Origin of the sequence: uncultured Shimia sp., assembly GCF_947498095.1 — a bacterium.
GTDB lineage: Bacteria > Pseudomonadota > Alphaproteobacteria > Rhodobacterales > Rhodobacteraceae > Shimia.
The window spans coordinates 114,235-209,200 of the sequence record NZ_CANMJE010000008.1 but is presented as its reverse complement, the minus strand read 5'-3'; the positions used below and the strand labels follow the sequence as shown (position 1 = coordinate 209,200).

The following is a 94,966-nucleotide window of genomic DNA, read 5'->3' as shown; positions in this document are numbered from 1 at the left end:
TTCAGTCGCTTGTTTGCCATTCTTAGTCCTCCGTTTCCTAACCTTAACGGTGGACCCATTCAGATGGGGAGGCTCAAGACCTTTGACGACGCGATCAATAGTTGAATGCCAAGGTGACCATACGGTGTAGCGATTGGCTGCTTGGGAGATCGTGCAGTAAACTCGGGGTTTCTTACGGTAGAACAGATGGCTGTCTTGAGGGTTTGGTCGCATCAGTTTGGGAGTGGTGAGTATGTCTCGCACCAGTGGGCAATGACCATCTCTAGCCAGCCTTATGACTGCTTCAAGATAACCTAAGCGTTCCATCGGTGGCATGGTGTACAACGTTTCGCCCATGCGAAGAGCGAGATCAAACTTCTCGATTTGCTGTCTGGCTTTATAAGCGCTGCTTGCAGCATTAGCAGGGACTTTGTGTCTCTCATGGCGCTTGCTGCTTGTCTTGCGGCATCTAGGTGAACAGAAGGTTTTGTTACTTCGATATTTAAACAATGCCCCACAAACAGGACAAAGGGATTGTGATGGAGAAGAGGTTTCCCCCGTCACCACTGATTCAAGTATTGCGTTCATATAGTGATAGGTTTTCTAGGATTAGAAACGGTAAACGATGAGTTCACCTTGTGCGCTTTGAGGTAGGCCAAGAGCGTTTGCTCTGGCAGCGACCTGTTGTGCGTTTGGTGCTCGCATAGTGAACAAGCGGTTCAGCTTTGTTTCACCTGTGATTGGGTCTGTAGTTTTGAAGCTGGCTTCGTAAGTAGACATGGGTAAGCCTCCAAGAAATTGGTGTTCAGTGTGGGTTAGGATGTGTGTGGGTGCAGGGTTACTTGAGAATGACTCTCAAGTAGAGGAGTGAGTAACGGCCATAAAAAGGGTGAGAATCCATTAACGTGTTAAGTATTTATTTTTGGTGAGTTCTCATATGCCGTGTTTGTGCCTAATGGAGGGTTTATTCCATAATCCTCAATTTGTTTGTTTGTGCCTAATGAGTACTTTATTCAGAATAGGTCGCCATTTGCCGTGTTTTCTCCTTATGGTAGGTTTTCTCCATACGGCAAGTTTATTCAGAGTAGGCCGTCATATGTGGTGTTATCTCAGTATGGAGGGTTAATTCTCCTTATGGGCATTTTATCCATCCACTCAGGTGACAGCGATCAACTGTGATGGTGTCGATTGTGCCTAATGAGGGGTTTATCCCCCAGTATCCTCACACTACTCCAGCCAACTCACAGTTAACCTCTTGTTAAATAAAGGTTCACTACGAGCATCAGTACTCTAACCAGCGTAAAGACTGCACTCTGACAGAGGGTTTAACCTTAGTTGACTTGTGGTGGCGCTGGGTAGGCTGTCGGTTCTGCTGTGGATGTACACAAGAGGGCCAAGGGGGGAAGGCAGTAGCGACGTATCGTTATATATGGATAGACATTTTGTGGACAAAAACTGTCGTTGAACTGCATTGTTTCGACACAAGAAACGAGAGCGATCGCCTGAGCTACATTTTGACGGGTGTACAATGGGTCAAAAAAATAATGTGGCAAAAACAAGGCGATGCGTGTACTGTCTCCTGGATTAAAACAACTTCATTTTTGGAGAATAAGGTGAAACATACACTAAAATTCGTGGCCCTTGGCACCTGTCTTTTGGGCTCGACCGCAATGGCTGGAACCGTTGATCTAAGTTCATGGGGTGCAGAAGGCGATGGGTCTTGGGCGCTTCAAGGTGTTAATAATGACGCAGTATACCAAAGCATCAATACACCAAAACCCGCCGCGTTCATTAATAAGATTGACAGTCAGGGTGCTGCCCTGAGCGGTAAAATTAAGGTCGATAATCCTTCTGGCGACGACGACTTTATCGGCTTTGTACTGGGCTTTGACACAGGTGATTTCGGAAGCGCTACCGCCGACTATCTGTTAATCGATTGGAAACGTAACGACCAATACGTCAGTGGCTGGGGTGATGGTGACAAAGGCCTCTCAATTTCTCGCGTTAGTGGAGCTCTGAGTGAAGCCGATGCATGGGCTCATACTGGTGCAGTTACTGAATTGGATAGAGGTACAAGTCTTGGAAATGTCGGCTGGTCTGAAGGAGTTGAGTACACATTTGACCTAATCTTCACTGCCAGTGCAGTTCAGGTGAAGGTAAATAATAGCTTAGAACTTAATATTGCCGGTTCTTTTGAGAACGGCTCCTTTGGTTTCTACAACTTCTCTCAAGCCAAGGTGACATATTCGGGCATTGAAGAAAATGAAGCAGTAATCTCTCCAGTTCCACTTCCAGCGGGTGGCTTCCTGCTACTGGCTGGCCTAGGTGGTCTTGGCGCACTGCGTCGTAAGAAAAAATCATAATTACAATTCTGTAGTTGGTTTAGAGGGCTTTCCTTCGGGGAGGCCCTTTTCTGTTGAAGGGAGAAAGGGCCAGCGTTTCCACCAGCCCCCCTAAATTCAACCCAAGCTAACTCACAGTAGAACTGGCGGCCTCGCCTCTGCAAACAGACTATCCGTTTGGAATACCCCGTCCACCCATAGCTCCGTCGCCAGAGGGTGCTTCTCGCCACCATTGAATAACTCATAAGCTGCCAACGTTTCCTTGAGGCGTTCAAGCAGGACTTCTTCTGTCTCAGGCTTTTTTGGCCCCATGTCGGACAACCAGTCGAACTCAGTCAGCGCAGAGACCAACACGGGGTCTCCTTGCAGTTTTGTGAACAGCAAACAGATACGTTCGTGCATGGCTTGAGTGATGGTAGTGCTTCCAAGATTCATCATTTTAGATATCCTTTTTGATGATGATAATTGTTGATTGATTTGAAGGTTCAGTTGGTGAGGGAAAGAGGTGTTTTGAGGCTTCCCCCAAGTTCAACGTGCAGAGCCTCGAAGGTCGTCTTTATGATCTCACTGAGATCGCCACGCTTGGCATAGACAGACAGGCCAATGTCTTCCTTGTTCGAGTGGCCCACAGCTAAGTTCCTTGCTTCTCTGGCGACCCCAGCGTTGACCAAAGCTGAAACGGCAGTTCGCCTGAAGGAATGTGTGTCCCATTGTGAGTGATCGCCACTAAGCCGCTTACGTGCAGCCTCAAGACCTTTGCCGAGATAGTGGCTTGGTCTCTTATCGTATCCACCTAGATTTTTCCTAGGGAACAACCTGCCCCTGTTCTCTGGGCAGCAAGGCTCAGTTGTTTCAGCCCTTATGATCGCTCTTCTTAGAAGATCACAATCATCATCACCGACAATCATGACAACACGGTTCCCCGCCTCTGTTTTGCTGTCATTGATGTGAATTGTAATGTGAGATTTATGGTCTTCGATCTCGGACAGGTAGCGCCCACAGATTTCATTCAGTCGGCATCCAGTTACCCAGAGCAAACGCACGGTGACATACATCTCGAACTGATACTTAAGACGGTCATTGTTAGTGATGTATTGAAGAAGGCTTTCAGCCTCCCTTCTGGTCACTGGTCTTAGCGTCTTCTCTCTTGGGTCGATCTTCTTCTTTTGACCTGCAACCCGTCGCAAGAGTGAGGAGAAAGGGTTTCGCATATCACTGTTGACCAACCCCCAATGATCCAGAACCCGCCAGTAGGACGCTAGGCAGGACTGATAGGATTGCAGAGACCGCGCTGAGAGTGGCTCACCTGTTCTTGATGAGTGCACAGTACGCAAATGATCCATGTAGGCCAGAGCCATTGCCCTGTTGATCTTGGACACCTCAGCATTACCAGAGAACAACTCGAAGCTTTCAAGGTGTTGTCTGTATCTGGCCTTGGTTGAGTTCTTGATTCCATCTGACTGAACAAGCCAACGATGAGAGGTCTCTCGGACTGTCGTTCCATCTAGAATCGAACCCTTGGCTACTTGGGTCTTCACAGGTTCTGGCGCGTTGCCCTGACCGACAGACGTAAGAATCTCTTCAAGTGCTTCTTTGCGTCGAACTAGGGCTTCCCCCAAGTCCTGAGTTCCAAGACCACGAACGATCTCTTTCTTGCCAATGATCGGTTGGTATTCGTTTGGGATAGCGATTCTTAGGGCGTACCCCCTGCCCCTCTTAAAGAGGCCATTGGGTAAACTTAGAGCCATAAAACAGGTTCCTTTCGTCGTTACATTCGACGAGAAAACCTATTGATTTCAATGAGTTCTGGTGCCCCCACACGGACTCGAACCGCGGACCTACTGATTACAAATCAGTTGCTCTACCAGCTGAGCTATAGGGGCACTTTTCAGCACGGCACCCTACTAATGCCCTACTAAAATTTTATCAACCACTTTAACTCACTGATCTGAAAGCGGGTTCTGGCGACGACCGCATAATTACAAATCAGTTGCTCTACCAGCTGAGCTATAGGGGCACTCGGCGACGGTTTAAGCAGATTGCACGGCGCCCGCAAGAGAAAAAATGTCAGCGATTTGCACGGGCCAGAAGCCCGACGGCGATCATGCCGACCGCGACAATCAAAATCGCCCCGGGGCTCGCGTCTCCGAGGTTTTCAAGGCTGGCCTGATCGTGCACGCGCGTCGCCAGTGTATCAAAGTTGAACGGGCGCAAAAGCATGGTTGCGGGCAGCTCTTTGACGCAATCCACAAAGACCAGGAGCAAAGCCGACCCAACCGACGTGCGGATCAGGGGAAAATATACTTCGCGCAGCGTTTGCCCCCGGGTTCGCCCCAGCGACCGGGCAGCCATCGGCAAACTGGGTGAAACACGACCCATCGCGCCGTCGGCGGCCCCTTGGGCAATGGCAAAAAAGCGCACGCAATAGGCGAGCACCAAGGCAAAGGCTGATCCTGTCAGCAACAGCCCAGTGTCAAACCCAAGGGTTTCGAGAAAATCGGCAAGTTTATGGTCGATTACCGCCAATGGGATGAGGATACCCACGGCGAGAACCGCGCCCGGAGCGGCATAGCCAATGGTGGTCAATGGCAACAGCAGCTTCGGCAGGCTACGCCCTGACAGACGCACACCGTAGACGAGGAAAACGCCCGCCAGAACAGTGACAATTGCCGCAACACACCCTACGGCAACGGTGTTCACAAGCGCGCGTATAAGGTCGGGATCCGCCCAGCGCTCGGCATTGCCCATGGCGTGCGACAGGATTACGCTCACGGGCAGCACGAAGCCGATAGAAAACGGCACGAGGCAGGCCGCGGTTGCAACCCATCCCCACCGCGCGCCTATGGGTGTTTGTGTTGGAGGACGATGGCGTGTGGTCAGCGAAAAAAACTGCAGTTTGCGGCGGCTGGATTTCTCTAACGTCACCAGAAAGATGACCAGCAGGAGAACCACACAGGCGATCTGTGCGGCGCCGCCAGCATTGTTGCTTTCCAGCCAAACACTGAAGATTCCAGTGGTCAGGGTTTGCACTGCAAAGTAATCGACGGTGCCAAAGTCGTTAACCGTCTCCATCATCACGATGGCGGTTCCGGCTGCAATGGCCGGGCGCGCCAAGGGCAAACCGACCCGCCGAAACCGGGTTAAAGCCCCCGCACCGAGGGATTGTGCCACTTCTTCTCCGGCGCCCGATTGCTCTCGGAAAGCCGCCCGCGCAAGGATATAGACATAAGGATAGAGTGCAGCTGACAAAACGATCACGGCCGCACCCATCGACCGGATTTCGGGGAACCAATAGTCGCGGGCCGACTGCCATCCGAACACCGCCCGCATGCCGGTTTGCACCGGGCCTGCGTATTCCAGAAAGTCCACCAAAGCATAAGCGCCGACATAGGCCGGGATTGCGAGCGGAAAGAGCAAGGCCCATTGCAGCCACGTCACGCCCGGGAAACTGTACCGGCTGACTAGCCAAGCGGCGCCGGTGCCCATACTGGCTGTGACAAGCCCGACGCTCAGCATCAAGATCATCGTGTTTTGCAGATATCGTGGTAACGTGGTTGAGATCAAATGACCCCAGATATTCTCGGTGGGGTTGAGTGCCATCCAGAAAACGGCAAGGATCGGCGCCAACACGATAATACAGATGACAACGGCCCCGATCGACCAAGGGCTGAACTCACGAAGGGACCACCCTTTGCGGGATGCGACTGTATGCGTCTGTGTCATGCCCCCTCTGTTGCCTGAATCTGGTTTCACTGTCCAGAAACGAAGGTATAATAATCTGCACGAACAAAGGAAGTCCGGCCAAACATGCAGATTGTTCTTCACATAGGCGCCCATTTTACCGATGAGGGCAAACTGCTAAAGTCACTCGGCAAGAACCGCGAGCACTTCTCGGAGCACGGGATTTCTCTGCCAAAGCCGCGCAGTTATCGCACCAATATTCGCAAAACGCTGAACGATGTGCATTCGGTGCGCAACAGCGAGGCCCGCGAAGCCATCTTGCTGGGTATGATCGATGAATCCGTGGACAGTCCCGACCGGGTCATTCTGTCAAACGACAATTTCATCTGCGTGCCGCGTATGGCAGTTCGGCTGAACCTCTACTACCCCAATGCGGACGAGCGGCTTGCTGATCTATGCAACCTGTTTCACGGCGACGACATCGAGATTTTTATGTCAATCCGAAATCCCGCGACCTACTTGCCAGCCTTGCTGGCAGGAATTCCCGAAGAAAACTCGGAAGAATTGACCGAAGGATTGGTGGCCACGGCGCTGCGCTGGTCTGAAACGATCCGACGTATTCGAAAGGCTCTGCCCAACGTCTCGCTGACGGTCTGGTGCAATGAAGATACGCCTATCATCTGGGAAGAATTGCTGCGGGAAATGTCCGGTCTCGAGGCAACGCAACCCTTGGCAGGCGGCGATGATCTGTTGAACGAGATCATGTCACCCGAAGGCATGGACCGCTACGCGGACTACCTCGAGAAACATCCCGACCTCAATCAAATGCAAAAACGCCGCGTGATTGCGGCGTTTCTGGACAAGTTTGCCTTGGACGAAGAAGTCGAGGAAGAGCTGGACTTCCCCGGCTGGACGGATGAGTTCATCGAAGCGCTGACGGACATCTATGACGAAGACGTCTATGAGATTTCGCGCATCCCCGGTGTGACACTGATCACGCCCTAGGCCGTATTGGCCCTCAGGCCATGCCCAGCGCTTCTTTGTACATCGACAAAACCGCTTCTTCTTCGGCGATGTCATCGGAATCGCGTTTGCGAAGGGCAATAACTTTGCGCATCACCTTGGTATCATAGCCCCGCCCCTTGGCCTCGGCCATCACCTCTTTTTGCTGATCGGCGATGTCTTTCTTTTCCATTTCCAGGCGCTCAAAACGCTCAATGAACTGGCGCAGCTCGTCTGCAGTCACACGATAAGAGGCGTCGGGGGAATACTCGTTCATGGGGGCTCCTTGGGGCTCGAACCATCGGGGGTCGGGGCCAGACCCTAGCTCCCCTGCCCGCGCCCCGCAAGCGGGCTTTTGGCCTTACGGCAGGAATTGCTCTTTGCAGGGTGCTTGCGATGGTGCACGCAATCCTTTAGGCGGTGGGCAATTGTCAGAAGGAGTGGCACATGGACTGGTTAATCTGGGGCGGCGCATTGGTGTCGTTGTTGGGACTTGCAGGGCTGATCCTGTCCATCGTCAAGGTTGCCAAGGCGCGCAAGGCCGGGCTGTCCGATGAAGACTTGCGGGCGGCAGTACAAAAAGTTGTGCCTTTGAACATGGGGTCGCTGTTCTTGTCTGTGATTGGCCTGATGATGGTGATCCTGGGCATTTTCCTCGGCTGAGGATCAAGCGTTCAGGCTGGCAAACCCCTGCCCGTTCTTAATAAACTCTGAAAAAATCGGATCGGCGGTCCAGAACTCAGGCGCGTCCGGCGTAAAGCTGTCCAAATCGCGGCGCAGCGGCAAAAGCCCTACCAGATCTGCCGCCATCATCGGCCCCCCGCGCCACCTTGGGAACCCAAAGCCATGCACCATGACCGCGTCGATATCCGAAGGTCTATCGGCCATCTCTGCTCGCAACAGTCTGGCGCCCTCATTGGCCATCGCGGCAAGGCAACGTCTTTGAATTTCCTCGGGCTTAAACCCGCGTGCTGAAAAACCTTTGCTTTCCCGCTCTGCGCGGATCAGCGCAACAACGTCTGGATCCTGAACACCGTCGGGCGCGGTTTCGGAATAGAGGTAATATCCACGACCCGATGCACGCCCCAACCGCCCCGCTTCACACAGGCGATCCCCGATCGCGACATAGCGTGCTGCCGGGTCTCGGGTTTCGGCCTGACGTTTGCGTTGCTCCCAAGAGGGCGCCAGACCTTCGGCGTCCAGCGCGCGGTACGGCCCCATCGCCATCCCCCAGTCCTGCATGGCCTCATCAATAAGATAGGGCGTTGCTCCCTCTTCCAGCATCATGTCTGCCGCCAGTCGATAGGCCGCCTGAATCCGATTGCCAATGAACCCGCCACCAACACCTGTACGGACCGGAATCTTGCCAAGTCTGCGCGCCAGCGACACCGCTGTGGCTACAACCTCAGGCGCGGTCTCTTCTCCAACAGCAACTTCGACCAGACGTTCCTTGTTCGCCGGGGCAAGGAAATGCAAGCCCAGGACATCCTGCGGGCTTCCGGTTTCCCGGGCCATACGATTGACGTCCAGATAGGACGTGCTGGTCGCAAGAATAGCCTTTTCCTTTATGACACCGTCGAGCTGCGCAAAGACCGCCAACTTGGTTTGCATGTCTTCCGGAACCGCTTCGACCACCAGATCCACTTCGGCCAAGGCTACAAAATCATCTGCCCCCTTGAGGGCCGCGCGTTGGCGATCCCGCAACCGTGCGCTGATCTCTTCACGCGCAACGGATTGTGCAAATGTGGCATCGATCTTGGACATGGCCTCTGACAGGGCGGGCCCGTTACGTTCAACCAACACCACAGGCAGCCCCACTTTGAGGCAGGCCAGCGCAAGACCGCGTCCCATATCGCCGCCGCCAACAATCCCAACAGACGTCACGCCGCGTGGATTAACATCGCCAAGCCCCGGGAACTTTGTCGCGCGGCGCTCCGCAAAATGCGCATGACGCAGGGCCGCGGACTGATCGGACGTCACCAGTGTTTCAAAAGCCGCCTGCTCAAAGGCCAACCCCTGTTCAAATGGCAAAAGAGCCGCTGCTTCGACGCAGGACACTATCTCTTGTGGCGCGCGCTCGAGTGTCTCGGCAAACTCTGCCCGGCGTCTTGCTACCTCGCGCTGATAGGCCATGGGATCGGCAAAGCCAGCCACACTCTGCCGGGTTGGGACCAGCCTGTGTGCCTCGGCCACATGTTCCTTGGCAAAACAAATGGCCTGCTGTCGCAGGTTTCCATGCAGCAGATGGTCAATGAACACCTCGGCGCGCGGATCATTGGCCCGCATCGGCTGACCCGAAAGCATCAGGTCCAGTGAGTGTTCTGCCCCTGCCAGACGCGGCGCGCGTTGCGTTCCACCTGCGCTGGGGACAAGGCCCAAAGTCGTCTCGGGAAATCCGAACCGGGCGGCCGGTGATGCAACGCGTAGATGGGCGGCAAGTGCCATTTCAAATCCACCACTCATGGCCGAACCGTGCAGAGCCGCAATCACCGGCTTTGAGGCCGCTTCAATCTTGTCGCAAACATCAGTCAACTGTGGTGCCTGTTGAGGGCCGTCAAATTCCGCCAGATCGGCACCCGCCGAGAACGTCCGGCCAGCCCCCATCAATACGATCGCTTGAACGACAGGATCTTCTACGGCCCGGGTCAAAGCGTCGAAAACCCCGCGCCGCACCTCTGGTGACAGCGTGTTGGCTGGCGGATTGTCCAACATCAAAATCGCGACACCATCCTCGACCGAATAGCTAACACTTCCTGCCATCTTTGCCCTCCCGGCGCGCGTCCGTTTTACACTTACCAATACGGACCCCTAAGGCTGAGTTTACGCGCAGCGCCGCCCCATGCAAGAACGCAAAAGAAAAGCGTCCGGAACAATCCGTTCCGAACGCCGTTAAAAAACACAAATATGCAGATCTCAGACCGGCATGTTGTCAAACACATCTTCGACCTCTTCGTCGACCAATTCCAGGTCAAGGTCGCGCAGATAGGCGGGGACATGCCCGCCTTGCAGGCGAATGTTCTCAAGCGCGCGGTGCAGCTTTTGATGCAGCTGATAGCGCAGATCACCTTCGGTGCCTTTGATCTCTTCTGAAATGTCGCGGGCCTGACGCAGCAGTTCCTCCACGGTCATAGGTATCTCCTCCTCAAATTGGTCAATGCGCAACGGCGCCTGCACAGTTCCGACAAAGCGGCGTATCAGGCAAGACATCCAAGCGTTCGGGCGAAATGTCTTCGCCGCAACGCGCGCAAAAGCCGTATTCTTCATCGCGAATGCGCTGAAGTGCTGCCCGAATACGCAGAATCTCATCTTGTCCGCTTTGGCCAAGCTGTTCGAGAACCTCATCGCCTTCGCGTTCCACAGCTGACTCTTCCCAGTCCTTGGAGTGGGGTTCGTCCAACTCAGCTTCAATCGCATGAAGACGGGTGTCGAGTTCGGACAAGCGCTTGAGCAATGCAGCTTTTCTCGCGGCAATATCGGTCATGGTAGTATCCTTAATTGGGCAATGAAACATTGACATGACAGCGCCAAAAAAGCCTTGATTTAGGTCAACAGAATTTCGTGCTTGAAACATATGCAATAAGCAATATATGTTTCTCAAATGGAGGATTCTCGATGACACCCGACGTAAAAGCCTTTTTTGACGACGCCACCAATACGATCTCTTTCATCGTGAAGGATCCAGAAGGATCATCCTGCGCGATCATCGATAGCGTGCTGGATTTTGACTATTCCTCAGGCCGCACAGATACCAAATCCGCGGATGAGGTCATTGCCTTTGTCAAAGACCAGGCCCTGACGGTGGAATGGCTGCTTGAAAGCCATGTCCATGCAGACCACCTGTCCGCGGCCCCCTACATTCAGGAACAAGTAGGCGGCAAGATCGGCATCGGCAAGAACATCACCATGGTGCAGGACACCTTCGGCAAAGTCTTTAACGAAGGCACCGAGTTTCAGCGCGATGGCAGCCAATTTGACCGGCTGTTCACCGAAGGTGACACGCTGATGATCGGCCAGATGCGCGTTGATGTGCTGCACACACCCGGCCACACGCCAGCCTGTCTGACCTATGTGATCGGTGACGCGGCCTTTGTTGGCGACACGCTGTTCATGCCAGATTTTGGAACGGCGCGGTGTGATTTCCCGGGCGGGTCATCTGAGACGCTTTACAACTCGATCCAGAAAATCCTCGCTCTGCCGGACGAGACCCGCATCTTTGTCGGCCACGACTATAAGGCACCGGGCCGCGATGAGTACGCATGGGAAACCACAGTTGGCGAGCAAAGGGCCCGCAATATTCATGTGGGTGAAGGCCGGGACAAGGAAACATTCGTCGAAATGCGCGACACGCGCGACGCGACACTGGCCATGCCCAAGCTGATCATCCCATCGCTGCAGGTCAATATGCGTGCCGGACAAATGCCCGAAGCCGATGAGCAGGGCGACGTCTTTTTGAAAGTGCCGGTCAACAAGCTTTAACCCCGGACAAGAGGCCAGACGGGACGCGAACCTGTCTGGGTGACCTCATCACACAAGACCCCATCAGGGACGAACAAAGGAAACGCAATGTTGAACTCTATTCCAGTGGACTGGATCTGGGGCCTCGTTGGTGGGCTGATTATCGGCACTGGCGGCGCGGTCTATCTATTGGCCAATGGCCGCATCATGGGTGCCAGTGGTATTATCGGCGGGCTGGTGGATGGCTCCGGGCGCAATTCGGCGGCCGAGCGTATGGCCTTTCTGGTTGGTGTCTTCCTGTTGCCAATCCTGATCAAGCCGTTCTACCGCCCCTTTGAGACCCATGCTTCGGAAAACCTTGCTGTTCTGGTAGCCGCAGGACTTTTGGTGGGCATCGGCACCCGTATGGCCAATGGCTGCACCTCAGGGCATGGGGTGTGTGGAATTTCCCGGCTGTCCTTGCGCGGAATCGTGGCCACAGTGTTTTACATCGGCGCCGGGGGCCTTACGGTCGTTCTGTTCCGACATCTGTTGGGAGTGATCTGATGCAACGCTTGATTTTCGCTTTCATCTCTGGAGGGCTCTTTGGCACGGGCCTGTTTGTGTCAGGCATGACCGACACCAGCAAGGTTCAGGGCTGGCTGGATGTCTTTGGCAACTGGGACCCAACTTTGGCCTTTGTCATGGGCGGCGCCATGGTTCCGATGGCCATCGCATGGCTTTTAACACGCGAGCGTAAACCTTTGGTGGGCGGAGAGTTTCCGGCACCTTCCGAGCCGAAACTGGGCCGTAACCTTGTATTGGGCTCGGTGATGTTCGGGGCTGGTTGGGGTCTTGCAGGGCTCTGCCCCGGCCCAGCCGTTGCCTCGCTCAGCTATGGCGGTTGGCCGCATTGGGTCTTTTTCATCGCCATGCTGGCCGGCATGTGGGCGGCACCTTCGGTACGCACAAGGCTGGACAAGGCCATACCGGCCACGTAACGGGAGACCCCATGCAACTTCGTCAAGTGACCCCCCGCTATTTCGTTTCGCCGCAAATCTCTCCCGAGGATGCGGCGACCCTGGCCGATGCAGGCTTTACCCATGTGATCTGCAACCGCCCAGACCCGGAAGTTCCCCCCAGCCATCAGGCTGCGGCGATAGGTGCCGCCGTAGAAGCCGCCGGGCTGACCTTTGTGGTGAACCCCTTGACCCATGACACCATGACCCCGGATCGCGCGGCCTTGCAGCGCGACACGCTTGAGACGTCAGCGGGTAAGGTTCTGGCCTATTGTGCCTCTGGCACGCGCTCAACTGTGGTTTGGACGCTTGGACATGTCGCAGATTTGGGGACGGATGGCGTTCTTCAGGCCGCTGCCGAGGCAGGCTATGACCTTTCTGCCTTGCGCCCTCGTCTTGAGATGATCGCGCAGGGTTAGGCCGCTAGACGGGCTTCAAAACGTCCCCCATCTCCACTTCTGCAAGCAATTCGTCCAAGCCCTCGGGCGGTGTTGGCGATCCGGGCGGTTCACTGTCATCCGGTGGCCCCAGCGTGACGGCCTCAGCAATGTCTGAGCTCGGGGTAGTCTCAATCAGATGGGACTCTGTGGTGTCGATGGGCGGGGGCGAATTGCCCTTGATCCGTACAGCCCGAAACCCGTTCAACTGCCCGAGCGCCACTAGTATCGCACTGTCGCCGCCCACCGCCTCAAGCCCCGCATTTCTCAGACTGTCGGGCGGAATCGGCAATGTGTCGCCGGGGTTCAGAGATTGCAGCTGGCTAAGTGGCAGAGCAAGTCGTGCAATAACGGCCTCTAATTGCGCCGGAGACGCCAGAACACCAGCGCGTACCGTGGCCCCGGAAACATCGCTCTTGTCAGTTACTTGATCTGCCAGACACTCTTGCGGGACATCGCCAAAGCCAAAGATCAATTGCCCCGCGCGCTGTCCTGTCCCGATGTCCAGCTCTTGGACAAAAACATGGTAACCACTGACCGGCAGGGTCAGCATCAGCGATCGGCGATCCGGAACCATTGCGCCAAATCCAACGCCCTGCCCCCAAGAGGTCATGCCTGCATCGCACAAACTGGCCCCAAACCGGGCCAGGGCAACATCCACAAAAGGGGCAATCAAGGCCGCATCCACACGGGTTGCCTCTCGGTCAGTTGACTGCGTTGAAAAGATGCGGCCAATGGTTTGATTCTCGACAATGCCTCCAACGATGGGCAGCGTCACCGCCAGAAAGCCCGGCGCAGGCCCCTCCAACACAGCAAAAAGCGCGCGTTCCGGCAAAACCTCTTTAACCTCATCATGGGGCAGATAACTGCATTCCGCCCCCGTGACCTCCATCGGTAACGACAGCGCCTTGTCGGCAGCCTGCGCACAGGCCAGTTGCAACGTTGCCGCGACAGATGGCACGCGATTTGGCGCGCGCGCTTCTGTTGTCATCCTGCGCAGGACAGAGCTTTCAATATCGCTGGCCATCAATCCCTGCCGCCTATCCGTGCGTGAGTGCCGGTCAGCGCTCAGGCTAGGGCAAACTGGTTACCAGACCCTTTCCAGCAGTGTTATTCAGCCGCCGCCGCTTGCGAAACAGGCAGGATAACCCGGAATGCGGCGCCGCCCTGTCCCGGCAGATAGCTGACCGAGCCTTCCAAACGCGCCATGATCTCGCGACAAATAGCCAGGCCCAGCCCGGCTCCACCGGCTTTCATCGAGCCGACACGCGCGAATTTTTCAAATATCACAGCTTGGTCGTCTTTGCTGATGCCAACCCCATTGTCGATGAAATCAATGACCAGCTCGCCATTGTTGATGCCCACCGAAATGGCCAGTTCCGGGGCATCCGCCACGCAATATTTTTGCGCGTTGCCAATCAGATTGATAAAGACCTGACTGAGGCGATCCAGGTCAGAGTTGAGTGGAACCATTTCCTGACTGCGTTGACGCCGAACGATCAACGGTTTTCCGGTGCTGCCAGTCAGCGCCGAAGACACCGCGTGATCCAGAACATCCATCAGCATCCCGCGCTGCATGTTCAGATTAACCTGTCCGTTTTCCAGCACGCTCAGGTCCAGCAAATCATCCAAAAGCCGTGTCAGTCGGATCGCTTCGTCATGAATGATCGACGAGTATTTCACCTTTTCTTCGGCACTCAGCTTGTTGCTGTCGCGCAGGATTTCCGAGAATGCACGGATCGACGTCATAGGCGTGCGCAACTCGTGGCTGACCTGCCCAAGAAAGGCGTCTTTTTGAACCGATATTTGCGTCAGCTTTTCATTTGCCTGTCGCAGTTGGCGTGCGGTGCGGGCCTGTTCTTCGGATTTGGTTTCCAGCTGGTTCGAATACTCCATCATCTGCGCGGTTTCATCCGCCACAGCCATCAGGTCTTCGACCGAAACCGAGGCGCCCCCGACAATCTGTCCAATCATCGCGTGTGCCGTCGCCGCACCAACCGAGCCTGACAGCTCGCGCTCAAGAACCTGCAGGAAATCCGGACTAGGCTCAGGCAGAAAGCCGGTAACACCCTGTCGTCCGGCTTCGCGTTCAAACAACGTCTGCGCTTCACGCGCCCCCAGAATTCGCTGCGCCATGATCATCAGATCTTCGCTTTGCGCAGCACTCCCGCTCCACCCCTGCGGTCGACGCGAATGTTCGTAAACATTGACGAATTGAGCGCCCTGCAGCCGCTCCAAAGGTGACGGGAACCCAATAAGGGATGCAACAAAGAATGTGAGCGTATTCAGAGACATAGACCAAACAATGGCATGTACCAACGGGTCCATTCCCTCAATACCAAAAAACGCCTGGGGACGAAGCCAGCTGATCCCAAACGGGCCATTCAGCATCACGGCCTCGGAAATCAACGCGCCGCTTCCAAAGCTGGGCAACAAAAGCGCATAGGCCCAGACCACAAACCCGACCGTCAGCCCGACAAAGGCGCCGATCCGCGTGGCGCCGCGCCAGAACAGTCCGCCCAAAAGCACTGGCAAGAACTGCGCAACACCCGCAAAGGAGATCAAGCCGATAGAGGCCAGCGCCGTCCCACCGCCCGACAGACGGAAATAGAGGTACCCCAGCGCGACAACGCCCGCGATGGAAATTCGGCGTGACAGGATTACGACGTTGCGCACGTCGCCTGAAATCTTGGCCCCGCCCCCGGTTGCTGACAGCCAGATCGGCATCACAATGTGGTTTGAAACCATCGTCGACAGGGCCAGCGCAGCAACGATCACCATCGACGTGGCTGAAGAAAAGCCTCCGAGGAACGACAACATCGCGAGGCCTTCGTTGCCCGTGGCCAAAGGCAGTGTCAGCACGAAAAGGTCAGGGTTTGATCCTTTGGGCAACAGGTCCAAACCCACGACCGCAATCGGCACCACGAACAGGCTCATGACCATCAGGTAGGCCGGAAAAGCCCAGGATGCGGTGCGTAAATGGCTCTCGCGGTCATTCTCAACGACCATCACCTGAAACATCCTTGGCAGGCAGAGAAAGGCCGCGGCTGACAGGAAAATCAACGACGCCCAACGGTCCCCGCGCATTTCCCATTTGCCAATTTCCGAGGCGTCGATCCGTTGCAGGGTTTCCGCCAACCCGCCACCAACGCCCCATACAACAAAGGCACCCACTGCCAAGAGGGCAAAAAGCTTGACGATAGCTTCCACCGCGATGGCGATCACGACACCATGGTGGCGTTCGTTGACATCAAGGTTGCGGGTGCCGAACAGAATGGTGAACAATGCCAGCCCCATGGCCACCCACAGCGCAGTGGAATCCTGATCCAGCAACTCCGTCGGCGGCACATGGCTTTCGCTAAAAACCGAAAAGCTAAGCGTAACCGACTGAAGTTGCAGAGCAATATAGGGTGTCGTACCAATCACGGCGAGGATCGTGACCCCAACCGCCAAAAGGTTCGATTTGCCATAACGCGATGAGATCAGATCCGCGATCGAGGTCACCCGCTGGCTGCGTCCGATGCGGACCAGCTTGCGGAGGATCCACCACCACCCAACCATCACCAAGGAAGGGCCGATATAGATCGTCAAGTACTCGAGACCCGAGCGCGCGGCATATCCAACCGCGCCGTAAAAGGTCCAGGCGGTGCAATAGATAGACAGGGACAGTGTGTAAACAAGCGGCGACCGTAGCCAGCCCCCATGCCCCTGCCGCGCTGCACGTTCCGCTGCAAACGCAATGGCGAACAAAAACGTCACATAGATCAGACAGACCGAAACCAGAATATTCAGCGTCGCCATTTAGTCGTCGCTTTCCTGGGGGTGTTCGTCGGCCGACTTCAACAAACGGGCTAAAACCGCGCTGAGCAACACCATGCCCAGCCACACACCAAACAGATAGATAATCGCAACCGAGGTCGAGATGTCACTGTCAGGCCCGCTTTTCCACAAAAGCGGTACAGCCCATAACAGCGCCCCGATCACCGGCAGCATGCGAACCATGTCAATCAGACGGCGGCGGCGATAGCTTTGCCGCTCAAGAAACAGTGGCGTGCGCCTCTCGTTCACGACACGACAAGCTCGCGCACAGCTTCGAGCACCTCAGCATTGGAAAAGGGTTTGGTCATAAAGCGGCTGGCTCCGGCGCGTTCGGCCATCTCGCGGTCTTTTGTCTGGCCGCGCGCGGTCAGCATCAGCACCGGCAACGATGCCGCTCCGTTGGTCTCGCGCAGTTCTTTCAGAATGTCATATCCGCTCTTGCCCGGAAGCATCACGTCCAAAATCAACAGGTCCGGTGGATCGTCGAGCACCACGTCCACCGCGTCATGCCCATTAGAATGTGTCGCCACACTCCAGCCGTCGCGCGACAGAATAAAACTGATCGCCTCGATAATATTCGGCTCATCCTCAATGAGAAGAACTCGTTTCCCCATCCGGTTATCCCTCCCCGAACGCGTATATATCGCGTTTTAGTGATCTTATCTGTCTGCCGGGAGATTCCAAGCTAAATCCCGTCGACGAGGATTGAGGGCTCGCGTCGCCCCGCGCAATTCTCGCTGGGGCAGACGCGGCAGGTTGATCCAACCTCGCGCGCGTTCTCAACCGTACTTGCGGCTGGCACGACAAGCATAAGGGCCCGGTAAAGCGGGTCTTCGTTAAAGCCAACTGCCCCGACGGCCTCGGCGATGGCATAGCATTCGAACTGGCGCGCCTCACGGCCCGTAACCGTCACACGCCGCTGAATTGGGTGCATTGGGCGTGTCAGAGCCTGAAACAGCGGCCACTTGGGACAGGCTGCTGAGAACCGCGGCACCGGAAAGCCCTCAACCGGTTTGCGCAGCATCAGGGTGCCCGATGTGTCACACATCACAAGGCCAACCGGATCGGGCAACAGATCATTGGAGAGAATTGCGACCCTGCGGAACACCACGGCCATCTCAACACGGAACTTCCGGGCAAGCGCCTGCAGATCCAGCCCGTTCTCTTGCAAACAGGCGGCAACATCATCGCGCGGCATTTTGCGGGCGTCGGAGCGCAACTGCTTAAGCACACCCGAGGCTGAAACCCGCGACGCCTGGGTTGTCAACTGCGGTTGCTCCGCAACAAAGGCCTCGATGTCGTCGCTTTCTTCCTCAAGCTGCGGAAAGCGATAGTCATGTGCCGCCAGCATCAGTTCGACCTCTTCCATCGGCGAAGACAACGCGGCATCCGCATCCCCTGCCCCGTCAAGATATTCGACCAACCGCTGAGAGCTTTCCGCAAGCCGCTGGCTGTCTTCGTTGATGTTGCGGTGAAACCGGTTGCGCCACTCTGGTTCAATTTCCTTGGTATCGGCCAGAATACCGGCGGTCGAACGGATTGCTGTCACCATAGTCAGCATCTCGTGCATCGACGTGGCCAGATGTGGGTCATGGGTCAGGCGATCGGTCAGCGTGGCTGCCGTGCGTTCAAGTGTTGCAATTCGGCGGTGATCTTCAGCGATCAATTCGGCCCAGCCCGGAAATCGCCCGGCAAACTCGTCAATACGGTCCAGTTCGGGCTGCACCGTGCCAGCATCCGCTGCGGCCTCGCGCAGGGTGGAAATCAAGGCGGCCTCGGCACCTTCGCTTAGCAAGGAAGGTTCCACACCAAGCACGCCCGCAATATCGACAAGCAGTTTCCCGCCGATTCTGCGGCGGTTGTGCTCAATCAAATTAAGGTAAGATGCCGATATTCCAACCTGCCGGGCCAAATCCGACTGTCGCATCCCAGCCATTGCACGACGCTCGCGGATACGACTGCCAGTCAAAGTGTCGCGGGACATGTGGTTTTCCTCGTGCTTTTCAATGGCTTTCCGCGTTGCAGAATAATTTCTTTACAACGCATGCCGTGGTATTGTGGATTACTTTACAAAAAAATTGTTACTTTGAAAGCAGTTGTTGCGAAGTTTTCTGTCTCTCCCCGATAATGAATTTGCACAAATGTGCCTTTTGGCGTGGAGGAGGAGCCCGCGTCATTTTTACCAAACGGGAGGATTACATGTCCAAAACCACTATGACACGTCGCGGCGTGCTTAAGACCGGCGCAGTTGCAGGCGCTGGCGTTGCACTGCCCACCATTTTCACGGCGTCGTCCGCAGCTGCTTACACAAACGAGCCAACCGGTTCGAGCGTGACTCTGGGCTTCAACGTACCCCAGACGGGTCCGTATGCTGACGAAGGCAATGATGAACTTCTGGCCCAACAGCTGGCCGTTGAGCACCTGAACGGCGAAGGCGACGGCGGCTGCCTGAACACCTTTACGTCGAAAGCTCTCAAGGGTAACGGCATCCTGGGTAAGAAGGTTGAGTTCGTCACAGGCGACACGCAGACCAAATCAGACGCTGCCCGCGCATCGGCCAAGTCGATGATCGAAAAAGACGGCGCTATCATGATCAACGGCGGTTCGTCCTCGGGCGTTGCCATCGCGGTTCAGGGTCTCTGCCAAGAGGCAGGCGTGATCTTCATGGCTGGCCTGACCCACTCGAACGACACCACCGGTAAGGACCGTAAAGCAAATGGCTTCCGCCACTTCTTTAACGCCTATATGTCCGCCGCCGCGCTGGCCCCTATCCTTGAAAAGGAACTGGGTGCAGATCGTCGTGCCTATCACCTGACCGCTGACTACACATGGGGTTGGTCGCAGCAGGAATCGATCGCAGCAGCGACCGAAGCCATGGGCTGGGAAACCGTCAACAACGTACTGACACCGCTGGCATCGACGGACTTCTCGTCCTACATCGCGCCAGTTCTGAACTCGGGCGCCGACGTTCTGGTTCTGAACCACTACGGTGGTAACATGGTGAACTCGCTGACCAACGCGATCCAGTTCGGCATGATGGAAAAAGTCGTGAACAACAAAGACTTCAAAATCGTTGTTCCTCTTTATTCTGAACTGATGGCCGCTGGTGCGGGCGAGAACATCAAAGGCGTGTTCGGCTCGATGAACTACAACTGGCAGCTTCAGAACGAAGGTTCCAAGCAGTTCGTGAAGTCGTTCGGTGAGAAGTACGGCAAGCCGCCGTCCAACTCGGCGCAGACCTGCTATGCACAGACCCTGCTTTATGCAGATGCTTGTGAGCGTGCCGGTACGTTTAACCCATGTGGTGTTGCAGAAGCCCTCGAAGGCTTCGAATTCGACGGCCTGGGCAACGGTAAAACGATGTATCGCGCAGACGACCACCAGTGCTTCAAGGACGTTCTGGTTGTGAAGGGTGCAGAGAACCCAACCAACCAATACGACACCCTGGAAATCGTCGAGGTCACACCTGCCGAGCAAGTTACCTATGCTCCGAACCACCCAATGTTTGGTGGTGACGAAGCGTCGCTGGGTACTTGCAACGCCGGTTAATACCGACAAACCAATCTGCCGATCGCGCCCTTGCGCGGTCGGCACCGCGATCGTCGAGGGAGTGATCCCCGACCGCGCCATTTAAACGTCACAGGTGGGAATTATGGACGCGATCCTCCTTCAGATTCTGAACGGGCTCGACAAGGGCTCTGCCTATGCGCTGATTGCGCTTGGGCTTACACTCATTTTCGGTACGCTGGGGGTTGTTAACTTTGCCCACGGCGCGCTGTTCATGATCGGTGCTTTCTGCGCCGTCACTCTGCAGCGCTTTCTCAGCCTGAGCTATCAGACAGTCAGCGAAACTGAGAAAGACTTTCTCGGCAACCCGCTGAAGGTCGAAACACCTTATGTTGAAAGCTGGTTCGGACCAGAAATCGGCGCGTCCATCATCGACTGGTCAACACCCTTGGCCATTCTGCTCGCGATTCCGATCATGATGCTTGTTGGTCTGATCATGGAACGCGGCCTGATCAAGCACTTCTATAAGCGTGAGCATGCCGACCAGATCCTTGTGACTTTTGGCCTGGCCATCGTGCTTCAGGAAATCGTCAAATATTACTTTGGTGCGAACCCGATCCAAACCCCGGCCCCCGATGCACTTTCGGGCGTGGCCAATCTGGGTGCCTGGTTCGGCCTGGAGCTGGCTTATCCGGTTTGGCGGATTGTCTACTTCTGCTTCGCTGCGCTCGTCATTTTTGGTGTGTTTGCCTTCCTGCAGTTCACGACCTTTGGCATGGTAGTTCGTGCCGGTATGGCCGACCGCGAAACCGTGGGCCTTTTGGGCATCAACATCGACCGCCGCTTTACGATCATGTTTGCCATAGCCGCCGCCGTGGCGGGATTGGCAGGCGTCATGTACGCGCCGATTAATCCGCCAAATTACCACATGGGCATGGACTTTCTGGTTCTGAGTTTTGTGGTTGTTGTGGTCGGTGGCATGGGCTCGTTGCCCGGCGCCGTTCTGGCAGGATTTATGCTGGGTATTCTGGAAAGCTTCGCCTCAACCACCTGGGCGACAACGACCATCCCCGGCATCAACCAGATTATCATCTACCTTGTCGCCATCATCGTGCTTCTCACCCGTCCACGCGGGCTGATGGGTCGCAAAGGCGTGATGGAGGAATAAGACTATGCTTGGACTAAACAAGAAAGACATGACACTTTTGATCGCTGTTGCGGTGCTGACCATGTTTGCACCCTTCTTCCTCAACCCCTTCCCGACAGACAGCGCGATGGCGCAGTTCAACGCCGGGTATCCGGATCTGATGCAGCGCTTTGTGATCTTCGGGATTTTCGCCATCGGCTTTAACATCCTGTTTGGCCTGACGGGCTACCTGTCCTTTGGTCACGCAGCCTTTCTGGGTGTGGGCTCTTACGCCGCGGTGTGGATCTTTAAGCTCTTCACTTACAACGTAGTGCCCGCCATCTTGCTGGCCGTGATCGTTGCAGCGGTGTTCTCGGTGCTGATGGGCTATGTCAGCCTGCGGCGCTCAGGGATCTACTTTTCGATCCTGACACTGGCATTTGCTCAGATGATGTTCGCGCTGGCCTACTCTGTTCTGTCAAACCCCAAGTTCAACCTGACCAACGGTGAAACCGGCCTGCAGGTCTATCCAAATGACCCGCAAATGTTCCACCCTGAAGGCATGCAGGACTTCCCGCATCTGTTCGGGCTATACATGAACAGCACCTACACCATGAATGTCGGCCCTTGGGCGTTTGACTTCAACACAGGCTACTACCTATGTGCCGTTGTCATGTTGGCCGTGTTCTACCTCGCCATCCGCATCTTCCGCTCACCTTTCGGCATGATGCTGCGTGCAATCAAATCGAACCAGACGCGTCTGAACTACACAGGCCTTAACCCTCGTCCCTATACGCTCGCGGCGTTTGTGATCTCGGGGGCCTATGCTGGTTTGGCCGGTGGCCTGATGGCTGCAATGGACCCGCTTGCAGGCGCTGAGCGCATGCAGTGGACAGCGTCGGGTGAGGTTGTTCTGATGACCATCCTTGGTGGCACCGGCACCTTGATCGGTCCGGTTCTGGGCGCAGGCTTTATCAAGTACTTTGAGAACATTTTCTCGAAGATCAACGATGCGGTTCTGCATCAGTGGTTCGCGTTCCTGCCGGATGGCTTGGAAGACTTTGTGGTCTTCATCATCCACCCCTTCGTGGGCAAAGGCTGGCACCTCACTCTCGGCATTCTCTTTATGCTGGTTGTGATCTTCCTGCCCGGTGGTCTGGTCGAAGGTGGCCAACGCATTGGCAAATGGATCAAGAACCGCGGCAAATCGGAAGACTCCGATGCCGGCCCCAAAACCGAACCTGCTGAATAAGGAGACTGACTGATGGGTATTCTTGAAGTCAAAGACGTTGGCAAACGGTTCGGCGGCCTGCAGGCCCTGGGCGACGTCAACCTGAGCGTTAAGGAAAACAGCGTTCACGCGATCATCGGCCCAAACGGGGCTGGCAAATCCACCCTGCTGAACTGCCTCGTGGGCAAGCTCATCCCCGATACCGGAAGCGTCATGTTTGACGGTCAGTCGGTCTTGGGACGCACCCCCTACGAGATCAACCAGATGGGCATTTCGCGCGTGTTCCAGACCCCTGAGATCTTTAGCGATCTCTCGGTGATGGAAAACATGATGATCCCCTGCTTTGCCAAACGCGACGGTTCGTTCCGTATGCATGCGATTGAGAACATGATGGACGAAAAAGACATCGTGGAAAAAGCCGAGGCGATGTTGGTCGATATGAATATGGCCGACAAGCGTGAGATGCATGCAGCCTCTATGTCTCGCGGTGACAAACGCCGCCTCGAAATCGGCATGTGCCTAGCCCAAGAGCCACGTCTGCTGCTTTTGGACGAACCAACGGCGGGCATGGCACGTGCTGACACCAACAACACCATCGATCTCTTGAAACAGATCAGCGATGAACGCGACATCACAATCGCGATCATCGAACACGACATGCATGTTGTGTTCAGCCTTGCGCAGCGCATCACCGTGCTGGCACAAGGCACCCCGCTGGTCGAAGACAATCCGGAAAACATCAAAGGCCATCCCAAGGTGCGCGAAGCGTATCTGGGTGAGTCGGCATAAGGAGAAATCAGATGAACGTTAAACCCGACTTCTCCAAAGGCCACAGCCACGCGGAAACCGCCCCAGCCTTCCTGTCCGTCTGGAACATGGAAAGCTACTATGGCGAAAGCTACATCGTGCAGAACATCTCGTTCAACGTGCACGAGGGTGAAATTCTCGCGCTGCTGGGACGCAACGGTGCTGGCAAGACGTCAACCCTGCGCTCTATTGCGCGCATGGATGACCCCCAGGTCACCCACGGGGAAATCTGGCTGGACCACAAGCCCTTGCACATGATGAAGAGCTACGAGGCCGCAGCTGTTGGCATCGGCTTGGTCCCGGAAGATCGTTGCATCATTCCGGGCCTGACGGTCGAAGAGAACATCCAGCTGGCGCAGATTGCTCCGCCGATCGGTTGGTCCCTCGAACGCCTCTACGATCTGTTCCCCCGCCTCGGCGAGCGCCGCAAACAGGAAGGTGTAACCCTGTCCGGCGGCGAACAACAGATGCTGTCCATTGCACGCGCCCTGTCGCGCGACATCAAAGTGCTGCTCTTGGACGAACCTTACGAAGGTCTCGCCCCGGTTATCGTTGATGAGATTGAAAAGACCCTGCGCCTTATCAAGGAACAGGGCATGACGACGATCATCGTTGAACAAAACGCCGTGCGCGCGCTGGAACTGGCGGATCGTGCAGTCATCCTTGATACCGGTGGGATCGTCTTTGACGGCTCGGCTGATGAGGTTCTCGGCAACGAGGAACTGCGCGCCGAATACCTCGCGATCTGAGGATTACGTTTCGGAAGTATTGGCGGATTTTCAGTCCAACCCAAATTCTCGCGGGCCGGTTGCAAAAACCGGCCCGTTTTTTTGCGCCTTTCGGTGACGTGAGGGAATTGCACGTATAAGGCGATTGCACCGGATTCTCTTCCAGCCTAGGGTCGGACCATGGCTCAGGACCGTCCCCTACTTGGCATCATGCTTATGCTTGGCTTTTGCGTCCTCGCGCCGCTCGGCGATGCCGTGGCCAAAATCCTCGGTGAGACTGTACCACTAGGCCAGCTATTGCTGGTGCGCTTTGCAGTTCAGGCCCTGATCCTGTTTCCAGTCGTACTATTGACCGGACGCCCATGGATGATGCGCGGGCGAGTGCTGGGGCTGGTTGTTATGCGCACCGCATTACACATCATCGGGATTGGCGCCATGTTTACCGCGCTTCGCTACTTGCCCCTGGCCGACGCCGTGGCCATCGCCTTTGTGATGCCGTTCCTGATGTTGCTCTTGGGTAAGATGGTTCTGGGAGAAGAGGTTGGAAGCCGTCGTATCATGGCCTGTGTCGTTGGCTTTGTCGGAACCCTTTTGGTGATCCAACCCAGTTTTGCCGAGGTCGGAGCCCCTGCCCTGTTGCCGTTGGTGGTCGCTGTGGTGTTCTCACTGTTCATGCTGATTACCCGCCAGATCGCCAAACAAACCGACCCTATCAGCTTGCAAGCGGTCAGCGGGACAATGGCCACGGTTGTCATCCTGCCATTATTATTCGTGGGCGAGTCCATCGAGATCCCCGAACTGCAAGTGGTCTCGACCGATCTGACGACCTCGTCACTCTTGTTGTTCATTGGTGTTCTGGGCACGCTGGCCCATCTTTTGATGACGTGGTCTCTGCGCTATGCGCCATCAGCCACACTCGCGCCGATGCAGTATCTGGAAATTCCATTTGCCACGCTGATCGGCTGGCTGCTGTTCTCAGATCTGCCAAACGGGTTGGCCGCTATCGGAATCTGCGTGACCATCGCCGCGGGCCTGTATGTGGTTCTTAGAGAGCGGACCATGAGCCGGGCTGCGCCAGAAGTGCCTTAACCAAAATCTCCAGACAGGCTTTGGGCAGGATCACCAACATGCCCGGTTCGGCCAAATCCAGCTGCACGGCTCCAGTCGCACAGTTGGACGTTGCAATCATTCCGCTCGGCGCAAACTCACTACCGTCCAGTGGCCACTGCAATCCTTTGGATCGGCCAGTGACCGTGGCCAGCGGAAACAGCGAGACCCGCGTTCCCGCCTCCAAATCCAACGGTAGCGAAGGCGGACACAGGCAGATCACATCATCGCTGCCAATCAGAATACAGCGCCGGTCAGCATGGCGCAGCAAGGCATTGTAACAGGCCAGTTCGTGATCAACCCGCTTGCCAGTGAACCCAACGCCCAGCACCAGAGGCGCCGAGATGTTTCGCAGGGCCTTGTCAAAATCCGTGCTGTCTTGTTCGGCAATCTGATGGATCGCCGCCGCGGGCACTCCGCGCGCCACGAGGTCTGGGCTTGAGTCCATATCCCCGATGACGGCCTTGGGCATGTGTCCTAAATCCAGCGCGGTCAATGCCCCGCCATCTGCGGCGACCAAATGTGGCGCAAGGTCCAAACAGGCACTCAAATCGTCATTGTGCACCAATCCGCCGCCAATCAGCGTTATTGGTTCCAATTCGTGAACAATACCCACCTGTCAGCCCCCGTTTTCCCGTCAAAAGGGTTTTCCGCCACATTCTGGCCACTAAATGATACGCTGACTTTCACAGAATCGGTCAGCTTTTGTCTTGCCTCCCGTGGTAAACACTCTGTTGAGTAGTGCAAAGGACCCGCGATAATGGTTACGAATAACAAGGTTTTGACAGTCTCATACGGGACGTTCTCCTGTACCCTGGAAGGGTTCGACGACTCGTTTGATACGATGAAGGCAATCGCAGAGTATTTCCGCGATCTGGCCGCAGACGATCGGTACTTTGGCGCGGAGCCTCCCACCCCTGACGCAGAAATGCTGGCCCGGATCGCCGAGCGCGAAGTGGAACGTCGTGTTCAGGCACGTACGGAACACGGCGCCATCGTCTTGACGACGACCGCCCCTGAGGCCGAGGCCGAAGTGGATACCCCGGCCATCGAAGAAAAACCCGAAGAACAGCCCCAGGTCTCGCAAGAAGATACGGTTGTCGATGAGGCGTCCGAGGCCGAAGCCGAGCCAGAGGTCGTCGATGTGACCGAAAGCGTTCTGGAAGCGGTCACCGCGCCAGAGCCCGAGGTTGCCGAAGCCGAAGAGCTTGTTGAAGACGCCGCAGAGGACGTGATTGCCGAAGCGGTTGAAGAACCTGTTGTGGACGACGCGGCCGAAGAAGCTATCGCCGAAGCAGACGTCGAAGAGGACGGCCTGGTTGCGGCAGAAGAAGAACTGGCCGAAGACACTGTCGACGCGGAAGACGTAGCTGACACTGAAATCGTCGCCATTGATGATGATGCAGAACCTCTCGACGTGGTTGAGGACGCCGAAGTCGTTGAAGAAACTACCGAGGCCGATGACACTTTGATCGCGGGCATTCTGGATGCGTCCGGTGAAGACACCGCGCAAGAAGACGACCTGACAGAGGCCGCTGAGGAAGAGTTTACCGCCGAAGCCGATGAACCTGCCCCGGTCGAAACCGAGACAGATTCGGACAGCATCGCGGCCAAACTGCAGCGCATCCGCGCCGTTGTGTCGAAATCTCGCGATGTCCCTTCCGAAGGTGACTACATCGAAGATGAACACGCCGAACTCATGATGCCTGAGCTGAATGAGCCTGAGGAAGATGTCCTGACGCTTGACGGCGATATGGCCGCTGCAGCCGCCGCAATCGATGCCACTGATGATCTCGAAGAAGACGTGGCAGAAGACCTCGTAGAAGAAGTTGTGGCTGACGTGGAGGCTGATGTTGATCCTGAACCGGTTCAGCCCGTCCGCGCCCGCGTCATCCGTATGAAAAAGGCAGACTTCGAGGCTGCCCTGGACGACGGGCTGCTTGAAGCAGAGCCTGTCGAAGACGACGAAGATGATTTCGACGACGAAAGTGGTGCGATGGCCGATGTCGCAGCGCCAAGCAGTCTCAGCGATGCAGAAGAGGCCGAACTGTTGGCCGAATTGGCCGAGGTCGAAGCCGAGCTGAACGGCGAGGTTGATGACGAAGACGATGACGAGCCGGTCATTGCGATTGGTGCCGACCCCGATGAACCCGTGCGCCCTTCGCGCAGCCAGCACCTCTCAGAGGTCAGCCAGCAGAGTGACGCGGACATGTCGCGCCTGATGCAGGAAGCTGACACCCACATGGAAGAGCCGCAAGGGTCGCGTCGTCGTCAGGCGATTGCCCATCTGCGCGCCGCGGTTGCCGCCACCAAAGCCGAACAAAAGGCTGGATCGGATTTGGGCAAGAACCGCGATGCGACCGAAGCCTATCGCCATGATCTGGCCAATGTGATCAGCCCGCTTGAGGCCGCAGCAACCCCGCGCCGCCCACAGGTTGCAGAAGCGCCGGAAACGCCACGCGAATCCCCGGCTCCGCTGAAACTGGTGGCTGAACAGCGTGTGGATACGCCAGAAGAACCCCAGGCCGCCGAAACGGCCGAGCCTGCCAACGAGACACCGCGCGCCCCTGTTCGCCCGCGTCGTGTTTCTGCGGCAGAACGTGCCGAGGCCGCGGATGCAAGCCCGGTCAGCGACAGTGCCGGTGACTTTGCCGAGTTTGCTGACTCCGTTGGTGCGCATAGCCTGCCGCAGGTTCTGGAAGCAGCCGCCGCCTATCTGACATTTGTCGAGGGGCTGGACGTTTTCTCGCGCCCGATGATCGTGCGCATGGCCCAAGGCATGAGCGATGGCGAGTACAGCCGCGAAGACAGCCTGCGTGGCTTTGGCCAACTGTTGCGTGACAACAAGATTGCCAAAGTCTCCGGTGGCCGTTTCACGGCGTCTGACGAAATTGGGTTTCGTCCCGAAGACCGCGCTGCCGGTTAAGTCGTCACATCAGATTTGAGAACAAGCAGGGGCCACACGGCCCCTGTTTTTCTTTGTGTACCAGCCAATTCAAAGGACGGGCTTGGTCAGCATTAGCCACAAGATACCAAGAACTGCGACAAAAGCCGGGAACCCACAGGCAAACCAGATGCGGTACAGGCGGTGGTAGGCCTCGGGCAATGCGGCTCCTGCATCTCGCGCGGCCCTTGCGAGATCCCGCAGTCGGATCTGTATCCACACCACCGGCAACCAGAACGCGCCCACCACCAGATACAACAGGATTGCCCAAAGCAGCCAGCCTTCAAGCAGCGGCCAGCCAACTTCGCGCGCCAGCAACCAGCCTGTTATCGGTTGCGCCACGGCAGCCGTGGCCGTGAAAACCGTATCGGCAATCACCACCGTGCCTGACACATGCGCAATGAGGGCCGGGTTATGGCCCGTCTGTGCCATCACCATGAAAAACGCGATCCCTGCCCCGGTGCCTAGCAAAACACAGGCGCCGACGAGATGCGCGAACAACAGAATTGTATAGGTGTCCATCAACGGTCCTCGAGGAACAAAACCGGGATCAGGGCGGCGATCATACCGGGCAGAACTTTGACCATTGGCCCCAATGGGTCGAGCCACAGCGCAGGCGCCAAGATCGCACTTCCGAGTAAATAGACGATCGAGACCGCCAACATCCCTAAGGCCGCTAACCGGGCGCGTCGACGGATCAGGATTAACATACCAAGGGCGACATCCACCACGGCGCCCCCCAGAACCAACAGGCTGGCCAACTCAAAGCCCATGCCGCGCGAGGTCAGGATATCCGCCGCCTGAGTGAACTGCAAAACACCGATCACACCCGAAGCAATCCAGAACAGCGCCAGCACTGCAATGCTCAGCGGCAACAGCAGATACATCCGGGCAAACCAGCGTTCCTGACTGTGGGCCGGCAGTTTTGAGAGGGTCTCTTCCAGCGCCATCATTGGTGGGCCGCCGGCCAAGCGCCAACTGTGCCTGTCCGCCGCAATCCCGCTTTGCATGACACTTAATGCCGTGCTGCGTAGCGGAGATCGCCATCCAAGCCAGCCCAACCCATCGGCGGCCCGTCCTGTCAGACGCAGCACCCATCGAGACAAGGACAGAGGCAACCGCTTGCCGGAAAACCCCTGCCAGTCTCGAATCTGGCGCGACACGTCTAGAAACGACCTGGCCTCTTCTTCGGCCAAGTCGGCTAGTGTGCCTTCGGCTATCTGGCCCGTCGCAGCCAGCACCACCGCGTTGGCGAGGTCGGTCAGGGCAACAGTTTGGATGGTCACACCATCGAACAAGCGCCATTCAACGCCCGGAAAGCCCGCATAGGCCCGCAACAGCGCTGTGCCACCGTAGGCTTCGGCTCCAATCACCAACGCGGGGCGCAGGACCACCCACGATTTGTGGTGCTGCATCAAATGCGCGTCACCTCGGGCCTTGGTTTCAAAAAACGCGGTGTCGGCATCTTCGGACACGCCCGCCGCGCTGATCTGAACCACGCGGGTCGCACGGCCCTCCAATGTCGTCACAAGATTTTGGATCATTCCGACATGGATCGCCTCTAGCGAGTCCTCGGCGCCATCTTGCAGAGCACCTGCCGCATTCACCACTACCTCAGTATCGGCCAGAAGATCATGAAAATCCTTTGGGTCTAAACGGGTTAGGTCCGCCTGAACCCAATTGCAGACCACGCTCTTGGGGCGGGTTCGGCTGACCCCGGTTACCGAGAACCCTGCCTCGGCCAAGGCCGAGACACAGGCCTTGCCGATTAGCCCTGAGGCCCCAAGAACCAATGCCGTTTTCTCTGGCATGACACCCTTTCAAACAAAAATGCGCACCCGAAGGTGCGCATTGTTCCTGCTTATTCGTCGCCCTGTGGGGCTTCATCCGGATCCGGCTGACCTATGCCTTTGAAGATCCCCTTGAAGGGCAAGACCCAAGCGATCCCAAGGCCGATATAGATCAACAGCTCCACCAGAAATCCGGGACGGTTCAGCACGTTCACCAACGTCACCGCGAGGACAATATAGATGGGCAGGCCGATCACCAGGATCACCAGTGCCCAGCGCCGTCTGGCCTTGTATGTGAGTGCCACAGCGATCTCCTTAGTCTGCGAAGGGGTCCGTCACGAGGATCGTGTCTTCGCGTTCTGGCGAGGTTGATACTAGGGCAACCGGGCAATCGATCAACTCTTCAACGCGGCGCACGTATTTGATGGCGTTGGCAGGCAAGTCTGCCCAGCTGCGTGCGCCTTCGGTTGATTCACTCCACCCTGGAATTTCTTCGTAGATCGGTGTGCAGCGTGCCTGTTGATCCGCCGCTGTTGGCAGATAGTCCAACCGCTCCCCATCAAGGTCATAGCCGACGCAGATTTTCAGAGTTTCAAAGCCATCCAGAACGTCCAGCTTGGTCAGGGCAATGCCGCTGACGCCAGACGTGGCGCAAGTCTGGCGCAGCAAGGCCGCGTCGAACCAACCACACCGGCGTTTGCGCCCGGTGGTGGTGCCAAACTCATGGCCCCGTTCGCCCAGGCGCTGGCCATCCGCATCCTCAAGTTCGGTCGGGAACGGGCCTTCGCCCACACGGGTGGTATAGGCCTTGACGATGCCCAAAACAAAATCGATCGAGTTCGGGCCGATGCCCACACCCGTTGCCGCCTGCCCTGCAATCACGTTGGACGAGGTCACGAAAGGATAGGTGCCAAAGTCGATATCCAGCAACGCGCCTTGCGCGCCTTCGAACAGAATCCGTTTACCGGATTTGCGCTTTTCGTTGAGCACTTTCCAAACAGGGGCGGCAAAAGGCAGAATCTTTGCCGCAATCTCTTTCAACTGCGCGATCAACGCGTCTCGGTCGACCGCTTCGATTCCCAATCCCTTGCGCAGCGGGTCATGGTGCTGCAATGCGCGGTCCACACGCGCCTCAAGCGTGGCCTCATCCGCCAGGTCCGCAACTCGGATCGCACGACGGCCCACCTTGTCTTCGTAACATGGGCCGATGCCACGACCGGTTGTGCCAATCTTGGTGCCTTTTGAGGCGGCCTCTTCGCGGGCGCGATCCAACTCGCCGTGGATCGGCAGGATCAGCGGAGTATTCTCGGCAATCATTAGGGTTTCGGGTGAAATATCAACGCCTTGCGCGCGAACTGTTTCGATCTCGTTGATCAGGTGCCAGGGGTCCAGAACCACGCCATTGCCGATCACCGAGAGCTTGCCACCCCGTACAACACCCGAGGGCAGTGCGTGCAGCTTATAGACCTTGCCGTCGATGACGAGGGTGTGGCCCGCGTTGTGCCCGCCCTGGAACCGGGCGATCACGTCGGCCCGCTCGCTGAGCCAATCCACGATCTTGCCTTTGCCTTCATCACCCCATTGGGCGCCTACGACGACGACGTTTGCCATAACAGTTCCTTTTCAGCGGTCAACCCGCGTCCTTTTAGCCATCTTACCTGCGACGCGAAACCGCAAATTCGCCGCAGCACTGGACAGAAGCGTGAAATTTTCGCAAACCAAAGGAAAAGGGTACGATGAGTTTGCCGTTACGATGAGTCTTCGCATTTTTGCTGTTGGCCCAGACATACAATCCAACCCAGTGGAATTATAGCCGCTGGACAATGGACAACTATGTAGAAGAACAACCATTTGCGGTGCTGCTCGGGCTGTTGCTTGTGATCTGGTACATCATCTACCTGCGCGCGACGCTGCGCTCGATCGGCGGATTTGGCATGTTCCTTGTGCTTGCCGTGGTCGCGGCACTGGTCTGGGTGCTCTATGACTGGGGTATGCTCAATCTGGAAAATCCCGACGTCAACACTTGGATCGCGATCCTTGCGCTCTCCATCGTTCTGGGCATAGGGCTCAGCTGGTCCATTGTGCGCCGGATGCTGTCGGGACAGGTCGACATGGACAATGTCGACAGCTAGATCACAACTTTCTCGAACGTTTGCTTAATCGCCCAAGCGTACAGGCTTGCCATGCGGCGTTGCAAGGTAGGCCTGTTCCCAGGCGTCCCGCATGGAAGCGACCGAGGCTGGTGGGGCCATGTCATTTGACACCAGCACCTTTTCCAGCGTGGCCAGCCAGGCGTTGAAATAATCGTCACCGCCGTTCAAATCCCCGGACAGACGATGCTCGGCAAGGGTCGCGCCAAAGTCTTTTGTCCATTGCGGCCAGTCAAAAACCCCTCTTTCGTGCAGATGCACCGTGAGAGCAAAGAGCTGTGCGTGCCACGGGGCCTCAAAGATGGGCTCCGGGCGGCTCATGCTGTGGGCTCCAGATAACTTTGCCAGAGGTCCAGGACGACTTCGTCCCATGCCCCGGCCTCATCCCCCCAAACATCGCGGGCGGCAAACGCCACGGCATACAAGGGCTCGGCCGCCTCTCCCAATCCATGCGCGTTGGAATCCGGCAGCACATGAGCGCCGTGCAACAGGACAACCTCACCAATCAAGCCCGAGGCATAGCCCGGCAACCGTGTGTGCCCGCCTGCCACCTGGATATTGTGTGCCGGACGGCGGGTTTTGACCCGATCTCCGGGTTTAAACTCTGCATTCGGGGCGCCGTCGCGGGTGTAGGGGCTGCCCTTGGCCAGAACACCGGCCACAGCATCCGCTTTGAGAATGCGCGAGGCCAGTTCGGACACACCCGTTGCATGGCCCGCCTTCAGCTCTTCTCGTGTGAGCACGCCAAGATTAACCAACATGTCGGCCAGCCCGGCGAGCCATTTCTCGTAATAGGAAAACCGGCTGTAATCCTTGGGGCTGAGCGTTTCGCGGGCATGGCGTGAGACGTCGATATTCCACTGCCCCAAAGCGCCGGCTGCCAGCGTCAGCGCCAAGGCGCGCGCATGCCAGTCCTGGGCAAAGGTTGCGTTGTCCGCGGGGTTCACCGCGCCGTCGCCATAGCGCCCACCCATATCATGTACGCGGCTCATGCCTCTGGCCTCAGGGCCAGCCCGGTGCCGATCATGGAATCGCGCGTGACCAAAGCGGCCAGCGCGTCTTCGTCCATTCCTTCCGTGCCTTCAGGACGCTCAGGCACCACCAAGTAACGGACTTCGGCGGTGGAATCCCACACGCGAACTTTCTTGTCATCGGGAACATCCACGCCAAACTCGGCCAGAACCTTGCGCGGTTCCCGCACCACACGAGACCGATAGGCATCCGATTTGTACCAGCCGGGCGGAATTCCCAGCAAAGGCCAAGGGTAACAACTGCATAAGGTGCAGACGACCACATTGTGAACCTCGGGCGTGTTCTCAACGATCACCATGTGCTCGCCCTGACGGCCATAAAACTCCAGTTCTTCCAACAGCGGCATTGGTTCGTCCAGCATGCCCTTCCGAAAGGTCGGATCGGACCAGATCCGTGCCACAACCTTGGCCCCGTTTTGCGGGCCGATCTTGTGTTGATAGGTCTCGATGATCTCATCCAGCGCGGCGGGATCAATCAGCCCCTTCTCGGTCAGGATGGTTTCCAGCGCACGAACTCGCAAGGCAGGTTCAGGCGGCAAAAGGGTGTGCGGGTGGTCGTGGTCATGATCATGGGGCATGGCCGCGAGATTGGCAGAGGTTGCCCGGGTCTGTCCAGCGCGGAAATGCACCTCGCGCAATCTCAGGCAGACCAAACTCGGGCCAGTCCGTTTAAAGCTCTGCGACCAGATCCTTGTCGTTCTTGATCATCCGCGCGACCATGGATTTTACCTTGCGCCCCTTTTGCGGAATGTACCGCGCCGCCTCTGGCACATGATGTTCCAGATCCAGGTCCGGGAAAATGTCACGCAGCTCTTGGCGCGCATCTTCACCGATGCTTTTCATCGCTTCCGGTCCGGTCAAAAGGCTTTCCGCAGGCGCGCCCTCGGCAAACAGCACTTCGTGATTATCAAGTAGCAAGTGCAGATACGTGACAGGCTGGCTGATGCGATCCACAAAGATCCCGGGAATTCCGACCAGTTTGATGGCTGGAATAAGTGCTTCATCAACGCCGAACATGCGTTTGACGATGGGGGACCGCACAAACATGCGATGCTGGGGCGAAACACACAGGTCCCGACTTGGCATACCCGGCCCCAATGCGTCCGCAACAATCCGGATGGGGTGCAGGCGTGGTTTTAACACCAATTCCCGCAAGCCCAATTCGCGACACCCAATCCAGCGTATGGCTTGAGGTCCGTTGTCGAGCGTCATGACTTTGTCCCCGACTTGCAGCGTTTCAATCGCGACAGGCCCGTTGGGGGTTTCGATTTCCGTGCCTTCGACAAAACAAGGCACGGCTGTGTCAACGTCGATAGATGGCCCGTTGTCAGTAATGGTACCAATGGTCAGCGTTGTGTTAAGCGGTGGAATGTCCCCGAAAAACACCAGAAAATAGGCTTGCTCTCCACCCGGATAGTCAAAGGACCCGTCGCCATCATCGTCATAATCGAGCACGCCAATTTCATAGTTGTTGGTTCCATCGTTGACCTGAACTGTCCAGTCCCATGCGATCGCGTTTCCCGAATAGGTTTGGGTGGTATCATTAGGGGATTCATTGCTGGCGTTATCCCCGTCGATAATGCTTCCATCAGCGCCATCCTCAAAAGTGATCGTGCTGTAGCTGGAAATCTGAAAGGTCGCCCCATTCGTCGCATAGGTCGCCGTATTGTCCGACATTGTCGTGGCATTTCGAAATGCCCCGTAAACTGTAATCGCCATTGCTAAAACCTGCTCTAAGGTTGTCTCTGGTCGTGGTTTTCAAAGTCTTTTTGTGTCGCAAATGCTTCGCGCTGCCGATGAAATTGGCATAGGACAAGGGCTTGAATATGTTCTTAACTGGCCGCTTTCTGGCCAATCTCGGCGTTCAGGTCGCGTTCTCGTAACACTCACACCGAAAGTCGCTTGCCCCGCGCCACAAAACTGCCTACATAGCGCGCTGAACCAACCGAACGCTGTTACAACAGGTCCTCATGCAAAACGTTGTCCTAATCATTCACCTTCTTCTTGCGCTGTCGCTGATCGGCGCTGTGCTGTTGCAACGCTCAGAAGGGGGCGGTCTGGGTATGGGCGGCGGAGGCGGTGGTGCCGTTTCTGGTCGTTCGGCGGCCACAGCCCTTGGCAAATTGACCTGGGTCCTGGCCATTGCGTTTATCTGTACGTCGATCACGCTGACCATTCTTGCCGCGCAAAACTCGGCTGGCAGCTCGGTTCTGGATCGTTTGGGCGATGCGCCTGCGCCAGCAGCTGAGACCACAGAACCCGAGGGATCTGACCTGCTGCCACCAACCGATGGTGACACGCCGCTGGTTCCACGCGCCGACTGATCAACCCTGCTGGGGCCCTGTGGCTCCATCACACCACAATTTGAGAAAACTAATCAGGTCGCAACAGCATCTTGCGGTCCGGTTGCCAAATTGTTGCGAATCTTATAAGACGTAAGTCCCGTGATGCTGCCGCAATTTCTGCCGCGAATCGTTGCGTGTGGGCACCTCAAAAAAACGCTGAAGAGCAGACTATAATCACGGGGGATCGCGAGCCTATGGCGCGATATATTTTCATTACGGGTGGTGTTGTTTCGTCGTTAGGCAAAGGTCTGGCGTCAGCAGCTTTGGGCGCGCTTTTACAGGCGCGCGGATATACGGTTCGGCTGCGTAAGCTTGATCCTTATCTCAACGTTGACCCCGGCACGATGTCGCCGTTCGAGCATGGCGAAGTGTTCGTGACCGACGACGGCGCCGAGACCGATTTGGACCTCGGCCACTATGAACGCTTCACTGGCGTTCCGGCCCGCATGACCGACTCAGTCTCATCCGGGCGCATTTATTCCAACGTGCTGGAACGCGAACGTCGCGGCGATTATCTGGGCAAAACCATTCAGGTGGTGCCCCATGTCACAAATGAGATCAAAGACTTCATCAACATAGGCGATGACGAAGTTGACTTTATGCTCTGCGAGATTGGTGGCACCGTCGGCGACATCGAAGGCCTGCCCTTCTTTGAAGCCATTCGCCAGTTCAGCCACGACAAGCCGCGTGGCCAGTGCATTTTCATGCATCTAACACTTCTGCCTTATCTCGCGGCAAGCGGTGAATTGAAGACCAAACCAACACAGCACTCGGTCAAGGAACTGCAATCCATCGGGATCGCGCCGGACATCCTTGTGTGCCGATCGGAACAACCAATCCCCGAGAAAGAGCGCAGCAAGATCGCGCTGTTCTGCAACGTCCGCAAAGAGGCCGTTGTCGCGGCCTATGACCTCAAGTCCATCTATGAGGCTCCGTTGGCCTATCATCACGAAGGGCTGGATCAGGCGGTTCTGGATGCCTTTGGCATTGCTCCTGCCCCAAAACCCGACCTGCGGGTTTGGGAAGACGTGGCCGACCGTATCCAAAACACCGATGGTGAAGTCAATGTGGCGATTGTCGGCAAGTATACCCAACTGGAAGACGCCTATAAGTCGATCAAAGAGGCACTGACCCATGGCGGCATGCACAATCGTGTCAAAGTGAACGTCAAATGGGTTGATGCGGAAGTGTTCGATAAAACCGACGCCGCACCTTACCTCGAAGGCTACGATGCGATCCTGGTTCCCGGCGGCTTTGGCGAACGCGGCACCGAAGGCAAAATCAAGGCCGCGCAGTTTGCCCGCGAAAGAGGTATCCCCTATCTGGGGATCTGTCTCGGGATGCAGATGGCCGTGATCGAGGCCGCCCGCAATGTGGCAGGCATCACCACGGCTGGCTCGGAAGAGTTCGACCATGAAGCCGGCGGAAAACGTTTTGAGCCTGTGGTTTATCACCTGAAAGAATGGGTTCAGGGCAACGCCAAAGTCACGCGCAAGGCCAGTGATGACAAGGGTGGCACCATGCGTCTTGGCGCCTATGACGCGGTCCTGACCGAGGGTTCCAAAGTGGCCGAAGTCTACGGCGGCACCGCCATCGACGAACGTCACCGCCACCGCTACGAGGTCGACATGACCTATCGCGACAAACTGGAGAAATGTGGCCTGCATTTCTCAGGTCTGTCACCGGACGGGCGCCTGCCCGAGATTGTAGAGTGGAAGGATCATCCGTGGTTTATCGGGGTTCAGTTTCACCCCGAACTGAAATCAAAACCCTTCGATCCGCACCCTCTGTTCAAAGATTTCGTGCGCGCTGCAAAAGATAACTCGCGCCTGGTCTGACCCAAAAATTTTGAAAACTGCACAGGCTGCGCTAGGCTAAGGGTCATGCGCAGCCTGTTTGCATTTTGCCTGACTGTTGTGACCGCCCTGCCCGCGTGGGCCTGCGAGCGGCCGGTTTGTCCTGTGCCTGCCGAGAGCCTGATCCTGTCGCGTCACATCACCTTTGACGACCTGCCCTCGTCCTTTGGCATCGGGCGCAAGATCGACGGTATTCTCGAACAAAACGGCGTGCAGTTCGGCGAGCGGTTTGTCGGTCAGCCGCTTGAGGCCGAAGGTGATTTTGACGTTGTTCCCGGCCCGGCCAGCGCACCCCTGACCCTGTTGCCCGGCGCGCCCGGACAGGCTCTGGGTATCCTGCGGCTGATGCGAACCTCGGTGCTGCAGGGCCACGGCCCGCGTGGTTTCCCCAAGACCGAAGCCGTGGGTGAAGGCGCGATTGCGATGATCTTTGACTATGACCAAAGCGCCATTGCCCTGGATATTCGTGGCGGCGAACAGGGACACGCCACCCTTCGGTTCCTGTCTCGCGATGGGCGCATACTGGACACCCACAGGATTGGTCCCTTGTCCGAATCCACACATGGGTTTCTGCGCAGTGATGAGCAAACCGATATCGCGGGTCTTTTGCTCACCAACAATGATCCCGAAGGCATCGCTCTCGACAATCTGAAATTCGACAAAGCGGCAATCCTCAGCCTTTTGCATTAAACCCCTTCGTATTGCCAAAATACTCCCGCCGGAGGCATCCAGCCTTTTCGCGCGCCCGCTGATTGGCTAGCCTTGCCCAATGCGGTTCCTCGGAGTTCTTCTATGTTTTGGTCAGGCCTTCGGCGCGCCTGTATGGGCCGACATCCTCCCGGTGCCTTATGCCGATCTGGAAAAAGAGCTTTCTTCGGTTTTGACCTTTGAGACACTGCCGCAGCGGTCTGAGCCGGGGTTCAACTTTGATCACCTGATGCGGCTCAAAGGCGCGTGGGTGGGCGAGCATTTTGCCGGCCAGACCTTGGGGTCTGCGCCGAGTGAAACCGGTCAACCCCACGACACGCTTTCAGAGCCACAGGCCAGTGCCCCTTTGACACTTCGTACGGGCGCCCCGTGGCGCAACCTCTCGATTGCCCATCATCGGGGGTTTGGCTCCAATGCCGTCCTGCCGCTTGGCCCGCTGGGATTTCAGGACATTTCCGGGCGCGGTGAAGGCGCGTTTGCGGTGTTGTTTGACCACGATCAACCTGCGTTCGGCTTTCGCCTTCATGCCGCCTATGACAGCCCCTTGGGGCAAGCCTCGATGCGTGGCTCTGTGGTTGTCCATGTCTTTGACCGACAAGGGAATCTGATCGGGCGCGCGTCCATTCATCCCGGCGAAGGCGTCTCGGAACATGGGTTTCGAACACTCTCCCCGCCGCATGTCGCGGGCATCATGATAACAAATACCGACCCCGGAGGGATTGCCTTGGACGATATCCTCTTTCAGATTGAGCGCATGCTGTTTTAAGGTGGCACACAATAACCAAGGGGGACACGCAGATGGCCAAAGGCTATTGGATCGGGCGCATCGACGTTCAGGACATCGATCAATACATGAAATACGTGGCAGCCAACGGGGTTGCGTTTCAGAAATTCGGCGGGCGGTTCCTGACCCGCGGCGGCAATTTCGAAGCGGTCGAGGGCGACGCCCGCTCGCGCAATGTGGTGATCGAATTCCCCAGCTATGAAGTCGCGGTAGAATGCTACCATTCTCCAGAATACCAAGAGGCGCGCGCCCTGCGTATCAACGTGTCCGAAGGTGAGTTGGTCATCGTCGAAGGATATGACGGCTGATGTTTGAAAGCCTGATTGCACGCCTTAAGGGCAAACCCGAAGCCCCCGCCCTGCCCGAGCCTGACGAACATCTGGCACTTGGCGCCTTACTGGTGCGTGTGGCTAAGTCTGACCATCACTATGACGCCGTTGAGATCGGTGAAATCGACCGGATTCTGGCGGACAGCTTTAGCCTGAACCCGATTGAGGCCGCCAAGATGAGGGCCACCTGCGAAAAGCTCGAAGCGCAGGCCCCCGGCACGCCGGATTTTGCGCTGCTCATTCGCCAGACCGTGGACTACCCGCATCGGCTTGAGATGATCCAAGCCATGTGGCGCGTGATCATGGCTGATGGCGACCATGCGCCCGAAGAGGACGAAACCCTGTTAGAGATTGAAAAGATCTTTGGCATCAAACCCGAGGATCGGCCCATCTAAGGGCATGACCTTCTGCAGGTTATTCCAGCGTTTCCCAAACAGGCGGATTTGACTATCCCGCGACAGTGCCTAGATCGGATGATGATATGATTGCAGGTTTTTTCAAAAGATTGAGCGCTGGCGCCGAACAGGGCCTCAGCGTGGATGATGAGCGACTGGCTCTGACCGCGCTTTTGGTGCGGATTGCCCGCGCCGATGAGCATTACTCAGGCGAGGAAATGGACCAGATCGACAAGGTTTTGGCCAGACGATACGCCCTATCACCTTTTGAGGCCGCCGCCCTGCGCCGCGAAGGTGAAGCGGTTGAGGCCGATGCCCCGGATACTGTGCGCTTTACCCGCGCGATCAAAGATGCGGTACCCCACGATGAACGAACCCGGGTAATCGAAGCCCTGTGGCGCGTGGTGCTGGCAGACGGCGTACGCGACGCCGAAGAAGACGCTGTTGTGCGTTTGGCAGCCAACCTTTTGGGCATCAACGACCGCGACAGCGCCCTGGCGCGTCAAAGGGTCAGCGCCGCATGACGGCCATGCTGGGCATGTATGATCGCCCCGAAACTCGGGACGCCAATGATCGCCTTTGGCTCTCCGTGCGCACGCAATTGGGCTATGGCCCGGCCACTTTGGATCGTGAGCGGGACTACTTTGAGATATGGACTGACCCCGATCTGGTCTTTGCTCAGACCTGCGGCATGCCCTATCGCGTACGCCTGCATCGGCAAGTTCAACTGGTCGCAACGCCGGATTATGGGCTGCCAGACTGTCCGGCCGGACATTATTTCAGCGTTTTGATCACCCATAAAGACAATGCGCAGGCGTCGCTTTCGACGCTCTGCACAGGGACTTTTGCCTATAACGAACCCATGTCCCAATCGGGCTGGGCGGCGCCAATTGCCCATCTGACTGCGCTGGGCCACACGCCTGAAACACGGCTGCAAACTGACGCGCATTATCTGTCCGCACGGGCGGTCGCAGAAAAATCCGCGGACTTTGCCTCACTAGACGCGCTGACCTGGGAAATGATCCTTCGCTACGATAGTTTTGCCAAAGACTTGCATGTCATTGGGCGCACTAATCCTACACCGACTTTGCCCTTTATCACCGGGCCCAGACAAAACCCGACCGAGATCCGCGCGGCCCTTAGCCATGCCATCGCCCACATGTCAGATGCGGATCGCGCGGTTCTGGGGTTGCAAGGATTGGTCCAGATCCCTGCCAGTGCCTACCTCGCGGTGGCAACCCCGGCTTCGCCCGAAGCCCTTTAAGGCATCAGGGTGACTGCCGTTTCGGCAGGCAGGGCGTCCACTTTGATGCATCTCTCCTAGGGTCAACCGTTTTGCAAGTTGCAATTGCTCATTTTTTCGCCCCTTATGGGGACCGGACCCAATAATATAAAGCCTGCCAACTTGTCTGACACGACCCCTGTTCTGGAAATTCGCAATCTGCACAAAGCTTATGGTGACCTTGAGGTCATCAAGGGTGTGGATATCAAGGCCCATCGCGGCGACGTTGTTTCATTGATCGGATCCTCTGGATCGGGCAAGTCGACCATCCTGCGCTGCGCCAACCTTTTGGAAGACAGCCAGCAGGGCGACATCCTGTTCAAAGGCGAGCCGGTCACTTGGAAGGGCGAAGGCCACGGGCGTCACCCGGCTGATGCCAAACAGGTGCTGCGCATTCGAACCAACCTGTCGATGGTGTTTCAACAGTTCAACCTGTGGTCCCACATGACCATCTTGCAAAATGTGATGGAAGCACCCCTGACTGTTCTGGGCCGCGACCGCGCAGAGGTCGAAGCTTCGGCCCATGCCTATCTGAACAAGGTGGGGATTTCCGACAAGCACGATGTCTATCCTGCGCAGCTTTCTGGCGGCCAGCAGCAGCGCGCCGCCATCGCGCGCGCCTTGTGCATGGAACCTGAAGCGCTGTTGTTTGACGAACCGACCTCGGCATTGGATCCAGAACTGGAACAAGAAGTGGTGCGCGTGATCAAGTCGCTGGCCGAAGAAGGCCGCACCATGCTGATCGTGACGCACGATATGAAATTGGCCCATGATGTGAGCGACCACGTCGTGTTCCTGCATCAGGGCCTCATCGAAGAAGAAGGTGATCCGAAAAGTCTGTTCGGCTCACCCAAATCTGAACGGCTGCAAGGCTTTCTGTCAGCCACTGCAGACCATTAAAAACCAAGACCAAACTACTGGGAGTAAGACTATGAAAAAACTGATCCTCAGCACTGCAGCTCTGGCGCTGGCCGCCGGATTTGCAACTGCAGACGTGGTGCGTATGGGCACCGAGGGTGCTTATGCACCGTGGAACTTCGTCAACGATGCCGGTGAAATTGACGGCTTTGAGCGCGAGTTGGGCGACGAGCTTTGCAAGCGCGCTGAGCTGACCTGTGAGTGGGTCAAGAACGATTGGGACACAATCATTCCCAACCTCGTCTCAGGCAACTATGACACCATCATCGCTGGCATGTCGGTGACTGCAGAGCGCGATGAAGTCATCGACTTCACCCAAGCCTACACGCCCCCGGACCCTTCGGCATTTGCCGCGCTTGACGCCGGTCTGGACGTTGAAGGTGGCGTGATTGCAGCACAGGCTGCGACAATCCAAGCGGCCTTTATCGCTGAAAAAGGTTGGACCCTGATCGAGTTCGCCACACCCGAAGAAACAGTTGCTGCCGTTCGTAACGGCGAAGCCGACGCCGTTCTGGCTGACCAGAGCTTCCTCGACACGGTCGTGGGCTCGGACGGTCTTGTTCTGCTTGAACGCACCGAAATGATCGGTGGCGGCGTTGGCATGGGCGTCCGCGAGTCGGATCAAGAGCTGCGCGCCAAGTTTGACGCTGCCATCCAGTCGATGAAAGACGATGGCACGCTGAACACATTGATCGCCAAGTGGGAAGTATCTTCTCAGTGGTAATCTGATCCCACATGGGATTTTCCGGGTCCGCAAGCCCCACGCTTGCGGACCCGATTGCACCTCGGCACGAGGCCATACGAAACCGAGCCTCAAAAAAAAGCCGAGTGCGCACAAGGGACAAGGACAGACCGATAGATGTTTTCCTATTGTACGGAACCCGACACGCTCGAGGGGATGATGTGGCTGTCTTGCTACCTCACGACCGGCAAGCATATGGGGCTCTATATTTCGGTAGTCACGGTCCTTGTTTTGCTGGCGATCACCGCACCTGTTGCACTGATGTTCGGGTTTGCAGCCGCCACCGCCGCGCGATCACACATCGCACCGTTGCGCTGGCTGGGCAAAGGCTACACCTCGATCGTGCGCGGCGTTCCGGACATCGCCTTTTTCATGTTTTTTGTGATCGCTTTGGATCAGGGCTTCGAGTGGATGCGCCACAAGGTGAAATGCCCCGACTGGTCTGAACCAATCCGGCAGGGCAATGACTTTGTCGTTTGTACCGCCGCCAAATTGCCGCTGTCTGAATCACCGCAATGGGTGCACGAGACTTATGCATTTTTCCTTGCTGTACTGACCTTTGCCATCGTCTTTGGCGCCTTTGCCGCCAACGTTCTGTTTGGCGCCATGCGCGCCGTTCCACGCGCGCAGCTTGAAACCGCCGAGGCCTATGGCATGACCCGCCGCCAGACCTTTTGGCGCATTCTTGTGCCGCAAATGTGGGTCTACGCCCTGCCTGGCCTCTCGAACTTGTGGATGGTGCTAATCAAGGCCACACCGCTGTTGTTCCTCTTGGGCGTCGAAGACATTGTCTATTGGGCGCGTGAACTGGGCGGCACCAAAAACGCCCGCTTTACGGACTATCCGCACGGTGACTGGCGCATGTGGTACTTCCTTGCGCTGCTGGTCTTTTACCTCACCTTTACTAAGGTCTCGGAAGTGGTGCTCGAGCGCATCATGAAGCGTTTGACCCACGGGCAGGCCACCGCAGGCGGAGAAGCACAGCGGAGGGCCGAGGCATGAGTTGTTGGGTCACCATTCAGGACTATGCGCTGCGCTCGATTGGCATCGGTGAACGTCTGCTGCCCAAAACCGACTTTACCCTATGCCAACAGTTTACGCTGATCGGCTCGGGCATGTTCTGGAATATCTACTTCGGTGCAATCGCTCTGATCACCGGGTTCTTCTTTGCCACGGCGCTGGCGGTTGGCAAGAACTCGGCCAACCCTTTGTTTCGCAAGCCGTCGGAATGGTTCATCTTCATTTTCCGCGGCTCACCGCTCTTTATTCAGTTCTTCTTTGCCTATTTCGTGTTTCTCTCGCTGAAACAATCCGTGCCGTTCCTGTCGCCGTTTACAGCCGCTTGGTTAGGCGCTCTGGTGGTTTTGTTCTGCAATACCGCCGCCTATTCCGGCGAAATCTTCTACGGCGCGCTGTTGTCGATCCCCAAGGGCGACACAGAGGCAGCGGATGCTTATGGCATGTCTGGGTGGTCGCGGTTCCGTCGGATCGTCTTCCCGACAATGATGCGCCTAGCTTGGCCTGCCTATACGAACGAAGCGATTTTTCTGTTTCACGCGACCACGTTGGTGTTCTTTTCCGGCTTCCCGGTACTGGGACAGCGCGGAGACGCCTTGTACTACGCCAGCTACTTTGCCGATAAGACGTTCAACCCGTTCATCCCCTACCCAATCCTGGCGATGTATTTCATCATACTGACACTGATCGTGGTTGGGGTGTTTGGGTTGGTGAACAACCGGTTGAACCGGCACCTGCCACAAGAGGCCAAGGCCAAAATGCGGTTCCGCCCCAACATCATTCGTTAAGGCGAAACCGCTTAATACAGTTTATTTGATGCGCAGATCTTTATAGGCACGCTCTTTCGAGACTTCTTCGAACTGCAGCTTTCCTGAGAAGGTCGCCGCGTTAAGGTAGCAGCGGATATAGAGGGTTTGCCCTGCCGCCACTTTAATGGTGCCCTCGGTGTTGTTGGCCTCGGGCACTCTAAAAAAGTTGTCGCCGGGTGGTACGTCGACCACGTTCACCGCGCCACGCTTAAGGTCGGCCACGGTCTTGCCGTTGGCATCCTGAATGGTGAAGCGCACCGCACTCCCAGCCGTCGAGCCAGAGCGATAAAATACAATCTGGCCCATGCCAGCCTTGGGATCGGGAATGCTGTTTTGCGCCATAGCTGCGACTGGCACAATCGCAGCTGCAGCGGTTGCCGCCACCACGGCGGTCATCATCTGGCGTCTGGATAAAGTTGTCATTGGTTCAATCTCCCATGAAACCTGTTTCAGCGACGGCCAGGTGCACCGACGCGACATACAATCAATTACATGGAATAGTATGGCGTGCAGACGATAGGATCGGTCAACACATTTGTGTGAGAAAGCGGCTTCACACAGTGCGAGTCCATTTTTTGATCAAATTATGGACAGAGCCGGACCACTGAGTTAAAAACGGACAAATTCCACCGGAGCCACGACATGGACCTGAGCCAGTTTTCGACCCTTCGCGTTGCCGCATCCGACCTTAACGGCCAGATGCGTGGCAAACGCGTGCCAGCCTCATATGGCGCCAAGCTGGCCAAAGGCGCCATTCGTATGCCGCTCTCTTGTCTGAACGTCGACGTTTGGGGCGCAGATGTCGAAGACTCTCCACTGGTGTTTGAGACCGGCGATGCTGACGGCATATTGTACCCGACAGATCGTGGTCCTGTGCCGATGCCTTGGTTGGGCACTCCCTCGGCGTTGGTACCACTGACGATGCATCTGGAAGATGGCAGCCCCTTCTTTGGTGATCCGCGTCAGGCTTTGGCTGCTGTTTTGGCGCGCTTCGAGGCAAGGGGTTGGTCCGTGATGGCGGCGACCGAAATGGAGTTCAGCCTGGTTGATCCCAACGGCAAGCGTCCCAAACCGCCGCGTGATCCGCGCAGCAATCAACGCCTGTTTGGTCCAGATATTCTATCCGTGGATGAACTTGATGCGTTCGATGCTTTTTTTACCGAGCTCTATGACGGATGCACCGCAATGGGCCTGCCGGTCCAGACCATCATCAACGAAAGCGGTCTGGGCCAGTTTGAAGTAACCCTGACCCATCAGGCTGCCCTTCGTGCCGCAGACGACGCCTGGTTGTTCAAATTCCTCGTGCGCGGTATCGCGCGCAAGCACGGCATGGCCGCCAGTTTCATGGCGAAACCCTATTTGGACGATGCCGGAAACGGTATGCATGTTCATTTCTCCGTGCTGGACAGCGACGGCGACAACGTCTTTGACAATGGCGGGCCCGAAGGCACTGAAACCCTTTTACAAGCGGTTGCGGGCTGTGTGCAGGCCATGCCGGCATCGACCCTGATCTTTGCCCCGCATGGCCCCAGCTATGATCGACTGGTGCCTGGCGCCCATGCACCGACGGGCGCGTGCTGGGCCTATGAAAACCGCACAGCTGCAATCCGCATACCCGGTGGTCCGCATCAGGCGCGCCGGATCGAACATCGTGTGGCCGGCGGCGATATCAACCCCTACCTGATGCTGGCCTGTGTTCTGGGTGCCGCCATCGAAGGCATCGAAGAGGGGCTGACACCCCCTGCCCCAATCACCGGCAATGCCTATGATCTGGACCTGCCGCAGCTGGCACCAGACTGGCGCGCGGCCATTGACCGCTTTGAAAGCGATGCTTTCATTGCCCGTTGCCTGCCTGCGCAGCTCATCGAAAACCTTGTGATGACCAAGCGACAGGAACTGGCCAAATTGGCCGAGATGCCTGAAAAAGACCACTGGAAGCTCTACCTCGAAAGAGTCTGAGCCCTTCTGCGCAAGCACCGGGCGACAGCCCATGCGCGGAAGGACGACACCAGAGAGACCGGCGATTTGCGCCCTCTTGCGGGAAGCGATTCGCTCGGTTAGGCTTAATTTGATCAAAAAATCGGTGACATATGAAAATCGGTATTCTGCAAACCGGCCATTCCCCGGACGAGCTTAAAGAAGATCTCGGCGATTATGGCGAAATGTTCGTGAAGCTTCTGGGAGACCAGGGGTTTGAATTTGAAGTCTTTAGCGTGGTGGACAATCAGTTCCCGGCCTCAATCGAGGACGCGGATGGCTGGCTGATCACCGGCTCGAAGCACGGGGCCTACGAGGATCATGACTGGATCCCTCCGCTTGAAGACTTAATTCGCGAGATTGCAAATATTGGAGATCCGCTGATCGGTGTGTGCTTTGGCCACCAGATCATTGCTCAGGCTTTGGGCGGCAAGGTTGAGAAGTTTGCAGGCGGCTGGGCTGTTGGGCGTCAGACTTATGACTTTGGCGGCGTCGAGATGGCCTTTAACGCCTGGCATCAGGATCAGGTGACCGAACGCCCTGAGGGCGCGGTCGTGCTGGCCAGCAATGACTTTTGCGAAAACGCCGCCCTGATCTATGGTGATCAGATCCTGACGATCCAGCCCCACCCCGAATTTGGCGCAGCCTTTATCGACGGGCTGATCAACACCCGCGGCAAAGGCGTTGTCCCACAGGATCAGCTGGACGAAGCGGAGACAAGGCTTGACCAACCCCTGGCAAACGAAACCTTCGCAGATCAAATGGCGGATTTCTTCCGCAAGGAGCGTGCATAATGGCCAATTGGATGAAAAATATCCCGCAGGCTGCACTGGACTATATCGACGGCAAACGACTCGACGAGGTTGAATGCATCGTCTCGGACCTGCCGGGCATTGCCCGCGGCAAGGCCGTGCCTGCCAAGAAATTCGCCACACAGGAGTTCTTTCACCTGCCGGATTCGATTTTCTACCAGACCATCACCGGTGGCTGGGGCGAAGCCGCTGGCGATGAAGGCTTTATCGAAAAGGACATGGTCCTACGCCCCGATTGGAGCACTGCGACGGCAGCCCCCTGGACAGGGGACTGGACCCTGCAGATCATCCACGACGCCTACGACGTGGAGGGCAACGCTATTGAATACAGCCCCCGCAATGTTCTGAAGCGGGTTGTTGACCTCTATGCCAAGAAAGGCTGGAAGGCCGTTGTCGCGCCTGAGATGGAGTTTTACCTCGTCGCTCGCAACATCGACCCCGCCAAAGCGATCGAGCCGATGATGGGACGTTCGGGTCGTCCGGCGGCCGCACGTCAGGCCTATTCGATGACCGCAGTGGATGAGTTCGGCCCCGTAATCGACGACATCTATGATTTCGCCGAAGCGCAAGGCATCGACATCGACGGGATCACCCAAGAAGGCGGTGCAGGTCAGCTTGAGATCAACCTGTTGCACGGCGACCCTATCGCGCTGGCCGATCAGGTGTTCTACTTCAAGCGGCTGATCCGCGAGGCAGCCCTGCGTCACGACTGCTATGCCACGTTCATGGCCAAACCCATCAGCGATGAACCGGGCAGTGCGATGCATATCCACCACTCGGTTATCGACATTGAGACCGGGGAAAACATCTTTTCCGGGCCACAGGGTGGAGATACGGACGCGTTCTTTCACTTTATCGCCGGCTTGCAGAACCATATGCCCGCCGCGATCCCATTGATTGCGCCTTACGTAAACTCATATCGTCGCTACGTGCGCGATCACGCGGCCCCGATCAATCTGGAATGGGCGCGTGACAACCGCACCACCGGTATCCGTATCCCGATCTCCAAACCCATTGCCCGCCGGGTTGAAAACCGTTTGGCCGGAATGGACTGTAACCCCTATCTGGCGATCGCGGCCTCGCTGGCCTGCGGCTATCTTGGGATGATGGAAAAGGAACGCCCCGACGCGCAGTTCAAAGGTGATGCCTATGAAGGCGAAGAGGATATTCCGCGCGAAATGAGCGCAGCACTGGATATCTTTGATGAAGCCAAAGACCTGCATGAGGTTTTGGGACCAGAATTCGCCCGTGTCTATTCGATCGTGAAGCGCACGGAATACGAAGAATTCCTGGGCGTGATCTCTCCTTGGGAGCGCGAGCATCTTCTGTTGAACGTATGATCCGCCGCACGTCAGGTTTTCGGGCGCTTTGGCGCCTGAAGCCTGCGGCGCGAGTATTTTTGCCAAAATGAAGGCAAGGGGGATTGCCATGAACCTGCTCTATTCCAATGACAAACAAGGCCAGTATCCAGACAGCTGGTACGCTGCCACGGCAACACAGCTCGAGCCGTTTGCCGCGTTGCGCGGGGAGACCAAGGCAGATGTTTGTGTGGTCGGCGCGGGCTACACCGGACTTTCGACCGCTTTGCATCTGGCCGAGCGCGGCTATGACGTTGCCTTGATTGAGGCTCATCGCGTTGGGTTTGGCGCCTCGGGACGCAATGGCGGCCAGTTGGGCTCGGGCCAGCGCATGGAGCAGGACGAGATTGAACACCTCTTAGGCATTGAGGACGCACACAAGCTCTGGCTGTTGGCGGAAGAATCCAAGCAGGTGACCAAGGGATTGATCGAAAAGCACGATATTGAGTGCCATCTGAAGCCGGGCATCGCACATGCCTGTTTCAGCGATCGGGATGTGCGCTCGGAACACCGCTATGTCGAACATCTGCAGAATGAATACGGCTATGACCAGATCGAAACGCTGGATCGCGACCAGATGCAGGCCATCTGTCCGTCACCCAAGTACGTCGGAGGATCGCTGGACATGTCTGCGGGGCATTTGCACCCCTTGGCTTATGCCTTGGGATTGGCCCGTGCCGCCAAAGCGGCTGGCGTTCGGATTTATGAGAACACCCATGTGCACGGGGTGCAAAAAGGCAGTCCGAATGTCGTCAAGACCGACAAGGGCCGCGTTGTTGCCGAACATGTGGTGCTGGCCTGCAATGGATACCTCGGCAACCTCGAGCGCAAGGTGGCCGCGCGGGTTATGCCGATCAACAATTATATCGCAGCGACCCGTCCGCTCAGCGACGAAGAACTGGACGGTGTTCTGCGCCGCGACTTGGCCATTGCCGACAGCAAATTCGTGATCAACTATTTCCGGCTGAGTCATGACAAGCGGTTGTTGTTTGGCGGTGGTGAGACCTATGGCTACCGCTTCCCCGAAGACATTGCCGCTGTGGTGCGCAAGCCCATGACCGAGATCTACCCACAGCTTGCCGATATCGAGATTGACTATGCCTGGGGTGGCACATTGGGCATCACCATGAAACGCATGCCGTTTTTTGCGCGTCTCGGATCCAGCGTGATCACCGCGTCGGGGTATTCTGGTCATGGCGTCGGCACCGCAACCCATGCCGGCATGCTGGTGGCCGAGGCGATTGCAGGACAAAGCGAAGGCTTTGACACGATGGCCCGTGTTCCAGCCCCGGCTTTCCCAGGTGGCGCCGGGTTGCGCACCCCCCTTTTGGTTCTGGCCATGACGTGGTTTTCCCTGCGCGATCGGCTTGGGTTCTGACGCAGCTCACCTGATGCGCGGAAATTCGCCCCGCGGCCCTCTGGCCGTGGGGTTTTTCATGGAAACGTCATGGTTCTTGGGATGTTGGGGCTGGATTTTGCCTCGCCCTCTATTTATATTTCCCAAAGCATTAATTAAGCAAAGTGAAATCTATGACACTTCCGCCGAATGTCTATGACGCCGAGCCCATCCCCGCATCCGCCAAAGCCGAGGTTGAACGCCTTTTGCAATCTGGCGACTTGTTTCGGTACACTGCGCCGCAGGATGCCCCTGTTTCGCTGATGGAATCCGAATTTGCCGAGATGATGGGAACGAAATACGCACTGGCGGTTTCGTCCTGTTCTGCAGCGCTGTTCCTGTCGCTCAAGGCCCTCAACCTGCCCCGCGATGCGCGGGTGCTGATCCCCGGCTTCACATTTGCCGCCGTACCCTCGTCGGTGGCACACGCGGATTGTGTGCCCGTGCTGTGCGAAGTGGGCGAAAACTATCGCATCGACGTGGCTGATTTTGAGCAACGGCTGGATGACAACATCTCTGCCGTCATCATCAGCCACATGCGCGGACATACCTCGGATATGGATGCGATCATGGCGCTTTGCGACGCCCGTGACATCCCCGTTATCGAAGACGCCGCGCACAGTCTTGGCACCACATGGCATGGACGCAAGATCGGCACCATTGGGCGCGTTGGATGCTTTTCCTTCCAGTCCTATAAGCTGGTCAATGCCGGCGAAGGCGGCATTCTGGTCACTGACGATGCCGATCTTGTGGCACGCGCGGTCATCATGTCCGGCGCATATGAGCATAACTGGCAAAAGCACAAAGCCCCCGAGGGCGACAACGCGGGCGACCTGCAAGCGGCCTTTGCGAAATGGCAGAACCAATTGCCGCTTTATAATTTGCGGCTCAATAACCTGTCCGCGGCAATCATCCGCCCGCAACTGACCGAAGTGCCGCGCCGGGTGCGTGACGGTCGCGCCAATCACGACTACGTCGCGGGCCTCTTGAACACCTCACCTTGGCTGGCTGTGCCGGATAAGCTCGCAGCAGAAGATCGCGCGCCGGATTCGATTCAGTTCAACCTGGTGGGCTTGGACAACGATCAGATCCTCGCCTTTCAGGCGGCGGCAAACCAGCGCGGCGTCAAAGTGCAGGTCTTTGGTCAGTCCACAGACAACGCCCGCGCCTTTTGGAACTGGCAATTCATCAAGGACCTGCCCGAGTTGCCGCAGACCCGCGCCATGCTGATGAAAGCGTGTGATGTGCGCCTGCCCGCACGGCTGAAGCGCGATGAGTTGGATACTATCGCAGGCGCGTTGACCGGCGCTGCCGAAGATGTCATGGGCCAAGCCCGCGCCTATGGAACATAGAGACAACCGTCCAGCAAGCGACTGACTGCCCAAGCCTTACCGAAAATCTGGTTAGCCGCAAAACAAAAGCCCCGGTCACAGGACCGGGGCTTTTCGTTGTTTGTGCTGACGTTTGCTTAGCTCATCTTGTTAAGCTTGGACTGCAATTCGGCCAGTTGTTTCTTAATATCGTCGAGGTCTTCGCCTTCTTCGGCTTTCTCTTTGGTCGCCTCAGGTTCCCCAGCACCGCCGGTCCAGCCACCCAAGCCGCCGGTCAACGCCTTCATAAACGCCTCTTGCTGCGCTTGCATCACTTCGAGGCCAGGCATTTTCATGCCACCACCGATCATCTTTTCCTGCCCGTCCCGGAACATATCGAACGAGGCCTGCAGGAACTGCGGCATCATGCTTTGTGCTTGGTTGGTATAGCTGCGCACCAGATCATTCAGCACATTAACCGGCAGCATGTTTTCACCACGGCTTTCATGTTCAGCAATGATTTGCAGCAGGTACTGGCGGGTCAAGTCGTCGCCAGTCTTAAGATCGACGATCTGGACCTCGCGGCCATCACGGATAAATCCGGCAATATCGTCCAGCGTCACGTAATCGCTGGTCTCGGTATTATAGAGCCGGCGGCTCGCATAACGCTTGATCAGAAGCGGTTTGTTGTCTTCGGCCACATGCATCTCCCCAAGAGTTTTTTGCGCGTTGCAGCAAAGTCTATGCGAGTGCAGCAAAAAAGGAAACAAAAAGAAAGGGCGAGCCATTGGCTCGCCCACGCATTCGGCACCATCAGGGAGGAGGGAGGCGCCGCAATTTCGCGTTTTTCTTATTTCGCTTTCGCGGTTGCTTTCTTAGCAGCCGTGGTCACGTCGTTGGTGGCTTTCTTAACAGCAGCAGTCGCCTCTTCGGTGACGTCTTTGCCAGCAGCCATCAGCAGTTCAACAGTTTCCATTTGAACTTTTTTCGCAACTTCAGCGAAGGCAGCCATGTTTTCAGCAGCAACTTCAGCCTGAGCAGAAGCGAAATCGGTCATCGCTTTGGCATAGTCGGCTGGCTCAGCTTTGGCTTTCGACATGTCGGCCAGTTTCGCCAGGGTGTCTTTGGTCCATTTCGACGAGATTTCCGAAGATTTCTCGGCGGCGTCCAGAGCAACACCAGTCAGTTTTTCGTTCAAAGATGCGGTGTTTTTGAATGCATCTTCCATTGCCGAAGTATCAACGGGGAATGCGCCCATCATGTCTTTCAGCATCGCGGTCATATCTTGAGTTTTAGCCATTTGACAGTTCCTTAAGTGATCTCGCGGGGCCAACCCGCTGTTGTATCCTGCCAACAATATGCTTTCTGCAGCGCAGCATTTCAAGATTTTTTTGCTGCACTGCAGAATAATTTTTGATTTTCTATTAAAATCAGCGTGTTGCGAGAACCCGAACGTAGGTTCCGGGGGCATCTTCTAGCACAGGATGCTCCGAATCACCGGGTTCGCGGGCCGAAACCTGCTTGCCAGACTTGGCCGAAAGCCACTTATCCCAAACCGGCCACCACGAGCCTTCGTTGAACGTGGCCCCTGCCATCCAGTCGTCGGCAGTGCCTTTAACGTCCTTGTTGGTGTAGTGGCCGTATTTCTTTTTCGAGGGCGGATTCACGATGCCAGCGATATGGCCGGACTCAGAAACAATGAATGTCTTTGAGCGGCTCTTGGTCTGTTGGAACCCGTGATAGCAATCTTTCCAGCGCGCGATGTGATCGGTCTCACAGGTGACTGAACACAACGGCACGTCCACATCCGAGATATGCAACCGCTCGCCGCACAGCTCGATGCCATCACCGACGAATTCATTCTCCTGGCAAAGTTCACGTAAATACTGATGCGCCATCTTACCCGGCAAACCAGATCCATCGCCATTCCAATACAAAAGGTCAAACGCCGGAGGCGCCTCGCCCATCATGTAGCTTTTGATTGCAGGCCCATAGACCAGATCGTTGGATCGCAAGTACGAGAATGTGCGCTGCATGATAAATGAGCGCAGCAGCCCTTCGTCTTCGATCTCATCATCAATCCCGTCAATAAAGTCATTGCCAAGGAACGGCGTAAACTCACCCTGATCGCCAAAATCCGTCAGCGTCGTGAAGAACGTCGCGCTTTTGACCGACTTGTCGCCGCGCTGTTTCATCAGGGACAACGTCAGATGCAAGGTCGTTCCCGCAATGCAGTAGCCTACGGCATTAACCTGTTTTTGGCTGGTGAGCTTCTTGACCTCGTCGATCGCGGTCAGGAAACCATCTTCGATATATTCGTCCAGCCCCACCTCTCGGTACGTGCGATCCGGGTTGATCCAGCTCACAATAAAGACAGTGTAGCCCTGATCGACCGCCCATTTGATCATGCTGTTCTGCTCTTTCAGATCCAGAATGTAGTATTTGTTGATCCAGGGCGGAAAGATGATCAGCGGGATCTCATGCACTGTTTCTGTAGACGGGCTGTATTGCAGCAGCTCGAACATGCGATTGCGATACACCACCTTGCCCGGCGTGGTCGCGATGTTCTTGCCTATTTCAAAGGCACTTTCATCGGCAAGACGCACCACCAGCTCGCCGTTATTGGCCTCAAGATCGGAAATCAGGTTCTCCAACCCTTTCACCAGCGATTCGCCTTCGGTCTCGATCGCTTTCTCCAGAACGTCCGGATTCATCCCCAGAAAGTTCGTCGGCGACATCATATCGATGATCTGCTGCGAGAAATACTCAAGCCGCTGCTTATCCTTGCCTTCAATCCCCTTAATATCCGAAACCGCTTGCCGAATGGCGTCTGCGTTGCGCATGTATTGCTGTTTGATGAAGTTGAAATAGGGGTGAGACTGCCACAAAGGATTGGAAAAACGCCGGTCCGTGGGGGTGTCATCGGGGGCTGCTTCCAGCTTGCCGTGCATTAAGACATTTTGAGCATCGACGAAATGCCGCACCGACTTGGTCCAGTACTCCAGTTGATGTTCGAACATCTTCCCCGGGTCCTGCATCATCGCCTGAACGTAAGCATTTGCAGCGTTTACAAAGACTTCGCCGTCTGGCGCGTTCAATTCCGTGCGCAGTGGTTTACGGCGCGTCATCACGTCGACCAGACGTGCCGACAACTCTTCAACGCGCGCAAGATTGGCGTTCATTTTGTCCAGATTCGCGCTTTCGGCATTCTCTTTAGTTGTCATATTCAAAAATTGGTCCTATTCTCGCTGCTACGCAGCATAAACCCATGGCTCTTAACAGGGCAAACGAATTTCCGGGCTCTCAATACCCGGTAAAACAGGAGACGCCCATGCGATACATGGCCACGTATGATTGGATGGACACCGTCCGCAATACCAACCAGTGGATGGGCGCATCTGCCCTTGCCATGGCATCGTACCCGGTTTTTTCGCTTATGCCCAACCCTGCGTTGGAGTGGATGCGCGCCTGGGGCGAAGTTACTGAGCGTACGTTCCAGCGCATGGTGGTCAAACCCGACTGGGGTATTCGCACCTTTACCTGTGAAGACGGCAAGGACCATCTGGTCAATATTGAAACCGTGGTTGAACGCCCGTTTGGCGATCTGATCCACTTCAATGTTGCCGGTCGCGAGACGCAACCGCGCAAGATCCTGTTGGTTGCCCCGATGTCCGGTCACTATGCCACCCTGCTGCGCTCAACAGTCAAAAGCCTGATCGTAAATTGCGAAGTCTACGTGACAGACTGGCATAATGCGCGTGACATTCCTGTGTCCGAAGGCAAATTCGACATCGAGGACTACACGCTGTATCTGGTTGATTTCCTGAAAGAAATGGGCCCGGACACGCATGTAATCGCCGTGTGCCAGCCCGCGCCACTGACACTGGCGGCTACGGCCTACCTCGCGGGCGAAGACCCTGATGCACAGCCACGCTCGTTGACCCTGATTGGCGGACCGATCAATCCCAATGCTGCCTCGACGGATGTGACCGACTTTGGCCATCGCGTGACGATGGGCCAGCTCGAAGAGATGATGATTCAGCGCGTCGGCTTTAAGTACCCCGGCGTTGGTCGCATGGTATATCCCGGCCTGCTTCAGCTCGCATCCTTCATGTCGATGAACGGCGAACGCCATTCAAAAGCGTTCCAGGACCAAATTCAGCGCGTCGTACGCGGCGAAGCGTCGGACCACGACGCCCACAACCGGTTCTATGATGAATATCTGGCGGTCATGGACATGCCAGCCGAGTTCTACCTATCGACAGTGGAGCGTATTTTCAAAAACGGTGAGATCGCCAACAATGAGTTTGTCGTCGGGGGCCGCAAGGTCGATATCGGCAAGATCACGACGGTCGCCGTAAAAACTGTTGAAGGTGGCAAAGACGACATCACTGCTCCCGGACAATGTGTGGCGGCACTTGATCTGTGCACCGGTCTGCCGGACGATAGAAAGGCCAGCTATGTTGAGCCAAACGCCGGTCACTACGGCATTTTCGCTGGCAAGAGCTGGCGCAACAACATCCGGCCTTTGGTGCTTGAGTTTATCGACGCCAACGCCGAAGCGCCCAAGCCTAAAGCAAAAGCCAAAGCTGCCAAGAAGCCAGCAAACAAAAACGCCGCGGCGTAAGGCGGCACAATTCATGAAAATCAGGGGCCGTTCAGGCCCCTTTTTTATTGCAGAACAAAGGGTTGTTTCATCCAGGTCCGCAACGCCTCGGTTGTGGCTGCGGGTTGTTCGAGTGTCGGCAAATGACCGGCATTCTTGATGACCATCAGCTCAGCATAGGGGATCAATTCGGCCATGAAACTGTGGCGTTTCGGCGGCGTCAGACCATCGTATTCGCCACACAGAACCAATGCGGGCACCTTGCAACGCCGCAATGTGCCCTGCTGATCGCGCCGACGTTGCAGCGCTCGGGCTTGCCGGACAAAGACGTCCGACCCCAGATACAACCCCATCTCGCGCACAAGCGCCAAAACCTCTGTGCGCTGAGGTTCCGGCGCCAGAAACTCAGGCCGCATGAACTCGGTCAGAACCTGCTCCAGCCGCCCTGCCCGCGCACCAACGATCATCGGCTCGTAAGCAGCTGAACTCTGTGGGGTTTCCGCCAGCGGGTTGGTGTCCATCAAGGCCACGCGCGTGACGCGGTCAGGCGCCCGGCGAAGGATCTCCATCGCGACGACCCCCCCCATGCTCAGCCCTGCCAGCGCAAATTTCGCTGGTAACTGCGACAGGATCGACGAGGCAATCTCTTCGATACGTTCACCTTGGGTGATTGGGGCGACTGTCACGACAAACTCCGAAGAGAGCTCCGCAATCTGCGGTCCAAACAACCGCGCGTCACACATCATACCGGGTAAGAGAACCAGCGGTTCGCTCATGGTGCTTGCCTTTTGCCTTACGCGGGGTCCGTTGCCCGCGGTGTCAGTGTCGGTCCAGTCGCAAGCCCCGTCAAGCGCTTCGGCGGATTATGACTCTGCGTAACCCGTCCACCGGAACGCGCCTCCAGGGGACAAAGGTGAAAACGGGTTCCACGCAATCTCCCAAATATGCCCATCCAAGTCTGCGAAGTACCCGTGGTGCCCACCCCAGAAAACGTCCTGCGCAGGCTTGAGGATTTTCGCCCCCGCCGCTTCGGCCTTCGCCAACAATGGCGCTACATGCTCTTTCTCGCGGAGATTGTGGGCCAGTGTTATGCCAGAAAACCCGCCAATGTCCTGTGTCTCGATGCCCAATTCATCCGCCAACGCCGCTTTGGGATAAAGACCTAGCGTCTGGCCAATCAAATCAAATGCAATCACACCATCCGGACTTTCCACCCGTTTCCAACCAAGCGCCTCGTAAAACGAAGCGCTCTTTTCCAGATCGTCGACCGCAAGCGTGATCAAGCTCACACGCGGCTGCATTGTTTCACTCATCAAATGAGCCTTTCATGTTAAATTGTTGATCCAATTAATAATATTTACTGTGGTAATTTGCGTTTGACCGGGGGAGAGTATGTCGCCCGCGATGACATGATTGTAGGGATCATCGCCCTCACCAAGCGTCCGCGCTTCCAATGTCACTGGGCCACCCCATTGCCCGGCAATCTCGCGCGTCGCGGCATGATCGACAACCCCATCCGCATCTGAGAACCAGAACAGAACGGGATGTGTCGCCGCACCATAATCCTGCGCAACGCTATGTTGAACCAGTGCTGCCATCTGAAACAGGGCTTCTGTCGGATAGGTTGTGGTCCAGTAAGTGTTATGGCCCTCGTTCTGCCCCTCCCATGACCGGGTTTTTCCGGCAGCTACTGGCACCCAATAGCGGGCGGCGGGCATGGTCAGCACACCAGCCGTCGGGTCATTGATCCGGAAGTTTGGCGAAATCATCACCAGCCCTTTGACACGCTCCATCATTGCGGGCTGCAAAGCGGCTTCGGCGGCCAAGGTCGCCCCTGTTGAAGTTGAGATCACGATGACCTCATCACCAATGCGCCGCCCAATCTCAAGTGCCTCGGCCATGTCGGTCATCCACTCTTGCGCCCTGGCTTTGGCCAAGGCCCCCCCCGGACGTCCGTGCCCCGCGAGCCGCGTGTAGTGCAGGTTCGCCCCCAATTCCCGGGCCACCATGTCAGGCACAGGTCGGATTTCTTCGGACGTGGCCGAAAATCCATGCACATAGACAATGGACAGTGGCGTTTTTGTACCCGGCTCGTCGTACCAAATGACACGTTTTTCGGTTCCGGGTGTTATGTCGGAAATCTCTGCCTCTTGCGCGGCGAGATACGCTTCGACATCCGCGCCGATGGCCGCAGGGTCATGGCTCGGCACAACCGAAATCCGCTCGTATGGCCCGAATATCCACAGCGCGAGACTGGCCAGAACAAGGACCAGAAGGCTCCGTCCCAAAAAACGCCCAAATGTTCGCATTCTACAACTTATCCTCGCATAATGACCTTCTCGACGCTCTTTTCGATCAGCTTCAGACAAGTCTCATCAGAGAACCTATGGTCCGCACCCTTCACCAAAGTCAGTCGAATATCGTCGCCTTCGGCATGATCTAACAGTTTTAGCGCCACATCCCTGTCGACCGCCGTATCTTCGGTGCCTTGCAACATGCGAACCGGGAAAGGCAACGCCAGAGGCGCGCGCAGAACCAGGTTTTTGCGGCCGTCTTCGATCATCCGACGGGTGATGATATAGGGCTCCATGTAATCCGAAGGTAATTCCACGTGGCCGACAACATCCAAGGCCTGTTTCTGCGAGTCTGTGAAACCCGCCCAATAACTGTCTTCAGTAAAATCTGGTGCGGCGGCGATTGTGACCATGCCCGCGATACGCTCAGGGATTGCCCGCGCGAGCAACAGCGCCTGCCAGCCCCCCATCGAGGAGCCAAGCACAATCAGTGGTCCCGTGGTCAGGGCATCTATGGCCGCCAGCGTGTCTTCGTGCCAGTCGCCGATGCACCCGTCTTCGAATGTGCCAGAACTTTCCCCATGCCCGGAGTAGTCAAACCGCAGAAACGCTTGATCGCGCTTATGTGCCCAGGCCTCCAGATACACGGCTTTGGTGCCTTCCATGTCGGATTTCAGCCCCCCCAGAAAAACCACAGTAGGCCCTTGGGTTCCACTTTTGTGATAGGCGATGCGACGCCCTTGGGGGCTGTCAAAGAATTGCGTGACGCTCATTGTCGATCCCTTGTTGTCTGACGCGACCTTAGCCTTCGCGACGCGGCCTTGAAAGCCCGCTTGACTTGGCCCGGCCAAAGGCGCAAAACCTGCCCCGAACCACATACCCGCAACCGGGCGTCCCGTAGGCGCCAAACTGACGAGGAGCTATAGGCACATGGCCGATATTTCCCTTACTTTTCCTGATGGCAATGCACGTTCTTTCGAGAGCGGCGTTACCCCTGCCGTTGTGGCGGCATCGATCTCTAGCAGCTTGGGCAAAAAGGCGATTTCCGCCACTGTCGACGGCAAGCACTGGGATCTTCAATGGCCGATCAGCGCCGATGCGACAATCGCCATCAATACCCTCAAAGACAGTGACGCCGAAGCGCTGGAACTGATCCGGCATGACTGCGCCCATATCATGGCCCGCGCCGTGCAAGAAATCTGGCCCGACGTCAAAGTCACCATCGGCCCGGTCATCGAACATGGCTGGTATTATGACTTTGACCGCGACGAGCCGTTCACGCCTGAAGACTTGGGCGCCATTGAGAAGAAGATGAAAGAGATCATCAATCGCCGTGACCCGGTTACCACCGAGGTCTGGGATCGTGATCGCGCGGTCAAGTTCTACGAGGCCAACAACGAGCCTTATAAGGTTGAGCTGATTGACGCCATTCCCGGCGAAGAGCCGCTGCGCATGTATTGGCACGGCCATTGGCAGGATCTTTGCCGTGGCCCACACCTGCAACATACTGGTCAGGTCCCTGCCGACGCCTTCAAACTGATGCGCGTCTCGGGCGCCTATTGGCGTGGTGACAGCAAAAACGCTCAATTGCAGCGCATCTATGGTGTGGCCTTCAAAAACAAGGAAGACCTGAAAAAGCACCTGCACTTCCTTGAAGAGGCCGAAAAACGCGACCACCGTAAGCTGGGCCGCGAAATGAATCTGTTCCACATGCAGGAAGAAGCCCCCGGTCAGGTGTTCTGGCACCCCAATGGCTGGACGATCTACACCCAGCTTCAGGATTACATGCGCCGCAAGCAACGTGCGGGCGGGTATCAGGAAATCAACACGCCGCAGGTTGTGGACCGCAAACTGTGGGAAGCCTCGGGCCACTGGGAAAAGTATCAGCACCACATGTTCATCGTCGAAGTCGACGAGAGCCGTGATGGTGAAAACGATGACGCCAGTGCCAAGAGCCACGAACACACGCGCATCAACGCGCTGAAACCGATGAACTGTCCCTGCCACGTGCAGGTGTTCAATCAGGGCCTGAAATCCTATCGCGACCTGCCCCTGCGGCTGGCCGAGTTTGGATCCTGTGCGCGATTTGAACCCTCGGGCGCGCTGCACGGCATCATGCGTGTGCGCGGCTTTACGCAGGACGATGCGCATATCTTCTGCACCGAAGAGCAGATTCAGGAAGAATGCGCCAAGTTCATCGACTTCCTCGCGGATATCTACAGCGAACTCGGTTTCCCTGAGTTCGAGATCAAGTTCGCCACCCGCCCTGAAAAGCGCGTCGGCAGTGATGAAAGCTGGGATTACGTCGAAGGTGCGCTGGAGAACGCGATCAAGGCCGTAGGCCGTGACTACACGTTGGAACCGGGTGATGGCGCCTTTTATGGGCCAAAGCTCGACTTTTACCTGACGGATGCCATTGGCCGGGTCTGGCAATGTGGCACCTTCCAGGTTGATCCCAACCTGCCCGAGCGTCTGGATGCGACTTACATTGCGGCGGATGGCGGCAAGCACCGCCCCTATATGCTGCACCGCGCCTGTCTTGGGTCGTTCGAACGCTTTGTCGGCATTCTGATCGAGAACTGGGAAGGCAAACTGCCGTTCTGGCTGGCGCCGCGTCAGGTTGTTGTGGCCGCAATCGTCTCGGATGCGGATGACTATTGCCTTGAGGTTGTCGAAGCCCTGAAAGCAGTTGGCGTGCGCGCCGAGGCCGATCTGCGCAATGAAAAGATCAACTATAAGGTCCGCGAGCATTCGGTTGGCAAGGTTCCGGTCATTCTGGCCATCGGCAAGAAAGAGGTCGAAGAAGGCACCGTTTCAACCCGCCGCTTGGGTGAGAAGCAAAGCAAAGTCCAGACACTGGACGAAATCGTGAGCCAACTCGCGATTGAGGCCACGCCTCCTGACCTAGCGTAACATCGATTGCAACAATCGGCGGGCGCGTCCGGGAAAACCGGGCGCGCCCGTTTCGTTTTCGAAACATTTGCCGCCTTCCAGCGCTGGAATCCTCACGAAACCGTCACACCCTCTGACGCGGTCGTGATACACGCCCCCGTGATTGGTACGTGTGACCCTTCCCGACTTAGATTTTTCACATGCCGCCTCAAACGGTGGCTCGAATGACAAACCTAACTAGGGAAGAGAACACCATGTCGAAGACCGTAAAAACACTCGCCGTCGCCAGCGCAGTAGCAGCCGCCCTGACCGCCGTAAGCCACACCGAAGCCGCAGCAGCGGGTAAAGAAAAGTGCTATGGCGTTTCGATGGCCGGCAAAAATGACTGCGCCGCGGGCCCCGGCACCACATGCGCCGGCACCTCGACCGTGGACTACCAAGGCAACGCCTGGACACTCGTCGACGCGGGCACCTGCATGGAAGTAGAACTGCCAGCACAGGCAGACGGCACGATGCGCAAAGGCTCGCTGGAAGCGCTGGAGCGTGACCTGCCGGCATAAGCTGGTTCTCTGGCCCCGATGCACATGTGTCGGGGCCAACTTTGCGGACACCTCTACAATTTGTGCTATGTTTATCCTTTAACCTCGTAAGTATTTGTTCAGATCAACGAACTATTAGGTGAAAGGGAGTGAAAATGTCGGACCCATTGAAAGCGTTGTCGCTGGCCGGTGCAGTTGCTACTGCTCTGGCGCTACAAGCAGATCCAGCAGCGGCCGCAAAAAAAGAAAAGTGCTTTGGCATTTCGATGGCGGGTGAAAACGGCTGCAAGGCCGGACCGGGAACATCCTGTGCTGGGACTTCGACCGTGGACTATCAGGGCAATGCCTGGACACTGGTTGATGAGGGCACATGCCTGGAAATTGAACTACCCGATCTAGCAGATGGCACACCAAGAAGCCCCGCGCTTGATGCCTTAGATCGTGACCTACCAAGCTGACTGTCAAATCCGAAAGCCTGCCCCCATGTTTGACGTGACATCCCGTTTCCCGGACCTGCCGAATGCCCCAGGTGTTGGATACAAACCCCAACACTTCCAAAACATCATGGAAGATCCCGGGTCAGTTGGTTGGCTGGAAATTCACGCCGAAAACTACATGGGGGCCGGTGGTCGCCCGCTGGCCCAACTACGTCACCTCGCCGAACGATTTCCGGTCTCGGTGCATGGCGTCGGACTGTCCATCGGCGGTGAACGCGATCTGGATGCCGACCATCTGGCGCGACTGAAACATCTGGTAGACTGGCTTCAACCCACTGTTTTTTCAGAACACCTTGCCTGGTCCAGCCATGAAAGCGCGTTTCTGAATGATCTGTTACCCCTGCCTTACACGAATGAGACTCTGACCCGCGTGGCCGACCACATCGACCAACTGCAAGAGACCATCAAGCGGCAGATGATGCTAGAAAACCCCTCCAGCTACCTCGCGTTTGAAGAAAGCACATGGTCCGAGCCGGATTTCCTTCGGGAACTGGGCAAGCGGACCGGCTGTGGCCTGTTGCTGGATGTGAACAACGTTTTTGTCTCGGCCACAAACCTGACCTATGATCCCCGCGCTTATATCGACGATTACCCACTGGAATTGGTTGGAGAAATTCACCTTGGCGGTCATGACGAGGACGAAGATGAGCATGGTGCGCCGCTGCTGATCGACAGCCACGGCAAACCCGTCGTCGATCCGGTCTGGGCACTCTTGGATCATACGCTTGAGCGCGCTGGCCCGCGTCCGATCCTAATTGAATGGGACAATGATGTGCCTGAGTGGCCCGAACTGGAATCCGAGGCCGCCCGCGCGGCCAAGGCCCTTGCAAAGGTCGCGGCATGAGTGTCACCCAATCAGATTTTCGCGCCGCGTTGTTGAACAACGATCTGGCAGCGCCAACAGGGTTAAAGGATGCCAATGGTGTCCCTGCCGGGCGAAGGTTTGATGTCTACCGCAACAATGTGGCCGTTTCCTTGACCGAGGCGCTTGAAACCGGCTTCCCGGCAATCGCAAAACTTCTGGGCGAAGAAAACTTCAAAGCAATCGCAGGCGTATACCTGCGTCAATCCCCTCCGAGCAGCCCTCTCATGATGTACTATGGCGCGAGCTTCCCCGCATTCCTGCGCGGCTTTGAACCTTTGAAGCATCTCGGCTATCTCGGAGATGTGGCGGACATGGAAATGGCCATGAGGCGCTCTTACCACGCCGCGGATTCCGCTGAGATGGACGACGACGTCCTGTCCCGGATCCCTCCGGAAAATCTGGCGACCGCCAAAATTGAGCTGGTTCCATCCGTAGAGATTGCCACCTCACCCTGGCCGATCTACGACATCTGGGCCTTTAACATGATTGAAGGGGCCGCCAAGCCCACTGCAGGCGCTCAGGACGTGCTGATTGTACGTCGGGATTTTGATCCCGAACCACAGCTGATGCCCGCCGGTGGCGGCGCCTTTGCCGTCGCATTGGCTGCGGGCGAAACCCTTGGGGACGCCGCTGAATTGGCCACGCAATCCACTCCGGACTTCGACCTCAGCGCCAGCCTCGCGCTCTTGCTGACCTGTCGAGCCATCTTGTCTACAAACACCTGAGGAACCAGCATGAATGCCTTGATTTCACTCCATAATTCCGTTTTATCAAGGTTAGAACGGGCAGACTGGATTATCCCAACCCTGGCGCGATTTCTGTTCGCAGCGGTCCTGCTGTTCTACTTCTGGAACTCTGGCCTGACCAAACTGGGCGACGGGTTTTTGGGACTATTTCAACCGTCGACCGGGGCCTATGTTCAAATCTTCCCGCGGGTGTTTGAGGCTGCAGGCTACGACACATCACAGCTGTCACTGTTCCATTGGGCTGTCGCTTTGGGCGGCACATGGGCCGAGTTCATCCTGCCGTTGATGATCGTTCTGGGGCTGCTGTCACGCTTGGCGGCCGTGGGCATGATCGGATTTATCGTGCTGCAATCACTCACGGACATTGTCGGCCATCACGCGGATGCCAGCACCATTGGCGCTTGGTTTGATCGGATCGAGAACAGCGCGATCATGGATCAACGCGCGCTATGGGTATTCTTGATGGCAGTCATTGTGGTCAAGGGCGCAGGGCCACTGTCCCTTGACCGACTTTTGTCGAAGCGATCAGCTTCAAAAGTGTGATTTAGGTTCGTCCGGCTTACCAGCGGCAATCGCTAGGATGCCGCCAAGGGCCGCGAAAGAGATCGGGAACATGGTAAAGACGCCAAACCCAAAAGCCGCATACATGCCGATCGCCGACAGGATCAGCAAAACGCCACCCCACAAGGCACGGGCCCGAGACATCGCCCCGCCCGCAATCGCCAAAAGCGGTGACAACAGGCCCGCCGCTTTGACCAACTGTTCGTTCTCAACATAGCTGAACAGCTCGCCAACTTCGTTGTAGCGTTCCGTGACTTCGATATAGCCCCAGCTGAAAAACCCGATAAACATGCCGAACACTCCGGCGATAATCCCCAATGTCAGGGCCGCATTGCGCATTTACTCGTCCTCATTAGATCTCTGGTATTCGACATAAGCCCGGATTTACTCCAATCCAAGGGCCTCCCGCACATCTTTGCCCCAGCCAAGGTACAGCGCACCCTGATGGTCAATCAGTGGACGCTTCATCAATGCCGGATGGGCGTGCAACAGGTCCAATGGCGCCGCCAGACGCTCTTCTTCCGTCAAACCCCGCCATGTGGTTGATCGCGTATTAAGCAAACTGCCGCCGAATTCATCCAGTGCCCGTGTTAGAATTTCCTCTGGCACACCCTCTATTCGAACGTCGACCAACTGCGCATTTTCAATTTCTTTCAGTGCCTTACGACAAGTGTCACAGTTCTTAAGCCCATAAAGGTTCATTGGTTTTCCCACTTTTTGTCCGTCTTGGAGCGACCAACTGACGGTTTTCTGATTCAGTTTTGCTTGATTTTTACATACGCCGTGCAATCCTTCGACCTACATTTGCACCTAGATCTGTCATCAAACAGATTTCATTGCAAAATGTGGTTCGGGACATGTTTCATCCCCCGGACAAAATGACTTGGGAAGGAGACGCGGTATGGCAAGTGGTACCGTCAAGTGGTTCAACACCACCAAAGGGTTTGGATTTATTGCGCCGGATGACGGCGGAAACGATGTATTCGTCCATATATCGGCGGTTGAAGCCGCCGGGATGACCGGGCTCGCGGACAACCAAAAGGTCGAATACGAGCTCGTCGAAGGTCGCGACGGCCGGATGATGGCCGGCGAAATCAAAGCGGTGTGACGAACACTGGGGCGCCTGGCGCCCCTGTCGCTTGCTTAGCTGCAGCCCTTGGTGCCTGCCGCACATTGCTGCATGGCCGGCGCGCTGTGGGAAGCATTATAGGTTGCGTTCGGCTTGCCGCAGCAGATGACACCTCCGAAAACGACTGGTTGATATCCGGCCTGACAATGGTTTGTTGAGGTCGGATAAGCTTCGATCAGGATGCCTTCGGGCTGATTGACCGGACCGATCTGGGGGGCATTGCTGCTCCAGGTTTGTGCGCCAACAGGCGCCGCCAGACATGTCGCCACCATCAGTGCAGAAATCAGTTTTGTCATCGCAGAGCCCACCTATGCTTGGACAAAATGCCATTAACGCATTGAAAATAGGGCGATGTTGGGCGTGCTGTCAATTTCCACTATGGAAACGCAGCGTTTCTGATTTGTCATCAGCCGGTGTCTGTCGCTATGACGTGTTAGCGGCGCAGATACTCATGCACAACACAGGCTGGGCTGTCGTTCCGCAGCGGTGTCTTGCCAATCAACTCCCATTCATCATCACCGAAAGTCGGGAAAAACGTGTCAGCATCCGGCACGTCCAGATCGACCTCGGTGACCAGCAGCCGGTGCGCCAACGGCAACAGGTCTTGATAGATGCGAAACCCGCCAATGCCGTAAACCCGTCGGTGCCCGGCCGCATGCGCGGTATCAATTGCGGCCTCAAGCGACGGGCACACGGTTTCGGCCAGAGAAGGGTTGGACGAAACCACGATATTCAAGCGATTTTTCAAGGGCTTGAACGGAAGACTATCCCAGGTATTGCGCCCCATGATGATAGCGGCGCCACTCGTCTCGCGTTGAAAGAACTTCAAGTCTTCAGGTGCATGCCACGGGATTGCGTTGCCTTTGCCAATAGCGCCATTGCGATCACGGGCGACGATCAGAGAGATCATCCCTTACACCGCCACAGGTGCGGAGATCGCCGGATCGGGATCATAATTCAGCACCTCAAAGTCCTCGTATTTGAAATCAAACAGCGAGGTCACGTCGGGATTGAGCCGTATCTGCGGCAAGGGTTTGGGCGTGCGCGCCAACTGCGTTTTAACCTGTTCCATATGGTTCGAGTAAATATGTGCATCACCGATTGCGTGAATGAAATCACCGGCCTCATATCCGGTGACCTGCGCCAGCATCTTCAACAACAGCGCATAAGACGCGATGTTGAAAGGCACACCCAGAAACATGTCAGCTGACCGCTGGTAAAGCTGCAGATGCATCTTGTTGCCGATGATCCGCACCTGCCACAGCGTATGACATGGCGGCAATGCCATATCTGGCACGTCACCGGGGTTCCAGGCTGAGACAATCAAGCGACGGCTGTCCGGCGAGGTCTTGATCATCCGCAACAGATCGGCAATTTGGTCAACCTCGCCAATACCCTCTGCACCAAATTTAGGAAAATGACGCCATTGATGGCCATAAACTGGCCCCAAATCCCCGTTTTCATCCGCCCATTCATCCCAAATCGAAACACCGTTTTCCTTGAGATAACGGATGTTCGTGTCGCCCGAGAGGAACCACAGAAGTTCGTGAATAATGGAACGCAAGTGCAGCTTTTTGGTCGTCACCATCGGAAAGCCGTCGGCCAGCGGATAGATTGCCTGCATCCCAAAATGCGAGATCGTACCGGTGCCGGTGCGGTCCGTTGAGTCTTGGCCATGTTCCAGAATCATCCGCAACTGATCGAGATATTGCTGCATCTGCTCTTCCCCCCGGGAATTGTTCTTGGCCTAGTCATAAAGACTTCGTGAACGCGCGCCAAGGCGGTTTGGACTGGAAACATGGGCAAGGCAGTGGTTTGATCGCGTCAACACATGCAAAGGGGAAAACGATGCATCTGAAATACCTGCACACGATGGTGCGTGTCAGCGATCTTGAGGCGTCTATGGCGTTTTATGCCTTGCTTGGCCTCAAGGAAATCCGACGCTGGGACAGTGACGCGGGCCGCTTTACGCTGATCTATCTGGCCTCGGAAGGCAACGAAGAGACACCTTTAGAGCTGACCTATAACTGGGATGGCGATGACGGCTTGCCCAGCGACTCGCGGCATTTTGGTCATCTCGCCTACGAGGTCGGTAATATCTACGAGATGTGCCAACACCTGATGGACAATGGTGTGACCATCAATCGCCCCCCGCGCGACGGGCGCATGGCGTTTGTGCGCTCACCAGACAATATCTCGATCGAACTCCTGCAACAGGGTGACGCTCTGGCACCGGCAGAGCCGTGGACCAGTATGGACAGCGTCGGACACTGGTGATCCGGGCTTTTGCCCTCGGCAGCCTGTTGATGGCTGCTCAGGCTGAGGCGGCCGAGTGTCGCCTCGCGCTGGCTCTGGCGCTGGACGTGTCCTCGTCCGTGGACACGCTGGAAGATACGTTTCAGCGGCGCGGCCTGGCCAACGCGCTGATCGCACCGGATGTTGAGCGCGCATTTTTCCTGTCTCCTCAACCGGTTGCTCTGGCCGTGTTTGAATGGAGCGGCGCCAAGCATCAGCGCCTGTTGGTGGATTGGCGTATGATTGATACGCCACAGGATCTGCTGGACGTCGCAGAATTGCTGCGCGCATCAAAACGCACAAACAATACCGAAGCGACGGCCCTAGGGCAGGCTTTGGCATATGCGTCTGCATTGATGGCCAACGGCCCGGATTGCACAGCCAAAACACTGGATGTGAGTGGTGACGGCAAGAACAACGACGGGTTCCCACCAGACAAAGCTTACAAGTACTTTCCCTTTGAAAACATCACTGTAAATGGACTGGCCATTAAGACAGTAGGCACATCCATGGCGGCATTCACCGCGGTGCCGATCGACATCGCCGGCTATTACCGCCGCGAGGTGATCCGAGGCCCCAACGCCTTTGTGGAAGAAGCCCAGAACTATGGCGACTACGAGCGGGCCATGACCCGAAAGCTGGAACGGGAACTGGCACCTTTGGCGGTGACCATGAAAATGGACCAGCCGTGACGCGCCTGGTCATCCCTTTGTTGGCTGCGCTCATGATCGCATCGGGCGCACAGGCAGACTGCCGTCAGGCGCTGGCACTGGGGCTGGACGTGTCAGGCTCGGTCGACACAAACGAGTATCGGTTGCAATTGGATGGCTTGGCCGCCGCGCTGAGCGCGCCCGAAGTACGCGAGGTTCTGTTGGCCGAACCAGATTGGCCTGTGCGTCTGGCGGTCTTTGAATGGAGCGGGCCACGTCAATTCAATCGCCGTTTGCTGGTCGGCTGGACCGAGGTGACAACGCTTCAGGACCTGGATCAGATCATCGCTCTGTTGCACCAAACCCAAAGACGTCCCGCAGATCCCTCAACTGCGTTGGGCTCAGCGATAACCTACGGCACGGAATTGCTGGAAATCCAATCTGATTGCCCCAAGCGTACGCTGGATATTTCCGGGGACGGGAAATCCAATACAGGTCCCCTGCCCCAATCGGTGCCAAGCCCCGGCTGGCTGGTCGTGAATGGGCTGACCATTGGCGATGACAGTGGAAACGCCAAACTGTCGCTACAGGAACTTAGCGCCTATTACACAGCCAATGTTATTCGCGGCCCCGGTGCGTTTGTTGAGACTGCACAGAGTTTTGATGACTATGAACGCGCCATGGCGCGCAAACTTTTGCGTGAGTTGCAAGGGCTCTCACTGGCCGGGTCAACACCCGAACTCTGACGGATTAGGACGACCCGCACTCATTACCAAAACTCTGCGCAGCGCTTACGGGTCGCTTGGCGCAAATCAATAGATATAGCGGATCTGGTCACTCCAGTAGCGTTCGACCCGACGCAGGGCAAAGGTGATACCGTCAATACCGTCGCCCCCAGAATACCCTTGGATTGCAGGCCCTCGGCGTGGCGGCCAAACAGCGCCTCAACAACCAGGTGAGTCTCGCGCCCTTTAGGCGTCAGACGCACGCGAACCGAGCGACGGTCAACCTCGCAGCGCTGGTGGTGCATATAGCCCATCTCAACCAGCTTCTTGAGATTGTAGCTGACGTTGCTGCCCTGATAGTACCCGCGCGATTTCAATTCGCCGGCGGTCACCTCGTTGTCGCCAATATTGAACAGCAGCAACGCCTGAACCGCGTTGATTTCCAACACGCCGACGCGTTCAAATTCATCCTTGATAACATCCAGCAATAAGCGGTGCAGCCGCTCAACCAATGCAAGGGAATCCAGATAAGACAACATAAAGCCCTTGTCCGTCTTCTCTCCAATCGATCCGTGAATACTCATGTTTGTCTCCGGCAGTCATTCCTCAAATCGGAAACTGGGGGAAAAACACGAACATTAGGTTAAGTCGTGCGGTAATCGCTTAAAATGCGATCTATTTGGAGCCCGAGATGGCCTGCGAGATATCGTGGATCAACGCCGAGAACTTTTCGGGTGCAGCGACCTGTCCGGTCACCCACTGATACAGGTCCTGATCGTTTTCATGTAGCAGAGCATCATAGAGATCCAAAGTTGGCGCATCCATCTGCGCCAGATTGTCATCGGCATAGCGCTCCAGAATCAAATCCATCTCTTTGATGCCGCGCCGCATCGAGCGCATCTTCATCCGTTTCAGGCGGTGCTCATGCGTTTCAGTCATTTGGTTCAGTCTCTTTCACAACCAACCGCAGCTTTTTCTCTAGCCGCGCCATTTGGTCGAGGCTGTTCTTCATCTGCGCACGCACGTCGCGCAACTCCACCAAAAGCCCGGCCAGTTCGGGATTGTAGGTCTCACCTTCGTCAAGAGCCGATGAGATGCCTTCACCTTCGCCGGTCAACAACCAGACAACGGATACGTTCAACAACCCGGCCATCATCTGCAATTTGTTGGCGCGAGGCTCGCTCACATCGTCTTCCCAACCCCGCGCGGTCGACAGCTTGACGCCAAGGCGCCGCGCAAATTCTTCCTGACCTAGGCCCTGATAGTCGCGTGCTGCTGCCAAACGGTCCCCGAACGTCGCCACGTCATCGCCATACCAATAGTCATGATAGTCGTCGTCGCTGATATCTTCAGCCATTTGCGAGCTTCCTTTGCCTAAGCGCTTGATCGGGTGCGAGGCGCACCCTAAGACATGGAAGCATTGAATACAAAGAGGAACTCCCATGTCTTTCCTGTCCGCGACACTTTCCCGCGTAAAACCCTCTCCAACCATCGCGGTCACCACCAAGGCAGGCGAACTTCGAGCGGCTGGCCGCGACGTGATCGGCCTCGGTGCGGGCGAGCCGGATTTTGACACACCCGAAAACATCAAGGCCGCTGCCGTGGCCGCAATCGGGGCTGGGAAAACCAAGTACACCGCTGTCGACGGTATTGTGGAACTCAAGGCCGCGATCTGCGCCAAATTTCAGCGCGAAAACAACCTGACCTATGCGCCTGAGCAGGTCAGCGTTGGCACGGGCGGCAAGCAAATCCTCTATAATGCGCTGGTCGCAACCCTGAACCCCGGCGACGAGGTGGTCATTCCTGCGCCCTATTGGGTCAGCTACCCGGATATGGTGCTGCTGGCAGGCGGCGAACCGGTGATCGCTACGGCAACGCTGGAAAACAACTTCAAGCTCACACCTGAGCAGCTTGAGGCCGCGATCACGCCAAAGACCAAATGGCTGATCTTCAACTCTCCCTCGAACCCGACTGGTGCTGGCTATAGCCGCGACGAGTTAAAGGGCCTCACGGATGTTCTGATGCGCCACCCGCATGTTTGGGTGATGACGGACGATATGTATGAACATTTGGCCTATGATGATTTTGAGTTCTGCACCCCTGCCGAATTGGAGCCCGGTCTGTATGAGCGCACGTTGACCTGCAACGGTGTCAGTAAGGCCTATGCCATGACCGGCTGGCGTATTGGTTACGCGGCTGGCCCGGTCAAGCTGATCGCCGCCATGCGCAAGATCCAATCGCAGTCTACTTCGAACCCCTGTTCCGTCAGCCAATGGGCCGCGGTCGAGGCGCTGAACGGGCCGCAGGACTTTCTGGCCACCAACAACCAGACCTTTACGCGCCGCCGCGATCTGGTGGTGTCGATGCTGTCGGAAATTGACGGCATCACCTGTCCGGTCCCCGAAGGTGCCTTTTATGTCTATCCGTCCATTACCGGGCTGATCGGCAAGACCTCACCCGCTGGCACAGTGATCTCGGATGACGAAGCCTTTGCCACGGCGCTCTTGGAAGAGGCCGAGGTTGCGGTTGTCTTTGGCGCGGCATTCGGGCTTTCCCCAAACTTCCGCGTCAGCTACGCTACGTCGGACGAGGCCCTGAAAAAAGCGTGTGAGCGCATTCAGGCCTTCTGTGCCTCGCTAACGTAAGGGACTGCGATGTCAGCTGTACTGCCTGAATACTATTTCCGTGTTCGTGAGAATGGGGCATTTGTGTTTCGGGTGAACACCGAGAACCGTCAGCGACGCATCGATATGGATCAAATCGCCGTTGTGAATATTCGCAACGGCGAGATCAAACCGCACGGGGACCGCACCCTGTCGCAAGAAGACCTCGAGGCGATCCGCGAGTGGATGGTCGAACGACAAGAGATTCTGGCACATCGGGACATTGATGACATTCACCGGGCAGTGGATCACATGAACCTGACCACGCAATGGGCGCAGTCACGGGCCAGTGATGAACAACTGGAAGACGTCACCGATGCGCTGCTTCTGGCGATGAACGACCTGCGCTCGGTTCTGGTACGCAAAAAAGCGGATCGTTTGACGAGAGAGTGATTGCGGGTCAGGCCGCAAAAGCCCGCCGCAGGCTGGCGATTTTCGGCCCCCAGAAACGCCACATCAACAGGATCGCGGCAACCGTCAACCCAACCACAAGGCCCAGCCAGACGCCGACCCCTTCCCAGCCCAGAATAAAGCCAAAAGCATAACCACAGGGCACGCCGATCAGCCAATAGCTGATGGCGGCGATAATCATGGGCGCGCTGGTGTCTTTAACCCCGCGCAACAGGCCCAGCGCCATAACCTGAGCGCCATCCATGACCTGGAACAAAGCCGCCACAAACAAGAGCGACACGCCCACGGCAAGGATCGCGTCGCGTTCGGATTCTTCCGGATTGATGAACATCGACAAAAGCTGCTCTGGGAACACCAAGAGCACCACCACCGAGATAGCCCCCGCCAGCAAAGACAATGCAATCGCCACGATGGCGCCCCGGCTTAGATGCTGTGCATCGCGGCGTCCCATCGCGTTGCCTGCCCGCACCGTGGCGGCACTCGACAGCCCCAGTTGCACCATGAAGGCCAGGCTTGCCAGTTGAAGCGCGATCCCATGTGCCGCCAGTGGGATTGTCCCCAGCCAGCCCATCATCACACTTGAGGCCGCAAATAGAGACACCTCGGAAAGGTTGGTGACCCCGATCGGTGCACCAAGACGAAAGACCTGGCCAAAGGCGTCCCAATCCGGGCGCCACAGACGGCCAAACAACGTGTGCTCGGGCAAGGCCAGTTTTGCATAGGCCACGCAACCAGCCAGCGAGACAATCTGCACCATGAGCGATGCAATTGCGGCACCACCGACGCCAAGTTCCGGAAAACCCCAGTTGCCGAAAATCAGCGCGTAGTTGGCAAAGGCATTCACCACCGCTGCCGCCACTGTCACCCAGAACACGACACGCGTGTGTTCCAGCGCGGCCAGATAGGATTTCAACACCATGACCAGCAGCGCCGGCACCATTCCCGGCCCCACGATGCGCAGGTAGCGCTGCGCCAGCTCAGCGGTTTCCTCGGTTTGTCCCAGCAGCGACAATAGCGCCCCAGAATACCAGAACAGCGGCAGAATCGTCGCCGCAAAAATCACCGACAGCCACATCCCCATCCGCGTGACCCGCCGCAGCGTGACTTCATCTTTTGCAGCATGCGCTTCGGCCACCAACGGCATCACCGCGATGGCAAATCCCGATCCAAAAATGAACGTTACAAAGAAGAACGTGCTGCCCAGCACCACCGCTGCCAGCGCCTCGACACTGTACCAGCCCAGCATCACCGTGTCGGTCAGGCCAATGGCAAAATGCGCAATATGCCCGCCGACAAGCGGCAGGCCAAGGCGCACCACGGCGCGCGTGTGCTGAGAGTAAGACATGGGTGAGGTCATACCCCAAGGCTTAGGAGGCTTTGGAGAAACTGGCAAGCGGTTGATTTGCGCTGGCGGTGTCTGTCTGGCACTCTACCGAAAACTACGGAGCAAGGATGACCGACACTTTCGACACATTGGTCCCCGACGCACGTCGCTTTCTGGGCGATCTGTCTGCGTCCAACAACCGCGAGTGGTTCACCGCCAACAAGTCGTACTACGAGGCGGATCTCAAGGCGCCGGCGCTTGCGTTTCTGGACGTCGTAGGAGCCCGTCTTGAAAAAATGACCGGAGCGCCCGTTGAAACCAAATTGTTTCGCCCACATCGCGACGTGCGGTTTTCCAAGGACAAAACCCCTTATCACACGCATCTGCATATGCTCTGGTCCCAAGGCGGCTTGAATTGGTTTTTTGGCGTGGCCCCGGATTACATCAGTGTGGGCGCAGGCGTCTTCGGCTTTGATAAGGACGCGCTTGTGCGATGGCGAGAGGCCGCAGACAGCAATGGCGGTGCGATCGCGGCCATGATTGCGACGCTCACGGACAATGGCGCACGACTGGGAGAGCCCGAGCTCAAGCGCGTGCCAGCCCCCTTTGACAAGGATCATCCACATGGCGCCCTGTTGCGGCGCAAGGGGCTGACACTTTGGTTTGACACCGATGAAGCAGCTCTGAAAAAAGGCGGCCTGACCGCGTGGGTCGAGACCGCCTTTTCAGAGCTTCTGCCAGTTCAGACTGCGCTGCGCTCCCTCCTGTAGCGCAACGCAAGCAGCGCCCTATTTCTTGCGCGTGTCCGGGTGCAGAGCTGTACCCAGAATGTGATCCGAGCGATGGATCACATGGCTTGCCGTTGAAACAATCAACGGATCAGGGGCATGTGCGATTTTGATATCTTTGCCCGGATAATCCAGCGAATCCAGGAAATGCAGCATACAGTTCAGACGCGCGCGTTTCTTGTCGTTCGACTTGATCACCGTCCAAGGCGCATCTGCGGTGTCTGTGTAAAAGAACATCGCCTCTTTCGCTTCGGTGTAATCATCCCATTTACCCAAGGACGCCTTGTCGATCGGCGACAGCTTCCACTGTTTCAAAGGATCGCTCTCGCGGCTTTCAAAGCGGCGACGTTGTTCGTCTTGCGTGACCGAGAACCAGTATTTGTAAAGTCGGATGCCAGAGCGCACCAACATCTGCTCCAAATCAGGAGTCTGACGCATGAATTCCAGATATTCGCCCGGCTCACAGAACCCCATCACACGCTCGACACCGGCGCGGTTGTACCAAGAGCGGTCATAGAGCACCATTTCACCCGCCGTTGGCAGATGGTCGATATAGCGTTGGAAGTACCATTGGCCGCGCTCTTCGTCGGTAGGCTTGTTCAAAGCCACAACCCGCGCCGCCCGAGGATTGAGGTGCTCGGTAAAGCGTTTGATCGTCCCGCCCTTACCGGCCGCATCACGTCCTTCAAAGATCATGACGAATTTCTGGCCTGTTTCCTGTGCCCACAATTGCACCTTGAGAAGTTCGGCTTGAATCTTGGCCTTTTGTGTCTCGTACGTGCGGCGCGACAGCTTTGTGTCATAGGGATATTCGCCGCTTTCAAAGGCGCGGCGGATCTCTTCGGCACTGGGTGAGGTTTTGCGCGCCTTGGCTGCCACTGCGCCGTTGGGTTGTACGGAGGCCTTGGCTTCTTCAGCAGCTTTTTTGATTGCAGCAGGGGTGTTCGCAGGCGTTGCGGTCATAGAATTCTCCATTTGTCTGAACTTGCGCGAACCTTAACGCAACAACGAAACCAGCGCTTTGATGTGCGTCAATTTCCCTGCAACCCGCGGGGCAAAATCAATGCCTCTTGCATCGTTCTTATGGCGCTTTTATGCCGACCTTCTGCTAGGGTGATTTTAACGTCAATCAGCGCCCACCTCGGAGCCATCCATGCCCCAAACAGCCTCGGCTACCGCCGACACAGAAAACGCCAATCGCTACTTGCAACAACTGTGCAAGCACTGGTCGCACAAGGCGCAGGCCAAGTTTTCCCCCGAGGCTGGTGAGATCGCCTTTGAGAGCGGCAACACGCTCTCAATGGTGGCACACACCAACCACCTCGAATTGCAGGTTCACGTTCCGGATGAGGCTGATCTGAAGCGGTTTCAAGAGGTCGTCGACGCCCATCTGAAGCGCTTTGCCTTTCGGGAAGACTTGCAAATCATCTGGTCCTGAACAAACCAGAAAACACACCTGTTGTTTCGGCGCACCAAGCAAATTCCAATTTGCTTAAGCAAAGGGTTTCGAAACCCTTTGTTTGCGGAAACTCAGGTCTCCTTGATGTTGGATTAGCTGTGGTTCCAGTCGTCAGGATTGTCCGAATTGTTGGGTGACAGACCCAGAACGTCCCCATCGGTCGAACATCCGAGCCCCAGAACCGTCCGGTTGGCATAAGAGAAATAAGCCGAAACCTGATTGATTTCGAGAATTTCCCCATCGTCGAACCCGACCTCACGCAGGCCTTGGATATCTGCCTCGGTCAGGGTTGCAGGCGCCTTGGTCAACGTCTTTGCATAGGCCATCGCCGCCTTTTGCGCACGATCCAAGGGGGCTGCCTCAATGGCGCCTGCGTCAATGGCCAGCCGCAAAGCCTCGGCCCGCGCATCATCCTGCAGCAACCGTTTCATCCCGGCAAAATGATGTTCGACGCAATAGGCGCAGTCATTCAGCGATGAGACCCAGACCCCAAGACATTCCAGAAACCACTTGGGCAGTGCATTGCCCGAATGGTGCAGCACATACTTGTAGATCGCCATATGCCCTTCCATCGAATGCGGCCGCAGACTGTGGGCCATCATGATGTTGTCGACATTGTTTTCAGGCCCCTTCACCCGGTCATACAGCCGCTTCAACTTGCCGGTGGCCTCGTCATAGGGAATGGTCGTGATCCAGCTCATGGAATGTCCTCTCACTGTGGCCGTCATGACCTCACTAGAACACAAGTTCGCAATCCAAGACAGCGGCTTATCCAGTGGGCGTCATTCCACCCTTTCGCCTATCGCAGAGCCCTGCCATAATAGCCGCCAACCAACATTAAGAATGGGCAGCCCGAGCATGGCAAACGACCTTTTGACCGCGTCCACCGCGAGCGACTATGACGCGTCTTCCATCCAGGTTCTGGAAGACATGGAGCACGTGCGTCTGCGCCCCGGCATGTACATCGGGGGCAAGGATGATCGCGCCCTGCATCACATGGTGGCCGAAATCGTCGACAACTCGATGGACGAGGCCGTAGCGGGACACGCCACATGGATCGAGATTGAGCTGCATGAAAACGGCCATGTCTCTGTGTGCGACAACGGGCGTGGCATCCCCACCGACCCTCACCCGAAAGACCCTAAAAAATCGGCGCTTGAGATCATCTTTTGCACCCTGAACGCAGGCGGCAAGTTCTCTGGCGACAGCTATGAAACCTCGGGCGGTCTGCATGGCGTGGGCTCGTCAGTTGTGAACGCGCTTTCGGACCATCTGCGCGTCGAAGTTGCCCGCAACAAAGAGCTTTACGCGATGGAGTTCGCGCGCGGCATCCCGCAGGGCAAACTGGCCAAGATCGGCGCGGCTCCCAACCGTCGCGGCACGGCTGTCACCTTTCACCCTGACCCGGAAATCTTCGGCTCTCTGAAACTGAAACCCGCCCGCCTGTTCAAGATGGCGCGCTCCAAAGCCTATCTGTTCTCGGGCGTCGAAATCCGCTGGAAAACCGGCATTGATGATGGCGAAACCCCGGCCGAGGCCAAGTTCCATTTTCCCGGTGGTCTGTCAGATTACCTGAACGAGACCCTGTCGGGCGCCTCAACCTATTCCGACCAGCCATTCTGCGGCACGGTGTCTTTCGAAAAGTTCAACGCGCCGGGCAAGGTTGAATGGGCGATCAACTGGACGCCCTCGCGCGATGGGTTCATCCAATCCTATTGTAACACCGTCCCCACCCCCGAAGGCGGCACTCACGAGGCCGGGTTCTGGGCCGCAATCCTCAAGGGTATCAAGGCTTACGGCGAGTTGGTCAGCAACAAAAAGGCCGCCACCATCACCCGCGAAGACCTGACCACGGGCGCGGGCGCGCTGGTCTCGTGCTTCATCCGCGAGCCTGAATTTGTCGGCCAGACCAAAGACCGGCTGGCCACGGTCGAGGCGCAACGGATGGTGGAAAACTCGGTGCGCGACCACTTTGACAACTGGCTGGCCGCCGACACCAAATCGGCGGGCGCTATCCTTGATTTCCTCGTGCTGCGTGCCGAAGAACGCCTGCGCCGCCGCATGGAAAAGGAAACCGCCCGCAAATCCGCGACCAAGAAACTGCGCCTGCCGGGCAAGCTGACAGACTGTTCGTCGAAAGACCGCGAAGGCACGGAATTGTTCATCGTCGAGGGTGACTCGGCCGGTGGCTCGGGCAAAGGTGCCCGCGACCGCAAAACCCAAGCGCTTCTGCCGCTCAAAGGCAAAATCCTGAACGTCCTCGGCGCGGCCTCATCGAAGCTGGGAAGCAACGCCGAGATTTCCGACCTCTGCGAAAGCCTTGGCTGCGGCATGGGCACGAAGTTCAACATCGACGATCTGCGTTATGAAAAGATTATCATCATGACCGATGCGGACGTCGACGGCGCTCATATTGCGGCGCTGTTGATGACGTTCTTTTTCACCCAGATGCGCCCGCTGATTGATCAGGGCCACCTCTACCTCGCCTGCCCGCCGCTCTACCGCCTGACGCAAGGCGCGCGGCGCATTTACGTCGCCACGGACGCGGAAAAAGACGTGCTGATGGAAAAGGGGCTGGGCGGCAAAGGCAAGATTGACGTGCAGCGGTTCAAAGGTCTGGGCGAAATGGACGCCAAGGATTTGAAAGAAACCACCATGGACCCTAAAACCCGCAAGCTCATCCGTGTCACGATTGACGAGGATGAACCAGGTGAAACCGGCGATCTGGTCGAGCGCCTCATGGGTAAAAAACCCGAGCTGCGGTTCCAATACATTCAGGAGAATGCGCGGTTCGTGGAGGAGTTGGATGTTTGAGGAGATCTTCGCAATAGAATTGGCAATTGCAGTCGCGGTTGGCGTTCTATCGGCGGTTGTTACTCTAGGCGTGTTTCACAAGTTAGTCAGTCCGAAAATCATTTTTTCCGACAAGATCAATGTCGTCAAGCACAAGCATTCGGAACGGAGCCACTACACCACAAAGGTCCAAAAGAAAGGAGTGATCGACCTAATTGAAACAACTGCCATTTGCAGGGTATCTGTGTTCAACATTGCCAAGTCTGACTCAAGCAAGTCTGACTCTAGAAGGTGGAATTACTACACAATTCCAACCACTTTCTCCAACTCACTTCGGTTCGGAAAAGGGCATCGCTACATTCAACTAAAAGTTCACGAATCTAGCCTTTTTGATCCGCAAAAAAGCCCTACGATCCACAAGAATACGTCCATTCTCCGGCCTGAGCGCGGCTTGAGACTGGAGGATGTTTTCATGAGCTATGAAAAAGTGCACGTACGTCTCTACATTTTGGGACACGACCGGTTTACAGGGATCAAAAAACTGTATGTGTCGAAACCATACAAATTCTGGCAAATTCGAACAGGCGATTGGATGTATAAAAAGCTGGAGCTTGTTGAGCGGCCTGCCACTCATTTGGCCTAGGCCATTGAAAGGCTGAAGTGTTGTTTCAGCCCATTGATCGCACCCCTCGATCCAGTGGTGGGATAAAACTCAACCCAACACTCCCCTTCCCAACACCCCTCACGCCCGATCCGATGGGTGGGCGCAAACGCGACCGCCCTTCTCGACAAAGGCGAGCCCCCATAAACGGTGCGCCTTTGGTGCGACGGGGGCGGGTCGGGCGCGTTCATGATGCAGCGCATCATGCAATGGGTTGAGTGACGAAACACCCTCTGCCACACTCCCCCCATGCGCCTTTTCCTGATCCTCGCCCTCCTTCCCCTGCCCGTCCTGGCGGAGGACTACGAGCGTACCGGCATATTTTGTGACCAATACGCCCGCGCCTCGGCGGGGCAAGCGGGCACGGTGCGGGGCGGACGCAGTGGCAAATGGGCTGGGGCGGCAGCGGGGGCCACCCAAGGGGGCTCAACAGCCGTCAATCGCGGCGCCCTCGCCGGAGGGGCTCTTGGGGCTGCCAGGGGCGGGCAATGGGACAAGCAGGTCTATGACTACTACCTGCAGGAATGTCTAAGCGGTGGTCGCCTGACCGCGCCCTGGCCGCCAAAATAACGCCCCTGCGGTCCCTATTTGGCCCGGTATCACAAAAATTTGGCACCTAGGCGCATTTGGCAGCGCCCTTTGCGGCCCAAATGTCAGAGGTACCCCAGAGCAGTTTTCCGGAGATACCAACAATGAAACGTCTTTCTCTTGTCCTCGTGGCCGCCATGCTGGCCACATCCCCTGCCTATGCCCAAGAGCGCACGCAGACCTATTGCGACTCTTATGCCAAGGTGAAATCCGGCAGCAGCGCCACGGCCGCCGGAGCCACGACAGGCATCGTCGGCGGCGCAGCTCTTGGCGGCATCGTCAATGGCTCAAAAGGTGCCAAGCGTGGGGCCGTCACCGGCGGCCTTATCGGGGGCATCAATGGCAACGCGGCGGACAAGCAGAAATACAATCATTTCTACCATCACTGTCTGAGCGGCAAAGCGCTCTGAGCCATTTTTGACGCGGGCCTTGGTCAAGTGATGGGTCCCATGCGTCCACCGCTTGATCCAACGGGCGAGGCTGTTAGGGTCGCGACATGCGCGCGCGATTTTTTCTGCCTTTGGTCCTGATATCCTGTACCCGTAGCCTGACCCCGTCCGAGGCCGAGTTTGCCAAGGACCTGCAGGGCGACACGATCCGTCCCGAGGCCGTGACCGTGGTGCGCGATGTGCCATTCAGTTCCTTCACCTTTACCCGCGAACCCCGCCCCCGAGTGGCTTGCCGCGAACGGATCTGGCCGGAAATCACCCGCAAAGAGGTCACCGTGTCCCCCGCCGCCGTGGTGGTATGGAACACCGCCTATTTTGCCAAGGACTGGCACAAGCCGAATTTCATGGCCGGGTACCCAGAACGTATGGACCTGATGGACGCGATGCTGTTTGCCCATGAGATCACCCATGTCTGGCAATGGCAGAACCGCAAGATTACCGGCTATTCCCCATTGCGCGCGGCCAGCGAGCATGAAAACGGCGCCGATCCCTATTTGTTTGATATCTCGACTGACACAAGGTTTCTGGAGTTCGGCTATGAGCAACAGGCCAGCATCGTCGAGGAATACGTCTGCTGCGCCATGCTGGACCCCGAAGCGCCCCGCACGGCGCGTCTTGCGTCCCTGATCAGCCAGGCCATGCCGCTGGGGGAGCTACCCCGCCCCGACCAACTGCGCATTCCGTGGAAAGATGCCAAGATCGAAGGCATCTGCCGTTAACACAAGAAAAAGGGCCGCGTGGCCCCTTTGTTTGGTCATTCTGGTGCGCGAGAGCGTGGATCAATACCCAAAGGCACTGTTAGGGATCAGCCCAAACGATCCACCCGGCGCCTTCCATTCCGCTTCCAGACAGGCGGTGCCCTCTTTCTGGAAATATATGGCCTGAATGTCGTACCAGCCTGCCGACGGGACTTTCACTTGTTGCGGGCCACCGCTGGCGCAAGGGGTGATGCCGTCCACCTTTGAGACCGATTGACCACCGATCCAAACCTGCATGCCGTCATTGGAGTAAAACTCGACCTCATAGACACCGGGTTTGGCGAACTTGATATAGCCACGAATATCCGCAACCACCAATTCCGGGATGCCCGCCGTCAGAACCGGCGCGCCCTTGCCCTTGTCAGGATAGCTTAACCCGCTGAGCGGCTTGCCCGGTTTGGAGCTGCCTTTGAGACGCCCCTTGGCCGAACTCAATGAGCGGACCTGGCGATCACCGGTGAAGTAGCTGACCTTCAGCCCCTTTTTCACGCCCGACGGCTGAGGGCTGGCGGGTGTCAATTCGATCACGCCTGCCATCGCGATAGACGCCACCATCGTGGCACAGGCCGCGATAACTGCTGCAAAAACTGTCTTCATTCTTAACCCTCCCATCGGCCGACCGCTTCCGTCCTGCAGGAAACGCCCCATCGGCCCATTCGCAGGCCCACTTTAGTCAGGCCGTTCGGAATTCACAATGCCTGCCCTTACGGTCGGCAAGAAAGGGGAAAAAGGTTAAGTTTTGCTCAGAAAATGCGTCGAAACAATCGCCGATAGCTGACCAAAATCCGAAAACGCATAGGCGTGGGGAATGCTCGCCACGGCGCGTTTTCGATAGCCTTCGGTAAAGAGCGCAAAGCCAACGCGGGCATTTTGTGCCGTGGACGCATCAATCTCGCTGTCGCCGACATACAGGACTTCTTCGGCCTGCAAGGCTTTGATAGTTTCCTGCAAAGGCAAGGCGTCTGGTTTGCGTGCAGGCGTGCTGTCGCCACCAATCACCACGTCAAAGACCCCGTCCAATCCCATGTCATGCAGCAGGTTTATGGCTGGCTTGTAGGGTTTGTTGGTGCAGACCCCCATCCGGTATCCAGCGCCAGTGAGGTCCTGCAAGGCCTGCTTCATGCCGGGATAGGGACGCGCATAGGTTGCCGGAGTGGTCTCATAGATCTCCAGAACATCCGCGGTGATGCGATCAAACGCGGCCATATCTATGCCTTGCCGTGTCATCACCCGTTCGATCAGCTTGGGCAGGCCGTTGCCAACAAATGAGGTCACCGTCGGCAAGTCCAACGTGGGCTGGCCTTCGGTCTCAAGCATCCGGTTCACCGCCGCATGGATGTCGGGCGCACTGTCGACCAGCGTGCCATCCAGATCAAAAATGATGGCTTTCATGCCAGAGGGCCCCCAACCACGTCAGGAAGGGTTTGGAGCTTGACTGACATATTTGATCTCCTGTTTCAGGCGCCGTCCGGCACAAAACGGTAGACATCGCCCTTGCGTTCCACATGGCCCATCCCACCGCCGGGCAAGTGATAGCCGATCAATCGGGTCTTGTCTGCCGCCAACTGGTCCAGCAGGGACAGGCGGGTCGCAACCGCGATGGCACGATCCTGATCCGATCCGCTTTCCAGCTGCGGGGCGGCAAAGGCAACGTGGTGATTTCCGATGGCATCGCCCACCACCATCACGCTGTCACTGCCTTGGCGCAGTTCAAACGCCATATGACCGGGCGTATGACCGTAGCTGGCCCGCGCCGCAACGCCGGGCAGAATTTCCTCACCGTCATCAAAGAATGTCACGGCGTCTTCGATCATTTCCATGCGTCGCTTGGCGCCGATTGCCATGGTGGTGCGTGCGGGTTCAATCGTATCTACGGTTTCCGAGTTCCACCAGTAATCCCATTCGGCGCGCCCCATCAAATACGTCGCCTCGGTAAACAGGGGGTCGTCGAAATCGTCCAGCACACCCCACAAGTGATCTGGATGACAATGTGTAAACACGACATGGGTCACGTCCTCGGGGGCCACACCAGCCATATCCAGCGCATCAATCAACAGACCCGCGCTGTCCTGAAACCCAGTGCCCGAGCCGGTATCGAACAACACCGTGCGCGTGCCGTCCTGCATCAGCGTGACATTACATTCGGGCATCAAAGGGCCATTGCCAATCTCGTACTCACCAAGGATCGGCACAACGACGTCAGAAGGCATCGGTCCAAAGATGAAATCAAATGGCAAGCTAAGGTACCCGTCAGACAGCGTCTGTATCTGCATGGATCCCAAAGCCACCTGATCAGAGGACCAGACCATCTGTGGGGCGGCAACTAAGGCCGCACCTGCGCTTGCGTTTCTGATGAACTTTCTTCGAGTCAAACGCATCTGACTGTCCTCCTGCATCCGAGATCAACGATCCGCGACATGCTGACATTCAAATGTGTGAATAGCAATGCAGTTCTTGCCGCAACTCTTGCCTAAGACGCTTAGCTGCCGCGATAGGTCGAATAGCCATATGGCGACAACAAGAGCGGCACATGATAATGAGCCTCGCCGTCTGACATGCCAAAGCGGATCGGCACAGCATCCAGAAACAATGGATCGTCCCCAGCCTGCCCGGTATCACGCAGATAGTCCCCGCAAAAAAAGATCAACTCATAGGTCCCGGTTTGGAACTTATCCTGCGGCAAGATTGGACTGTCGGTACGGCCATCGTCATTGGTCACTGTCTCGGCAATCATTTCCCGGCTGTCGCCGGATAGGTGAAAAAGCGCGATCCTGATACCTTCTGCAGGCACGCCGCGCGCCGTATCCAAAACATGTGTGGTGAGATATCCGGACATGAAACGCCCCCTTTTTATTCATATGCCCCGGTTTTCCCGCATTTGTTGCGGATAAGACAGGCAGAAGTCGCAAAGAAGTCTTTCAGTTTTTTTGCGAAAGTCACGCAGATTGTTCTGAGATAGAACCAAATGAACCAATAGGAGACGGCTGCATGATCAAGTGCACCGCGATGAACAGGGATTGTGTGTCATGAAGCCAATCGTGACCGAACCGCTGACCGCGTCGGCTTTCGCATCCTTTGGCGATGTTCTGGCGCTGAAAGACAGCCCGGACAAAATCATTAATCAGGGCCTGTGCGGACGTCACCATGATCTTGCTCGGCTGGATTTCTCCGATGGCCGTGCCGGGATCAGCCTGTTTGACGCCGAGCCGCGCAGCCTACCCTACACTCTTGATATGGTGGAACGTCACCCTGAGGGCTCGCAAAGCTTTATCCCCATGACCCCGGCGCCTTTTCTTGTGGTTGTAGCGCCGGATGACCACGGCAAGCCCGGCACACCAAAGGCCTTTGTCACGGCACTTGGCCAGGCCATCAACTTTCACCGCAACACATGGCACGGGGTTCTCACACCTCTCACGGCCCCCGGTCTCTTTGCCGTCGTCGACCGCATCGGACCCGGCGACAACCTTGAAGAATTCTGGTTCGACACCCCCTACATGGTTGTGTCGTCCTGAATACCACTGGCAGGTCCCACCTGCCCATCACCCAAAGCTGTCCGGCAAAAGAAGACAGCAAGAACCCCATACCAACAGGAGAATTCCGTATGGCTGATACTGCAACAGGGACACAGTATAGTGATCCGAACGTAACCCCACCGCTCGCACAGGCGGTGCCGCTAGGGTTTCAACACGTGCTGGCGATGTTCGCGTCCAACGTTACACCGTCAATCATCGTCGCGGGGGCTGCTGGTCTGGCCTTTGGCGGACCAGAGCAAATCTACCTAATCCAGATGGCAATGCTGTTTGCTGGCATCGCCACGCTGTTCCAAACCGTCGGGATCGGACCCGTGGGCGCGCGTCTGCCGATCATGCAAGGCACAAGTTTTGCCTTTGTTGGCGTGCTGGCCGGGGTCACCGCGACCCAAGGCCTTAGCGTGGCGCTGACCGCCTGTATCATAGGCGGCGTGCTGCATTTCTGTCTGGGTGCCGTTATTGGCAAGATACGCTGGCTGTTTCCACCACTAGTGACCGGCCTCGTCATTCTGGCCATCGGTCTTTACCTGATCCCGGTTGCGATCAAATACGCGGCAGGTGGCGCCGCCAAATTCCAGATGGAAGCCGAGAGCTTTGGCTCCTTGCTGCACTGGTCTGTGGCGCTGACGGTCGTCATCGTGGCGCTCGGGGTCAAGTTCTTTACCAAGGGCTCTCTGTCCAACGCGGCCATTCTGATCGGGCTGTTGGCGGGTTACCTGCTGGCTTATATTCTTGGCATGGTAAACTTTGGGGCCGTCTCCAAAGCGTCCTGGATCACCAGCATCAAACCACTGCCTTACGGGTTCCAGTTCAGCCTGGGTGCCGTGATTGCAGTCACTCTAGTGTCCGTTGTCTCGGCAATTGAAACCGTTGGCGATGCCTCGGCCACAGCCAAAGCTGGGGCCGGACGTGACGCCACCGACGAAGAGATCCAAGGTGCAACTTACGCCGATGGTCTTGGGACTGCCGTGGCTGGCGTATTTGGCGGACTGCCCAACACCTCGTTCAGCCAGAATGTCGGCATTGTCGGCATGACCGGCATCATGAGCCGCCATGTTGTGACCATCGCTGGCATTATCATGATCATCTGCGGCCTGTTGCCCAAGATCGGTGCGGTCATCGCCTCGATGCCCCTGCCTGTGCTGGGCGGCGGCGTGATCGTCATGTTCGGCATGGTGGCTGCAGCCGGGCTGAACGTGCTGACCGAGGTCAAGATGAACCGCCGCAACATGGTGATTATCGCGATCTCGCTGGCCGCGGGTCTGGGCCTGAACCTTGTGCCGACTGCCGTGCAGTACCTTCCGGGTGTCGTCAAAACGCTGATGACTTCGGCCGTGGCACCAACGGCTCTTTGCGCCATCGTGCTGAACCTGGTTCTGCCCGAAGAGATGGATCAGGACGGCGCTTGATCGTCGTTGACACTCCCTAACGGCTTAGGGCCGGAGCACCTGCTCCGGCCCATTTCTTTGCAAAATACCCAATTCTACGAGTTTCCCGCCTGATGCATGACTGCTATGACGCCACCGGGCTAGCCAAGTAGTTTAGCATTAAACTATAAGCAGCCAACGTAACGTCAATCAGGAGGAGGACGCTGCACATGGCGACCCAATTCGAAGACATCGATCCCATTGAAAGCCGCGAGTGGCAAGACGCTGTCGAAGATGTCATTGCCCGCGACGGGGCCGACCGGGCCCATTATTTGCTGGACAAAGCTGTGCAACAGGCCCGCGCATCTGGCGCCACCCTGCCGTTCTCATCCACGACGCCCTATCAGAACACCATCCCCACCGATGATCAGGAACCCTTCCCGGGCGACCTCGACATGGAATGGCGGATCCGCACGATTAACCGCTGGAATGCGATGGCCACTGTTGTTCGCCGCAACAAAGTGTCCAGCGAATACGGCGGCCATATCGCCTCCTTCGCCTCGTCGGCTGTGATGTATGATATAGGGTTAAACCATTTCTGGCGTTCCAAGTCCGCGATCCACGGCGGCGACCTGGTCTTCTTTCAGGGCCACGTCATTCCCGGCATCTATGCGCGTTCTTTCATGGAAGGACGCCTGACCGAAGAGCAGATGGAGAACTTCCGCTCGGAAGTTGACGGCAAGGGTCTCTCCTCCTACCCCCACCCCTGGCTGATGCCCGATTACTGGCAGTTCCCAACCGTCTCGATGGGTCTGGGCCCGCTCATGGCGATCTATCAGGCACGGTTCATGAAATACATGCACAACCGCGGCCACATCGACATGGCAGACCGCAAGGTCTGGTGCTTCTTGGGCGACGGCGAGATGGACGAACCGGAATCGCGCGGCGCCATCGACCTTGCCGCCCGCGAAGGCCTCGACAACCTGATCTTCGTGGTCAACTGCAACCTGCAGCGTCTTGATGGCCCGGTCCGCGGCAACCACAAGATTGTTCAGGAACTCGAAGGCGACTTCCGCGGGGCTGGCTGGAACGTCATCAAGCTCTTGTGGGGCAAGGGCTGGGATGACCTCCTGGAAAAAGACACCTCCGGAAAGCTGCGCCAGTTGATGGATGAAACCGTCGACGGCGACTATCAGACGTTCAAATCCAAGGACGGCGCCTATATTCGCGAACATTTCTTCGGCAAATACCCCGAGACAGCCAAGCTGGTCGAGGACTGGACCGATGAGCAAATCTGGTCCCTGCGTCGCGGTGGCCATGACCCGCAAAAGGTCTACACCGCCTTCAAACGCGCCAGCGACACCAAGGGCACGCCTACTTGCCTACTCGTCAAAACCGTCAAGGGCTATGGCATGGGCACCGCGGGTGAGGGCATGAACATCACCCACCAGCAAAAGAAGATGGCCGAGGATCAACTTCGCGCCTTCCGTGATCGTTTCCAGATCCCGGTCAGCGACGAAGACCTGCCTAAAGCACCGTTCGTCAAGCTGAACAATGCGCAGAAATCTTACCTTGCCGACCGCCGCAAGGCGCTGGGGGGCGAGTTCCCCAAGCGCTTCTCGGACGCACCCTCGCTGGACATCCCGGCGCTGGAGAAATTCGAAGCCCAGCTGAAAGGCACAGGCGAGCGTGAAATCTCCACCACCATGGCCTTCGTCCGCATCCTGACCACGCTGTTGCGTGACAAGAATGTCGGCAAGAACGTTGTGCCAATTGTGCCGGACGAAAGCCGCACCTTTGGCATGGAAGGGCTGTTCCGCTCGGTTGGGATCTACAACCCGATGGGCCAGAACTATACGCCCGAAGATGCTGACCAGATGATGTTTTACAAAGAAAAGGTCGACGGTCAGGTTCTACAGGAAGGCATCAACGAAGCTGGTGCCATGGCTGACTGGATCGCCGCCGCCACGTCTTATTCGAACCACGGCGTGCCGATGATCCCCTTCTTCATCTACTATTCGATGTTTGGCTTCCAACGTATTGGCGACCTTGCATGGGCCGCTGGTGACAGCCGTGCGCGCGGCTTCATGCTGGGCGGCACCGCGGGGCGCACCACGCTCAACGGTGAAGGTCTGCAGCACGAGGACGGCCACAGCCACATCATTGCAGGCACCATCCCCAACTGCATCACCTATGACCCGACCTTCCAATACGAGGTCGCCGTCATCGTGCAGCACGGGCTGAAGCGCATGTATCAGGATCAGGAAGACGTGTTCTTCTACCTCACCCTGATGAACGAAAACTACAGCCACCCCGATATGCCCATGGGCGTCGAGGACGAGATCATCAAGGGTCTCTATCGCTTCAAAGAGGTCAAGAAACCGACCAAGAAGCACGTGACCCTGATGGGTTCGGGTACCATTCTGGTGCAGGCCCTCAAAGCAGCCGAGATGCTGGAAGAAGACTTTGGCGTGACCTCGGAAATTTGGTCCGCGCCCAGCCTCAACGAACTGGCCCGCGATTGCCAGGACGTGGCCCGCTGGAACCGTTTGAATCCGCTGGAAGAGCCAAAAACCTCTTTCGTGGCCGATCAGTTCGCCAAGGCCAAAGGCCCGATCATCGCGGCCACCGACTATATGAAGAATTATGCCGAGCAAATCCGGCCATGTGTTCCGGGCACCTATACCGTGCTGGGTACCGATGGGTTTGGACGTTCCGACAGCCGCGTGAACCTGCGGCGGTTCTTTGAGGTCGACGCAAACCACATTGCAGCAGCTGCCATGGTGGACCTCTACCGCGAAGGCAGCATCACCAAGAAAGTGCTGGAAAGCGCACTTGCCAAATACGACATCGACGGCGCCAAGCCGAACCCGCGCCTGGTGTGATCGGGACAAGGAGATAGAGACATGACAATTGATGTAAAAGTTCCCGACATTGGTGATTTCGACAATGTGCCGGTTGTGACCGTTCTGGTCAGCGTGGGCGACGTGATCGCCGAAGAAGATCCGATTGTTGAGCTGGAAAGCGACAAGGCCACGATGGAAGTGCCCTCGTCCGCCGCTGGCAAAGTGGTTGAGATCAAGGTTGCCGAAGGCGACAACGTATCCGAAGGCGCGCTGATCCTCGTGCTTGAGGGCCAAGGTGGTGCGGCCGAAGCCCCCATCGAAGAGGCTCCTGCCGCTGCCGCCCCTGCCCCTGCAGCCCCTGCCGCAGCCCCGGCTCCGGCGGCGCCTGCTCCGGCCGTGACGGATGCTGGCTTTGGCAAGGCCCATGCTTCGCCATCCGTGCGCGCATTTGCCCGTCAGTTGGAGATCGATCTAGCTAAGGTGAACGGATCGGGCCGCAAGGGCCGCATCCTTCGTGAAGACATCACCGCCTTCCTCAAGTCCTCGACCGCCGCAGCCCCTGCCGCAGCCGGCGCCGCCCAGGGTGGCATGGGCATCCCGCCAATCCCGGCGGTCGACTTCTCGAAGTTCGGCGCGATCGAAGATGTTGAAATGCCCCGCATCAAAAAGATCAGCGGCCCGGCCCTGCATCGCTCGTGGCTGAACATCCCGCATGTCACCCACAACGACGAAGCCGACATCACTGACCTCGACAAATATCGCAAGGAAATGGACACGATGGCCAAGGAAGACGGCTATCGCGTGACCTTGCTGAGCTTTGTCATCAAGGCCTGCGTTTCGGCGTTAAAACAGCATTGGGAGGTCAACTCATCGATCCACCCAGACGGCGACAAGCTGATTAAGAAATCCTACTACAACATCGGTTTTGCCGCCGACACACCCAACGGCCTGATGGTGCCGGTGATCAAAGACGCAGACAAAAAAGGTCTGGTCGAGATTTCCAAGGACCTGATGGAACTCAGCGGCAAAGCCCGCGAAGGCACGTTGAAGGGCCCCGAAATGCAGGGTGCCACCTTCACCATTTCGTCGCTTGGCGGCATTGGCGGCACATCGTTCACCCCCATTGTGAACGCGCCCGAAGTGGCGATCCTCGGTCTCACACGTTCGAAAATGGCCCCGGTCTGGAACGGCGAAGAGTTCGTGCCACGCCTGATGCAGCCCCTGTCGCTGTCCTATGACCACCGCGCCATCGACGGTGCGCTGGCCGCCCGGTTCACCGTGACGCTGAAAAACCTGCTTGCCGATATGCGCAAGCTGATGTGGTAAGGAGAGACCCCCATGGACATCAAAGTTCCCGATATTGGTGATTTCTCCGAAGTCCCCGTTGTGTCGATCCTTGTCTCGGTCGGTGACACCGTCGCCGCCGAAGACCCGCTGATCGAATTGGAAAGCGACAAGGCCACGATGGAAGTGCCTTCACCCGCCGCCGGTGTAGTGAAAGAGATCAAAGTGGCTGAAGGGGACAATGTCTCCGAAGGCACCACGATCATGATCTTCGAAGGTGCTGCCGCCGAAGAGGCCCCCAAGGCCGAAGCCCCCGCAGCCCCAACCGCCCCCCAAGCCGTTGCCGCCACAGGCACTGCAACCGGCGCAGGTGACGTGCATGCCGAAGTTGTCGTCCTCGGCTCTGGCCCCGGTGGCTACACCGCCGCCTTCCGTGCCGCGGACCTGGGCAAAAAGGTCGTACTGATCGAAAAAGACGCCTCATTGGGCGGCGTCTGCCTCAACGTCGGCTGTATCCCCTCAAAGGCGCTGTTGCACTCGGCCAAGGTTATGACCGAAGCCGAAGACATGGCGCATCACGGTGTGACATTTGCCAAGCCAGAGGTCGATCTCGACAAACTGCGCGGTTGGAAAGACAGCGTCATCACCCAGCTTACGGGTGGCCTCGCAGGCCTCGCCAAGGCCCGCAAAGTGCAGGTCGTAAACGGCTACGGAACCTTAACCGGCCCCAACATGATCGAGGTCGACAATGATGGTGCCAAATCCACCGTCAGCTTTGACCAATGCATCATCGCAGCAGGCTCGGAACCCGTCACCCTGCCCTTCATCCCCCATGACGACCCCCGCGTGATCGATTCAACCGGTGCACTGGAACTGCAGGACATCCCCGAGCGTATGCTGGTTCTGGGCGGCGGCATCATCGGTCTGGAAATGGCCTGTGTCTATGACGCTTTGGGCACGAATGTGACCATTGTCGAATTCATGGACCAGATCATTCCGGGTGCCGACAAAGACATCGTCAAACCGCTGCACAACCGCATCAAGGGCCGTTACGAGGCGATCCTGACCAAGACCAAGGTCACAGGTGTGGACGCCACTGACGCTGGCCTTAAGGTCACGATGGAAGGCCCAGACGGCGAGAAGACTGACACCTTTGATAAACTGCTCGTCGCGGTCGGTCGTCGTCCCAACGGCGCCAAGATCAATGCGGCAGCCGCCGGTGTTGCTGTCGACGAACGCGGCTTTATCGCAGTCGACAACCAGCAACGCACAGGCCAGAGCCATATCTTCGCCATCGGCGACGTGGTCGGCCAACCGATGCTGGCGCACAAGGCTGTTCACGAGGGTAAGGTTGCTGCTGAGGTCGCCGCAGGTCACAAACGCTTCTTTGATGCCCGCGTGATCCCCTCTGTCGCCTACACCGACCCCGAAGTGGCATGGGTTGGCGTCACCGAGACGCAAGCCAAAGCAGACGGCATCAAACTCGGCAAGGGGTCCTTCCCATGGGCTGCCTCGGGCCGCTCGCTATCGCTGGGCCGTTCCGAAGGCATCACCAAGGTGCTGTTTGATGAGCACGAGCGCGTCATCGGTGCCGGTATCGTTGGCCCCAATGCAGGCGATTTGATTGCCGAAGTGGCGCTGGCGATTGAAATGGGCTCGGACGCCGTGGATCTCGGTCACACCATCCACCCGCACCCCACCCTCTCGGAAACGGTGAATTTCGCTGCCGAGATGTTCGAAGGCACCATCACCGACCTGATGCCACCGAAAAAGCGCAAGTAAAAATACAACGCCGCCCCGATTCAAACGGGGCGGCGATTCACTCTCCCAAACCTTCTTTTGGCCAGAAATATCCCGGGGTGAATTGGGCCAAAGGCCCAAGAGGGGCAGCGCCCCTTAGCCGTAAAGCGGCCACATCAGCGGGATCAGCACCGAGGCCAAAAGGCCCACAGACAGGTTCAGCGGGATGCCCACCTTCATGAAATCAGTGAACTTATAGCCGCCGGGCCCATAGACCAGCATGTTGGTCTGATACCCGATCGGGGTCGCAAAGGACGCCGAAGCCGCCACCATTACAGCGATGACCAGCGGCCGGGGGTCAACGCCCAGTGCACTGGCCAACCCGATGGCGATGGGCGTGACCACAACCGCCACGGCGTTGTTTGAGACCAGTTCCGTCAGCACCGAGGTCAGAAGGTAGATCGCCCAGACCACCAGAAACGGCGGCAACATCGCGACGTAAGGCGCAATCGCCTCAACAATCATCGACACGGCGCCCGAGCTTTGCAGGGCGACACCAATGGCCAGCATCGAAAAAATCAAAGCCAGCAGACGTCCGTCGACAAAGGAAAATGCTTCATCCGCATCGATACAGCGGGTGATCAGCACCACCGCCACCGCCAGCACCGACAACAGAAAGATAGGCGCCACACCAAACCCGGCAAGCCCCACCAAACCAACCAGCGCCAATAGCGCAATCGGCGCATGGCTGCGGCGAAACTCGCGCTCAGAAGGCTGCGAGACATCCACCATGTCCATTTCGCTGGCCAGACGCTGAATGTCACCGGGCGCGCCCTCCAGCAACAACGTGTCGCCTACGCGCACCACCAGATCGTCCAGCTGCCGCCCGATATTCTGGTTCCGCCGGTGCACGGCCAGCGGATAGACCCCAAAGCGCCGCCGCAGGCGCATCGCCCCAAGCGAGCGGCCTACCATTTTGCAGCCCGGCGTGATCAGCACTTCAACCGTGGTCGTTTCCACCGCTGAAACCTGATCCACGCGCTTCAGTGACTTGTTGCGCTGCAACGACAAAAGCTCGGTCATGCGCGTGCGCAGCACCACGCGGTCGCCAACCTCAAGCGTGACGCCCTGCAGGTTACGCCGCAGTGATATGTCTCCTCGAACCACGTCAATCAGCCGCACGCCTTCGCGTTTGAACAGCTGCACGCCATTGACCTCGCGTCCGATCAGGTTCGAGTCCGGCGGGATCACGGCCTCGGTAAAAAACTTCATCTGGCTGCGATTTGACAACAGATCCGCCATGCTGTCGCGCTCGGGCAGCAAACGGCTTCCGAAAAACCGCAGATAGATCATCCCCCAGATCACAAGGATGATGCCAAGCGGCGTCACTTCAAAGATCGAAAACGCTTCAAGCCCCTGTGCACGCGCCACGCCATCGACCAAGAGGTTTGTCGAGGTCCCGATCAACGTCAGCGTGCCGCCCAGAATGGCCGCATAGGACAATGGGATCAGCAATTTCGACGCCGTCGTGTTCAACGTGCGCGCCAGTTGTGTAAAAACCGGGATCATCACCACGACGACCGGTGTGTTTGATACCACCGCCGACGCGACGATCACAAAGCCCATCAACATGGCGATCGCCATTTTGGGATTGGTCTGGGCTTGCTTGTCTGCCAGATGCGTAAAGGCACTCAGCGCGCCGGTGCGCACCAGGGCCCCCATCACGATAAACATCGCGCCAATTGTCCAAGGTGCAGGGTTCGACAGCACGGTCAACGCGTCGCGATAGGGCAACACGCCCAGCGCCAAAAGCGTCGCCACGCCCGCAATCGCAACCACCTCGGTTGGAAAGCTCTCGCGCAAGAACAGGATGAACATCACGACCACAGTCGTCAGCGTCAGGACAGCCTGCGTGGTCTGCGAGAGGTCTAAAAAGTCCATTTCGTCTCCGGCACTTGCTCGACTTAACAATCCCCCAGATAGGATCAGGGGGCAAGCGACTCTTTCTGACGTGGCTGAACCAGAAACATCCCGGCGAAGATCAACGCCATCGCGGCCCAGACCCACCCCGAGTAGCTTTCTGACAGCAAAAGCATCGACCAGAGCACCCCGGCGCCTGTCACCAGATAGGCTACCTGCGCCGTGAAAACCGGCCCTGCCCGCGTCACCAGCCAGACATATCCTGTATAAACCGCCACATGGATCACGGACGAGGCAACCAGCGCATATTCCGGCGCATCCCAGACAGTGCGCGGGTCGATGAACTGACCGCTGAACACCGCCAGCGGCAGCGCTACGAGCGCTCCTACAACCGAGGCGCCAAACAACACGTGTCCGGGTCCCAGCCCGTGTGTGCCCCACTTGGCCACAATGTTGCCCTCAAACCCGTAACACAGCGTGGCAATCATCGCGACCAGCACCCAGACGCCCATGCCCGGATCCGGTAGGCTGTCTGGCCCCACCAACAGCATGACCCCGATCAGCCCCGTTACCAGCCCGCCCATGCGTCGCCAATTGAAACGGTCCAGTCCCAACACCATTGCGATCGGAAAAGCAAAGATCGGCACCAGTGAGATCACCACTGACATCACACCCGCGGGCAAATGGACGGCTGCGCGATAGGAAAAGCTGTTGGGCAACAATGTGCCCAGCGCCGCAATCATCAGGAAAAACCACCACAAGCGACGTGGCAGCAACGTCGGTTTGCCACGAAACAGTCGAAACGCACCCATCGCCAGCGCACCAATCACCAACTGCCAAAAAATCAAACCCAATGGCTGATACCCGTCACTCACAGCGATTTTGGTCAAGGGCTGCGTCAGCCCCCACCCGATGCCTAGTAAAAACAGGATCGCAGTAAGATACAGACGGCTCACAAGGGTCCGGCCTGTGCCAGGCGCCCGCCCTGTCGTACCATCTCGATGCGCGTGGCCGCGCCAGTGCGGTCGTCAGTCTCCACATAGACCCCGGACAGCGTCGCCTCGCCCAGCGCCGGTGTGAACCGTGCCTTAGGCATACCGGTCACAAACCGGCGCATCGGCTCGGTCTTTTCCATGCCAATGACCGAATTGTAGTCACCACACATTCCGGCATCCGATTGAAACGCCGTTCCTTGGGGCAAAATCTGGGTGTCCGCAGTCGGAACATGCGTGTGCGTGCCAACCACAAGGCTCGCCCGGCCATCACAGAAATGCCCCATGCCCATTTTCTCCGAGGTGGCCTCGCAATGCATGTCGACAATCGCCGCCTGAACCATGCCGCCTCGTGGATATTTGCGCAGAACGCCGTCAATGGCCGAAAATGGATCGTCATAGGGGCGTTTCATAAAAACCTG

At 57.0% G+C, this 94,966-nt stretch carries 102 protein-coding genes, 1 tRNA gene and 1 pseudogene (1 of these 104 cut by a window edge); 56 read left to right on the top strand and 48 right to left on the bottom strand.

Annotated features, from left to right (window positions below):
• The first annotated feature begins 1,421 nt into the window (after nucleotides 1-1,421).
• Nucleotides 1,422-2,342 (top strand): VPLPA-CTERM sorting domain-containing protein, encoded by a 921-nt coding sequence (locus tag Q0932_RS14855; protein ID WP_299354703.1) that lies wholly within the window; start codon nucleotides 1,422-1,424, stop codon nucleotides 2,340-2,342.
• A gap of 111 nt (nucleotides 2,343-2,453) precedes the next feature.
• On the opposite strand, the gene Q0932_RS14850 is transcribed toward Q0932_RS14855, so the two are convergent.
• The 4 genes from Q0932_RS14850 to Q0932_RS14835 all read right to left on the bottom strand — a co-directional run bounded on the left by Q0932_RS14850 (nucleotide 2,454) and on the right by Q0932_RS14835 (nucleotide 6,044).
• On the bottom strand, nucleotides 2,454-2,759 hold the full coding sequence (locus Q0932_RS14850) for a hypothetical protein (protein WP_299354700.1): 306 nt from the start codon (nucleotides 2,757-2,759) through the stop codon (nucleotides 2,454-2,456).
• 47 nt (nucleotides 2,760-2,806) lie between these two features.
• Complete coding sequence (locus tag Q0932_RS14845) at nucleotides 2,807-4,069, bottom strand: tyrosine-type recombinase/integrase (RefSeq protein WP_299354697.1); 1,263 nt, start codon at nucleotides 4,067-4,069, stop codon at nucleotides 2,807-2,809.
• 59 nt (nucleotides 4,070-4,128) lie between these two features.
• Nucleotides 4,129-4,204 (bottom strand) — tRNA-Thr (locus Q0932_RS14840).
• A gap of 184 nt (nucleotides 4,205-4,388) precedes the next feature.
• Nucleotides 4,389-6,044 (bottom strand): iron ABC transporter permease, encoded by a 1,656-nt coding sequence (locus tag Q0932_RS14835; protein ID WP_299354694.1) that lies wholly within the window; start codon nucleotides 6,042-6,044, stop codon nucleotides 4,389-4,391.
• An 84-nt stretch (nucleotides 6,045-6,128) separates the two neighbouring features.
• Between Q0932_RS14835 and Q0932_RS14830 the strand changes: the two genes are divergently transcribed.
• Nucleotides 6,129-7,007, top strand: coding sequence for a hypothetical protein (locus Q0932_RS14830; protein ID WP_299354691.1), 879 nt, complete (start codon nucleotides 6,129-6,131; stop codon nucleotides 7,005-7,007).
• 13 nt (nucleotides 7,008-7,020) lie between these two features.
• On the opposite strand, the gene Q0932_RS14825 is transcribed toward Q0932_RS14830, so the two are convergent.
• Nucleotides 7,021-7,281: a DUF2312 domain-containing protein gene (locus tag Q0932_RS14825; protein ID WP_299354688.1), complete on the bottom strand. Its 261-nt coding sequence runs from the start codon at nucleotides 7,279-7,281 to the stop codon at nucleotides 7,021-7,023.
• 170 nt (nucleotides 7,282-7,451) lie between these two features.
• Here Q0932_RS14825 and Q0932_RS14820 point away from each other — a divergent pair, with 170 nt between their 5' ends.
• Nucleotides 7,452-7,667, top strand: coding sequence for a hypothetical protein (locus Q0932_RS14820; protein WP_299354685.1), 216 nt, complete (start codon nucleotides 7,452-7,454; stop codon nucleotides 7,665-7,667).
• Between the two features lie 3 nt (nucleotides 7,668-7,670).
• Here the strand turns inward: Q0932_RS14820 and Q0932_RS14815 are convergent, their stop codons facing one another.
• From Q0932_RS14815 to Q0932_RS14805, 3 genes are all read right to left on the bottom strand, one after another.
• Nucleotides 7,671-9,764: a 3-hydroxyacyl-CoA dehydrogenase NAD-binding domain-containing protein gene (locus tag Q0932_RS14815; protein ID WP_299354682.1), complete on the bottom strand. Its 2,094-nt coding sequence runs from the start codon at nucleotides 9,762-9,764 to the stop codon at nucleotides 7,671-7,673.
• A gap of 153 nt (nucleotides 9,765-9,917) precedes the next feature.
• Nucleotides 9,918-10,133, bottom strand: coding sequence for a hypothetical protein (locus Q0932_RS14810; protein WP_299354679.1), 216 nt, complete (start codon nucleotides 10,131-10,133; stop codon nucleotides 9,918-9,920).
• A gap of 22 nt (nucleotides 10,134-10,155) precedes the next feature.
• Nucleotides 10,156-10,485 carry a TraR/DksA C4-type zinc finger protein gene (locus Q0932_RS14805; RefSeq protein ID WP_299354675.1) on the bottom strand — a complete coding sequence of 110 codons (330 nt, stop codon included), beginning with the start codon at nucleotides 10,483-10,485 and terminating at the stop codon, nucleotides 10,156-10,158.
• Nucleotides 10,486-10,616: 131 nt separating this feature from the next.
• On the opposite strand from Q0932_RS14805, the gene Q0932_RS14800 reads away from it, so the two are divergent.
• From Q0932_RS14800 to Q0932_RS14785, 4 genes are all read left to right on the top strand, one after another.
• Nucleotides 10,617-11,480 carry an MBL fold metallo-hydrolase gene (locus Q0932_RS14800; protein ID WP_299354673.1) on the top strand — a complete coding sequence of 288 codons (864 nt, stop codon included), beginning with the start codon at nucleotides 10,617-10,619 and terminating at the stop codon, nucleotides 11,478-11,480.
• A 99-nt stretch (nucleotides 11,481-11,579) separates the two neighbouring features.
• Nucleotides 11,580-12,005, top strand: a complete 426-nt coding sequence (locus Q0932_RS14795; RefSeq protein WP_299354728.1) for a YeeE/YedE thiosulfate transporter family protein — start codon at nucleotides 11,580-11,582, stop codon at nucleotides 12,003-12,005.
• Entirely contained in the window at nucleotides 12,005-12,439 is a 435-nt protein-coding gene (locus tag Q0932_RS14790) for a DUF6691 family protein (RefSeq protein WP_299354670.1), read from the top strand. The genes Q0932_RS14795 and Q0932_RS14790 overlap by 1 nt, the downstream gene beginning before the upstream one ends.
• An 11-nt stretch (nucleotides 12,440-12,450) precedes the next feature.
• Complete coding sequence (locus tag Q0932_RS14785) at nucleotides 12,451-12,876, top strand: TIGR01244 family sulfur transferase (RefSeq protein ID WP_299354667.1); 426 nt, start codon at nucleotides 12,451-12,453, stop codon at nucleotides 12,874-12,876.
• 4 nt (nucleotides 12,877-12,880) lie between these two features.
• On the opposite strand, the gene Q0932_RS14780 is transcribed toward Q0932_RS14785, so the two are convergent.
• The 5 genes from Q0932_RS14780 to Q0932_RS14760 form a co-directional block, all read right to left on the bottom strand.
• On the bottom strand, nucleotides 12,881-13,921 hold the full coding sequence (locus Q0932_RS14780) for a FliM/FliN family flagellar motor switch protein (protein ID WP_299354664.1): 1,041 nt from the start codon (nucleotides 13,919-13,921) through the stop codon (nucleotides 12,881-12,883).
• Nucleotides 13,922-14,004: 83 nt separating this feature from the next.
• Nucleotides 14,005-16,695, bottom strand: a complete 2,691-nt coding sequence (locus Q0932_RS14775; RefSeq protein ID WP_299354661.1) for an ATP-binding protein — start codon at nucleotides 16,693-16,695, stop codon at nucleotides 14,005-14,007.
• Nucleotides 16,696-16,962 carry a hypothetical protein gene (locus Q0932_RS14770; protein ID WP_299354658.1) on the bottom strand — a complete coding sequence of 89 codons (267 nt, stop codon included), beginning with the start codon at nucleotides 16,960-16,962 and terminating at the stop codon, nucleotides 16,696-16,698.
• Complete coding sequence (locus Q0932_RS14765) at nucleotides 16,959-17,327, bottom strand: response regulator (protein ID WP_299354655.1); 369 nt, start codon at nucleotides 17,325-17,327, stop codon at nucleotides 16,959-16,961. Before Q0932_RS14765 ends, Q0932_RS14770 begins: the two co-directional genes overlap by 4 nt.
• Before the next feature lie 71 nt (nucleotides 17,328-17,398).
• Nucleotides 17,399-18,697 carry a helix-turn-helix transcriptional regulator gene (locus Q0932_RS14760; protein WP_299354652.1) on the bottom strand — a complete coding sequence of 433 codons (1,299 nt, stop codon included), beginning with the start codon at nucleotides 18,695-18,697 and terminating at the stop codon, nucleotides 17,399-17,401.
• 215 nt (nucleotides 18,698-18,912) lie between these two features.
• On the opposite strand from Q0932_RS14760, the gene Q0932_RS14755 reads away from it, so the two are divergent.
• The 6 genes from Q0932_RS14755 to Q0932_RS14730 all read left to right on the top strand — a co-directional run bounded on the left by Q0932_RS14755 (nucleotide 18,913) and on the right by Q0932_RS14730 (nucleotide 25,201).
• Nucleotides 18,913-20,262, top strand: a complete 1,350-nt coding sequence (locus tag Q0932_RS14755) for a substrate-binding protein (protein ID WP_299354650.1) — start codon at nucleotides 18,913-18,915, stop codon at nucleotides 20,260-20,262.
• A gap of 103 nt (nucleotides 20,263-20,365) precedes the next feature.
• Entirely contained in the window at nucleotides 20,366-21,388 is a 1,023-nt protein-coding gene (locus Q0932_RS14750; protein WP_299354647.1) for a branched-chain amino acid ABC transporter permease, read from the top strand.
• Nucleotides 21,389-21,392: 4 nt separating this feature from the next.
• A complete protein-coding gene (locus tag Q0932_RS14745; RefSeq protein WP_299354644.1) occupies nucleotides 21,393-22,598 on the top strand; it encodes a branched-chain amino acid ABC transporter permease in 1,206 nt (401 codons plus the stop codon).
• Between the two features lie 12 nt (nucleotides 22,599-22,610).
• Entirely contained in the window at nucleotides 22,611-23,366 is a 756-nt protein-coding gene (locus Q0932_RS14740; RefSeq protein ID WP_299354641.1) for an ABC transporter ATP-binding protein, read from the top strand.
• Nucleotides 23,367-23,377: 11 nt separating this feature from the next.
• Nucleotides 23,378-24,133 carry an ABC transporter ATP-binding protein gene (locus tag Q0932_RS14735; protein WP_299354638.1) on the top strand — a complete coding sequence of 252 codons (756 nt, stop codon included), beginning with the start codon at nucleotides 23,378-23,380 and terminating at the stop codon, nucleotides 24,131-24,133.
• Between the two features lie 159 nt (nucleotides 24,134-24,292).
• Nucleotides 24,293-25,201: a DMT family transporter gene (locus tag Q0932_RS14730; RefSeq protein ID WP_299354635.1), complete on the top strand. Its 909-nt coding sequence runs from the start codon at nucleotides 24,293-24,295 to the stop codon at nucleotides 25,199-25,201.
• Here Q0932_RS14730 and Q0932_RS14725 read toward each other — a convergent pair.
• The gene (locus Q0932_RS14725; RefSeq protein ID WP_299354632.1) at nucleotides 25,158-25,835 is read right to left on the bottom strand and encodes a thiamine diphosphokinase; all 678 of its coding nucleotides are present in this window, start codon (nucleotides 25,833-25,835) and stop codon (nucleotides 25,158-25,160) included. The two genes, Q0932_RS14730 and Q0932_RS14725, sit on opposite strands and share 44 nt — an antisense overlap.
• 144 nt (nucleotides 25,836-25,979) lie before the next feature.
• Here Q0932_RS14725 and Q0932_RS14720 point away from each other — a divergent pair, with 144 nt between their 5' ends.
• Entirely contained in the window at nucleotides 25,980-28,145 is a 2,166-nt protein-coding gene (locus Q0932_RS14720) for a hypothetical protein (RefSeq protein WP_299354629.1), read from the top strand.
• Nucleotides 28,146-28,214: 69 nt separating this feature from the next.
• On the opposite strand, the gene Q0932_RS14715 is transcribed toward Q0932_RS14720, so the two are convergent.
• The 4 genes from Q0932_RS14715 to Q0932_RS14700 are packed head-to-tail and all read right to left on the bottom strand — an operon-like array spanning nucleotide 28,215 to nucleotide 31,564.
• Nucleotides 28,215-28,685 (bottom strand): DUF2269 domain-containing protein, encoded by a 471-nt coding sequence (locus Q0932_RS14715; protein ID WP_299354626.1) that lies wholly within the window; start codon nucleotides 28,683-28,685, stop codon nucleotides 28,215-28,217.
• Entirely contained in the window at nucleotides 28,685-29,974 is a 1,290-nt protein-coding gene (locus Q0932_RS14710; RefSeq protein ID WP_299354623.1) for an SDR family oxidoreductase, read from the bottom strand. Before Q0932_RS14710 ends, Q0932_RS14715 begins: the two co-directional genes overlap by 1 nt.
• Before the next feature lie 50 nt (nucleotides 29,975-30,024).
• Nucleotides 30,025-30,258, bottom strand: a complete 234-nt coding sequence (locus Q0932_RS14705; RefSeq protein ID WP_299354620.1) for a DUF2842 domain-containing protein — start codon at nucleotides 30,256-30,258, stop codon at nucleotides 30,025-30,027.
• Between the two features lie 10 nt (nucleotides 30,259-30,268).
• Nucleotides 30,269-31,564, bottom strand: a complete 1,296-nt coding sequence (locus Q0932_RS14700; RefSeq protein WP_299354617.1) for an adenylosuccinate synthase — start codon at nucleotides 31,562-31,564, stop codon at nucleotides 30,269-30,271.
• Nucleotides 31,565-31,722: 158 nt separating this feature from the next.
• Between Q0932_RS14700 and Q0932_RS14695 the strand changes: the two genes are divergently transcribed.
• On the top strand, nucleotides 31,723-32,085 hold the full coding sequence (locus Q0932_RS14695) for a DUF6524 family protein (RefSeq protein ID WP_299354614.1): 363 nt from the start codon (nucleotides 31,723-31,725) through the stop codon (nucleotides 32,083-32,085).
• Between the two features lie 24 nt (nucleotides 32,086-32,109).
• On the opposite strand, the gene Q0932_RS14690 is transcribed toward Q0932_RS14695, so the two are convergent.
• The 4 genes from Q0932_RS14690 to Q0932_RS14675 form a co-directional block, all read right to left on the bottom strand.
• Nucleotides 32,110-32,424, bottom strand: a complete 315-nt coding sequence (locus Q0932_RS14690; RefSeq protein ID WP_299354611.1) for a nitrile hydratase accessory protein — start codon at nucleotides 32,422-32,424, stop codon at nucleotides 32,110-32,112.
• Entirely contained in the window at nucleotides 32,421-33,095 is a 675-nt protein-coding gene (gene nthB, locus Q0932_RS14685) for a nitrile hydratase subunit beta (RefSeq protein ID WP_299354608.1), read from the bottom strand. The genes Q0932_RS14690 and nthB overlap by 4 nt, the downstream gene beginning before the upstream one ends.
• Nucleotides 33,092-33,712 (bottom strand): nitrile hydratase subunit alpha, encoded by a 621-nt coding sequence (gene nthA, locus Q0932_RS14680; RefSeq protein WP_299354724.1) that lies wholly within the window; start codon nucleotides 33,710-33,712, stop codon nucleotides 33,092-33,094. Before nthA ends, nthB begins: the two co-directional genes overlap by 4 nt.
• A 91-nt stretch (nucleotides 33,713-33,803) precedes the next feature.
• On the bottom strand, nucleotides 33,804-34,853 hold the full coding sequence (locus Q0932_RS14675; protein WP_299354605.1) for a Hint domain-containing protein: 1,050 nt from the start codon (nucleotides 34,851-34,853) through the stop codon (nucleotides 33,804-33,806).
• A gap of 251 nt (nucleotides 34,854-35,104) precedes the next feature.
• Here Q0932_RS14675 and secG point away from each other — a divergent pair, with 251 nt between their 5' ends.
• From secG to Q0932_RS14615, 12 genes are all read left to right on the top strand, one after another.
• Entirely contained in the window at nucleotides 35,105-35,458 is a 354-nt protein-coding gene (gene secG / locus Q0932_RS14670) for a preprotein translocase subunit SecG (RefSeq protein WP_299354602.1), read from the top strand.
• Between the two features lie 215 nt (nucleotides 35,459-35,673).
• Entirely contained in the window at nucleotides 35,674-37,317 is a 1,644-nt protein-coding gene (locus Q0932_RS14665; protein ID WP_299354599.1) for a CTP synthase, read from the top strand.
• A 45-nt stretch (nucleotides 37,318-37,362) separates the two neighbouring features.
• Entirely contained in the window at nucleotides 37,363-38,025 is a 663-nt protein-coding gene (locus Q0932_RS14660; RefSeq protein WP_299354596.1) for a hypothetical protein, read from the top strand.
• Between the two features lie 79 nt (nucleotides 38,026-38,104).
• Nucleotides 38,105-38,809, top strand: coding sequence for a hypothetical protein (locus tag Q0932_RS14655; protein WP_299354593.1), 705 nt, complete (start codon nucleotides 38,105-38,107; stop codon nucleotides 38,807-38,809).
• A gap of 32 nt (nucleotides 38,810-38,841) precedes the next feature.
• Nucleotides 38,842-39,135, top strand: coding sequence for a DUF1330 domain-containing protein (locus Q0932_RS14650; RefSeq protein WP_299354590.1), 294 nt, complete (start codon nucleotides 38,842-38,844; stop codon nucleotides 39,133-39,135).
• Entirely contained in the window at nucleotides 39,135-39,551 is a 417-nt protein-coding gene (locus Q0932_RS14645) for a TerB family tellurite resistance protein (RefSeq protein WP_299354587.1), read from the top strand. The genes Q0932_RS14650 and Q0932_RS14645 overlap by 1 nt, the downstream gene beginning before the upstream one ends.
• Before the next feature lie 86 nt (nucleotides 39,552-39,637).
• On the top strand, nucleotides 39,638-40,075 hold the full coding sequence (locus Q0932_RS14640; RefSeq protein ID WP_299354584.1) for a TerB family tellurite resistance protein: 438 nt from the start codon (nucleotides 39,638-39,640) through the stop codon (nucleotides 40,073-40,075).
• Nucleotides 40,072-40,815 (top strand): PhnD/SsuA/transferrin family substrate-binding protein, encoded by a 744-nt coding sequence (locus tag Q0932_RS14635; RefSeq protein WP_299354581.1) that lies wholly within the window; start codon nucleotides 40,072-40,074, stop codon nucleotides 40,813-40,815. The genes Q0932_RS14640 and Q0932_RS14635 overlap by 4 nt, the downstream gene beginning before the upstream one ends.
• A gap of 141 nt (nucleotides 40,816-40,956) precedes the next feature.
• Nucleotides 40,957-41,733, top strand: a complete 777-nt coding sequence (locus Q0932_RS14630; protein WP_299354579.1) for an ATP-binding cassette domain-containing protein — start codon at nucleotides 40,957-40,959, stop codon at nucleotides 41,731-41,733.
• 31 nt (nucleotides 41,734-41,764) lie between these two features.
• Nucleotides 41,765-42,475 (top strand): transporter substrate-binding domain-containing protein, encoded by a 711-nt coding sequence (locus Q0932_RS14625; protein ID WP_299354576.1) that lies wholly within the window; start codon nucleotides 41,765-41,767, stop codon nucleotides 42,473-42,475.
• Nucleotides 42,476-42,610: 135 nt separating this feature from the next.
• Complete coding sequence (locus Q0932_RS14620) at nucleotides 42,611-43,495, top strand: ABC transporter permease subunit (RefSeq protein ID WP_299354574.1); 885 nt, start codon at nucleotides 42,611-42,613, stop codon at nucleotides 43,493-43,495.
• Complete coding sequence (locus Q0932_RS14615) at nucleotides 43,492-44,298, top strand: ABC transporter permease subunit (RefSeq protein WP_299354571.1); 807 nt, start codon at nucleotides 43,492-43,494, stop codon at nucleotides 44,296-44,298. The genes Q0932_RS14620 and Q0932_RS14615 overlap by 4 nt, the downstream gene beginning before the upstream one ends.
• A 21-nt stretch (nucleotides 44,299-44,319) precedes the next feature.
• Here the strand turns inward: Q0932_RS14615 and Q0932_RS14610 are convergent, their stop codons facing one another.
• On the bottom strand, nucleotides 44,320-44,742 hold the full coding sequence (locus tag Q0932_RS14610; RefSeq protein WP_299354569.1) for a hypothetical protein: 423 nt from the start codon (nucleotides 44,740-44,742) through the stop codon (nucleotides 44,320-44,322).
• Between the two features lie 219 nt (nucleotides 44,743-44,961).
• Here Q0932_RS14610 and Q0932_RS14605 point away from each other — a divergent pair, with 219 nt between their 5' ends.
• The 5 genes from Q0932_RS14605 to Q0932_RS14585 all read left to right on the top strand — a co-directional run bounded on the left by Q0932_RS14605 (nucleotide 44,962) and on the right by Q0932_RS14585 (nucleotide 51,214).
• Nucleotides 44,962-46,278: a glutamine synthetase family protein gene (locus tag Q0932_RS14605; protein ID WP_299354564.1), complete on the top strand. Its 1,317-nt coding sequence runs from the start codon at nucleotides 44,962-44,964 to the stop codon at nucleotides 46,276-46,278.
• 131 nt (nucleotides 46,279-46,409) lie between these two features.
• Nucleotides 46,410-47,090, top strand: a complete 681-nt coding sequence (locus Q0932_RS14600; protein ID WP_299354561.1) for a type 1 glutamine amidotransferase — start codon at nucleotides 46,410-46,412, stop codon at nucleotides 47,088-47,090.
• The gene (locus tag Q0932_RS14595; protein WP_299354558.1) at nucleotides 47,090-48,448 is read left to right on the top strand and encodes a glutamine synthetase family protein; all 1,359 of its coding nucleotides are present in this window, start codon (nucleotides 47,090-47,092) and stop codon (nucleotides 48,446-48,448) included. The genes Q0932_RS14600 and Q0932_RS14595 overlap by 1 nt, the downstream gene beginning before the upstream one ends.
• An 88-nt stretch (nucleotides 48,449-48,536) precedes the next feature.
• Nucleotides 48,537-49,844 (top strand): FAD-binding oxidoreductase, encoded by a 1,308-nt coding sequence (locus Q0932_RS14590; protein ID WP_299354555.1) that lies wholly within the window; start codon nucleotides 48,537-48,539, stop codon nucleotides 49,842-49,844.
• Nucleotides 49,845-49,996: 152 nt separating this feature from the next.
• Nucleotides 49,997-51,214 carry an aminotransferase class I/II-fold pyridoxal phosphate-dependent enzyme gene (locus tag Q0932_RS14585; protein WP_299354551.1) on the top strand — a complete coding sequence of 406 codons (1,218 nt, stop codon included), beginning with the start codon at nucleotides 49,997-49,999 and terminating at the stop codon, nucleotides 51,212-51,214.
• 116 nt (nucleotides 51,215-51,330) lie between these two features.
• Here Q0932_RS14585 and phaR read toward each other — a convergent pair whose 3' ends face one another.
• The 3 genes from phaR to phaC form a co-directional block, all read right to left on the bottom strand.
• On the bottom strand, nucleotides 51,331-51,873 hold the full coding sequence (phaR, locus tag Q0932_RS14580; protein ID WP_299354548.1) for a polyhydroxyalkanoate synthesis repressor PhaR: 543 nt from the start codon (nucleotides 51,871-51,873) through the stop codon (nucleotides 51,331-51,333).
• A 149-nt stretch (nucleotides 51,874-52,022) separates the two neighbouring features.
• Nucleotides 52,023-52,472, bottom strand: a complete 450-nt coding sequence (locus Q0932_RS14575; RefSeq protein ID WP_299354545.1) for a phasin family protein — start codon at nucleotides 52,470-52,472, stop codon at nucleotides 52,023-52,025.
• A gap of 130 nt (nucleotides 52,473-52,602) precedes the next feature.
• Nucleotides 52,603-54,396, bottom strand: a complete 1,794-nt coding sequence (phaC, locus tag Q0932_RS14570) for a class I poly(R)-hydroxyalkanoic acid synthase (RefSeq protein WP_299354542.1) — start codon at nucleotides 54,394-54,396, stop codon at nucleotides 52,603-52,605.
• A 107-nt stretch (nucleotides 54,397-54,503) separates the two neighbouring features.
• Between phaC and phaZ the strand changes: the two genes are divergently transcribed.
• Complete coding sequence (gene phaZ / locus Q0932_RS14565) at nucleotides 54,504-55,799, top strand: polyhydroxyalkanoate depolymerase (protein ID WP_299354539.1); 1,296 nt, start codon at nucleotides 54,504-54,506, stop codon at nucleotides 55,797-55,799.
• 44 nt (nucleotides 55,800-55,843) lie between these two features.
• Here the strand turns inward: phaZ and Q0932_RS14560 are convergent, their stop codons facing one another.
• The 4 genes from Q0932_RS14560 to Q0932_RS14545 all read right to left on the bottom strand — a co-directional run bounded on the left by Q0932_RS14560 (nucleotide 55,844) and on the right by Q0932_RS14545 (nucleotide 58,845).
• Nucleotides 55,844-56,554 (bottom strand): alpha/beta fold hydrolase, encoded by a 711-nt coding sequence (locus tag Q0932_RS14560; protein ID WP_299354536.1) that lies wholly within the window; start codon nucleotides 56,552-56,554, stop codon nucleotides 55,844-55,846.
• Nucleotides 56,555-56,641: 87 nt separating this feature from the next.
• Nucleotides 56,642-57,079, bottom strand: coding sequence for a VOC family protein (locus Q0932_RS14555; RefSeq protein ID WP_299354721.1), 438 nt, complete (start codon nucleotides 57,077-57,079; stop codon nucleotides 56,642-56,644).
• 24 nt (nucleotides 57,080-57,103) lie between these two features.
• Nucleotides 57,104-58,087, bottom strand: coding sequence for an alpha/beta fold hydrolase (locus tag Q0932_RS14550; protein ID WP_299354533.1), 984 nt, complete (start codon nucleotides 58,085-58,087; stop codon nucleotides 57,104-57,106).
• Between the two features lie 8 nt (nucleotides 58,088-58,095).
• Complete coding sequence (locus tag Q0932_RS14545; RefSeq protein WP_299354530.1) at nucleotides 58,096-58,845, bottom strand: alpha/beta hydrolase; 750 nt, start codon at nucleotides 58,843-58,845, stop codon at nucleotides 58,096-58,098.
• Between the two features lie 157 nt (nucleotides 58,846-59,002).
• On the opposite strand from Q0932_RS14545, the gene thrS reads away from it, so the two are divergent.
• The 6 genes from thrS to Q0932_RS14515 all read left to right on the top strand — a co-directional run bounded on the left by thrS (nucleotide 59,003) and on the right by Q0932_RS14515 (nucleotide 64,154).
• Entirely contained in the window at nucleotides 59,003-60,985 is a 1,983-nt protein-coding gene (gene thrS, locus Q0932_RS14540; protein ID WP_299354527.1) for a threonine--tRNA ligase, read from the top strand.
• Between the two features lie 233 nt (nucleotides 60,986-61,218).
• Complete coding sequence (locus Q0932_RS14535) at nucleotides 61,219-61,524, top strand: DUF2282 domain-containing protein (RefSeq protein WP_299354524.1); 306 nt, start codon at nucleotides 61,219-61,221, stop codon at nucleotides 61,522-61,524.
• Between the two features lie 134 nt (nucleotides 61,525-61,658).
• Complete coding sequence (locus Q0932_RS14530) at nucleotides 61,659-61,961, top strand: DUF2282 domain-containing protein (RefSeq protein ID WP_299354521.1); 303 nt, start codon at nucleotides 61,659-61,661, stop codon at nucleotides 61,959-61,961.
• Nucleotides 61,962-61,986: 25 nt separating this feature from the next.
• Nucleotides 61,987-62,844 (top strand): DUF692 domain-containing protein, encoded by an 858-nt coding sequence (locus tag Q0932_RS14525; RefSeq protein WP_299354519.1) that lies wholly within the window; start codon nucleotides 61,987-61,989, stop codon nucleotides 62,842-62,844.
• Nucleotides 62,841-63,590 carry a DNA-binding domain-containing protein gene (locus Q0932_RS14520; protein WP_299354515.1) on the top strand — a complete coding sequence of 250 codons (750 nt, stop codon included), beginning with the start codon at nucleotides 62,841-62,843 and terminating at the stop codon, nucleotides 63,588-63,590. The genes Q0932_RS14525 and Q0932_RS14520 overlap by 4 nt, the downstream gene beginning before the upstream one ends.
• A gap of 9 nt (nucleotides 63,591-63,599) precedes the next feature.
• Nucleotides 63,600-64,154 (top strand): DoxX family protein, encoded by a 555-nt coding sequence (locus Q0932_RS14515; protein ID WP_299354513.1) that lies wholly within the window; start codon nucleotides 63,600-63,602, stop codon nucleotides 64,152-64,154.
• On the opposite strand, the gene Q0932_RS14510 is transcribed toward Q0932_RS14515, so the two are convergent.
• Nucleotides 64,143-64,511 carry a hypothetical protein gene (locus Q0932_RS14510; protein ID WP_299354510.1) on the bottom strand — a complete coding sequence of 123 codons (369 nt, stop codon included), beginning with the start codon at nucleotides 64,509-64,511 and terminating at the stop codon, nucleotides 64,143-64,145. The genes Q0932_RS14515 and Q0932_RS14510 overlap by 12 nt on opposite strands.
• 45 nt (nucleotides 64,512-64,556) lie before the next feature.
• Nucleotides 64,557-64,874, bottom strand: coding sequence for an ArsC/Spx/MgsR family protein (locus tag Q0932_RS14505; RefSeq protein ID WP_299354508.1), 318 nt, complete (start codon nucleotides 64,872-64,874; stop codon nucleotides 64,557-64,559).
• Nucleotides 64,875-65,073: 199 nt separating this feature from the next.
• Between Q0932_RS14505 and Q0932_RS14500 the strand changes: the two genes are divergently transcribed.
• On the top strand, nucleotides 65,074-65,280 hold the full coding sequence (locus Q0932_RS14500; protein WP_299354505.1) for a cold-shock protein: 207 nt from the start codon (nucleotides 65,074-65,076) through the stop codon (nucleotides 65,278-65,280).
• Between the two features lie 35 nt (nucleotides 65,281-65,315).
• Here the strand turns inward: Q0932_RS14500 and Q0932_RS14495 are convergent, their stop codons facing one another.
• The 3 genes from Q0932_RS14495 to Q0932_RS14485 all read right to left on the bottom strand — a co-directional run bounded on the left by Q0932_RS14495 (nucleotide 65,316) and on the right by Q0932_RS14485 (nucleotide 67,018).
• The gene (locus tag Q0932_RS14495) at nucleotides 65,316-65,597 is read right to left on the bottom strand and encodes a hypothetical protein (RefSeq protein ID WP_299354502.1); all 282 of its coding nucleotides are present in this window, start codon (nucleotides 65,595-65,597) and stop codon (nucleotides 65,316-65,318) included.
• A 137-nt stretch (nucleotides 65,598-65,734) separates the two neighbouring features.
• Nucleotides 65,735-66,211, bottom strand: a complete 477-nt coding sequence (locus Q0932_RS14490) for a dihydrofolate reductase (RefSeq protein ID WP_299354499.1) — start codon at nucleotides 66,209-66,211, stop codon at nucleotides 65,735-65,737.
• Between the two features lie 3 nt (nucleotides 66,212-66,214).
• Nucleotides 66,215-67,018, bottom strand: coding sequence for a thymidylate synthase (locus Q0932_RS14485; RefSeq protein ID WP_299354496.1), 804 nt, complete (start codon nucleotides 67,016-67,018; stop codon nucleotides 66,215-66,217).
• Nucleotides 67,019-67,149: 131 nt separating this feature from the next.
• Between Q0932_RS14485 and Q0932_RS14480 the strand changes: the two genes are divergently transcribed.
• From Q0932_RS14480 to Q0932_RS14470, 3 genes are read left to right on the top strand one after another with little or no spacing between them, the layout of a single operon-like run.
• On the top strand, nucleotides 67,150-67,578 hold the full coding sequence (locus Q0932_RS14480; protein WP_299354493.1) for a VOC family protein: 429 nt from the start codon (nucleotides 67,150-67,152) through the stop codon (nucleotides 67,576-67,578).
• Nucleotides 67,545-68,288, top strand: coding sequence for a DUF1194 domain-containing protein (locus tag Q0932_RS14475; RefSeq protein WP_299354490.1), 744 nt, complete (start codon nucleotides 67,545-67,547; stop codon nucleotides 68,286-68,288). The genes Q0932_RS14480 and Q0932_RS14475 overlap by 34 nt, the downstream gene beginning before the upstream one ends.
• Nucleotides 68,285-68,992 (top strand): DUF1194 domain-containing protein, encoded by a 708-nt coding sequence (locus Q0932_RS14470; RefSeq protein ID WP_299354487.1) that lies wholly within the window; start codon nucleotides 68,285-68,287, stop codon nucleotides 68,990-68,992. Before Q0932_RS14475 ends, Q0932_RS14470 begins: the two co-directional genes overlap by 4 nt.
• Before the next feature lie 66 nt (nucleotides 68,993-69,058).
• On the opposite strand, the pseudogene Q0932_RS14465 reads toward Q0932_RS14470, so the two are convergent.
• The 3 genes and pseudogenes from Q0932_RS14465 to Q0932_RS14455 form a co-directional block, all read right to left on the bottom strand.
• A pseudogene (locus Q0932_RS14465) lies at nucleotides 69,059-69,555 on the bottom strand (winged helix DNA-binding protein).
• A 91-nt stretch (nucleotides 69,556-69,646) separates the two neighbouring features.
• A complete protein-coding gene (locus tag Q0932_RS14460; RefSeq protein ID WP_299354485.1) occupies nucleotides 69,647-69,910 on the bottom strand; it encodes a succinate dehydrogenase assembly factor 2 in 264 nt (87 codons plus the stop codon).
• The gene (locus Q0932_RS14455; protein WP_299354482.1) at nucleotides 69,903-70,328 is read right to left on the bottom strand and encodes a helix-turn-helix transcriptional regulator; all 426 of its coding nucleotides are present in this window, start codon (nucleotides 70,326-70,328) and stop codon (nucleotides 69,903-69,905) included. The genes Q0932_RS14460 and Q0932_RS14455 overlap by 8 nt, the downstream gene beginning before the upstream one ends.
• An 85-nt stretch (nucleotides 70,329-70,413) precedes the next feature.
• Here Q0932_RS14455 and Q0932_RS14450 point away from each other — a divergent pair, with 85 nt between their 5' ends.
• Nucleotides 70,414-71,616: a pyridoxal phosphate-dependent aminotransferase gene (locus Q0932_RS14450; protein WP_299354480.1), complete on the top strand. Its 1,203-nt coding sequence runs from the start codon at nucleotides 70,414-70,416 to the stop codon at nucleotides 71,614-71,616.
• Between the two features lie 9 nt (nucleotides 71,617-71,625).
• Nucleotides 71,626-72,027, top strand: coding sequence for a hypothetical protein (locus Q0932_RS14445; protein WP_299354477.1), 402 nt, complete (start codon nucleotides 71,626-71,628; stop codon nucleotides 72,025-72,027).
• Between the two features lie 7 nt (nucleotides 72,028-72,034).
• Here Q0932_RS14445 and Q0932_RS14440 read toward each other — a convergent pair whose 3' ends face one another.
• Nucleotides 72,035-73,390: an MATE family efflux transporter gene (locus tag Q0932_RS14440; RefSeq protein ID WP_299354474.1), complete on the bottom strand. Its 1,356-nt coding sequence runs from the start codon at nucleotides 73,388-73,390 to the stop codon at nucleotides 72,035-72,037.
• Nucleotides 73,391-73,497: 107 nt separating this feature from the next.
• Between Q0932_RS14440 and Q0932_RS14435 the strand changes: the two genes are divergently transcribed.
• Nucleotides 73,498-74,139 carry a TIGR02453 family protein gene (locus Q0932_RS14435; RefSeq protein WP_299354471.1) on the top strand — a complete coding sequence of 214 codons (642 nt, stop codon included), beginning with the start codon at nucleotides 73,498-73,500 and terminating at the stop codon, nucleotides 74,137-74,139.
• Nucleotides 74,140-74,157: 18 nt separating this feature from the next.
• On the opposite strand, the gene ppk2 is transcribed toward Q0932_RS14435, so the two are convergent.
• On the bottom strand, nucleotides 74,158-75,120 hold the full coding sequence (ppk2, locus tag Q0932_RS14430) for a polyphosphate kinase 2 (protein WP_299354468.1): 963 nt from the start codon (nucleotides 75,118-75,120) through the stop codon (nucleotides 74,158-74,160).
• A 190-nt stretch (nucleotides 75,121-75,310) separates the two neighbouring features.
• Here ppk2 and Q0932_RS14425 point away from each other — a divergent pair, with 190 nt between their 5' ends.
• Nucleotides 75,311-75,595 (top strand): DUF2218 domain-containing protein, encoded by a 285-nt coding sequence (locus tag Q0932_RS14425; protein ID WP_299354466.1) that lies wholly within the window; start codon nucleotides 75,311-75,313, stop codon nucleotides 75,593-75,595.
• 113 nt (nucleotides 75,596-75,708) lie between these two features.
• Here the strand turns inward: Q0932_RS14425 and Q0932_RS14420 are convergent, their stop codons facing one another.
• Nucleotides 75,709-76,317, bottom strand: a complete 609-nt coding sequence (locus tag Q0932_RS14420) for a peroxidase-related enzyme (RefSeq protein ID WP_299354464.1) — start codon at nucleotides 76,315-76,317, stop codon at nucleotides 75,709-75,711.
• A 157-nt stretch (nucleotides 76,318-76,474) separates the two neighbouring features.
• Between Q0932_RS14420 and parE the strand changes: the two genes are divergently transcribed.
• The 4 genes from parE to Q0932_RS14400 all read left to right on the top strand — a co-directional run bounded on the left by parE (nucleotide 76,475) and on the right by Q0932_RS14400 (nucleotide 80,826).
• On the top strand, nucleotides 76,475-78,430 hold the full coding sequence (parE, locus tag Q0932_RS14415) for a DNA topoisomerase IV subunit B (RefSeq protein WP_299354461.1): 1,956 nt from the start codon (nucleotides 76,475-76,477) through the stop codon (nucleotides 78,428-78,430).
• A complete protein-coding gene (locus Q0932_RS14410) occupies nucleotides 78,423-79,052 on the top strand; it encodes a hypothetical protein (protein WP_299354457.1) in 630 nt (209 codons plus the stop codon). The genes parE and Q0932_RS14410 overlap by 8 nt, the downstream gene beginning before the upstream one ends.
• A 710-nt stretch (nucleotides 79,053-79,762) precedes the next feature.
• Nucleotides 79,763-80,068 (top strand): hypothetical protein, encoded by a 306-nt coding sequence (locus tag Q0932_RS14405; protein WP_299354454.1) that lies wholly within the window; start codon nucleotides 79,763-79,765, stop codon nucleotides 80,066-80,068.
• An 86-nt stretch (nucleotides 80,069-80,154) separates the two neighbouring features.
• Nucleotides 80,155-80,826 (top strand): hypothetical protein, encoded by a 672-nt coding sequence (locus tag Q0932_RS14400; RefSeq protein WP_299354451.1) that lies wholly within the window; start codon nucleotides 80,155-80,157, stop codon nucleotides 80,824-80,826.
• Nucleotides 80,827-80,886: 60 nt separating this feature from the next.
• Here the strand turns inward: Q0932_RS14400 and Q0932_RS14395 are convergent, their stop codons facing one another.
• From Q0932_RS14395 to uraH, 4 genes are all read right to left on the bottom strand, one after another.
• Entirely contained in the window at nucleotides 80,887-81,462 is a 576-nt protein-coding gene (locus tag Q0932_RS14395) for a PA14 domain-containing protein (protein ID WP_299354448.1), read from the bottom strand.
• Nucleotides 81,463-81,597: 135 nt separating this feature from the next.
• Nucleotides 81,598-82,257, bottom strand: a complete 660-nt coding sequence (gene gph / locus Q0932_RS14390; protein WP_299354445.1) for a phosphoglycolate phosphatase — start codon at nucleotides 82,255-82,257, stop codon at nucleotides 81,598-81,600.
• Nucleotides 82,258-82,322: 65 nt separating this feature from the next.
• A complete protein-coding gene (locus Q0932_RS14385) occupies nucleotides 82,323-83,243 on the bottom strand; it encodes an MBL fold metallo-hydrolase (protein ID WP_299354442.1) in 921 nt (306 codons plus the stop codon).
• Between the two features lie 101 nt (nucleotides 83,244-83,344).
• A complete protein-coding gene (uraH, locus tag Q0932_RS14380; protein WP_299354439.1) occupies nucleotides 83,345-83,701 on the bottom strand; it encodes a hydroxyisourate hydrolase in 357 nt (118 codons plus the stop codon).
• 190 nt (nucleotides 83,702-83,891) lie between these two features.
• On the opposite strand from uraH, the gene Q0932_RS14375 reads away from it, so the two are divergent.
• The 5 genes from Q0932_RS14375 to lpdA all read left to right on the top strand — a co-directional run bounded on the left by Q0932_RS14375 (nucleotide 83,892) and on the right by lpdA (nucleotide 91,674).
• On the top strand, nucleotides 83,892-84,377 hold the full coding sequence (locus Q0932_RS14375) for an ureidoglycolate lyase (RefSeq protein ID WP_299354436.1): 486 nt from the start codon (nucleotides 83,892-83,894) through the stop codon (nucleotides 84,375-84,377).
• A gap of 89 nt (nucleotides 84,378-84,466) precedes the next feature.
• Nucleotides 84,467-85,804: a nucleobase:cation symporter-2 family protein gene (locus Q0932_RS14370; RefSeq protein ID WP_299354433.1), complete on the top strand. Its 1,338-nt coding sequence runs from the start codon at nucleotides 84,467-84,469 to the stop codon at nucleotides 85,802-85,804.
• A 188-nt stretch (nucleotides 85,805-85,992) separates the two neighbouring features.
• Nucleotides 85,993-88,647: a pyruvate dehydrogenase (acetyl-transferring), homodimeric type gene (aceE, locus tag Q0932_RS14365; RefSeq protein ID WP_299354430.1), complete on the top strand. Its 2,655-nt coding sequence runs from the start codon at nucleotides 85,993-85,995 to the stop codon at nucleotides 88,645-88,647.
• Nucleotides 88,648-88,668: 21 nt separating this feature from the next.
• The gene (gene aceF / locus Q0932_RS14360) at nucleotides 88,669-89,934 is read left to right on the top strand and encodes a dihydrolipoyllysine-residue acetyltransferase (RefSeq protein ID WP_299354428.1); all 1,266 of its coding nucleotides are present in this window, start codon (nucleotides 88,669-88,671) and stop codon (nucleotides 89,932-89,934) included.
• Nucleotides 89,935-89,946: 12 nt separating this feature from the next.
• Nucleotides 89,947-91,674, top strand: coding sequence for a dihydrolipoyl dehydrogenase (gene lpdA, locus Q0932_RS14355; RefSeq protein ID WP_299354426.1), 1,728 nt, complete (start codon nucleotides 89,947-89,949; stop codon nucleotides 91,672-91,674).
• A gap of 114 nt (nucleotides 91,675-91,788) precedes the next feature.
• Here the strand turns inward: lpdA and Q0932_RS14350 are convergent, their stop codons facing one another.
• The 3 genes in view from Q0932_RS14350 to Q0932_RS14340 are tightly spaced (at most 44 nt apart) and all read right to left on the bottom strand, a layout consistent with a single transcriptional unit that may run on beyond the window.
• Nucleotides 91,789-93,573, bottom strand: coding sequence for an SLC13 family permease (locus Q0932_RS14350; RefSeq protein ID WP_299354423.1), 1,785 nt, complete (start codon nucleotides 93,571-93,573; stop codon nucleotides 91,789-91,791).
• 44 nt (nucleotides 93,574-93,617) lie between these two features.
• Complete coding sequence (locus Q0932_RS14345) at nucleotides 93,618-94,508, bottom strand: DMT family transporter (protein WP_299354420.1); 891 nt, start codon at nucleotides 94,506-94,508, stop codon at nucleotides 93,618-93,620.
• Nucleotides 94,505-94,966: the 3' portion of a TIGR00282 family metallophosphoesterase gene (locus Q0932_RS14340; protein ID WP_299354417.1), read on the bottom strand. 357 nt of this gene lie beyond the right edge of the window; 462 of the gene's 819 nt are visible here — the last part of the coding sequence; the start codon falls outside the window, past its right edge — the gene reads right to left on this strand; the stop codon is at nucleotides 94,505-94,507. The genes Q0932_RS14345 and Q0932_RS14340 overlap by 4 nt, the downstream gene beginning before the upstream one ends.

Coding starts and splice junctions, on each gene's coding strand:
- Q0932_RS14850 (WP_299354700.1), bottom strand. CDS start 2,759: ATGATGAATCTTGGAAGCACTACCATCACTCAAGCCATGCACGAACGT.
- Q0932_RS14845 (WP_299354697.1), bottom strand. CDS start 4,069: ATGGCTCTAAGTTTACCCAATGGCCTCTTTAAGAGGGGCAGGGGGTAC.
- Q0932_RS14835 (WP_299354694.1), bottom strand. CDS start 6,044: ATGACACAGACGCATACAGTCGCATCCCGCAAAGGGTGGTCCCTTCGT.
- Q0932_RS14830 (WP_299354691.1), top strand. CDS start 6,129: ATGCAGATTGTTCTTCACATAGGCGCCCATTTTACCGATGAGGGCAAA.
- Q0932_RS14825 (WP_299354688.1), bottom strand. CDS start 7,281: ATGAACGAGTATTCCCCCGACGCCTCTTATCGTGTGACTGCAGACGAG.
- Q0932_RS14820 (WP_299354685.1), top strand. CDS start 7,452: ATGGACTGGTTAATCTGGGGCGGCGCATTGGTGTCGTTGTTGGGACTT.
- Q0932_RS14815 (WP_299354682.1), bottom strand. CDS start 9,764: ATGGCAGGAAGTGTTAGCTATTCGGTCGAGGATGGTGTCGCGATTTTG.
- Q0932_RS14810 (WP_299354679.1), bottom strand. CDS start 10,133: ATGACCGTGGAGGAACTGCTGCGTCAGGCCCGCGACATTTCAGAAGAG.
- Q0932_RS14805 (WP_299354675.1), bottom strand. CDS start 10,485: ATGACCGATATTGCCGCGAGAAAAGCTGCATTGCTCAAGCGCTTGTCC.
- Q0932_RS14800 (WP_299354673.1), top strand. CDS start 10,617: ATGACACCCGACGTAAAAGCCTTTTTTGACGACGCCACCAATACGATC.
- Q0932_RS14790 (WP_299354670.1), top strand. CDS start 12,005: ATGCAACGCTTGATTTTCGCTTTCATCTCTGGAGGGCTCTTTGGCACG.
- Q0932_RS14785 (WP_299354667.1), top strand. CDS start 12,451: ATGCAACTTCGTCAAGTGACCCCCCGCTATTTCGTTTCGCCGCAAATC.
- Q0932_RS14780 (WP_299354664.1), bottom strand. CDS start 13,921: ATGGCCAGCGATATTGAAAGCTCTGTCCTGCGCAGGATGACAACAGAA.
- Q0932_RS14775 (WP_299354661.1), bottom strand. CDS start 16,695: ATGGCGACGCTGAATATTCTGGTTTCGGTCTGTCTGATCTATGTGACG.
- Q0932_RS14765 (WP_299354655.1), bottom strand. CDS start 17,327: ATGGGGAAACGAGTTCTTCTCATTGAGGATGAGCCGAATATTATCGAG.
- Q0932_RS14760 (WP_299354652.1), bottom strand. CDS start 18,697: ATGTCCCGCGACACTTTGACTGGCAGTCGTATCCGCGAGCGTCGTGCA.
- Q0932_RS14755 (WP_299354650.1), top strand. CDS start 18,913: ATGTCCAAAACCACTATGACACGTCGCGGCGTGCTTAAGACCGGCGCA.
- Q0932_RS14750 (WP_299354647.1), top strand. CDS start 20,366: ATGGACGCGATCCTCCTTCAGATTCTGAACGGGCTCGACAAGGGCTCT.
- Q0932_RS14745 (WP_299354644.1), top strand. CDS start 21,393: ATGCTTGGACTAAACAAGAAAGACATGACACTTTTGATCGCTGTTGCG.
- Q0932_RS14740 (WP_299354641.1), top strand. CDS start 22,611: ATGGGTATTCTTGAAGTCAAAGACGTTGGCAAACGGTTCGGCGGCCTG.
- Q0932_RS14735 (WP_299354638.1), top strand. CDS start 23,378: ATGAACGTTAAACCCGACTTCTCCAAAGGCCACAGCCACGCGGAAACC.
- Q0932_RS14730 (WP_299354635.1), top strand. CDS start 24,293: ATGGCTCAGGACCGTCCCCTACTTGGCATCATGCTTATGCTTGGCTTT.
- Q0932_RS14720 (WP_299354629.1), top strand. CDS start 25,980: ATGGTTACGAATAACAAGGTTTTGACAGTCTCATACGGGACGTTCTCC.
- Q0932_RS14715 (WP_299354626.1), bottom strand. CDS start 28,685: ATGGACACCTATACAATTCTGTTGTTCGCGCATCTCGTCGGCGCCTGT.
- Q0932_RS14710 (WP_299354623.1), bottom strand. CDS start 29,974: ATGCCAGAGAAAACGGCATTGGTTCTTGGGGCCTCAGGGCTAATCGGC.
- Q0932_RS14700 (WP_299354617.1), bottom strand. CDS start 31,564: ATGGCAAACGTCGTCGTCGTAGGCGCCCAATGGGGTGATGAAGGCAAA.
- Q0932_RS14690 (WP_299354611.1), bottom strand. CDS start 32,424: ATGAGCCGCCCGGAGCCCATCTTTGAGGCCCCGTGGCACGCACAGCTC.
- nthB (WP_299354608.1), bottom strand. CDS start 33,095: ATGAGCCGCGTACATGATATGGGTGGGCGCTATGGCGACGGCGCGGTG.
- nthA (WP_299354724.1), bottom strand. CDS start 33,712: ATGCCCCATGATCATGACCACGACCACCCGCACACCCTTTTGCCGCCT.
- Q0932_RS14675 (WP_299354605.1), bottom strand. CDS start 34,853: ATGGCGATTACAGTTTACGGGGCATTTCGAAATGCCACGACAATGTCG.
- secG (WP_299354602.1), top strand. CDS start 35,105: ATGCAAAACGTTGTCCTAATCATTCACCTTCTTCTTGCGCTGTCGCTG.
- Q0932_RS14665 (WP_299354599.1), top strand. CDS start 35,674: ATGGCGCGATATATTTTCATTACGGGTGGTGTTGTTTCGTCGTTAGGC.
- Q0932_RS14660 (WP_299354596.1), top strand. CDS start 37,363: ATGCGCAGCCTGTTTGCATTTTGCCTGACTGTTGTGACCGCCCTGCCC.
- Q0932_RS14655 (WP_299354593.1), top strand. CDS start 38,105: ATGCGGTTCCTCGGAGTTCTTCTATGTTTTGGTCAGGCCTTCGGCGCG.
- Q0932_RS14650 (WP_299354590.1), top strand. CDS start 38,842: ATGGCCAAAGGCTATTGGATCGGGCGCATCGACGTTCAGGACATCGAT.
- Q0932_RS14645 (WP_299354587.1), top strand. CDS start 39,135: ATGTTTGAAAGCCTGATTGCACGCCTTAAGGGCAAACCCGAAGCCCCC.
- Q0932_RS14640 (WP_299354584.1), top strand. CDS start 39,638: ATGATTGCAGGTTTTTTCAAAAGATTGAGCGCTGGCGCCGAACAGGGC.
- Q0932_RS14635 (WP_299354581.1), top strand. CDS start 40,072: ATGACGGCCATGCTGGGCATGTATGATCGCCCCGAAACTCGGGACGCC.
- Q0932_RS14625 (WP_299354576.1), top strand. CDS start 41,765: ATGAAAAAACTGATCCTCAGCACTGCAGCTCTGGCGCTGGCCGCCGGA.
- Q0932_RS14620 (WP_299354574.1), top strand. CDS start 42,611: ATGTTTTCCTATTGTACGGAACCCGACACGCTCGAGGGGATGATGTGG.
- Q0932_RS14615 (WP_299354571.1), top strand. CDS start 43,492: ATGAGTTGTTGGGTCACCATTCAGGACTATGCGCTGCGCTCGATTGGC.
- Q0932_RS14610 (WP_299354569.1), bottom strand. CDS start 44,742: ATGACAACTTTATCCAGACGCCAGATGATGACCGCCGTGGTGGCGGCA.
- Q0932_RS14605 (WP_299354564.1), top strand. CDS start 44,962: ATGGACCTGAGCCAGTTTTCGACCCTTCGCGTTGCCGCATCCGACCTT.
- Q0932_RS14600 (WP_299354561.1), top strand. CDS start 46,410: ATGAAAATCGGTATTCTGCAAACCGGCCATTCCCCGGACGAGCTTAAA.
- Q0932_RS14595 (WP_299354558.1), top strand. CDS start 47,090: ATGGCCAATTGGATGAAAAATATCCCGCAGGCTGCACTGGACTATATC.
- Q0932_RS14590 (WP_299354555.1), top strand. CDS start 48,537: ATGAACCTGCTCTATTCCAATGACAAACAAGGCCAGTATCCAGACAGC.
- Q0932_RS14585 (WP_299354551.1), top strand. CDS start 49,997: ATGACACTTCCGCCGAATGTCTATGACGCCGAGCCCATCCCCGCATCC.
- Q0932_RS14575 (WP_299354545.1), bottom strand. CDS start 52,472: ATGGCTAAAACTCAAGATATGACCGCGATGCTGAAAGACATGATGGGC.
- phaC (WP_299354542.1), bottom strand. CDS start 54,396: ATGACAACTAAAGAGAATGCCGAAAGCGCGAATCTGGACAAAATGAAC.
- phaZ (WP_299354539.1), top strand. CDS start 54,504: ATGCGATACATGGCCACGTATGATTGGATGGACACCGTCCGCAATACC.
- Q0932_RS14560 (WP_299354536.1), bottom strand. CDS start 56,554: ATGAGCGAACCGCTGGTTCTCTTACCCGGTATGATGTGTGACGCGCGG.
- Q0932_RS14555 (WP_299354721.1), bottom strand. CDS start 57,079: ATGCAGCCGCGTGTGAGCTTGATCACGCTTGCGGTCGACGATCTGGAA.
- Q0932_RS14550 (WP_299354533.1), bottom strand. CDS start 58,087: ATGCGAACATTTGGGCGTTTTTTGGGACGGAGCCTTCTGGTCCTTGTT.
- Q0932_RS14545 (WP_299354530.1), bottom strand. CDS start 58,845: ATGAGCGTCACGCAATTCTTTGACAGCCCCCAAGGGCGTCGCATCGCC.
- thrS (WP_299354527.1), top strand. CDS start 59,003: ATGGCCGATATTTCCCTTACTTTTCCTGATGGCAATGCACGTTCTTTC.
- Q0932_RS14535 (WP_299354524.1), top strand. CDS start 61,219: ATGTCGAAGACCGTAAAAACACTCGCCGTCGCCAGCGCAGTAGCAGCC.
- Q0932_RS14530 (WP_299354521.1), top strand. CDS start 61,659: ATGTCGGACCCATTGAAAGCGTTGTCGCTGGCCGGTGCAGTTGCTACT.
- Q0932_RS14525 (WP_299354519.1), top strand. CDS start 61,987: ATGTTTGACGTGACATCCCGTTTCCCGGACCTGCCGAATGCCCCAGGT.
- Q0932_RS14520 (WP_299354515.1), top strand. CDS start 62,841: ATGAGTGTCACCCAATCAGATTTTCGCGCCGCGTTGTTGAACAACGAT.
- Q0932_RS14515 (WP_299354513.1), top strand. CDS start 63,600: ATGAATGCCTTGATTTCACTCCATAATTCCGTTTTATCAAGGTTAGAA.
- Q0932_RS14510 (WP_299354510.1), bottom strand. CDS start 64,511: ATGCGCAATGCGGCCCTGACATTGGGGATTATCGCCGGAGTGTTCGGC.
- Q0932_RS14505 (WP_299354508.1), bottom strand. CDS start 64,874: ATGAACCTTTATGGGCTTAAGAACTGTGACACTTGTCGTAAGGCACTG.
- Q0932_RS14500 (WP_299354505.1), top strand. CDS start 65,074: ATGGCAAGTGGTACCGTCAAGTGGTTCAACACCACCAAAGGGTTTGGA.
- Q0932_RS14495 (WP_299354502.1), bottom strand. CDS start 65,597: ATGACAAAACTGATTTCTGCACTGATGGTGGCGACATGTCTGGCGGCG.
- Q0932_RS14490 (WP_299354499.1), bottom strand. CDS start 66,211: ATGATCTCTCTGATCGTCGCCCGTGATCGCAATGGCGCTATTGGCAAA.
- Q0932_RS14485 (WP_299354496.1), bottom strand. CDS start 67,018: ATGCAGCAATATCTCGATCAGTTGCGGATGATTCTGGAACATGGCCAA.
- Q0932_RS14480 (WP_299354493.1), top strand. CDS start 67,150: ATGCATCTGAAATACCTGCACACGATGGTGCGTGTCAGCGATCTTGAG.
- Q0932_RS14460 (WP_299354485.1), bottom strand. CDS start 69,910: ATGACTGAAACGCATGAGCACCGCCTGAAACGGATGAAGATGCGCTCG.
- Q0932_RS14455 (WP_299354482.1), bottom strand. CDS start 70,328: ATGGCTGAAGATATCAGCGACGACGACTATCATGACTATTGGTATGGC.
- Q0932_RS14450 (WP_299354480.1), top strand. CDS start 70,414: ATGTCTTTCCTGTCCGCGACACTTTCCCGCGTAAAACCCTCTCCAACC.
- Q0932_RS14445 (WP_299354477.1), top strand. CDS start 71,626: ATGTCAGCTGTACTGCCTGAATACTATTTCCGTGTTCGTGAGAATGGG.
- Q0932_RS14440 (WP_299354474.1), bottom strand. CDS start 73,390: ATGTCTTACTCTCAGCACACGCGCGCCGTGGTGCGCCTTGGCCTGCCG.
- Q0932_RS14435 (WP_299354471.1), top strand. CDS start 73,498: ATGACCGACACTTTCGACACATTGGTCCCCGACGCACGTCGCTTTCTG.
- ppk2 (WP_299354468.1), bottom strand. CDS start 75,120: ATGACCGCAACGCCTGCGAACACCCCTGCTGCAATCAAAAAAGCTGCT.
- Q0932_RS14425 (WP_299354466.1), top strand. CDS start 75,311: ATGCCCCAAACAGCCTCGGCTACCGCCGACACAGAAAACGCCAATCGC.
- Q0932_RS14420 (WP_299354464.1), bottom strand. CDS start 76,317: ATGAGCTGGATCACGACCATTCCCTATGACGAGGCCACCGGCAAGTTG.
- parE (WP_299354461.1), top strand. CDS start 76,475: ATGGCAAACGACCTTTTGACCGCGTCCACCGCGAGCGACTATGACGCG.
- Q0932_RS14410 (WP_299354457.1), top strand. CDS start 78,423: ATGTTTGAGGAGATCTTCGCAATAGAATTGGCAATTGCAGTCGCGGTT.
- Q0932_RS14405 (WP_299354454.1), top strand. CDS start 79,763: ATGAAACGTCTTTCTCTTGTCCTCGTGGCCGCCATGCTGGCCACATCC.
- Q0932_RS14400 (WP_299354451.1), top strand. CDS start 80,155: ATGCGCGCGCGATTTTTTCTGCCTTTGGTCCTGATATCCTGTACCCGT.
- Q0932_RS14395 (WP_299354448.1), bottom strand. CDS start 81,462: ATGAAGACAGTTTTTGCAGCAGTTATCGCGGCCTGTGCCACGATGGTG.
- gph (WP_299354445.1), bottom strand. CDS start 82,257: ATGAAAGCCATCATTTTTGATCTGGATGGCACGCTGGTCGACAGTGCG.
- Q0932_RS14385 (WP_299354442.1), bottom strand. CDS start 83,243: ATGCGTTTGACTCGAAGAAAGTTCATCAGAAACGCAAGCGCAGGTGCG.
- uraH (WP_299354439.1), bottom strand. CDS start 83,701: ATGTCCGGATATCTCACCACACATGTTTTGGATACGGCGCGCGGCGTG.
- Q0932_RS14375 (WP_299354436.1), top strand. CDS start 83,892: ATGAAGCCAATCGTGACCGAACCGCTGACCGCGTCGGCTTTCGCATCC.
- Q0932_RS14370 (WP_299354433.1), top strand. CDS start 84,467: ATGGCTGATACTGCAACAGGGACACAGTATAGTGATCCGAACGTAACC.
- aceE (WP_299354430.1), top strand. CDS start 85,993: ATGGCGACCCAATTCGAAGACATCGATCCCATTGAAAGCCGCGAGTGG.
- aceF (WP_299354428.1), top strand. CDS start 88,669: ATGACAATTGATGTAAAAGTTCCCGACATTGGTGATTTCGACAATGTG.
- lpdA (WP_299354426.1), top strand. CDS start 89,947: ATGGACATCAAAGTTCCCGATATTGGTGATTTCTCCGAAGTCCCCGTT.
- Q0932_RS14350 (WP_299354423.1), bottom strand. CDS start 93,573: ATGGACTTTTTAGACCTCTCGCAGACCACGCAGGCTGTCCTGACGCTG.